Source organism: Enterobacter sp. BIGb0383 (genome assembly GCF_003751845.1).
GTDB lineage: Bacteria > Pseudomonadota > Gammaproteobacteria > Enterobacterales > Enterobacteriaceae > BIGb0383.
In genome coordinates this window covers 740,180-855,522 of sequence record NZ_RJKQ01000001.1, presented here as the reverse complement: position 1 = coordinate 855,522, position 115,343 = coordinate 740,180, and the positions used below count along the sequence as shown (strand labels likewise).

The following is a 115,343-nucleotide window of genomic DNA, read 5'->3' as shown; positions in this document are numbered from 1 at the left end:
CGGTAGCTGCATCCACGGCAAATTCGGGTATTCGTTCTCAGATGGATTTGCGCAACGTGGCACAGGAAGTGGCAACCCTTGCCGATGCTATTCAGGATGCGCTGGAAGGCGAAGCCTGAGTCTACTGCAAAGGAGCGCATTCCGGCGCTCTTTTACTTCCTTGAATCCGCGCGTTACTCGTTCACCATCCACATATCCGCTTCTTCAAACATCTCTTCCAGCATGCGGTTTAAGCGCTCTTTTTCATGTTTGCTGACGTCAGAGTTCAGGGCGTTGGCCTGCATGGGTTTTACTCGCACCTCGGCATCGGGAAAAAGACGATGCACGCGGCGGGTGAGTTCATTCAGGATAATATTTTCCGCGTCAGGTAATCCCTGCACATTGCGTTTGTCATAGACAAGTTCGACGAACATAACAGCCTCTCTTTAACTGGTTGCATGTACAGTATTTATTATCTGTCGTACAGTCAATATAAATGAGGCAAAAAAAAAAGCCCGCACTCAGAAGAGGCGGGCAAAAATACTGGAAGCAATGTGAGCAATGTCGTACCGAATACCTGAGTGTTTGACTCAACTATTCGGTGTTGAGAAAGATAATCTTTATCATTTGTTTTATCAACCCCACATTTAGTGCGACAGTGCAAAAAAATCATTGTAACGGCGAACTCAGGCTAAAAAATAAAGAAAATCAATGCGAAAGGATTTGGCTGCGGGAGTGAAAAAAAGGTCGTCCGACGTTAACGCGGACGACCATTTTATTAGCTGCGGCGGGTTGCGGCCTTCATGGCGCGAACAAACGCGCCCAGCTCTGCCAGCATTGTGTCAGGCTTATCGAGGTTGTTCTCGATAATTTTGACGATGGCCGAGCCGGAAATCGCGCCCGCCGCACCGGCTTCCAGGGCTGCACTGACCTGATCCGGGGCGGAGATACCAAAGCCCTGCAGCGGCGGGGCCGCGTTGTATTCGGTCAGCTTCTCAATCAGATGATGCAGCGGCAGGGCGGCGCGGTTCTCTGCACCGGTCACGCCCGCACGGGACAGCAGATAGGTGTAGCCGCGGCCGTGGGAGGCCAGCTGGCGCAGCAGGTCGTCATCGGCGTTCGGCGGGCAGATAAAGATCGGCGCAACGTTATGGCGCATTGCCGCCTGACGGAACGGCGCGGACTCTTCAATCGGCACATCCGCGACCAGCACGGAATCGACGCCCGCTTTTGCGCACTGGGCGTAGAACTCATCGATCCCACGGCTGAAGACCAGGTTGGCGTACATCAGCAGGCCAATTGGGGTCTGCGGATATTTCTGGCGAATGGTCGCCAGCAGCTCGAAGCACTGCGTCGGCGTCACGCCGGAAGCAAAGGCGCGCAGGGTCGCGTTCTGGATGGTCGGGCCGTCCGCCAGCGGATCGGAGAAGGGAATACCCAGCTCCAGCGCATCGGCACCGGCTTCCACCAGCGTATCAACGATCTTCAGCGACAGTTCCGGGTTAGGGTCGCCGAGGGTCACGAAGGGCACAAACGCGCCTTCCTTGCGGGATTTGAGCTGTGCAAACAGGTTATCGTAGCGTTCCATCAGATTTCCCCTCGTGCTTTCAGAATATCGTGAACCGTAAAGATGTCTTTATCGCCGCGACCGGAGAGGTTAACCACCAGCAGCTGCTCTTTTTCGGGGTTTTCTTTCATCATTTTCAGGGCATGGGCCAGGGCATGGGAAGATTCCAGGGCCGGGATAATGCCTTCGTGCAGACAGAGCGTTTTAAAGGCTTCCAGGGCTTCGTCATCGGTAATCGAGACGTAGTCTGCCCGGCCAATGCTGTTCAGATGCGCGTGCTGCGGTCCGACGGACGGGAAGTCGAGACCGGCAGAGATTGAGTAGGACTCCTCAATCTGTCCCTCGTCGGTTTGCATCATCGGGGATTTCATGCCGAAGTAGATGCCGACGCGACCGTGCTTAAGCGGCGCCCCGTGCTCGCCGGTTTCAATGCCGTGACCCGCCGGCTCAACGCCAATCAGTCCTACGCTGGTTTCATCAATAAAGTCGGCAAACATACCGATGGCGTTGGAGCCGCCGCCGACGCAGGCGATCACCGCATCCGGCAGGCGACCCTCTTTTTCGAGGATCTGCACCTTGGTCTCTTCGCCAATCATGCGCTGGAATTCACGCACGATGGTCGGGAACGGGTGCGGACCCGCCGCGGTGCCGAGCATATAGTGGGCGGTATCGTAGCTGCCGGACCAGTCGCGCAGGGCCTCGTTACAGGCATCTTTCAGCGTCGCGGAGCCGCTGTGCACCGGGATCACTTCTGCACCCATCAGGCGCATACGGAAGACGTTCGGCGACTGGCGCTCAACGTCCTTTGCGCCCATATAGATACGGCACTTCAGGCCCAGCAGGGCGCTGGCCAGCGCCGAAGCCACGCCGTGCTGGCCGGCACCGGTCTCGGCGATAATTTCTGTTTTGCCCATGCGCTTAGCCAGCAGCGCCTGACCGAGCACCTGGTTGGTTTTATGCGCGCCGCCGTGGAGCAGGTCTTCACGCTTCAGGTACAGGGTGGTGCGGGTACCGGCGGTGATATTCTGACATTTCGTCAGGGCCGTCGGGCGTCCGGCGTAGTTTTTCAGCAGGTCGGTAAACTGGGCCTGAAACTCAGGATCTTTCTGCGCGCTGACAAAAGCTTCTTCCAGCTGGCGCAGGGCGGGCATCAGGATTTGCGGCACGTACATGCCGCCAAATTCACCAAAGTAGGGATTAAGTAGTGTTGTCATGCTGTCTTCCTTAATAAGCGCGTAAAGTGCGGAATACCGAGGCCAGTTTACCGGCGTCTTTAATGCCCGGTTCCTGTTCTACGCCTGAATTAAAATCGAGTCCGGCACAGCCGGTTTTGGCCGCTTCAACGCAGTTATCCGCGCTGAGCCCGCCTGCAAGAATCACATTGTCGAGGTTCTGACCGCCCAGCAGGGACCAGTCAAAACGCTGGCCGCTGCCGCCCTGGCCGTTATCAAACACATATTTATCCACGTGGAGCAGATCGCGGGCAGGCAGTTCACTGGCAACGCTAAGCGCTTTCCAGATCTGCACATCCGCCGGAAGCGCATCACGCAGGCTCGCAATCCAGCTCTGGCTCTCATTTCCGTGCAGCTGCACGGCAGCAAGGGAGAGGCGACTCACCTTTGCCACCACCTCGTCGATAGCAGCATCGCGGAAGACGCCGACATAGCGCAGCGGCGCGGCGGCGATAACCTCTGCGGCCTGAGCGTCATCCACTACGCGTGGCGAGGTGGGAACAAAAATCAGCCCGCCGTAAATCGCCCCGGCTTCGAAAGCGGCCTGCGCGTCCTGGGGACGGGTTAAGCCGCAGACTTTGTTCTCCCCCAGCAGCACCCGGCGCACCGCGCTTTGCAGATCGCCGTGGGACATCATCGCCGAGCCAATCAGGAACCCGTTGCAGTAGTGGCTGAGTTCGCGCACCTGAGCATAGGTATTAATGCCGGATTCGCTGATCACCGTCACGCCAGCGCCGAGACGCGGTGCAAGCTGGCGGGTACGGTTAAGGTCGATGGAGAGGTCACGGAGGTCGCGGTTATTAATGCCGACCACTTTGGCTTCCAGCGCGATAGCGCGCTCCAGCTCCTCTTCGTTACTGACTTCGGTCAGCACGCCCATATTCAGACTGTGCGCCACGGCGGCCAACTGGCGATACTGTTCATCGTCCAGAACGGAGAGCATCAGCAGGCAGGCGTCGGCCTGATAGTGACGCGCCAGATAGATCTGATAAGGGTCGATAATAAAGTCCTTACACAGGATCGGCTGCGGCGCGATGGCGCTGACGGTGGTCAGAAACTCAAAATTACCCTGGAAATACTTCTCGTCGGTCAGGACTGAAATCGCCGACGCGTAATCTTTGTAGATACCGGCAATCACCGCCGGATCGAAATCTTCGCGAATCACGCCTTTGGATGGTGATGCCTTTTTACACTCCAGGATAAAGGCCGTCCGGGTGCCCGCGAGGGCATCGTAAAAGCGGCGCTGGCTTGGCTGGACATCATTCTGAAAGCTGGCCAGCGGCTGCTGCTGTTTACGGGCTTCGACCCAGATGGCTTTATCGGCGACGATTTTCGCTAGTACGGTCTGCATTATTTATCCTCTTGCCGCCAGGGCGGTTACGCAGTCATAGGCGGTGCCGCTGTGCAGCACGTCGAGTACCTTCTGCACGTTGGTCCGCAGGTCCTCAAAGCCATGCAGTCGCATCAGCATGGCCACGTTGGCGGCCACGGCGGCCTCGTGGGCGGTCTCACCTTTACCTTGTAGCAGGCGGGTTAAAATGTCACGGTTTTCTTCCGGCGTGCCGCCCGCCAGCGCCTGCTGGTGGTAAGGCTGCAGGCCGAAGTCATCGGCGGTCAGCTGATAGCTTTTTATCTCGCCGTTATGCAATTCAGCTACCACGGTTGGTGCATGGAGGGACACTTCGTCCATCCCGCCGCTGTGAACCACCGCCGCACGCTGGTAGCCCAGCACCTTCAGGGTTTCAGCGATAGGCAGCACCAGTTCCGGGCTATACACGCCAATCAGCGCCAGCGGCGGATGGGCAGGGTTAATCAGCGGCCCCAGCACGTTAAACAGGGTCCGGGTCTTTAGCTGCTGGCGTACCGGCATGGCGTGACGGAAACCGGTGTGGTATTTCGGTGCGAACAGGAAACAGACGCCCAGTTCATCCAGAGCCTGACGGGATTTATCGGCATTCATATCGAGATTGATCCCGAATGCGGCCAGTAAATCCGAGGAGCCGGAACGGCTGGAGACGCTGCGGTTACCGTGTTTCGCGACTTTCAGCCCGCAGGCTGCCGCCACAAAGGCGCTGGCGGTGGAGATATTAATACTGTTGCTGCCGTCGCCGCCGGTACCGACGATATCGGCAAAGAGGTAATCCGGGCGCGGGAAGGGCGCGGCATTTTCCAGCAGGGCGGTTGCCGCACCGGCAATCTCCTGCGGATGCTCACCGCGCACTTTCATACTGACCAGCGCGGCGGCCAGCTGCTCGGGCTTCAGCTCGCCGCGTACCACGGCGGAGAAGAGCTGGTGGCTCTCCTGCTGGCTCAGGGTTTCCGCCTGGTAGAGTTTTTCCAGAATAGGCTGGATCGTGTTGGTCTGCTCCAGCTTCTGCAGCGCCCAGTTCAGGGTCTGTTCCAGCAGGCGTGCGCCCTGAGTGGTCAGAATCGATTCCGGGTGGAACTGGAAACCGCAAACCCTGTCCGCATCGTGACGAACCGCCATCACCATGCCGTTAAAGTTGGCGTTAATGGTCAGTCCCGCCGGGATATTGCTGCCCACCAGCGAGTGGTAGCGGGCAACCGGGAGCGGATTGCTCAGACCGGCAAACATGGCCTGGCCATCGTGCTCAATGCTGGAGGCTTTCCCGTGCAGGATCTCGCCCGCCTGGCCGACGTAGCCGCCGTAGGCTTCAACAATTGCCTGATGTCCAAGGCAGATACCGATAATCGGCAGCTTACCGCGCATACGGGTTAACAGCTCCGGCATACAGCCCGCTTCGCTCGGTACGCCGGGACCCGGTGAGAGCATCAGCACCGGATTTTTCATGGTGCCCAGGCGCTCAATCAGCGTCTGCGCCGGGACCTGGTTGCGGTAAATGACCACATTGTGGCCGCTGGCACGCAGCTGATCTGCAAGGTTATAGGTAAAGGAGTCGATATTATCGAGCAGCAGAATATCAGCCATCAGAAAATCTCCTGTGCGTGGTGTGCGGTGGCGATAGCGCGCAGTACCGCGCGGGCTTTATTTCGGGTTTCGTCGGCTTCGGACTGCGGCACGGAGTCGAGGACGACACCGGCACCGGCCTGAACGGTGGCCACGCCGTTTTCCACAAAGGCGGAGCGGATAACGATGCAGGTATCGAGATCGCCGTGGGCGGTAAAGTAGCCCACCGCGCCGCCGTAGCTGCCGCGGCGGCGGCCTTCGGCTTCGGCAATCAGCTGCATCGCACGCACTTTCGGCGCGCCGCTCAGGGTGCCCATATTCATACAGGCGCGGTACGCGTGCAGGGCATCAAGATCCCGACGCAGCTCGCCGACCACGCGGGAAACCAGATGCATCACGAAGGAGTAGCGGTCCACTTTGGTCAGGTCGGCCACATAGCGGGTGCCCGGGGTGCAGATACGGGCCAGGTCGTTACGGGCCAGGTCGACCAGCATCAGATGTTCGGAGAGCTCTTTATGATCGGTACGCATCTCCAGCTCAATGCGGCTGTCGAGATCCCGGTCGAGGGAGCCATCGGCGCGGCGACCGCGTGGGCGGGTACCGGCAATCGGGTAGATCTCAATCTGACGTGAAGTGGCGTCATACTTCAGGGAGCTTTCCGGCGAGGCGCCGAACAGGGTGAAGTCGTTATCCTGCATAAAGAACATATAGGGGCTGGGATTGCTCTTTTTCAGCACGTCGTAAGCGGCCAGCGGCGACGGGCAGGGCAGTGAGAATCGGCGTGACGGCACGACCTGGAAAATCTCCCCGGCGCGGATCGCTTTCTGCATATCGCGGACAACGGCACCAAACTCTTCATCACTCTGGCTGCAGTCGCAGCGCATATCCGCTACTTTCTGCACCGGCAGTTCAGCGGGCGGCAGCGCCAGCTGTTCACGTAGTTCGGCCACGCGGGCATTGAGGCGGGCTTCTTCGCCGTCATCGGCGGTAAAGAGGCTGGCCTGAATGCGGGTGTTTTTGGTCTGATGGTCAATCACCAGCAGGGTTTCTGCCAGGTAGAAGCAGTAATCCGGGCAGCCGGTGTTGTTATCCAGCGGCGGCAGATCTTCGAACCCGGCCACCAGGTCATAGGCGAACAGGCCGCCGAAGAACATGGCTTCGCGCTCGTCGGCGGGAACGGTCACCAGCTCCTGCAGCAGGCGGAAGGCGTCAAATACGGACAGAGAGCAGAGACGGGCATCTTCATCCAGCAGGGCGCTGACCGGCGGGAAGCGCAGCACCCGGCTGTCCGCCTGACGCTGGTTCTCGACGCCGGAGGGCAGCGCCGCATCCAGCAGGTTCAGCAGCGCTGCGCCGTTGGCGGTTAATGCCTGCAGCGTGACGGTATCATTCATGGCGGTAATGCGCAGGGCGCTGTCCACCAGCAGCAGGCTTTTGAGATCGTCCTTGCTGTCGATATCGGCGGACTCCAGCAGCAGCGTCGCCGGGCGATTGCCGCAGAGCTGATGGAACAGGGCGGTAGGGTTCTCGCGATAGACCGCATCACCGCTGAGTATTTTGAGTGCTGGTTTTTGCGTTTGCATAGGAGTTCTCATTTATTTTGTTCAAAAAAAAGCCCGCTGTCTGTGCGGGCCGGGTATCTGAATGCAAATTGCAGACGTCGCTCACTGCCCTGAGTCAGGAGTACGCCACCAGCGAAGAACGGTCAATAAAGATGCTTTCATTTTCAGATACCTTGTGCGTGAACTTGCGTACTAGTTAACTAGTTCGATAAGGCAAAGTCAACCCCTGATTTTAGATATTGCACACAACCCGGTATGATGGCGCCTGCATTTTTCCTTTTTTCCTCGCGGGAGCCGCTTTGAGCGACACGAATTTCGCAGTGATTTACGATCTGCACAGCCACACCACCGCCTCCGATGGCCTGCTTTCTCCTGAAGAACTGGTCCATCGCGCCCATGAGATGCGCGTGGGGACGCTGGCGATCACCGACCATGACACGACGGAGGCGATCCCGGCCGCGCAGGCCGAAATTGCCCGTGCGGGCCTGCCGCTCACGCTGATTACCGGCGTGGAGATCTCCACTCTCTGGGAAAATCACGAAATTCATATCGTCGGCCTGAATGTGGATATTCAGCATCCGGCGCTGTGCCAGTTTCTCGATGAACAGAAACAGCGCCGTCAGCTGCGGGCGCAGATGATTGCCGAGCGTCTGGATAAGGCGCAGATCCCCGGCGCGTGGGAAGGCGCACTGGCGCTGGCGGAAGGTGGGGCGGTGACGCGTGCCCACTTTGCCCGCTTTTTGATTGCCCAGGGTAAAGCCGACACCATCGGCGGCGTATTTAAAAAGTATCTGGCGCGCGGGAAAACCGGCTATGTTCCGCCCCAGTGGTGTACAATAGATCAAGCTATTGATGTCATTCATCATTCTGGCGGCAAGGCGGTTGTGGCCCATCCCGGCCGCTATAACCTGTCCGCCAAATGGCTGAAGCGACTGCTGGCATACTTCGCACAATGCGGAGGCGACGCGATGGAAGTGGCGCAGTGTCAGCAGGCTCCCGATGAGCGAACCCAGCTCGCGGCTTACGCGCAGCAGTATGGTTTGCTGGCCTCACAGGGTTCGGATTTTCATGGCCCCTGCCCGTGGATTGAACTGGGCCGCAAACTGTGGCTGCCGGCGGGCGTTGAGGGTGTCTGGAAGGCCTGGGAGCCGTCACCGAACAGTAAAGAGAGGGCAGTATGAGTCAGTTTTTCTATATTCATCCGGACAACCCGCAGGCGCGGTTAATCAACCAGGCCGTGGAGATCGTGCGTAAAGGTGGGGTAATCGTCTATCCGACCGACTCCGGCTACGCGCTGGGCTGTAAAATCGAAGACAAAGGCGCGATGGAGCGTATCTGCCGTATTCGCCAGCTGCCGGACGGGCACAACTTTACCCTGATGTGCCGCGACCTGTCGGAGCTGTCGACCTACTCCTTCGTCGATAACGTCGCCTTCCGCCTGATTAAAAACAACACCCCGGGCAACTACACCTTTATCCTGAAAGGGACTAAAGAGGTGCCGCGCCGTCTGCTGCAGGAGAAGCGTAAAACCATCGGGATGCGCGTGCCATCGAACCCGATTGCCCAGGCCCTGCTTGAGGTACTGGGTGAGCCGATGCTCTCGACTTCTCTGATGCTGCCGGGCAGTGAATTCACCGAATCCGACCCGGAAGAGATCAAAGATCGCCTGGAAAAACAGGTCGAGCTGGTGATCCACGGCGGCTATCTGGGCCAGCAGCCCACCACGGTTATCGACTTAACCGACGATGCGCCGGTCGTCGTGCGTGAAGGTGTCGGCGACGTTAAACCATTCCTGTAAACCCGCCTTATTAGCCCCTGACAAGTGCAGGGGCTGCCTCTTAAACAACATCATGAATCATTTAAGCTAAAATTCGTGTAATATGTGCGGCCACGAATCAGTCTGCGTGATGATTTTCAACCAGACTGGGTGCACAGATTAAAACTATGTCGTTGAGTTACGATGATTTTCCGGACTCAGCGATCCATAAGCCTGTCAGACGCCTGTGAAGGCGACACCTAAGGAAGCTCTATGAGCGAGAAACTACAGAAAGTGCTGGCGCGTGCCGGCCACGGCTCCCGCCGTGAAATCGAGACCATTATTGAAGCCGGTCGCGTCAGCGTTGATGGCAAAATTGCCAAGCTGGGCGACCGCGTTGAAGTCGTTCAGGGTCTGAAAATTCGTATTGATGGTCATCTGATCTCCGTGAAAGAGTCGGTTGAGCAGGTTTGCCGCGTGCTGGCGTACTACAAGCCGGAAGGCGAGCTCTGCACCCGTAACGATCCGGAAGGTCGTCCGACCGTGTTTGACCGTCTGCCGAAACTGCGCGGTGCGCGCTGGATCGCGGTAGGGCGTCTTGACGTTAACACCTGCGGTCTGCTGCTGTTTACCACCGACGGTGAACTGGCTAACCGCCTGATGCACCCGAGCCAGGAAGTCGAGCGCGAATACGCGGTTCGCGTCTTTGGCGAAGTGGACGATACCAAAGTCCGTCAGCTGGCACGCGGTGTGCAGCTGGAAGACGGCCCGGCGGCGTTTAAAACCATCAAGTTCAGCGGTGGGGAAGGGATCAACCAGTGGTATAACGTCACCCTGACCGAAGGCCGTAACCGCGAAGTGCGTCGTCTGTGGGAAGCGGTGAGCGTACAGGTTAGCCGCCTGATCCGCGTTCGCTACGGCGATATTCTGCTGCCGAAAGGCCTGCCGCGCGGCGGCTATACGGAGCTGGATCTGGCCCAGACCAACTATCTGCGTGAGCTGGTCGGTCTGCCGGCGGAAACCACCTCTAAAGTCGCGGTGGAAAAAGATCGCCGCCGCATGAAGGCGAACCAGATCCGCCGTGCGGTGAAGCGTCATACCCAGGTCAGCGGCAACAGCCGTCGTCCGGGCGGTGGGCGCAGCAACAATCCCGGCGGTGGACGTGGTAACAATAACGGTTAATCACATCGTTAATAGAAAAAGGGGCGAAAGCCCCTTTTTTCATATCAGTAGTCGATACCGATTTGCGCTTTAATTCCTGCCTCGAAGGCATGCTTCACCGGCCGCAGTTCGCTCACCGTATCCGCAAATTCCAGGATATCGCGGTGGCAGCCGCGGCCGGTGATAATCACCGTCTGGTGCGCGGGACGCTGTTCCAGGGCGCTGAGCACCTCTTCCAGCGGCAAATAATCATAGGCCACCATATAGGTCAGCTCATCGAGCAGCACCATATCCAGCGTCTCGTCGGCCAGCATTCTTTTCGCGTGCTGCCACACCTGCAGGCAGGCATCGGTATCGCTCTCCCGGTTCTGCGTCTCCCAGGTAAAACCGGTCGCCATCACCTGAAACTCGACCCCGTGTGGCTCAAGCAAATTGCGCTCGCCGTTCGGCCAGGTACCTTTAATAAACTGTACCGCCGCGACTTTTTTACCGTGACCCACGGCGCGGGTGGCGGTACCAAAGGCGGCGGTGGTTTTGCCTTTGCCATTGCCGGTAAAGACGATAACAATGCCGCGTTCTTCCTGTGCCGCGGCGACGCGGGCGTCAACCCGATCTTTTACGCGCTGCTGGCGCTGCTGATAACGATCGTCGCTCATTGCGCAATCCCCGGTTTACGTCCCGGCTGAGCATCGAAACTCAGCCCGGTTTTACGGCGGCTGTCGTCGCCCATCAGCCACAGGTAAAGCGGCATAATATCTTCCGGTGTCTTTAACTTCTGCGGATCTTCCGTCGGAAACGCGCTGGCGCGCATTTTGGTCCGGGTGCCGCCCGGATTGATGCAGTTTACCCGCAGCTGGCGGCTCTGATACTCCTCCGCCAGCACCTGCATCATCCCTTCGGTGGCAAACTTCGACACCGCGTAGGCACCCCAGTTAGCGCGACCCTGGCGGCCGACGCTGGATGAGGTAAAGACCAGCGAGCCGGAGTCTGATTTCAACAGCAGCGGTAACAGCGCCTGGGTCAGTATAAAGGTGGCGTTAACGTTAACCTGCATGACCTGCTGCCAGACGACGGGATCCTGCTCATCCATAGGGACGATATCCCCCAGCAAACCGGCATTATGCAAAACTCCGTCAAGGATCGGCGTATGGCTGGCAACATCGGCGGCAAGCCGCTGGCAGTCGTCCGGCGTGCAGGTGAGTAAGTCGAGCGTATGCCAGCGCGTCGGATGGCCGGTCTCCTGCTGAATTTCATCGGCGACGGCCTGCAACTTCTCTGCATTGCGGCCCAGCAGCACCACGTGAGCGCCATAGCGGGCGTAGGTCAGGGCCGCTTCACGGCCAATACCGTCGCTGGCGCCGGTGACAAGAATGCGTCGATTTTGCAGTAAATCCTGTTGCGGTTGATAGTGCACGGTAGCTCCTTCGGTGGTCAGCCCCGGACCACGCGCTGATGTGTCTGCGATATGACTTTCCGGCTTTATGCCCTAAATAGCGCAGCATTACAATCGGCCAGGCGGCTAACATCTTTAAAATTAACACTTTGCAAAGATTTCCTGGCTTGCAAGAATGGGGGATGCCGTCTCAGGACGTTAAACCGGGTCAGAGACGTGCCGCTGCGGGTGCGATACACTGGCCCGAACATTGAGTGCTTTAATCAAGGTGGAACGCGTGGACTTACTATCTCAGTATGGGTTGTTTTTAGCGAAAATTATCACCGTAGTACTGGCGATCGGCGCCGTCGCGCTGCTTATCGTCGGTCTGACGCACAAAAAGCGTCAGCGGGGCGAACTGCGCATTACCAACCTGAGTGAACAGTATAAAGAAATGCAGGAAGAGGTGTCGGTTGCGCTGCTCGACGATCGTCAGCAGAAACTCTGGCACAAAGCGCAGAAGAAAAAGCACAAGCTGGAAGCCAAAGCGGCGAAGGCGCGGGAAAAGCAGGGCGACGATACGCCCCTGACCAAACCCCGCGTCTGGGTGCTGGATTTTAAAGGCAGCATGGACGCGGGCGAAGTCAACGGCCTGCGGGAAGAGGTCACCGCTGTACTGGCCGCGGTGAAAAGTGACGACCAGGTCGTGCTGCGTCTGGAAAGCCCCGGCGGCGTGGTACATGGCTATGGCCTGGCGGCTTCTCAGCTCCAGCGTCTGCGTGATAAAAAGATCCCGCTGACCGTGGCGGTCGATAAAGTGGCGGCCAGCGGCGGCTATATGATGGCCTGCGTGGCCGACAATATTGTTGCCGCGCCGTTCTCCATTGTCGGCTCTATTGGCGTGGTCGCGCAGATCCCCAACTTTAACCGCTTCCTGAAAAGCAAAGATATCGATATCGAACTGCACACCGCCGGTCAGTACAAACGTACCCTGACGCTGCTGGGTGAAAACACCGAAGAAGGGCGGGAGAAATTCCGCGAGAGCCTGAACGAAACCCACTACCTGTTTAAAGATTTCGTGAAGCAGATGCGCCCATCGCTTGATATTGAGCAGGTGGCGACCGGTGAACACTGGTACGGCGTGCAGGCGCTGGAAAAAGGTCTGGTCGATAGCGTCGGCACCAGCGACGATCTGATTCTGAGCCTGATGGAAGGACGTGAGGTTATCAGCCTGCGCTATACCCAGCGTAAGAAACTGCTGGACCGCCTGACCGGCAGCGCAGCGGAAAGCGCCGATCGTCTGCTGCTACGCTGGTGGCAGCGTGGGCAAAAGCCGCTGCTCTGAGCGGTGTGAAAAAAACGCGAGGCTCAGGCCTCGCATTTTTTTTTAATCAATCAGGTGATACTTGTCGGACAGTTCGTGGGCCAGATATTTAAACATATTAAATACGGCGGTGCTTTTGCCCGTCGGCAGGCCCTGTTCGTCGAGGTAGTACTCTCCGCTGAACACCAGCACGCCGTTGCGCTGGGTCACGCCCGTGGCTTCAATGCCGGACAGCGTATCTTCGTGGTCGCGAATCAGCTGGTTTGCTTTTGCCAGTAGCGCCTGGCGATCGATTGGCTGCGTTTCTTGTTGCATACAGAACTCCTTTTTAACGGGCATTAGTCTACGCCCGGCGGCCTCTGCGGGCAAATTTTCCCTGTTTCATTCGTGGGTAAGCTGAACATGCGCTTGCTGGCAGGATTGACTTTTGCATGCTAATAAAGTTGCGTAACAAATTTTATCAGGTACAGTGTGACGCTTTCGTCAGGCTGGCAATAGATTTGCTTGACATTCGACTAAAGTTTGGTCGTCCTGTAGAGCAGTTATACGGAAAAACCTGCCAGTTCAACCACCTGGGAAGCGCAGTTTACCGCTGTGGTTTTACTTAAGGGTTGAGTTCCACTGCTGTCGTCGCCATATTGCGATCTGTCAGCGGCGGCAGGTAAAGCCCTCTGCGATCAATTCTGGAAGAATCAAATTAGGTAAAGGTGAATATGGGTAAAGCTCTCGTTATCGTTGAGTCCCCGGCAAAAGCCAAAACGATCAATAAGTATCTGGGCAATGACTACGTGGTGAAATCCAGCGTCGGTCATGTCCGCGATTTGCCGACCAGTGGCTCAGCGCAGAAAAAGAGCGCCGACTCTACCTCCACCAAAACGGCTGTGAAGCCAAAAAAGGATGAGCGTAGCGCTCTCGTAAACCGCATGGGCGTCGACCCATGGCGGGAATGGGCGGCACAGTATGAAGTGCTGCCGGGCAAAGAGAAGGTCGTTGCTGAACTCAAGCAGCTGGCCGAAAAAGCCGACCACATCTATCTCGCAACCGACCTTGACCGCGAAGGGGAGGCCATTGCATGGCACCTGCGGGAAATCATCGGTGGCGACGAAAAACGCTATAGTCGCGTTGTGTTTAACGAAATCACCAAGAATGCCATTCAGCAGGCGTTTGAAAAGCCGGGTGAACTGAACATCGACCGCGTCAACGCCCAGCAGGCGCGTCGCTTTATGGACCGCGTCGTAGGCTATATGGTCTCGCCGCTACTGTGGAAAAAGATCGCCCGCGGTCTTTCTGCCGGTCGCGTCCAGTCCGTTGCCGTACGTCTGGTGGTTGAGCGCGAGCGTGAGATCAAAGCCTTTGTCCCGGAAGAGTTCTGGGAAATTGACGCTAACGTCACCACGCCGGGCGGGGATACGCTGCCGCTGCAGGTCAGCCATCAGAACGATAAGCCGTTCCGTCCGGTTAACCGCGAGCAGACCGAAGCCGCTGTTAGCCTGCTGGAAAAAGCGAAGTATCAGGTGCTGGATCGCGAAGATAAGCCGACCAGCAGCAAGCCGGGCGCGCCTTATATCACCTCCACCCTGCAGCAGGCGGCCAGTACCCGTCTCAGCTTTGGCGTGAAAAAAACCATGATGATGGCCCAGCGTCTGTATGAAGCGGGTTATATCACCTATATGCGTACCGACTCGACCAACCTGAGTCAGGACGCGGTGAGCATGGTGCGTGACTACATCGGTGATAATTTCGGCAAGAAATACCTGCCGGAAAACGCCAATCAGTACGCCAGCAAAGAGAACTCCCAGGAAGCGCACGAAGCGATTCGTCCTTCCGATGTGTCGGTCCTTGCGGAATCCCTGAAGGACATGGAAGCCGACGCGCAGAAGCTGTATCAGCTGATCTGGCGTCAGTTTGTGGCCTGCCAGATGACGCCGGCCCAGTATGACTCGACGACGCTGACCGTCGGCGCGGGCGATTTCCGCCTGAAAGCGCGTGGCCGTATCCTGCGCTTTGACGGCTGGACCAAAGTCATGCCGGCGCTGCGTAAGGGTGATGAAGATCGTACGCTGCCAGCGGTTAACGCGGGCGATACGCTCTCTCTGATCGAACTGCTGCCCGCTCAGCACTTTACCAAGCCCCCGGCGCGCTTTAGCGAAGCCTCGCTGGTTAAAGAGCTGGAAAAACGCGGTATCGGCCGTCCGTCAACCTACGCGTCGATCATCTCCACCATCCAGGATCGCGGCTATGTGCGTGTTGATAACCGCCGCTTCTACGCCGAGAAAATGGGTGAGATCGTGACCGACAGGCTCGAGGCTAACTTCCGCGAGCTGATGAACTACGACTTTACCGCACAGATGGAAAGCAGCCTCGACCAGGTGGCTAACCACCAGGCCGAGTGGAAGAAAGTGCTGGATAACTTCTTCAGCAACTTCACCGACCAGCTGGCGACCGCAGAAAAAGACCCCCTGGAAGGCGGCATGCAGCCGAACCAGATGGTGCTGACCAGCATCGACTGCCCGACCTGTAGCCGTCAGATGGGTATCCGCACCGCCAGCACCGGGGTCTTCCTCGGCTGTTCCGGCTATGCGCTGCCGCCGAAAGAGCGCTGCAAAACCACCATTAACCTGGTGCCGGAAAGCGAAGTGCTTAACGTGCTGGAAGGTGACGAAGCCGAAACCAACGCGCTGCGTGCCAAACGTCGCTGCCAGAAGTGCGGTACGGCGATGGACAGCTATCTGATTGACCCGCAGCGCAAGCTGCACGTCTGTGGTAATAACCCGGGCTGTGATGGGTATGAGATCGAGCAGGGCGAGTTCCGCATTAAGGGATACGACGGTCCGATCGTTGAGTGTGAGAAATGTGGTTCTGAAATGCACCTGAAAATGGGGCGCTTCGGTAAGTACATGGCCTGTACCAACGACGACTGTAAGAACACGCGTAAAATCCTGCGTAACGGTGATGTCGCGCCGCCGAAGGAAGATCCGGTTCCGCTGCCGGAACTGCAGTGTGAGAAGTCGGATGCGTACTTCGTGCTGCGTGACGGTGCGGCGGGCGTTTTCCTCGCGGCAAACACCTTCCCGAAATCGCGTGAAACCCGTGCGCCGCTGGTGTCTGAACTGTATCGTTTCCGCGATCGTCTGGCCGAGAAACTGCGTTATCTGGCCGATGCGCCGCAGCAGGATCCGGAGGGCAACCCGACGGTAGTGCGCTTCAGCCGCAAAACCAAGCAGCAGTATGTTGCCGCAGAGAAAGACGGTAAGGCGACCGGCTGGTCCGCTTTCTATGTCGACGGCAAGTGGGTCGAAGGCAAGAAGTAAAACCCTCTCAGCACTCCATAAGGGCCGGTTTCCGGCCCTTTCTTATTACGCTTTATTATTTTTCGGCGCTGTCTATACAAAAACGCTATAAATGATATAGTGGTTATAACTTAGTCCTTTTTTATTATTAAATCGTCTTAGGGCGTCGTTCACGTGCGCCCGGTCGCTGAACGGATGGTTCCCATGAAATTACAGCAGCTGCGCTACATTGTTGAGGTTGTTAACCACAACCTCAACGTCTCATCGACGGCGGAAGGGCTTTACACTTCGCAGCCGGGTATCAGTAAGCAGGTGCGTATGCTGGAGGATGAGCTGGGGATCCAGATCTTCGCCCGCAGCGGCAAGCATCTGACTCAGGTCACGCCGGCGGGGCAGGAGATTATCCGTATCGCACGCGAAGTGCTGTCGAAGGTGGATGCGATTAAATCCGTCGCCGGAGAGCATACCTGGCCGGATAAAGGTTCCCTGTATGTCGCCACTACCCACACCCAGGCCCGATATGCGCTACCCGGCGTAATTAAAGGCTTTATTGAGCGCTATCCTCGCGTTTCCCTGCATATGCATCAGGGGTCACCGACCCAGATTGCCGAAGCGGTATCGAAAGGAAATGCCGACTTTGCTATCGCCACCGAAGCGCTGCACCTGTATGACGACCTGGTTATGCTCCCTTGCTATCACTGGAACCGTTCCATCGTAGTAACCCCGGAGCACCCGCTGGCATCCCGTGAGTCCGTGACCATTGAAGAGCTGGCTCAGTATCCGCTGGTGACCTATACCTTCGGCTTTACCGGACGTTCCGAGCTGGATACGGCGTTTAACCGTGCGGGTCTGACGCCGCGCATCGTCTTTACCGCCACCGACGCCGACGTGATTAAAACCTACGTCCGTTTAGGCCTTGGGGTTGGGGTGATCGCCAGCATGGCCGTGGATCCGGTTTCGGATCCGGATCTGGTCAAGCTGGAGGCGCAGGATATTTTCAGCCACAGCACCACGAAGATCGGCTTCCGCCGCAGCACCTTCCTGCGCAGCTACATGTACGACTTTATTCAGCGATTCGCCCCGCATCTGACGCGTGACGTGGTGGATACCGCCGTCGCGCTACGCTCTAACGAAGATATTGAGGCCATGTTTAAGGATATTAAACTGCCGCAAAAGTAATTCGCCTGATAAGGGTTAAGGAAATCATCGGGGAGACAAAACGCGGTTTTGTCTCCCCGATTGCGTTCTATAACACCCATTTATGGTAGTGATGAATTGTGAATCATGTCACTAAAGCTAAATTAGAATTAAACGCATTTAGAGGGGCGTCTTAGTATTTTTGGTAATAACCGCGCCCTCTTAATGGAAATCAGGTCGCTAAAGGCTGACAAAAATAGAAAATATCTGACCTTAACGCAAACTTCTTACTTCAATTATTTATTTCGGCTCAAAAGATTGAATATTCGAATGGTGAGGATTCGTAAATTGACTGGATTTTTTGCCCAGTTTTAATTAGGATTTATCTCAAGCGATGATAACTCGTGCCGATTGTTTGGTGTCAAAATGATAAGCGATGTCGATTGTATGAGGTTAGCAATGCCGTCTGGAAGTGAAGAACCGCAAAAGGATCATGAGCTGAAGCGTAAAGCGTGGCTGGCGGTCTTTGTAGGTTCAGCGCTGTTCTGGATAGTGATTGCACTGCTGGTGTGGAAATTTTGGGGGTGAAAATGGTCGTAACGGGTCACGTATCACCTGCGAAGCAAGTATGTCAGCCCTGTGACAAGCCGAAAAAAGCGAAAAAAACGCCGATAACGGCTATTCCACAAGAGTGGACGCTGACCTCGCAGCAGCAAGGTTTTATAGAGATGTTCATGGAAGACGACGTAAAAAAACAATAATTCTTTCATTACACTACGCTGTTATATCTGATGTCTTTCATCAAACTGGCCTTAAGCGTAAGTAAGTTGTACTCGTTAATAAATACACACAGCAATTTATACACTGCTTAACAACGCAGTTTTGATGAATACAAAACGTAAATGGTCCGGCAATGTTGAATAATTATAGTAATGCGAAATACTGGTCCTGGATGGCGGCATTTTCCTTGTCGCTGCTGTTCTGGGGACAACTGGTCTGGATGTATCTCAACTGACCGCCCAAAAAACCCGACGTGAAGTCGGGTTTTTTGTTTGTTTATCCGAAAGGTTCCTCCTCTTTTATCAATTCGGGTTGTTATCAAAACGTTACAAGCTGTTTGTGTTATCTTTAATAACAGACCCTGATGATTGTCCGGGTTACGCAATCCCTGTTATTAAGGAGGAGCTATGTCGGTTACCCTACGTGAGGCCAGTAAGGATACGCTGCAGGCAGCAGAAAAAACGTGGCACTACTACAGCCTGCCGCTGGCCGCAAAGGAACTTGGGGACATTGCGCGTTTACCCAAGTCGCTAAAAGTTTTGCTGGAAAATCTCCTGCGCTGGCAGGATGACGATTCCGTTACCGCCGAAGATATTCACGCCCTTGCAGGCTGGCTGAAAAACGCCCATGCCGATCGCGAAATTGCCTACCGCCCCGCACGCGTCCTGATGCAGGATTTCACCGGCGTTCCCGCCGTTGTGGATCTCGCAGCCATGCGCGAAGCCGTTAAACGACTCGGCGGCGATACGGCCAAAGTTAACCCGCTCTCACCGGTCGATCTGGTGATTGACCACTCGGTGACCGTGGACCACTTTGGCGATGATGACGCGTTTGGCGAAAACGTCCGTCTTGAGATGGAGCGTAACCATGAGCGTTACGTCTTTTTACGCTGGGGACAGCAGGCCTTCAGCCGCTTCAGCGTCGTGCCGCCCGGCACAGGGATCTGTCACCAGGTTAACCTGGAGTATCTCGGTAAAGCCGTCTGGAGCGAGTTCCAGGACGGGGAGTGGGTGGCCTGGCCCGATACGCTGGTCGGCACCGACTCCCATACGACCATGATTAATGGTCTGGGCGTACTGGGCTGGGGCGTCGGGGGGATCGAAGCAGAGGCGGCGATGCTCGGTCAGCCCGTCTCAATGCTGATCCCCGACGTTGTCGGCTTTAAGCTCACCGGCAAGCTACGCGAGGGGATCACCGCCACCGACCTGGTGCTGACGGTCACCCAGATGCTGCGTAAGCACGGCGTGGTGGGCAAGTTTGTTGAATTCTACGGTGACGGGCTGGACTCACTGCCGCTGGCGGATCGCGCCACTATCGCCAATATGGCGCCGGAATATGGCGCCACCTGCGGCTTCTTCCCCATTGACGGGGTTACCCTCGACTATATGCGTCTTAGCGGACGCAGTGCGGAACAGGTCGAGCTGGTGGAAACCTACGCTAAAGCGCAGGGGATGTGGCGTAACACCGGGGATGAGCCGGTCTTTACCAGCACTCTGGCGCTGGACATGGGCGAGGTGGTTGCCAGCCTGGCCGGGCCGAAGCGCCCGCAGGACCGGGTTGCCCTCGGCGATGTGCCAAAAGCCTTTGCCGCCAGCGCCGAGCTGGAGCTGAACCAGGCGCAGAAAGACAGGCAGCCGGTTAGCTATACCCTGAACGGTCATCAGTATCAGCTCCCCGATGGGGCGGTGGTCATTGCGGCCATTACCTCCTGTACCAATACTTCTAACCCCAGCGTACTGATGGCGGCGGGGCTGCTGGCGCAAAAAGCGGTGGCGCTGGGCCTGAAGCCGAAACCCTGGGTCAAAGCGTCCCTGGCGCCCGGCTCGAAGGTGGTGTCCGACTACCTGGCCCATGCCGGGCTGACGCCGCATCTCGACGCCCTGGGCTTTAATCTGGTGGGCTACGGCTGTACGACCTGTATCGGTAACTCAGGTCCGCTGCCGGAGCCTATCGAGCAGGCCATCAAAAAAGGCGATTTAACGGTGGGCGCGGTGCTCTCCGGCAACCGTAACTTTGAAGGCCGCATCCATCCCCTGGTCAAAACCAACTGGCTGGCCTCGCCGCCGCTGGTGGTGGCCTATGCGCTGGCGGGCAATATGAATACCAACCTGGCGAAAGATCCGCTGGGTGAAGATAGCCAGGGTAACCCGGTCTGGCTGAAAGATATCTGGCCGTCAGGGCAGGAGATCGCGCAGGCGGTAGGCGAAGTGTCGACAGAGATGTTCCGCAAAGAGTATGCGGAGGTCTTCGAAGGGACGCCGGAGTGGAAAAGCATTCAGGTTGAGCGCTCCGATACCTATGGCTGGCAGGATGATTCCACCTATATCCGGCTGTCGCCGTTCTTCGATGAGATGGGGGCGGTACCCGATCCGGTAGAAGATATTCAGGGCGCACGTATCCTGGCGATGCTGGGGGATTCGGTAACCACTGACCATATCTCTCCGGCGGGCAGCATCAAGGCCGACAGCCCGGCGGGGCGCTACCTGCAAAGTCACGGCGTCGAGCGGGGGGATTTTAACTCCTACGGCTCGCGACGCGGCAACCATGAAGTGATGATGCGCGGCACCTTTGCCAATATCCGTATCCGCAATGAAATGGTGCCCGGCGTAGAGGGCGGTATGACGCGCCATCTGCCCGGCAGCGAGGTGGTGGCCATCTACGATGCGGCGATGAAATACCAGCAGACCGGCACGCCGCTGGCGGTGATCGCCGGGAAAGAGTACGGCTCCGGCTCCAGCCGCGACTGGGCGGCAAAAGGCCCACGACTGCTGGGCGTCCGGGTGGTAATTGCGGAATCCTTCGAGCGTATTCACCGCTCCAATCTGATTGGGATGGGCATCCTGCCGCTGGAGTTCCCGCAGGACGTCACCCGTAAAACGCTGGGGCTGACCGGGGAAGAGCAGATTGATATTGGTGACCTGCAAAGCCTTAAACCGGGCGCAATTATTCCGGTGTACCTGACCCGAACGGACGGCAGTAAAGAGATCGTACAGTGCCGCTGCCGTATCGATACCGGCACCGAGCTGACCTACTACCAGAACGACGGGATCCTGCACTACGTCATCCGTAATATGCTGCACTAATAAAAAAGGCCTGCAGGTGACTGCAGGCCTTTTTTGCCAACCGGCGGGATTAATTACCCAGCAGATGGCCCATCTTGGCGGCTTTAGTATCCAGATAGTGGGCATTTTTCGGATTTCGCCCGACAATCAGCGGCACGCGCTCAACGATATTGATCCCCGCTTCGGTCAGGATCTCGACCTTTTTCGGGTTATTGGTCAGCAGACGGACCTCATCAACGCCCAGCAGCTTGAACATATCCGCGCACAGGGTGAAGTCACGCTCGTCAGCGGCAAAGCCGAGCTGGTGGTTGGCTTCTACCGTATCGTAGCCCTGATCCTGCAGCGCATAGGCGCGGATCTTATTCAGCAGACCGATATTGCGGCCTTCCTGACGGTGATAGAGCAGGATACCGCGACCCTCTTCGGCAATATGCGTCAGGGCAGCTTCAAGCTGGAAACCGCAGTCGCAGCGCAGGCTGAACAGGGCATCGCCGGTCAGACACTCGGAATGGACGCGTGCCAGCACGGGCGTGGAGCCTGAAATATCCCCGAATACCAGCGCGGCATGGTCATGCCCGGTGGCCAGTTCTTCAAAACCCACCATCACAAAATCACCCCAGGGGGTGGGCAGTTTGGCTTCTGCCACTCGTTTTAGCTGCATGTGAATCTCCAGATTATGCGGGCACATAACGCGTGCCCTCTGTTATTCGCCTATTTTGCCACAGGGCGGCGGATAACGCCTAATGGCCGCAGAGTCGTGGCGCGCTAAAACGCACAAAATACGCCACTTTTCCCGAATCCGTGCTTTTCGTCTATGATGGGGCGCTAAACGCGAAAGGAGAGAAAATGCTGTCGATTGCGAAACGTACCGCCGTGGGTGCCGGACTGTTATTGATTATGCCCGTTGCCGTCTGGCTTTCCGGCTGGATGTGGCAGCCCGGAAACAGCGGCCTGTGGCTAAAAAGCCTGTACTGGGTCACCGAAACGGTCACTCAGCCCTGGGGCATTATTACCCACGTCATCCTCTGCGGCTGGTTCCTCTGGTGCCTGCGTTTTCGTCTGAAGGCGGCGCTGATGCTGTTTGCGATCCTCGGGGTGGCGATCCTGGCGGGACAGGGCGTCAAATCCTGGGTCAAAGAGCGGGTCCAGGAGCCGCGTCCTTTCGTTATCTGGCTGGAAAAAAACCACCAGATACCCGTCGATGAGTTCTACACTTTAAAGCGTAAAGATCGCGGTCATCTGGTTAAAGAACAGCTTGCGGAACAACAGGATATCCCGGCATTCTTGCGTAAACACTGGCAGAAAGAAACCGGCTTCGCGTTTCCATCCGGGCATACCATGTTTGCCGCCAGTTGGGGGCTGCTGGCCGTCGGATTACTGTGGCCGCGACGCCGCACCTTTACCATTGCGATTCTGCTGGTGTGGGCGACGGCCGTGATGGGTAGCCGGTTGCTGCTGGGCATGCACTGGCCGCGCGATCTGGTTGTCGCCACGCTGATCTCCTGGCTGCTGGTCACGCTGGCCTGCTGGCTGGCGCAGCGCCTCTGCGGACCGCTGGCACCGCCGCATGAAGAGAGACAGGAAATCGAGCAGCGCGAGCAGGAAAGCTAGAACGGGTTGATTTTCGGTGCTTCCGCCCTTAGATCCACAACTGGCTCGATGTTTTTCCATTTCGTCGAGGTCACGATAATGGTAATTTATAGGGCTGGAAGCGGGCAATTGGGTAGTATTTACTCGCTCACACCACATAACGGGACGTAATGTGAAATATTTACTTATTTTCTTACTGGTATTAGCGATATTCGTTGTCTCGGTAACGCTCGGGGCGCAAAACGACCAGCTGGTCACCTTCAACTATCTGCTGGCGCAGGGCGAATTCCGTATCTCCACGCTGCTTGCCGTACTATTTGCCGCGGGCTTTGCCATTGGCTGGCTGATTTGCGGCCTGTTCTGGCTGCGTCTGCGCGTGAAACTGGCGCGGGCCGATCGTAAGATCAAACGTCTGGAGCACCAGATTGCCCCGGCATCTGAGACACCGGCGGGTCCGGGTGTGCCGTTGGTAAAGGAATAATATTCTATGCTGGAGTTGCTGTTTCTGCTTTTGCCCGTAGCGGCCGCGTATGGCTGGTATATGGGACGCAGGAGTGCACAACAGTCTAAACAGGAAGAGGCGAACCGCCTGTCGCGTGACTACGTGGCCGGGGTTAACTTCCTGTTAAGCAACCAACAGGACAAAGCGGTGGATCTGTTCCTCGACATGCTGAAAGAGGACACCAGCACCGTTGAGGCCCATCTTACCCTCGGGAATCTGTTCCGTTCACGCGGCGAAGTCGATCGCGCTATTCGCCTTCATCAATCCCTGATGGAGAGCGCTTCTCTGACCTACGATCAGCGGCTGCTGGCTATCCAGCAGCTTGGCCGCGACTATATGGCCGCGGGCATGTACGATCGTGCCGAAGATATGTTCAGCCAGCTGGTGGATGAAACGGATTTCCGCGTGGGCGCGCTGCAGCAGCTTCTGCAGATCTATCAGGCAACCAGCGACTGGCAGAAGGCTATCGATGTTGCCGAACGCCTGGTGAAGCTGGGCAAAGAGAAACAGCGTGGCGAAATTGCCCATTTCTACTGTGAGCTGGCCCTGCAGCAGATGGGCAACGGCGAAATGGAAAAGGCCATCTCGCTGCTGAAAAAAGGCGCCGCCGCCGACCGCGACAGCGCACGTATCTCTATCATGATGGGCCGCGTCCTGATTGAGAAAGGCGAGTACGCCAAAGCGGTAGAGAGTCTGATGCGGGTGATCGATCAGGATAAAGAGCTGGTCAGTGAAACCCTGGATATGCTGCAAACCTGCTACCAGAAGCTGGATAAACTCGACGAGTGGGAAGCGTTCTTACGCCGCTGCGTTGAACAGAACACCGGCGCGGTGGCCGATTTACTGCTGGCCGATTTGATGGAGCAGCACGAAGGGCAGGACAGCGCGCAGCTGTACGTCACCCGACAGCTCCAGCGTCATCCCACCATGCGGGTATTCCACAAGCTGATGGACTACCATCTGCACGAAGCGGAAGAAGGGCGAGCAAAAGAGAGCCTGATGGTGCTGCGCGATATGGTCGGCGAACAGGTGCGCAATAAGCCGCGCTATCGCTGCCTGAAATGCGGGTTTACCGCCCATAGCCTCTACTGGCACTGTCCGTCCTGCCGCGCCTGGTCGACGGTGAAGCCGATTCGCGGTCTTGATGGCCAGTAATTTTTAAAAAGGCTGCGCTTTAGTTACAACATACTAAAGGACCGGCCGAAAGAAGGCTTCCGGCATCGTGCCCGGGGTGTCCGGCAGGGGCGAAATGGCCGCTGTTAATTTGTGGGTCCCGCAGGTAGAATGCTGCCCGTTTACCTTTTTTACGCCGCCACCGGCATTCACCGCTAAGAAGGTCTGGTCATGACGTCTGTTGCAATATCCCCATCCCGCGCTACAACGCACTCTCCGATTGTTGTGGCCCTTGATTACGCCGACCGCGACAAGGCGCTGGCCTTTGTTGACGGTATCGACCCGCGTACATGCCGACTGAAAGTCGGCAAAGAGATGTTTACCCTGTTTGGCCCGCAGCTGGTCCGTGACCTGCATCAACGCGGTTTTGACGTATTCCTCGACCTGAAATTTCACGATATTCCCAATACGGCTGCACACGCCGTCGCTGCGGCCGCAGAGCTGGGCGTATGGATGGTTAACGTCCACGCCTCGGGCGGGGCACGGATGATGACCGCTGCACGCGAAGCGCTGTTGCCGTATGGCAAAGATGCGCCGCTGCTGATTGCGGTCACGGTACTGACCAGTATGGAAGCCAGCGACCTGCTGGACCTTGGTGTGACACTGTCACCTGCTCAGTATGCGGAAAAACTGGCGCGTCTGACGCAGCAGTGCGGGCTGGACGGCGTGGTCTGCTCCGCGCAGGAAGCGGTACACTTTAAGCAGACGCTGGGACAGGCATTTAAGCTGGTCACGCCGGGTATTCGTCCAGCGGGCAGTGATGCAGGCGATCAGCGCAGGATTATGACCCCGGAGCAGGCGCAGGCGGCAGGCGTCGACTATATGGTGATCGGGCGTCCTATTACCCAGTCCGCGCATCCTGCACAGACTCTGCAGGCGATTAACGCCACGCTGGGCATGGAGGCATAATGGCCGATAACAACAGCCGTCTGGTCTACTCCACCGAAAGCGGTCGCATTGACGAGCCCAAAGCGGCTGTCGAGCGGCCGAAGGGCGACGGGATTGTACGTATCCAGCGTCAGACCAGCGGCCGAAAGGGCAAGGGCGTGTGCCTGATTACCGGTATTGATGCCGATGATGCGACTCTGGCGACGCTTGCCGCCGAACTGAAGAAGAAGTGCGGCTGTGGCGGTGCGGTGAAAGACGGCGTTATTGAGATTCAGGGCGATAAGCGGGATTTGATTAAGTCGTTGCTGGAAGCGAAAGGGATGAAGGTCAAATTAGCCGGGGGGTGAATGCCTCAGCAAAACACAAAGGCCACGTTTTCAAACGTGGCCTTTCTATTATTTTCAGACCTGGAAAAAGAAGAATTTATCGTTATTCTGAGCCGTAATGCTGTAGCGTTATTACTTACCTACCTGATGACCGATAATACCGCCGACTGCGGCACCGCCGAGCGTACCCAGACCGCTACCGTTAGTCAGTACCGCGCCGCCAAGTGCACCGGCACCTGCGCCGATAGCGGTGTTGCGATCGCGCTTAGACCAGTTAGAGCAGGCGCTCAGAGACATTGCTAATGTGACTGCCAGCAGGGCGGTCGCCATTTTTTTACTTGTTAAATTCATCATACTTTCTCCTGAATAATAGATTCACGGAAGACGTACTCTATAAGTATAGCGTTTCCATGAAAGGGTGTTGCGCAGGTGTTACTGAAATCACGCAAGTGATAGTGACGTCCTGTTGTTATCGCTAACCGTTATTCTAGGTTTTTGCCGTTGAACAGACAGGTAAAAAGTCTTAATTGGCGGTCGGAAATATCTCAGAGAAGAGAGGCTCAGGCCAGGTGTGCCCTGGCCTGAAGGCGATCGGCTACGGTCGCTTAACGATATCAACCTGCAGCCCGGCCTGCTCCAGCTGCAGCTGACTGGCGGCGCTGAGGCCCTCGTCGGTAATCACCCGCTGGAACTGCGACAGCGGGCCGAGCGTGTAGGGATGAACGGCCCCAAACTTTGAGCTGTCGGTCAGCACGATAGCGTCGCTGCTTTTCGCCAGCACCGCGTTGACCACGTCGGCGCGCATCATATCGCGACCGGTAAACCCGGTTTCAGGCAGCCAGCCGTCGATACCGATAAAGGCTTTGCTAAAGTGAACCTGCTCAATAAACAGGCGCGTCAGGGGGCCGACCATACTTTCGCTTTTCTTCTGGTAGATGCCCCCGAGCAGAATCACTTCACAGCGGGTGTCTTTCAGCAGATGTGCAATGTAGCTGCTGACGGTAATAATGGTCACGTCCTTCTGATCGGCCAGTGTGCGTGCCAGCAGGGCGTTACTGCTGCCATTCTCGATAAAGACCGTTTCACCGTTCTGCACCAGCGAGGCGGCGAACTGCGCCAGTTCGCGCTTCAGGGGATAGTTGTTCAGCATCCGCGTTTCCACATCGTCACTGTCCAGCGGCACGGCAAAACCGTGGGCGCGGCGCAGGTAACTCTGTTTTTCCAGCAGATTAAGGTCCTGTCGAATGGTGACTTCTGAGACGCCGGTCAGTCGGGCAAGGTCGGCAACGCTGGTGCGGCCTTTGTCGATAACGACCTGTAAGATGTGTTGTTGTCGGGGATTCATATCAGCAAAAAATTAACGGCATCGCTGCCGTATCCTGTAGTCAATGGCCTGTTTGCAGCGCGAACAGGCGGCGAGTCAAATTTCCCAGGGCGACTTTGGCGAGCTTGCCGTCTGCGGTTTATCCGCACTGGCGCGCTCCAGCAGTTCCGCTTTAAGAATTTCCAGGTTATGGATGGCAGAGTGATAGTCACCGGCGACCAGAATATCCAGCACCGTATCAATACGCTGCGCCAGATGGCTCGCATTCAGTTCGGACATAGTGTCATCCTTATTTTAGGTTTGCGGATAGATGATGCAAAAAATGGCGGCAAAAGAGAAGTGAAAAAGTAACACCCGTTGCCGAGAAAACCAATGCGCAGATATTGCTAAGCTTATGCGCCGCGTTCAGGTCATTTCCGCGCCAGCCTGCGTCGATACCAGCGTTCAAATGCGCTGGCCGTCATCGGTTTAGCAAACAGGAATCCCTGACGTTCGTTAACGCCATTTTTAATCAGAAACGCATCCTCTTTCGCACTCTCCACGCCTTCGGCAATCACCTGCAGATTCAGCGCCTGTGCCACGGCGACAATCGCCCGCACCAGCGACTGTGAAACGGACTGCTTATGGATATCGCGGACAAAGGATTGATCGAGCTTAATGGCATCGATGGGGAAGCGAGCCAGCTGTGACAGGGAAGAGTAGCCGGTGCCAAAGTCATCCAGATGCACCTGAGCGCCAAGATCGCTGAACTGCTGGATCACCGACTGGGCCAGCTCTTCGTTCTCAATCAGACAGCTTTCGGTCAGCTCCACGTCGATAGGGCAATACTCAAAGTCGAGGTCTTTCAGCGCCTGCCTGAGATCGCTAAAAATGGTCTGGTCGGCCAGCTGCCGCGCCGAGACGTTGACCGCCACCCGCAGATTAATCCCTTTTTTGCGCCATTTCGCCACCTGGCGCACCACATCCAGCATCACCCAGCGGCCCAGCGGGACGATTAGCCCGGACTCTTCGGCATAGGTAATAAAATCCAGCGGCGGGATCAGGCCGCGCTCCGGCGACTGCCAGCGCACCAGCGCTTCCAGGCTGGCGACTTCGCCGCGCCAGTTCATTTTGGGCTGATAATGAATCACCAGCTGATCGTTAGCCAGAGCCTTACGCAGGTTGGTATCGAGCCACAGATACTCAAACACGCGCTGATTCATCTCCGGCGAGAAGACGCAGAACTTACCGCGTCCGCTCTCTTTGGCGGAGTACATGGCGGTATCCGCGCTGCGGATCACGCTGTCGTAATCTTCACCGTGCTGAGGGGCGAGGGCGATGCCGAGAGAGCAGCCGGTGTATATCTCGATGGGACCGATACGAAAAGGTTCGCGCAGACGGGTAAGAATGCGCGATGCCGTTGCCTCCAGCGATCCCTGTGAGGTGTCGGTTGCCATCACCACAAACTCATCTCCGCCAAGACGCGCCAGGACCTGGTTCTCTTCCAGGCAGCTAAGAATGGTCAGAGAGACGGCCTGCAGAAGCTGGTCGCCCAGCATATGCCCGTAGGCATCGTTAATTTTCTTAAAATTATCGAGATCGAGATAGATCACGCCAACCTGGCCGTCGCCACGACAGGCAATCGCCGCGTTGATCTGCTCATTGATGGCGTTGCGGTTGGGTAAGCCGGTAATCGGGTCGGTATTGGCCAGCGCCCGCAGGCGCTCCTGGGCGTAGCGCTCTTCGGTGATATCCGTCCCGGAACAGACCAGATAAATTTCATTTTTACCGCTGCCACTGTGCATGAAACGGTTACGAAACAGAAACAGGCGCTGGCCTTTCAGGGTCTGGATCCAGCGTTCAACTTCATAGGCACTGCCATTGTGGAAGAGTTCGATAAGATTGCTCTGGGCTGCTTCGGCTTCGCTGGGCGTCAGAAATAAATTAAAGACGTTCTGGCCGATAACCTCATGCTCCTGCCGCCCGGTATACTCTTCACTCAGACGGTTAAAGCGCTGAATATTGCCTTTGCGGTCGAGAATCACAATGACGGAATTGGCTTCCGACACTACCTGCTCGGCAAATGACAGGCCCTGTTCCAGTTCGCGGGCGACGGCGGGGGTATCATTCCAGGAGGAGACGGTTCCCGCCCACTCTTCACGGCCGGTTTTACGGCCAATCAAATGCACTGCGGTACTTTGTCCGTCGATGGTGATATTCATCATAATGCTTGAGGTAATCACGGTCATATCGCGGATCCGCGCAGCCTGAGTCTGGCTCAGCACGGTCGACTGGCGAATATCAGCATCTTCACTGGAGGAGAGATAAAGAATATTGCTGTCGGCCGTTAAGCGCCACGCAGGGCTGGCCGCGCCAGGATAGCGATACAGCAGGCTATGCTGCTGCTGCGATACGTTCATGTTTTCTCCCAAACCTACCGGCGCATATCCCCTGGCGGATATGCATAATGCACATTAACCCCTCCATCAACAGGGTTAACGGCTCTGATGATATTGTTTTTTCTTGTAATATTATAGTAAACCGAATGTATGAGAAAGCCTGGGCGCAGGAATAACGCATACAAAAGCTACCCTTAATTGTGATCGCATTTGCTATTTTTAACAGGGAAATGACGTAAAAAAATCAGCGGGATGGCGGGAAGAGAAAACGGCTTCCCCGGAAAGGGAAGCCGTAACAGGCAAAGCGGGATCAGGCGTGAGGACGCGCAATCACGCTGCGGGTTTCCATACGGACTTCAGCGATGGTGACATCAATCACGTCGGTGACCTTGTATACCGTTTCGCCTTTAATCTGCACGGTGCCGCTTTCCTGGCTGCACACCAGCTCATCGCGAACGGCGTGCAGGAACGGAGCAGGGATAAACGCCACCGCGCCGTTGTCCACCAGACGCACGCGCATGCCACCGCGGCTGACATCGATAATTTCCGCTGCGAAGCGAGTATCGGTACCGGCTTTGTCTTTCAGGAAACGGGCATAGAGCCAGTCACCAACGTCGCGTTCCGCCATGCGGTTCAGACGACGACGTTCCGCCATCTGAACGGTCACGTCATCCTGCGGGCGGGCAATGCTTTCGCCTTTAATCACCGCTTTCAGCAGGCGATGGTTAACCATATCGCCGTACTTACGAATCGGAGAGGTCCAGGTCGCGTAAGCTTCCAGGCCCAGGCCGAAGTGCGGACCCGGCTCGACGCTGATCTCAGCGAAGGACTGGAAGCGGCGAATGCGGCTGTCGAGGAAGCTGGACGGCTGAGCATCCAGTTCGCGGCGCAGCTTGCAGAAGCCCGGCAGGGTCAGGATCGCCTGCGCATCAACGTCCATACCGTGGCCCTGAAGCAGGGTCGCCAGCTGTTCGCTACTGGCAGGGTCGAAGCCCAGGTGGACGTTGTAGATACCGAAGCCCAGTTTATCGCGCAGGACGATAGCCGCGCAGATATTAGCGGCAATCATCGCCTCTTCAACGATGCGGTTACCGATACGGCGCGGTTCCGCGACGATATCCAGCACTTCGCCTTTCTCGCCAAGCACAAAGCGGTAATCCGGACGGTCTTTAAACACCAGCGCATGCTGCTGGCGCCACTGGCCGCGACGCAGGCAGAACTGCTGCAGCAGACGGATCTGACCGGCAATCGCGTCATTCTGCGGCTGCCAGCTTCCGGCGTTGTCCAGCCAGTCGGAGACATCGTCATATGCCAGTTTGGCTTTGGATACGATGGTGGCAGCGAAGAAGGTAATCTGCTCTTCAATACCGCCTTCGGCGTCCAGCGTCATCTGGCAGGCCAGCACCGGACGGACTTCATCAGCGCGCAGGGAGCAGAGATCGTCGGACAGCTCGCGCGGCAGCATCGGGATATTAAAGCCCGGCAGGTAGTTGGTGAAGGCGCGGATTTTCGCGCTATCGTCCAGCTTGCTGCCTTCGGCAATCCACGCGGTAGGATCGGCAATTGCTACCGTAAGCTGCAGCTTGCCGCCGGCCAGTTCTTCGATATAGAGCGCATCGTCCATATCTTCGGTGCTGGCGCTGTCGATGGTGACAAAGTTCAGCCCGGTCAGATCGCGACGCTCAAGACCTTCGTCCAGCATCTCTGTGGCGATGCCTTCCGGCGCTTCTTTTTCCAGGTTATGACGCGCCAGCGTCACCCACCAGGGCACAAAGTGGTCGTCACCAAAGGTGATAAACTGCGTCAGCTCGGCATAGAAGCTGCGATCGCCTTTCAGCGGATGACGGCGCATCTCAGCAACTGCCCAGTCGCCGTCATTAAATTCGTGTGTCACGTCGCGAGCGGGGCGACAGATAATGGCGTCTTTCAGCAGGGGATGGTCGGGAACGATAGTAAAGCGGTCATCTTTTTTCGTGACCTTCCCGACAAAGCGGGTCAGGAACGGCTCAACCAGGGTTTCCGGCTCTGCGCTTTCGCGATCTTTTTCTGAGTGGATAACGGCAATAATACGATCGCCGTGCATCACCTTTTTCATCTGCGGCGGCGGAATAAAATAGCTTTTCTGCCCGTCGACTTCCAGGAAGCCAAAGCCTTTTTCCGTACCTTTTACCACGCCTTCTGCGCGCGGCGTCTGGGAATGCAGTTGCTGTTTAAGCTGCGCTAGCAGCGGGTTGTCCTGAAGCATAATGGTGTCGTTTCGTGGCTAAAAGAGCGGCTGACAGTTTTACGCGATTCTCCCGATTGCGGCAAGCGCTGTTTCACCCTTTTTAGCGGCTAAGGAGCCAGCGGCAGCGCATTGCCAAAGGCAATTTTCAGGCGATTCAGCCAGCCATCAAATGCGCAGCGTGTCAGCAGGTTGATCACCTGTCGCGTAGACAGATGCTGCTCGCCCGACTGGGTAAGCTGCGCTGCGCTGAACCGGTCGGGGGTGCGGGTCAGTACCTGAACGGCCTGAATGATTGCTCTGAGCACTGGAGCATTGTGGCTCCAGACCTGCAGCGCCCGCTCACCGTTGCGTGCGGCGTCAGGCAGTCCGACAGGCGAGCGCCATTCAGACGCCAGGGTATTAAAACAGGCGACGCTGCCGTTAATACGGGCGCTCAGTAAGGCCGCCAGCGCGGTGTGTTCGCCATCGGCGGGGAGCTGGATCAGCAGATCGCCGAACGCCTCAAGCAGCCGGGCATCCTGCGCCAGCACTGTCGCGATATCCCGCAGCACCGGCTCCGACTGCCAGGTTGCCAGCGCCTGACGCTGTGCCTCGCTGGCAAGTAGCGGATCGACCGTCGGCAGGTCGGCCTGCCAGAGGCTGCGAGGATCGCTAAACAGCGCGGGGTCGGCATCGTCGAGGGCGGGCATTCCCGGTAGCCAGCGCACTGGTAATCCGAGAACCGCCTGGAAAACGGCGATAACCCTCGCCTGGAAGCCCACAAAGCCAACGATCTGATTGAACAGCACGATGTCGTGTGTAGTCAGCCCGACCTCATCCAACTGCTGGCGGGAAAGTGATGATATCACCGATGGGGAGCTGGCAAGCTGACGGGCGTACTGGGTGATTTGCGCCAGTCGACGATTACTTTCTCGCGAGGAGTCCGGGCCAGGCAGCGGTGCCAGGCGGGCGGCATAGTGGTTACACAGACGCTGAACGCCGGAGGCCTGGGCGACCGTCAGGGCGGTGCTGAGACGGTCATAGGCGCTGAAAGTCTGCAAACGGGTGACGTCAACGTCGTTGGGGAAAAGGCGGTCATAAAACTGACGTGCGCAGGCCAGCCAGGGCTCACAGGCGGCCACCAGCTCGGCTGGCAGGGTAAGTTCCAGTAAGAAGCGGTCTTCGACGTCCGCGGCTTCGGGAACCAGCGGCAATATTTCCGGCGGACAACTGCTCGCCTGGGTTTCATGATACCAGTGGCTTTTGCCGTAAACGCGTCGTTGCTCCATGATCGTTCCTTGGTGTGTGAGTGGCGACCCGGATACGTCGTCAGTGCCGCACGCCGGATCGTTTCGCATAAATATCCTGGCGTATGCGTGAAAAGGGATAAAAGATTGTTAAGTGATAATAAATACCAGAAAGGCATATAGAAGGCAGGCGAGGGGAGCGAACAATAAAAAAGCCGGCAGGGGAAACCCCGGCCGGCCTGGTATTCAGCGTATTTTAACGCGGATTATTTCAGTTCCAGCTCGTTCATGGCTGCGATGCTGAAACCGCCGTCCACGTGAACCACTTCACCGGAGATACCGGCGGACAGGTCAGAGCACAGGAACGCGGCGCTGTTGCCGACGTCTTCGATGGTCACGGTACGGCGAATCGGGGTAACCGCTTCGCAGTGTGCCAGCATCTTACGGAAATCTTTAATACCGGACGCCGCCAGAGTACGGATCGGACCTGCGGAGATACCGTTGACGCGCACGCCTTCCGGGCCCATCGCATTGGCCATATAACGGACGTTAGCTTCCAGAGACGCTTTCGCCAGACCCATCACGTTGTAGTTAGGGATTGCGCGCTCTGCGCCCAGGTAGGACAGGGTCAGCAGGGCAGAGCCCGGGTTCAGCATGGTGCGGCAGGCTTTCGCCATCGCCACAAAGCTGTAGGAGCTGATGTCATGCGCGATTTTGAAGCCTTCGCGGGTAACAGCGTTCACGTAGTCGCCGTCCAGCTGGTCACCCGGCGCGAAGCCGATGGAGTGCACGAAGCCGTCAAACTTCGGCCAGACTTTTGCCAGCTCGGTGAACAGGTTTTCGATGCTGGAGTCTTCCGCAACGTCGCACGGCAGCACAATGCTGGAACCCAGTTCAGCGGCGAAATCATCCACGCGGCCTTTCAGTTTGTCGTTCTGGTAGGTGAACGCCAGTTCAGCCCCTTCACGGCGCATTGCAGAGGCAATACCAAAGGCGATGGAGCGGTTGCTGGCTACGCCAGTGACCAGAATGCGCTTACCGGAAAGAAAACCCATAGCTTTAATCCTTATCGTTGTTACTTATTTTTGGTAATGCATTCAGTATGTTATGTATGCATTACCAGAATGATGCGATAGCAGGCCGAAATTATAGCCCAGCCGCCGCGAATTATGTCAGGGAATTTTTCCGCACGTCGCGACGGGGTTATCAGCCCGCATAAAAAAGAGAGTATACCACCGCAGACGACGGCTCACTCATCCAACCTCCTGCGACTGCGGTCCTCAGCGGTCTTTGCGCCAGGCATCGGCGGTCAGGGCTTCGCCAAAATGACCGGCAATCAGACGACGGGTCAGATCGTGAAGCGGTGAGGCCAGCACCTCTGCGGTACTGCCGCGCTCCACCACTTCGCCCTGGTGCATCACCAGAACCTGATCGCTGATATGCTTCATCATGCCCAGATGCTGCGTCACATAAATATAGGCAATGCCTTGTTTTTCCTGAAGTTCAAGCATCAGGTTAATCAGCTGAGAGCGCATCGACATATCCAGCGATGCCAGTGCCTCATCGGCAATAATCACCTTCGGACGCAGGATCAACGCACGGGCCAGCCCCAGACGCTGTTTCTGTCCGGGTGCCAGCATATGCGGGTAATAGCTGGCATGATCCGGCAGCAGGCCCACCATACGCAGAGTTTCCAGAATGCGCTTTTTGCGCTCACCTGCATCGAGCGGGGTATTCAGCAGCAGCGGAAAATTGAGGATCTGCGAAATACGCTGGCGCGGATTCAGAGAGGTCGAAGGGTCCTGAAAAATCATGCGAATACGCTGGCTGCGGAAAGAGTAATCGCCGAACTGCAGCGTATGGTCATCGATAGCCAGCTCGCCGGTAGTCGGCTCGATCATTCCCGCCAGCATTTTTGCCAGCGTCGATTTCCCCGAGCCGTTTTCACCGATAATCGCGAGAGTCTGTTTTTCGCGCAGGGTAAAGCTCAGGGGCTTCACCGCCTCGACGGTCTGACGCTGGAACCAGCCGGTCCGGTAACGGAACGTTTTACTCAGGTTGCGCACTTCGAGCAGGGTATCCGCCATCTTAATCTCTCTCCATATTCAGCGGGAAATGACAGGCATAGAGATGGCTTTTTGCCCCGGTCAAACGCGGTGTCTCAATACATTCGCGCTGGGCGTAGGGGCAGCGTGGCCCCAGTCGACAGCCGATAGGTAAATGCTCCAGCAGCGGGATCGCGCCTGGCATCGTATTCAGGCGGCTTTTATGCGGCATACTGCTGCCAAAGTCAGGGATCGCGCGGATCAGTGCCTGCGTATAGGGATGATGCGGCGTCACCACCAGCTCGTCGCCGGGGGCGCTCTCCACCGTTTGTCCGCAGTACATCACGTTAATACGGTCCGCCCATTTGGTCAGCATCTGCAGATCGTGGCTGATCAGCATAATGGTGGTGTTGTTGTTCTGGTTCAGCCGACTCAGCAGACGGAAAATCTGCGCCTGGGTGGTCGGCTCCATGGCGTTGGTCGGCTCATCGGCAATCAGCAGGCGCGGCTGATTCGCCAGGGCGATGGCGATCATCACCTTCTGGCACTCGCCGTCGGTCAGCTCATAGGGGAAACTGCGCATGGCGTCTTTATGATCTTTGATCCCCACGCGATGCAGCAGCTCTATTGCCCGGCGACGACGCCAGCCTAAACGCTGCCACCAGCGGCCTTTCCAGGTCCAGGCGGGAATATTTTGCATCAGCTGGCGGCCCACGCGTTCGGACGGGTCGAGACAGGACTGCGGCTCCTGGAAAATCATCGACACGTTATGGCCCATCAGCTTGCGGCGCTCTCGGGGCGAGAGGCGCAGCAGATCGATATCATCGAAGCGCATACGGTCGGCGGTGATGCGCCAGGAGTCTTTATTGACGCCGCAGATGGCTTTGGCGATCAGGCTCTTCCCGGAACCGGACTCGCCCACCAGGCCGCGAATCTCCCCCTCGGCCAGGGTCATGCTGACGCGATCCACGGCTTTCACCCAGCCTTCGCCGGTGCGGATCTCAATGGTCAGATTACGAATATCCAGCAGCGGCATTATTCCACCCCCGCGTTGATGGCGCGGCGTAACCCGTCGCCAAGCAGGTTAATCAGCAGGACGCTAATCATAATGGCCGCGCCGGGCAGCATAACCGTCCAGGGCGCAACGTAGATAAGCTCCAGCGCGTCGCCGAGCATGGCACCCCATTCGGGAGAGGGAAGCTGGGCGCCGAGATCCAGAAAGCCGAGGGCGGCGATATCAAGTATCGCCATCGACAGGGCGCGGGTCACTTCGGTCACCAGCCCGGCGGTGATATTCGGGAGGACCGCGAACCACAAAATATTCAGGGTGGTGGCACCGTCGAGACGGGCGGCGACCACATACTCTTTCTCCAGCTCGTCATGCACCAGGCTGTAGATGGAACGCACCATACGCGGAAGCAGCGCCAGCCAGACGGCAAACATGGCGTGGGTCAGATGCGGCCCGGCAAAGGCCACCACCATAATCGCCAGCAGCAGAGACGGAATAGAGAGCAGCGTATCCAGAATATGATTTAACACCGCCGAGCGCAGGCCGTGGGTGGCACCGGCAATGACACCTAATACCAGACCGCAGATCGTGGCGGCGAGCGTGACCACAAAGGCACCGCCGACGGTCGGGGCCGCGCCGCTCAGAAGACGGCTTAGCACATCACGGCCCAGATCGTCGGTCCCGAGGAAGAAAGAGACTTCGCCATAGCGCGACCAGGAGGGCGGCAGCAGCTGATAGCCGAGGAACTGCTGGTCCAGACCGTAGGGGGCAAACAGCCCGCCAAACACGCAGAGCAGCACCAGCCCGCCGCAGCCGTACAGCGCCACCATGGCGGTGGTATCGCCGTAGAATTTCCGCCATACGGTGCGCAGCGCGCCCGGCGGCCGCTTTTCGCTGTAGACGCTATCGTAAGGCATACCATTCCTTATGTTTCAACGGGTTGGCTAATGCACCCAGCAGGTCGGAAATCACGTTGACGATCAGTACCAGCGCGCCGATAACCATCACCCCGGCCGAGATAGCCGCATAATCCTGCTGGCGGATGGCGTTAATCAGCCAGCGGCCCAGCCCCGGCCAGCTAAAGACCATTTCGGTGATCATCGCCAGGGTCAGCATAGTGGAGAACTGCAGGCCCAGGCGCGGGATCACCGGCGGCAGGGCGTTATGCAGGACGTGGCGACGCAGAATTGTCAGACGTGACACCCCACGCGTGGCGGCGGCCTTCACGTAATTCTGGCTGTAAACATCAATGGTGCTGATGCGCATCAGGCGGATCACTTCCGTGGTCGGGGCTACTGCCAGGGTCAGCACCGGCAGCACCATATGGCGCAGGGCGCTGAGGATCATCTCGTGCCGCCAGGGGGAATCGGAAAGCCAGGCGTCAATCAGCGCAAAGCCGGTCACGGTTTTCACCTGATACAGCAGGTCGAAGCGCCCGGAAACCGGGAGCCAGCCAAGATTAAGCGAGAAAAAGAGGGTCAATAGCAGGGCCAGCCAGAACACCGGAATGGAGAAGCCGAGCAGGGCCAGGGCGCTGATAAAGGTATCCTGCCATTTATTGCGCATAATACCGGCCAGCATCCCTACGGGAATACCCACCATCAGCGCGAAGCCAAAGGCCAGAATGCACAGCTCCATCGTGGCCGGGAACACCTCTTTCAGCTGCTCGGCAATCGACTGGCCGTTAATACTGGAGACGCCAAAATCCCAGTGCAGCACCCCGTCAAACCAGAACACCCAGGCATTCCACAGAGAGGCACCCTGCAGCGGGGCGTGCGGAGTGAAGTAGCTCAGGCTGAAGCCGACAAAGGTCAGCAGGAAAAGGGTGATCATCAGCAGGAGCAGGCGACGCAGGGTAAAAATAATCATGGTTTTTTCACCTCTTCCTGCTCGCGGGAAACGCCGGCAAACGAGGCGTTACCAAAGGGACTCAGCACCAGCCCTTTCATATCATAGCGATACGCCTGCAGACGCAGAGAGGACGCCAGCGGCAGAACCGGCAGTTCCCGGGCCAGAATGGTTTGCGCCTGGTCGTAGGCGTCGATGCGCGAGGCCAGTTGCTGAGACGAAAGCGCTTTTTGCAGCACGTCGTCAAACTCGCGGTTGCACCAGTGGGCAAAATTGGTCTGGGAGCGAATGGCCGCGCAGCTGAGCAGCGGGCGGAAGAAGCTATCCGGATCGTTACTGTCTGTCGCCCAGCCGGAAAGGGTCAGATCGTGATTCATATCCATCAGGCGCGCTTCCTGGAAACGGCCTTCTACCGGGACGATATTTACTTTGACCCCGGCCTGCGCCATATCAGCCTGAATCAGCTCCGCCGTTTTCAGCGGGCTGGGGTTCCAGGCCTGTGAACTGGTCGGCACCCACAGCTGTAGCGTCAGATTCTCCGCGCCCAGCGCCTTAAGCTGCTCCCGGGCTTTCTGCGGATCGTATTCGGTAATTTTCGACTCGTTATCGTAGGCCCAGGAGGCGCGGGGCAGGATCGAGGCCGCGGTTTCGGCGGTGCCGTAGTAAATCGACTGCATCAGGCGCTGGTTATTGATCGCCAGAGCCAGAGCATGGCGCACCGCCGGATTATTGAGCGGGGGCTTATCCGTATTAAAGGCCAGATAGGCGATATTCATCCCCGGACGCAGGTTCAGGCGCAGGCGCGGATCGTCGCGCAGGATCGACAGCTGGCTGGCGGCGGGCCAGGCCAGCACGTCGCATTCGCCGGTCAGCAGCTTCGATAAACGCCCGGTGCCGCCGGAGCCCAGATCCACCACGACCTGCGGCATCAGCGGCTTGCCGCGCCAGAAGCCCGGATGGCGCTGGAGGCGCACATACTGCCCGGTACGGTATTCCGCCAGCTGGAAAGGACCGGTGCCGACCGGCTGACGATCCAGCTGCTCCTGCTTATCTTCCGCCGCCAGCTTATCGGCGTACTCTGCCGACATCACCGACGCGTAATGGGTGGCCAGATGCCAGAGGAAAGAGGCATCCGGGCGCGTCAGACGAAACTCGACGCTGTAGTTATCCAGTTTGCGGATGCTGGCGACCGTGTCGGCGAACTGCAGGCTGTCGAAGTAGGGGAAACTGCCGCCGTTAATATAGTGCCAGGGATGATTACGATTAAAAATGCGCTCAAAGGTAAAGACCACGTCATCGGCATTCAGCGGGCGGCCGGGCGTAAACCAGGGCGTCTGCTGAAACGGCACGTTGCGGCGCAGGTGGAAGCGATAGGTTGCGCCGTTATCCAGCACTTCCCAGCTTTCCGCCAGCTCCGGTACCAGCCGGTAAGTGTAGGGATCGACGTCCAGCAGGCGATCGAAGATCTGGGCCGCGAGGGTGTCGACGATCAGGCCACTGCCGGCTTTCTGCGGGTTAAAGGTGTTGACCTGGCCGTTGACGCAATAGACAAAACCGCTGTTGCGAATATCGCCGGTTGCCGCAGGCAATGGTTTGTCGACGGCCTGAGCAAGGCCGCAGAAGACACCCAATGAAGCAACCAGGGATGACAAGAGTAGGCGCATAATTTTCTGGTGTTAAAGACTGATCTGCAAAGTGTATCGCACTTACGGCTGTCCGGTACAAATGTCTGCGCGTAACTGGCGTAAAAGTGCTCACCTCTGGCGGATAAAACCTCAAAGCTGATGTTTTTTCAGCAGCGCCCGCAGCTGATGGTAGGTCAGCCCCAGTGATTCAGCGGCTCTCTTCTGATTAAAACGCGCCTGCTGTAGCGCCGACTGCAGCAGCGCTTTTTCCTGCTGCTGCTGAAACTGACGCAAATCGAGCGGGAGAGCGATTGGTCCTGTCGTTTCGTCCGATGGCGTCGGCTCCGGGAGCGGGGTTGGGCGACGAAACGGATCGATAATAATATCGTCCAGCGGGATCTCGCTGGTGCCGTGGCGATAAACCGAGCGTTCCACCACGTTTTTCAGCTCGCGGACATTGCCCGGCCAGCGGTAGCCGAGCAGCGTTTCCTGCGCCTGTTCGCTAAAACCGGGGAAAAGCGGCCATTGCAGTTCGCGGCACATCTGAATGGCGAAGTGATCCGCCAGCAGCATAATATCGCTGCGCCGCTCGCGCAGCGGCGGGAGCTGGACCACATCAAAGGCCAGACGGTCCAGCAGGTCGGCACGAAACAATCCTTCGCTGACCCTATCCGGTAGTGAAGCGTTAGTGGCGCAGACCAGCCGCACGTTGACCTGCAGAGGCTGGCTGCCGCCCACGCGCTCCAGCTCGCCGTACTCAATCACCCGCAGCAGCTTCTCCTGCACCAGCATCGGGGCCGTCGCCAGCTCATCCAGAAACAGGGTGCCACCGTCGGCGCGCTCAAAACGGCCCGGATGGCGCTTCTGCGCGCCGGTAAAGGCGCCGGCTTCGTGGCCGAACAGTTCTGAATCGAGCAGATTTTCATTCAGCGCCGCGCAGTTAAGGGAGATAAACGGCCCCTGCCAGCGGGAAGAAAGATAGTGGAGACGGCTGGCAATCAGCTCCTTGCCGGTTCCGCGTTCGCCAATAACCAGCGCGGGTTTATTGAGCGGTGCCAGCCGGGAAACCTGCTCCAGCACCTCAAGAAAGCTGTTGGCCTCGCCGAGAAGATTTTCCTTGTACTCTGCCATGATGAAATTCGCCATAAGTTGGTGTGATTCACCATCTCACTCTATGTTTAAAACGAGTGAAAATCAAACAGCTTATTAAAAATCAATAAGATAAAAAACTGGCACGGAGATTGTATTAAGAGATCCAGCGGGGCAACCCGAAATACAAAACTATGAGGACTGAATTATGGGTATTTTTTCTCGTTTTGCCGATATCGTGAATGCCAACATCAACACGCTGCTGGAAAAAGCGGAAGATCCGCAAAAGCTGGTGCGTCTGATGATTCAGGAAATGGAAGACACACTGGTTGAAGTCCGTTCCAACTCGGCGCGTGCGCTGGCGGAAAAGAAACAGCTGACGCGTCGCATTGACCAGGCCACCGCGCAGCAGACGGAGTGGCAGGAAAAAGCCGAACTGGCGCTGCGTAAAGAAAAAGACGATCTGGCCCGTGCGGCGCTGATCGAAAAACAGAAGCTAACCGATCTGATTGGCGCGCTGGAGCAGGAAAGCACGCTGGTCGACGAAACCCTGGTGCGGATGAAAAAAGAGATCGGCGAGCTGGAAAACAAACTCAGCGAAACCCGCGCTCGTCAGCAGGCTCTGCTGCTGCGCCACCAGGCAGCCAGCTCTTCCCGCGACGTGCGTCGTCAGCTCGACAGCGGCAAGGTTGATGAGGCGATGGCGCGATTTGAATCCTTTGAACGCCGTATTGACCAGATGGAAGCCGAAGCCGAAAGCCACCGCTTTGGCAAGCCGACCACGCTGGACCAGCAGTTTGCCGACCTGAAGGCCGATGACGCCATCAGCGAGCAGCTGGCGGCGCTGAAAGCCAAAGTGCAGCGTAGCGACAATCAGTAACAATCAATAAGAATAAAGTGGTGTCGGGAGACACCACCAATCCTGAATCTGTAAGGAGTACACATGAGCGCGCTTTTTCTGGCCATTCCCCTGACACTCTTCGTGTTGTTCGTGCTGCCGGTCTGGCTGTGGCTGCACTATAACAACCGCACCCGTCGGGGCGAGTTATCGCAAAACGAACAGCAGCGACTGATACAGTTGAATGACGAGGCGCGACAGATGCGCGAGCGTATTCAGGCTCTGGAAGCCATTCTCGATGCTGAGCATCCGAACTGGAGGGACCGCTAATGGCAGGATTAACACTGAATAAAAAACTGTGGCGCATACCGCAGCAGGGCATGGTCAAAGGCGTCTGCGCCGGTATTGCCCACTATCTTGATGTGCCGGTCAAACTGGTACGTCTGATTACCGTCCTGGCGATGATTTTCGGGCTATTCTTCTTTGTGATGATCGCCTACATCGCGCTGACGTTTGCGCTCGACCCGATGCCTGACGGCGGCGTGGACGAGGCCAACCAGCCGACCAGCGGGGAACTGCTTAATGCGGTCGATGCTGAACTGGCGGCAGGGGAGAAACGCCTGCGTGAAATGGAACGCTATATTACGTCCGATACCTTTACGCTGCGCAGCCGGTTTCGCCAGCTCTGATCTGTGAGGTGAATATGACGAATCGATGGCGACAGGCCGGTGCGCGGGCCAAACCCGTGCTGAAGATGGGCGGTAAATTTGTGCTGCTGACCGCGCTGAATTACGGCCCTGCCGGCGTGGCCGGTTGGGCGGTAAAATCTGTCGCCCGTCGTCCGTTGAAACTGCTGCTGGCTCTGGCGCTTGAACCCTTGCTCAAGCGCTTGGCTCAGCGACTTTCCCGTGCGCTAAAAGAGAAACCGTCCCGGGACTGAACCTTGACATCCTCTGCCGCAAACCCCATGTAATAGCAATACTTATTCTGATTCCTTCCGGGCATAAGGGATGGCGATGAAGCGACTCAAAAATGAACTTAACGCGCTGGTGAATCGTGGCGTGGACCGTCACCTGCGGCTGGCGGTCACCGGCCTGAGCCGCAGCGGCAAAACGGCCTTTATCACCTCGATGGTAAATCAGCTGCTTAACAGCCATACCGGCGCACGCCTGCCGCTGCTGAGCGCCGTGCGCGAAGAGCGGTTGCTCGGCGTCCGCCGCGTGCCGCAGCGGGATTTTGGTATTCCCCGTTTTACCTATGATGAAGGTCTGGCGCAGCTGTACGGCACGCCGCCCGTCTGGCCAACGCCGACGCGTGGGGTCAGCGAGATCCGTCTTGCCCTGCGCTTCCGCTCTAATGATTCCCTGCTGCGCCATTTTAAAGATACCTCCACCCTCTACCTGGAGATCGTCGATTATCCCGGCGAATGGCTGCTCGATTTACCGATGCTGGCCCAGGATTACCTCAGCTGGTCCCGGCAGATGACCGGTCTGTTGCAGGGTCAGCGCCAGAGCTGGTCGTCGCGCTGGCGTGAACTGTGCGCCGGGCTGGATCCGCTGGCGCCCGCCGATGAAAACCGGCTGGCGGAGATCGCCGCCGCCTGGACCGATTATCTGCATACCTGTAAACGCGAAGGGCTGCACTTTATTCAGCCAGGTCGGTTTGTGCTGCCGGGCGAAATGGCCGGTGCGCCGGTCCTGCAGTTCTTCCCGTGGCCTGATGTCGACGGTGTCGGCGAGGCGAGGCTGGCGCAGGCGGGTAAACACACCAATGCGGGTATGCTGCGCGAACGCTACAACTATTACTGCGAGAAAGTGGTGAAGGGATTCTACCGGGACCATTTTCTGCGCTTCGACCGGCAGATTGTGCTGGTGGACTGCCTCCAGCCGCTGAACAGCGGGCCGCAGGCCTTCAACGATATGCGCCTGGCCCTGACGCAACTGATGCACAGTTTTCACTATGGCCAGCGGACGCTATTCCGCCGCCTGTTTTCGCCGGTGATCGACAAGCTGCTGTTTGCCGCCACTAAAGCAGATCACGTCACCGTCGATCAGCACGCCAGCATGGTGTCGCTGCTTCAGCAACTGGTACAGGATGCCTGGCAGAACGCCGCTTTTGAAGGGATCGGCATCGACTGTATGGGCCTGGCCTCGGTACAGGCGACCCAGAGCGGGCTGATTGACCATAATGGCGAGAAAATCCCGGCCCTGCGCGGCCATCGCCTGAGCGATGGTGAACCGCTAACGCTCTATCCCGGCGAAGTGCCGCCAAGATTACCGGGCCAGGCTTTCTGGCAGCAGCAGGGCTTTCAGTTTGAGGATTTTCGCCCGCAGGTAATGGATGTGGACCGGCCCTTGCCGCATATCCGCCTCGACGCGGCGCTGGAGTTTCTGATTGGAGATAAACTGCGATGAGCGAACCGTTAAAACCGCGTCAGGATTTCAGCGACACGCTGGATACGGCGACGCAGGAGCAGTTCCGCGCCGCACAGCAGTTTGCCCGCGATGACGCCGCCTCTTTTGCTCCGGTGGTGGTTGAAGATCTGCCGGAAGAAGAGGGCCAGGCGGAAGCCGTCCTGGCTTCGGCCTTGCGGCCTAAGCGCAGTCTGTGGCGTCAAATGGTTGGCGCAGGCCTGCTGCTGGCGGGCGCCAGCGTCGTCGGGCAGGGCGTGCAGTGGGCGATTAACGCCTGGCAGACCCAGGACTGGGTTGCACTCGGTGGCTGTGCCGCCGGGGCGCTGATTGTCGGTGCCGGCGTGGGTTCCCTGGTCGGGGAGTGGCGTCGTCTGCACCGTCTGCGGCAGCGGGCGGATGAGCGGGACGAAGCCCGCGAACTTCTGCACAGCCACGGGAGCGGTAAAGGCCGCGCCTTTGGCGAGGCGCTGGCGCGTCAGGCCGGTCTGGATCAGTCCCATCCGGCACTGCAGCGCTGGTACGCCGCGATCCATGAAACCCAGAGCGACCGCGAAGTGGTGACGCTGTATGCCCATCTGGTCCAGCCGGTGCTGGATGCGCAGGCCCGGCGGGAAATCAGCCGCAGCGCGGCGGAATCCACCCTGATGATCGCCGTCAGCCCGCTGGCGCTGGTGGATATGGCGTTTATCGCCTGGCGCAACCTGCGCCTGATCAACCGTATTGCCACCATTTATGGTATTGAGCTGGGCTACTTCAGCCGCATCCGCCTGTTCCGACTGGTGCTGCTGAATATTGCCTTTGCCGGGGCCAGCGAACTGGTGCGCGAAGTCGGGATGGACTGGATGTCGCAGGATCTGGCGGCTCGCCTCTCAACCCGCGCCGCGCAGGGAATTGGCGCAGGTCTGCTGACCGCCAGACTGGGGATTAAAGCGATGGAACTCTGTCGTCCGCTGCCCTGGCTTGAGGACGATAAGCCTAAGCTCGGTGATTTCCGTCGTCAGCTGGTGGGGCAGGTCAAAGAGGCTCTGCAAAAAAACAGCGCGCCGCGTGAGCGATAGTCCTGTTTCCGGCGGCGGGGCGATAACTTTACGTCCAGCCGCCTGTTTTTCCGTCCGAGTGTCAATATTTGTTGACAGCCATCTTCCAGCGCGACCATAACTGACATATCATTAAAGCGTAAAAATGATGGTTAGGGTAAAGCGCCTATGCGTCTTGAAGTCTTTTGTGAAGACCGTCTGGGTCTGACACGTGAATTGCTCGATCTTCTGGTTCTGCGCGGTATCGATCTGCGCGGGATTGAGATCGATCCTGTTGGTCGTATTTATCTCAATTTTGAAGAGATTGAGTTCACCACCTTCAGTAATCTGATGGCGGAGATCCGCCGTATCGCCAGCGTCACCGACGTGCGCACCGTTCCCTGGATGCCGTCGGAGCGGGAGCATCTGGCCCTGAGCGCGCTGCTGGAAGCGATGCCGGAGCCGATGCTCTCCCTCGATACCAAAAGCAAAGTGGAGCTGGCGAACCCGGCCAGCTGTCAGCTGTTTGCCCAGAGTCAGGATAAGCTGCGTAATCATAATGCCGGTCAGCTGATTACCGGCTTTAACTTCCTGCGCTGGCTGGAAAGCAGCCCGACCGAATCCCAGAATGCCCACGTGGCGATTGGCGGGCAAAACTTCCTGCTGGAGATCACCCCGGTGTATCTCGACGGTGAAAACGCCACCCGCATCCTGACCGGGGCGGTGGTGATGCTGCGTTCCACGGTGCGGATGGGTCGCCAGCTGCAAAATATCAGCAGCCAGGATCTCAGCGCCTTTAGCCAGATTGTGGCGGTCAGTCCGAAAATGCGCCACGTGATGGAGCAGGCCCGCAAGCTGGCGCTGCTGAGCGCGCCGCTGCTGATAATCGGCGACACCGGCACCGGTAAAGATATGCTGGCTCACGCCTGTCATCAGGCCAGTCCCCGCGCCGGGAAGCCCTATCTGGCGCTGAACTGTGCGTCCATTCCGGAAGATGCGGTCGAAAGCGAACTCTTTGGCAACGCGCTGGAAGGCAAGAAAGGCTTCTTCGAGCAGGCCAACGGCGGCTCGGTGCTGCTGGACGAGATCGGTGAAATGTCTCCGCGCATGCAGACCAAGCTGCTGCGTTTCCTCAATGACGGCACCTTCCGCCGGGTCGGGGAAGATCACGAGGTGCATGTTGATGTCAGGATGATCTGTGCGACGCAGAAAAACCTGGTCGAGCTGGTGCAGAAAGGGCTGTTCCGCGAAGATCTCTACTATCGGCTTAACGTGCTGACGCTGAATCTGCCGCCGCTGCGCGACTGTCCGCAGGATATTATGCCGCTGACCGAGCTGTTTGTGGCGCGCTTTGCCGATGAGCAGGGCGTTTCCCGGCCTAAACTCTCCGCCGAGCTGAGCAGCGTATTGACGCGCTATAGCTGGCCGGGCAATGTGCGGCAGCTGAAGAACGCGATTTATCGGGCGCTGACCCAGCTGGAAGGTTACGAACTGCGTTCGCAGGACATTCTGCTACCGGATTTCGACGCCGCGACGGTGGCAGTGGGCGAAGATGCCATGGAAGGATCGCTGGACGATATCACCCGCCGCTTCGAACGGTCGGTGCTCACCCAGCTCTACCGCAGCTTCCCCAGCACCCGTAAGCTGGCAAAACGGCTTGGCGTATCTCATACCGCTATCGCCAACAAGCTCCGGGAATACGGACTTAGCCAGAAAAAGGGCGATGAGTAGCCAATAAAAAAGCCCGCCAGTGCAAACCGGCGGGCTTTGTTTTTTAAACGTCTGAAATCAGGCTTTCAGGGTTTCCAGCGCGGCGTTGTAGTCCGGCTCGTTGGTGATTTCATCAACCAGCTGGCTGAAGACAACGTTATCGTTCTGATCCAGAACGATCACCGCACGGGCGGTCAGGCCTTTCAGTGCGCCTTCGGCAATGCCCACGCCGTAAGACTGCAGGAATTCCGGGTTACGCAGGGTAGACAGCGTTACCACGTTACCGAGGCCTTCCGCGCCGCAGAAGCGGGACTGGGCGAACGGCAGGTCAGCGGAAACGCACAGCACCACGGTGTTGTCCATTTCGGTGGCCAGCTGGTTAAATTTACGCACGGATGCCGCGCAAACGCCGGTATCAATGCTCGGGAAAATGTTCAGCACTTTGCGTTTACCGGCAAACTGGCTCAGTGCGACATCAGAGAGATCTTTTGCGACCAGCGTAAACGGCTGCGCTTTATCACCAGCCTGTGGAATGGTGCCTGCAACAGCAACGGGGTTACCCTGGAAATGCACGAGTTGTGACATGATTATCTTCCTGTTTACATATGGTTAACGTCGCGGCTAGTGTATGCCATCCATGCGCGGCACGGCAAATTCTATTTAGAGAGGAGTGGCAGATGAGAAGCGTAAAAGTCTATGAAGAAACCTGGCCGCTGCACACGCCCTTTGTGATTGCCAGAGGCAGCCGGAGCGAGGCGAGGGTGGTGGTGGTCGAGATTGACGAAGAGGGCGTAAAAGGGGTCGGGGAGTGTACGCCGTATCCGCGCTATGGCGAAAGCATCGCGTCGGTGATGGCCCAAATAATGACCGTTGCCGGGCAGGTTGAAGCCGGGCTGAGTCGTGAACAGCTATTGCAGGCCTTGCCCGCCGGGGCGGCGCGTAATGCCCTGGACTGCGCCCTGTGGGATCTGCAGGCGCGACAGCATAACCAAACCCTGAATGACGAACTTAAACTGACGGCCGCGTCCCCGCAGCTGACCGCCCAGACGGTGGTCATTGGCACGCCGGAACAGATGGCCGCCAGCGCTGCCGCTCTGTGGCAACACGGCGCGCGATTGCTGAAGGTGAAACTGGACAACAGCTATATCAGCGAAAGAATGGTGGCGATCCGCGCAGCGGTGCCGGAGGCAACCCTGATTGTCGATGCCAATGAATCCTGGCACGCCGAAGGCCTTGCCGCCCGCTGCCAGCTGCTGGCGGATCTCGGCGTGGCGATGCTGGAGCAGCCGCTTCCGGCCGGTGACGATGAGGCGCTGGCCAACTTTATTCATCCGCTGCCGATTTGCGCCGATGAAAGCTGCCATTCCCGGGCCTCACTTCCGGCGCTGCACGGACGCTATGAGATGATCAATATTAAGCTGGATAAATCCGGCGGGCTGACGGAAGCCCTGGCGCTGGCCGAAGAGGCGCGCCGACAGGGCTTTGCGCTGATGCTCGGCTGTATGCTCTGCACCTCCCGGGCCATTGCCGCCGCGCTACCGCTGGTGCAGAACGCGACCTTTGCCGATCTCGATGGCCCGACCTGGCTGGCGGTGGATGTCGAGCCAGGTCTACGTTTTGAACAGGGTCGGCTCTACTTCTGAGCGCGCCAGAGCAGCAGATCGCTCATTGCCGTCAGCCAGATCTCGCTGGCTTCATCATTGGATATCGGGGGAAACTCGGCGGTAATGCAGGGTAGTCCGATATCCGCACACCAGCTGCCAAAAGAACCCGGCGTCGCATACCCGACGCTGGTGACCAGCGGCAGCGAAAACGCCTGCGCCAGCCACGCTCCCAGCTCACTCGACTGCGGGTCTTCAATGCAGGCCAGCGGATCGTGAAACGACACCGCCCACGCCGGTTGGATCCGGTGAATCAGCTCACACAGGGCCTGGGTTTCCGGCTCTGAACCGGGTTTGTCGCCCGTCGTCAGAACCACATCCCGCGCCTCGGCGGCGCTATTCCAGCGATACACCGTTTCGCCTGTTTTCCAGTTGGCGGCGGGAAAGTTGCGGTTCAGATCAACCCCCCTGGCATTGGCGCGCAGGCCCAGCTGGCAGCCGTCCGGGTTAACCGCCAGCACCACGTGATGACGCCGCAGAGAGGGCGTCAGGGTTCGCAGGGCGCAGGAGAGGGTAACGATAGAGGCGCTTTCATCCCCGTGTGTCCCGGCCAGAATCAGCCCGCTGTCGCTGTCGGGTGTTTCTGCGGGAAACCAGATCAGCGGCGCGCCCAGGACCGAGCTGCCGTAGCGTTGAAGATCGAGGGGAAAAGCACCCCGTTCAGATCGCGGACGAGTGACTGACATAATAAAGCCCCGGCTTTCGTGATATTACCGGCAGTTTTGAGTAATTTTCTCTGTTAATCAAATGGTTTCGGGTTTAGGTTATTTCTTTTGTGTAAGGGGTGCTTATGAAACACACGCTTTCTCTGGTCTGCTGCGCACTGTCATTCGGTGGCTTATCTTCTCTTGCCGCTGCGGCCGATGTCCCTGCGGGCACCGTGCTGGCTGAACGCCAGGAGCTGGTCCGCCATATTAAAGATGAACCCGCCACCCTGGATCCGGCCAAAGCCGTCGGCCTGCCGGAAATACAGGTGATTCGTGACCTGTTTGAGGGGCTGGTTAACCAGAATGAAAAAGGCGAGATCGTTCCCGGGGTTGCCACCCGCTGGCAAACCAACGATAACAAAATCTGGACCTTTACCCTGCGAAACGACGCGAAATGGTCCGACGGCACGCCGGTCACCGCCGAAGATTTTGTCTACAGCTGGCGGCGGCTGGTCGACCCAAAAAACACCTCTGAATTTGCCTGGTTTGCCGCGCTGGCGGGAATGACGAACGCCCAGGCTATTATTGACGGCAAGGCCGCACCGGATACGCTGGGCGTCAGCGCCGTTAATGCACATACCCTGAAAGTCCAGCTGGATAAACCGCTGCCCTGGTTCCCGAGCCTGACCGCCAGCTTTGCGCTCTACCCGGTACAGAAAAATAACGTCGAAGGCGATAAGAACTGGACCCAGCCCGGGCATCTGGTTGGCAACGGCGCCTTCGTGCTGAAAGAGCGGGTAGTGAATGAGAAACTGGTGATGGAGCCGAACGCCAGCTACTGGGATAACGGCAAGACGGTGCTGAAAAAAGTTACCTTTGTCCCGATTAACCAGGAATCCACGGCCACCAAACGCTATCTGGCGAACGATGTTGATATCACTGAATCCTTCCCGAAAAATCAGTATCAGAAACTGCTTAAAGAGCTTCCCGGCCAGGTCTATACCCCGGCGCAGCTCGGTACCTATTACTACGCCTTTAATACCCAAAAAGGACCCACCGCCGATGCGCGGGTGCGTCTGGCGCTGAGCATGACCATCGACCGGCGGATCATGGCCGAAAAAGTGCTGGGTACCGGGGAGAAACCGGCCTGGCGCTTTACCCCTGACGTAACGGCGGGCTTTACGCCTGAACCGGGTGCTTTTGAACACGCCAGCCAGCAGGAACTGAATGCCCAGGCCAAAACCCTGCTGCAGGCGGCCGGTTATGGTCCGTCGCGCCCATTGAAGCTGACGCTGCTTTATAACACCTCGGAAAACCACCAGAAAATTGCCATCGCGGTGGCCTCGATGTGGAAGAAAAACCTGGGGGTGGACGTGAAGCTGCAGAATCAGGAGTGGAAAACCTATATCGACAGCCGTAACACCGGTAATTTTGATGTGATCCGCGCCTCCTGGGTAGGGGATTATAATGAACCCTCGACCTTCCTCTCCCTGCTGACCTCCACCCACAGCGGCAATATCTCCCGCTTTAACGATCCGGCCTATGACAAGGTGGTCAGCCAGGCAACCCTGGAGAACACGCAGGCTGCGCGCAATGCCGACTACAATCAGGCGGAAAAAATCATTGCCGAAAAAGCCCCTATCGCGCCGATCTACCAATACACCAACGGGCGTTTAATTAAACCCTGGCTCAAAGGCTATCCGATTACTAACCCGGAAGATGTCGCCTATAGTCGTACGATGTACCTGTTGAAACGCTAGGCTAACGGCATGACAAAAAAGCACCGGAGCACTGCTGTGTTCCGGTGCTTTTTTTGCGGAAAATGTGTCAATGGCGTCGTGCCAGAATACTTATTGTTTTACTATTGTTTTTGTTATGTTGCTGAAATGTTTAATTTGTATGCCGCTGATTTTTATAATCATTTACCACGCCATTTTTTCTGCCAAACAATATACCCGGTACCTTATCAAAACAAGATAACGCTCTAAGTATTCGCGTACTCTGTGCGATACATCGTGTTTCCAAAAGAGATTATCAGATCTTTATTCTGTTTTTAGATTTAAAACGGTGTTTTACATTATTTTTGTCGATTTGTTTAAGTTCATGAGTTTATTGTTTTTACACAGTCTGTAACTTTCGGAGTGAAAGTACAGGTGAAAAAATCCGTCTATCATTTTTTCTGTGAATGGTTGACGTGGGTTTTATCTTTTATAAAACATTGTTTCTCTAAAAGAGACGGCGAATGTTGAACGGGAGTTAAACCATGAAAATAGGTGACAAAGGACTCGAACTGATAAAACAATCCGAAGGATTGCAGCTGGAGGCATATCTCTGTCCGGCTCGGGTCTGGACTATCGGGTATGGGCATACGAAAGGGGTGCAATCCGGCGATGTGATTAATGAAGATCAGGCCGAATCCTATCTGCGCCAGGATCTTGGCGAATCGGAACGTGCCGTGGAGCATGGCGTCACTGTGTCGCTAACCCAGAATCAATTTGATGCACTCGTCTCATTTACTTTTAATCTTGGCGCCGGAAATTTGTTTAGCTCAACCCTGCTAAAAAAACTGAATGCCGAAGATTATGCGGGAGCTGCCGACGAGTTTCTGCGCTGGGATCATTCTGGCGGAAAACAACTGCCGGGATTAACACGACGGCGACAGGCTGAACGTCAGCTTTTTTTAACAGAGAGTTAATCCTGTTTCCTGAATATTGTATTTTTACATTGAGATGTTTTCCAGATAACATTTCGAAAACATCTCAGTTCATATTTTTAGTGAATATATTTAAATAGAATCTGCTCGCCAGATTCTGTACTTTAACCGCCTGCTTTCAATCTACTGAGGAGTTATATTATGGCTACCACCGCAGATGACATCGCCGTACAGTATCCGATTCCAACCTACCGCTTTATTGTCGCGTTAGGCGATGAGCAGGTACCTTTTACCAGTGCCTCCGGCCTGGATATTACTTACGATACCATTGAATACCGCGACGGAACCGGCAACTGGTTTAAAATGCCCGGCCAGCGTCAGGCAATTAATATCACCCTGAGCAAAGGCGTTTTCCCGGGTGATACTGCACTGTATAGCTGGATTAATTCCATCCAGCTTAATCAGGTGGAGAAGAAAGATATTATGATCAGCCTGACCAACGATGCCGGAACGGAAGTGCTGATGAGCTGGAATATTGCCAATGCGTTTCCGACCTCGCTGACCTCGCCGTCATTTGATGCCACCAGCAATGAAATTGCGGTACAGCAGGTGACGCTGATGGCGGATCGCGTGACGATTCAGGCTGCCTGAGAATTGGGGGAACTATGACAACAATCACAACCCATCCGGGTATATATGTAAGTGAAGATACATCCCTGAACTTTTCGGTGATCGGTACCGCGACGGTGATACCCGCTTTTTTATCTAATGGCGGTCAGAAAGGTATACCGGCCGGTGCATATCATCGCTTTAAATCCTGGGCTGAAGTGAAAGCAGTTATTCCGGATGATCATAGCGATCAATATTATTATATCGCTTTGCGTTTTTGGTTCAGTCAGGGGGGAGGGACTTGTTATATCCTCGATTATGACCAGCTACGGAAGAATGACTTTCCTGATGATATTACCCTGATAGTGGCTAACGGGCAGACGGACCATGTTACTCAATATTTTGATAACTTTATTACGGGTAAACAGCTTTTTGTTCTTCTCGACGGACCGGGTACCAAAATTGCCGCCGATGTAGATCCTTCCGCGACAATGAGTAAGTACCCCGCGTCACCCTATGCCGCTGCGTTTTACCCCTGGGCGATGTCCGACTGGGCAACAATCCCTGTTGCTCCCAGCGTTGTTGCCGTCGTCGCCATCGCCCTGACCGATCGCACCCGCGGCGTCTGGAAAGCCCCGGCGAATGTGGTAATTAATGGGATCACCCCGCAATATCCTGTTACCGACGATCTGCAGGGCCAGTTTAATCAGGGCAAAGCGCTAAATATGATCCGCACCTTCCCGAATGTGGGGACGGTGGTGTGGGGGGCCCGCACCCTTGATGACAGCGATAACTGGCGCTATATCCCGGTGCGTCGTCTGTTTAATATGGTCGAACGGGATATCCAGAAGGCGCTGAACAAGCTGATCTTCGAACCCAATAGCCAGCCGACCTGGCAGCGGGTAAAAGCGGCGGTAAATAACTATCTCCATGCGCTATGGAAGCAGGGGGCGCTGGTCGGGAATAAGGAAGAAGAGGCCTGGTTTGTCGAGATCGGTAAAGGTATTACCATGACCGAGGATGATATTAACCAGGGCAAAATGATTATTAAAATTGGTCTTGCGGCTGTACGCCCGGCTGAATTTATTATTCTGCAATTAAGTCAGGATATCGCGCAGTAACTGAAGTCAGTTTTCGCTTTCTGTTATTTTTATGCAAGAGACTGGTGAATTCCAGGGGCGGTAGCTTGCCTGTTTGCCGTTGTCAGGCGCTGGCGAATAACGTAAACACAAACAGGAGTATATTATGACGGTGACAACCAGCTATCCCGGCGTGTACCTGAGTGAAGAGGCGTCGCTGAATTTTTCAGTTACCCGCGCAGATACGATGGTTCCCGCATTTGCTTATTATCAATATTATAGTCTCCCACCAGGCGGGCCTAATTTTTGTTTTTATAGCTGGCAGGACGTTGTTGCCGCTGCCGGAGACGGTCATTTCGCTTTCATTTGGTATACGTCCCTCTATACCTGGTTTTCACTGGGTGGAGGGAAGTGTTATCTCATAAATTATGATCAGCTGGAAATCGCAGTAAAACAGTTCGATGATATCACGACGATCGTTTCTGCCGGGATAGATAGTGACAACTTGGATGCAAACCATCAAAGCTATGTAATCAGTGCTGTCAATAATATAATCGCTCAAGGGATAAAAATATTTGCTTTATTTGATGGTCCTTTAGACCGTATTGCTGCGGATGACACGACAGAAGCAGTGATGGAACGCTTTTCGTCCACACCCTATGCAGCGGTTTATTATCCGTGGTGTAGTAGTTCCGGGAAAAATAAAAAAATTGCTCCCAGTGTTATTGCCGCCGTTGCCATCGCCCTGACCGACCGTACCCGCGGTGTCTGGAAAGCTCCGGCGAATGTGGTGATTAACGGGATCACCCCTTTATATCCCGTTACCGACGATCTGCAGGGCCAGTTTACTCAGGGCAAAGCCCTGAATATGATCCGCACCTTCCCGAATGTGGGGACGGTGGTGTGGGGCGCCCGCACCCTTGATGACAGCGATAACTGGCGTTATATCCCGGTGCGCCGTCTGTTTAATATGGTCGAACGGGATATCCAGAAGGCGCTGAACAAGCTGGTCTTTGAACCCAATAGTCAGCCGACCTGGCAGCGGGTAAAAGCGGCGGTAAATAACTATCTCCATGGGCTATGGAAGCAGGGCGCATTGATCGGGAATAAGGAAGAGGAGGCCTGGTTTGTCGAGATCGGCAAGGATATCACCATGACCGAGGATGATATTAATCAGGGCAAGATGATTATTAAAATTGGTCTTGCTGCTGTGCGCCCGGCTGAGTTTATTATTCTGCTGTTAAGTCAGGATATAGCGCAGTAACTGAAGTTAGTTTTCGCTTTCTGTTATTTTTATGCAAGAGACTGGTGAATTCCAGGGGCGGTAGCTTGCCTGCTTATCCGCTCACTTATTTTCTGAATATCAACGCATGAAGGATAATATTATGGCCACTACCGCAGATGACATCGCAGTACAGTATCCGATCCCGACCTACCGCTTTATTGTTGCACTCGGCGATGAGCAGGTACCCTTTACCAGCGCCTCCGGCCTGGATATTACTTACGATACCATTGAATACCGCGACGGAACCGGGAACTGGTTTAAAATGCCCGGCCAGCGTCAGGCGATTAATATCACCCTGAGTAAAGGTGTTTTCCCGGGCGATACCGCGCTGTATAGCTGGATTAATTCCATCCAGCTTAATCAGGTGGAGAAGAAAGATATTATGATCAGCCTGACCAACGATGCCGGAACGGAAGTGCTGATGAGCTGGAATATTGCCAATGCGTTTCCGACCTCGCTGACCTCGCCGTCATTTGATGCCACCAGCAATGAAATTGCGGTACAGCAGGTGACGCTGATGGCGGACCGCGTGACGATTCAGGCTGCCTGATTAAGAGGAGCGGTATTATGACCGTGACAACCAGCTACCCCGGCGTGTACCTGAGTGAAGAGGCGTCGCTGAATTTTTCAATATCCAGGAGTGCAACAGCTGTGCCGGCTTTTGTTTTCTTAAGATATGGAGGGAATTTAGCACCTGAAGAGAAAATTGTAAGCTATAACTCTTTGGCCGAATTTTTAGTTGGCAGACCAGAAGATCCAGCACAAGCATATAGCGCCTCATATTACAAGGCTGTAAAGCTTTGGTTTATGAACGGAGGAGGGCGGTGCTATTTGGTCGATATAGATGGTTTAGATGAGATAAAAAAATATAGCGACATTACTCTTTTAGTGTCTTCAGGTGCCAATAATTCTGGGTATAGCATCCTTGAACCATTCAATCAACTGCTTCAGGACGGAGTAAATATTTTTGGTTTGTTTGATGGCCCTGAGGAAAGAATTAAAGCTGACGGCACCCAGGATGACGTTATGTCGAATGTTCCTGACTCATCCTATGCCGCATCCTTTTACCCTTATGTTCTGGCTTCCTGGACTACGGATGTAATTCCACCCAGCGCCGTCGCCGCCGTTGCCATCGCCCTGACAGATCGCACGCGCGGTGTCTGGAAAGCCCCGGCCAATGTGGTGATTAACGGTATCACCCCGCAATATCCCGTCAGTGACGCGCTGCAATCCCGTTTTAGCCAGGGCAAAGCGCTAAATATGATCCGCTCGTTCCCGAATACAGGAACGGTGGTGTGGGGTGCCCGTACCCTGGAGGACAGCGATAACTGGCGTTATATCCCGGTACGCCGCCTGTTTAATATGGTCGAGAAGGATATTCAGAAAGCGCTGAATAAGCTTGTCTTTGAACCCAACAGTCAGCCGACCTGGCAGCGGGTTAAAGCGGCGGTAAATAATTATCTCCATGCGCTATGGCAACAGGGGGCGCTGGCCGGGAATAAAGAAGAGGACGCCTGGTTTGTGCAGATAGGTAAAGATATCACCATGACTGAGGATGATATTAATCAGGGAAAAATGATCGTGAAAATAGGTCTGGCTGCTGTACGCCCTGCTGAATTTATTCTTTTGCAATTCAGCCAGAATATCGCCCAATAATTTAATGAAGGAAACTGCTATGTCTACTGTAACGACCGTACCCGGTGTTTATATTGAAGAAGATGCGTCTCCGGCGATTTCCGTGAGCCAGGGCGCCACTGCCGTTCCGTTATTTATCGCCCGTTTTACCCCGCTTGACGACAGCTATTCTGGTACTGTAACCCGCATCAGCAGCTGGCTGGATTTCAGTCAAAAATTCTCCGTGACGGCGGGGCTAAGCGCGAGCGTTACCATTACCTCAACGCCTGATGATGCTGATAAACCCGCCAACTACACCTACAGTGCCGGAGTACCCACGGTGGCCGCGACCGCGACGCTGGCCCTGCAGCTCTATTTCCAGAACGGCGGCGGCGCCTGCTATATCTGTGCGCTCAGTGACGCCAAAGGTGATTCACTTGCGGCACTACCGGGCCTGGCGGATGAGGTGGGTGAAATCACCCTGTTTGCTGTCCCTGAAACTGATAAGGCCTATCGTGAGGCGGTTTACGGCGCGCTGGTCGGCTCGCTGGACCAGAATAAAGGCTATTTCCTGCTGGCCGACAGCGACGATGGTAAGGCTCCGGCGGGTATCGGTAGCTCCGCCCATATTGCCGTCTATTATCCGGCGGTTCTGGTCTCTTCCACTGCGGCGCCAGGCGATGCCGCTGTTGCCATAACCGGCTACACCAATATTGATGCCAAAAAAACGGCTTCGACGCTTGCTGACCTGCAGGCGCTTGAGCCGGATCTGGCTAAAACGATCGCCTCATCTTTCACCTCCTCACTGCTTGCTTCACTTAGCGTGCCCGTCTCCGCGCTGATGGCCGGCGTTTATGCAAAAACCGACGCCCAGCGCGGCGTCTGGAAAGCCCCGGCCAATGTGGTACTGAACGGCGTCACCGATGTCAGCGTTAGGGTCACGGATGATGCCCAGGGCGAAATGAACCTGGCGGGGATCAACGTTATCCGTTACTTCAGCGATCGGGGGGCGGTGGTCTGGGGGGCGCGGACGCTGCAGGATGATGATAACTGGCGTTATATTCCGGTGCGACGCCTGTTTGATGCCGCCGAGCGCGACATTAAAAAAGCGCTGCGCCCGATGGTATTTGAACCCAATAACCAGCTGACCTGGAAACGGGTGCAGGCGGCCATTGACCACTATCTCTATAGCCTGTGGCAACAGGGTGGGCTGGCCGGTAATAAGGCGAATGAGGCTTACTTTGTGCGCATCGGGAAAGACATCACCATGACCACCGACGATATTAATCAGGGAAAGATGATTGTCCAGGTCGGGATGGCCGCCGTCCGCCCCGCGGAATTTATTATCCTGCAGTTTACCCAGGATATGACGCAGTAATCGGCTAAGGCTGCCCGCAGTCCCCTGCGGGCATGTAAGGAGTTTCCGATGGCAATGGTTAATCCTGGGGTTTCAATCAGTGAGACCTCGCTAACTTCAGTACTGGCCGACGATGCGGTCACGATGCCGCTGTTTATGAGTTATACCGTGACGCAGGCCAGCAGCGTCACGACGCTGGTGCCCGTTAACGTCACGTCGCTGACGCAGGCCGTCTCACTGTTTGGCGGTCGCGGAACCCTGGCGTATTCCCTGCGCCATTTTTTTGAGAATCGCGGGCAGTCCTGTTATGTCCTCCCTCTGGGAACGGGAGAAGAAGAGAACACCACCCGACTGACCCGTTTGATTACGGCGCTACAGAGCGCCGAACTGCAGGAGAGCGTGGCTGCCGATCGCCATACCGGCCTGCTGCTGGTACCGGAAATGAGCGAACTTAACGATCTTGTTGCAGACGACAGTATTGATCCGGCCACGCTCTGGTATCAGGGATGGCAGGCGCTGCTGCAGCTTTGTCTCCAGGGCCAGCAGCGCTTTGCGCTGCTGGAACAGCCAGAAGATCCCGTCCAGGCGATCGCGCTCAGCAAGCAGTCGTTTTCAGCCGATCTTTGCCAGAACGGAGCGGCATGGTGGCCCCGGTTACAGACCAGCTACGTGCAGGACGGCAGCGACGTGAAAACATACCTTTTCTTGTCGCCCTTGCCAGCGGTGGCTGCCGTTATTCAGAGCAGTGCGACGGATAACGGCGTCTGGAAGCCTCCGGCCAATATCGCCCTGGCGAAAACCCTGCGGCCATCCCGCAATATTCTCCAGTCCCGGGATCTGCTTAATCAGGACGGGGTTTATTGCAACCCGATCCGCAGCTTTGCGGGAAAAGGGGTGCGCCTGTGGGGCTGTCGTACGCTGCTGAATGACGAAAGCTCGCCCTGGCGCTATATCCAGACCCGGCTGCTGGCGAACAGCGTGGAAGCCTATCTGAGTGACCTGGCGCGCGTGTTCTTATTCGAACCGAACAATGCTCAGACCTGGATGAAACTGCAGGGGCAAATCTGGACCTGGCTGCGGCAGCAGTGGCTGGACGGTGCGTTTTTTGGCACCACCGAAGAGGAGGCCTTTACGGTAAACATTGGCCTCAATGACACCATGAGCGCAGAGGATATCAGTGCCGGGAAGATGATCATCCAGCTCCGGCTGGCGCTGCTGGCACCGGCAGAATTTATTGATATCAATCTGACGCTGGACCTGCGTGATGGTTCAGCCACCACCAACAACGGGAGCTGATTATGGCGGACATACCGGTAGTGGCCCATCGATTTACGGTGAACTTTGTGTTTAACACCATCCCGGCTCCGCTTGATGTTGCTTTCCAGCGGATCTCCGGCCTGTCACGCGAGCTGGAGGTGAGCCAGCTCCGGGAAGGCGGCGAAAATATTCGCAACCTCTGGCTGGCGGAAAAGGTCAACCACGGCAGCCTGCTGCTGGAGCGCGGCGTGACCAATGCGTCAATACTGACCACGCAGTTTGATCGGGTCTTACGCCGGGAAAGTACCCAGTGGGCCAACGTGGTCATCATGCTGCTGAATGAATCCGGTATACCGCTAACCACCTGGGCACTAAGCCATGCCCTGCCGGTACGCTGGCAGATCGGGGACCTGGACGCCAGCAGTAATACCGTTTTGATCAACTCCCTCGAACTCCGCTATCAGGATATGAGCATCCTGGGAGACAAGTTATGACCGTTGAAATTCGCGAACTGGTGATTCAGGTTGAAGTGACAGAAACGTCAGCGCAGGCAGCGGCATCCTCACCGGCAGGTTATACGGAATGGGATGAACAGCGGCTGCTGGAAAAACTCAAGCGTGAAGTGCTGGAATATCTGCAGGAAAGGGGGCAACTGTGAGCTTACTTGAACGAGGTTTATCAAAACTGACGATCGGTGCGTGGAAAGATCGGGAAGGGAAAATCCCGGCCGGCAAGATGAGCGCGATGTATAACCCGGAGAGCATCCAGCTCGATTATCAGACGCGCTTTCGCACGGAAGAGACCATTAATAAGGCCTCCCAGAGTAACCGCTATGTGATCGCCGAACCGGTGGGTCTGAGCCTGAATCTGCTGTTTGACAGCCAGATGCCGGGGAACACCACGCCGGTGGAAAGCCAGATTGCGATGCTGAAATCCTTGTGTGCGGTCAATGCGGCTACCGAGTCTCCCTGCTTTTTGCGTATCAGCTGGGGGAAAATGCGCTGGGAAAATAAGGGCTGGTTTGCCGGGCGGGCCAACGATCTCTCCGTCGCCTATACGCTATTTGACCGCGATGCCACGCCGCTACGTGCCACGGTGCGTCTGAGTCTGGTTGCCGATGAAAGCTTTGTCATTCAGCAGACGGAGCTGAATCAGCAATCGCCCGCTCAGGCCTTACTTGGCGTGCCGGACCTGGCGTCATTGCCGCAGATGGCTCTGACCGCAAGCGCCACCCTGGCCGATAGCGTGGATTATCTGTCGATGGCCTGGGATAACGATCTGGACAACCTTGACGACTTTCAGCCGGGAGATTATCTGCAGGCGCTGAAAGGGGGCGGGATATGAATGAGATCGTCCTGAAAATTGGCGGGAAGGTCTGTTCCCTGGGAATCAGCCGGTTGCGTGTTGCGCAGCAGATCAATGCCATCCCCTCTGCCCGGCTGGAGCTACAGATCCCGACCGACAGCAAAGATACGCTGGCGCAAAGTGCGGTGGCTGACATCTCACCCGGTGCTGCGGTGCTGATTGAACTGGATGGCACCCCGCTATTTAGCGGAACCCTGACGCAAAAACGCCTCTTACTGCGGGGAAAACTGTGGTCCGTCCGGCTGGAGGCGCGTCATGTTCTGCAAAAGCTGGCGTTTTATCCTCACAGTCGGGTATTTCGCCAGCAGGACGATGGCACAATCCTGAATGCGCTCTTTCAGCAGGCCGGGGTAAAAATGACCCGGACGGCGACGCCATCGGCGACCCGACACGATCAGATGGTGCAGTTCAGGGTAAGCGACTGGCAGTTTATTCTCAGCAGGCTGTTTGCCACCAACAGCTGGCTGCTGCCCGATGCGGCCAGCAGTTCAGTGACGGTGTCACAAATTGCCGCGCCTGCATCGGCCGCCCATACCCTTGAGCGTTACGCAGAGTACAGCGATTACACCCTGCATGAGATTGATCTGACCTTTGATAATCGTTTTACGCCTGACAGCCTGTCGCTGCGCGGCTGGGATGTTGCAGAGCAAAAGCTCGGTTCGGCACAAAAAAGCGGTTCCGATACCTTCCATCCCTGGAAAGCCGCCGGGCAGGGGGTAACGCTATCGCGACAGCCGGATTATCAGCTGGCGTTCAGCACAATGCCGGAAACCCAGCTCAATACCCTTTCCCGCTCCTGGATAAACCATCAGCAGCTGACCGGTGTACAGGGGCGGATTGTGCTGGATGGGACGCGCGACTTCCGTCTGGGAGAGAGCGTAAAGCTGGATAAATTTGGCGCCGGACTGGACGGTACTGCCATGCTGACCGGCATTAATCAGTTGTTTAATACGGAGGATGGCTGGCGCAGCGAGCTGCTGGCGGGCCTGCCCGCTGATTTTACAGACCCCGTCCCGTCCGTTCAGTCCCTGCATATTGCCACGGTAGCGGATTTTACCGTCGATCCTGAACAGCTGGACAGGATCCCTATTTCACTGCCTGCGCTTAATCTGCCCGGTGAACATATCTTCGCCCGTCTGGGGAAACCCTGGGCCAGCAAAGCCAGTGGCTTCTGTTTTTACCCTGAGCCGGGAGATGAAGTGGTGGTGGGGTTTATTGAAAGCGATCCGCGCTATCCGGTGATTTTAGATTCGCTACACAACCCAAAAAACAGCGCGCCTTTCCCGCCCGATGCGCAAAACCTGCGCAAAGAGCTGGTGGTAAGCAAAGACGACTACACCGCACAGCTGCAGATTAATACCGAAGAAAAAACCGTCACGCTGGCGTCGGGCAACAACAGCCTGACGCTGACGGCGGACCAGAACTTTCAGCTTACAACGCCAGACGAAATGACGTTCACCGCAAAATCCATCAGCTTCCAGGCCAGCGAGAAGCTGTCGGCGAGTGGGGAAAGCCAGGTGGAAATCACCAGCGCCAGTATCAATCTGAAAAAATAACCTGACAACTGCGAGGCGAAAATGAGTGACGACACGCTAGTCAATACGCTGGGACGCTGCTGGGCATTTCCGCCGCAGTTCTCCCCTGAAAGCGGTGTAAAGATGGCTGAAGGGACGGATGCCGTTCTACAAAGCCTGCAGGTCCTGTTCCTGACCGAAATCGGCGAACGCATTATGCGTGAAAGCTGGGGCGCCGGGATGAATGATTTTCTCTTTGAGAATATTTCCGATGAGCTGCTGGCAAATATACAGAGCCGGATAGAGGAAACGATCCTGCGCTACGAGCCGAGAGTGACGCTAAAGGACGTGGTGATCAAGCCTGCCGACAATGAGCCCAGCCGTCTGTGGGTACAAATTACCGTGACCCTCACCGGAAGTCAGCTTACCGAAGTGGTGGAGGGAACCCTGAATCTAAATGAAGGCCTGGCGCTGAGGTTGATATGAGTGACTATGTGATTGTTGATGGCGACCAGCTGAAATTCGATCCGCAGTTTGGGGCCAATACCGTGACGGTAACGGGCCTCGCGCAGATAAGCGGCACCGGGGAGGCGACGATTGACAATAAAAACGTCTGTATCCTGGGGGATGAAAAAAAGGTATCGGTGTCTGCCACCTATATCAGTTCAGCCTATCCACAGTCCGGAAGCGGCACCCTGACCATAGCCAGCCTGGCGGCAGACCAGCAGGCTCCCTTTGTCATGGCGCAGACCCCGGTGATTGTGGTGGGGAGCCAGTTTATCGCCCTGTTTACCGTTCAGACGCCTGCAACCAATCCAAACACCGGGCCCGATCCTACCCCGATGGCGTCGGGGTCCGGAAGTTTTACTAACAGCCAGTTATTTGTTACGGCGGGATAACTCCGTTCCGTTCGGTAAATAGCGCGTTTTCTGCCGCAGCAGAATGCGCATGTCCATTATCAGCCCGTGAGTGGATACTATGATCTCAGACCTGGATGAACTGAAAAAGAAACTGGCCAGCAATATCGCTGACAAGAGTTTTGTGCTCGATATCCGCACGGCCGAGCAGCGGCTGAACAATATTGCGCAATATAGCGCGCTGATCCCCTTTGCCAGCAATCAGGACGCGACATGGGACAGCTTCTGGCTGGCCGGTTCGACGGCACAGCAGCTGAGTGATATTTACCAGAATGCCGCGCTGGCGGAACAGCGTTTGCCGGTCCAGCAGACGTTTTTACTGGCCTTATTACAGCTGCTGGAAACCCCCACGCAGTTGCTGAATACGCTGCCGGCCAGGCATCGGGCGCTTTACTATTATGATTTGCTGGGATTTGCCCTGCGTAACAGTCAGCCAGACAGCGTGGTGGTCAATTTTGAATTACAGCGAAATACCACCGGATACCTGCTGCCCGCCGGTACCGCGCTGGATGCCGGGCAGGACAGCGCGGGTAATACGCTCTCTTATCTGACCGATGAGAACCTGCTGATTACGCCTCAGCAGCTGAGCCTGCTGTGCTGGACCCGGCAGGATACGGACGGGAGCTGGTGGGTCAGCACCGCACTCGATCAGGCCAGTAATATCAGCCTGCCTGATGAGGGCATCCGCCTGTTCAGCCAGACGGACAATGAAAGCGCGCAGCAGCAGCAGGTCTCGCAGAGCCTGCTGCTGGCGACCCTGACGGGCGATCTTCGGGTGGAAAATACCCTGGACACGGCGGCCACCCTGGCGCTGGTGGGTAAGAGCGGGGATCTGGATTTTCAGCGCGACGGCACTTCCGCTGTGTTCCGCCTCTCCGCGCAGACCCTGCAGAAAGCCCGTAACGCTCAGCCTCAGGCATGGACCGCGCCACAGCTGGTATTACGTTCTCCGACGACTCAGGGCGGCGCCGCACCGGATGCCCTGACGGTGGCGATTGATAACTGCCAGGAGACGGACTACGTCAGCCAGGACGGTGCCGGCCATCTTGATACCTTTAGCTATCCGTTCGGTGCACAGCCGCAGCTTGGGAGCGCTTTTGAACTCACTCTCCCGGTGGCGTTCTCACGCACCGGCGGGACGCTGACGATTCAGCCGCAGTGGCGCGATCTCCCCCAGCAGAGTTTCGCCCAGTGGTATGCGGATTATCCTGAGCCACCGGCCGATAACGCAGCGTTCAAAGCGCAGATTGTTCTGGTTGCGCCCGACGGTACGGAACAGCAGGGGGACGAGCAGCCGCTTTTTTCCGGCGAGGGGACCCCACAAGGGGAGCCGCTTCACGTCATCATTCCGGCAGATACTTCTGCCACTGCGGGATATATTGCCCGGGTCGTGCTGAGCGGAGCCGATTTCAATCACGCCGCGTGGCAACAATCACCCGAGGGTAAGAATGCCCCCTGGACGCCGCAGGTCAGCCGGATCGATACCACCTTTGCGGCATCGCTTTCCCTGTCCAACAGCGCCTCATCGGCTGTCCGCCTGGCGGTACAGGACTCAGGAGACACGGCCCCGGCGCTTTATCTTGGATTCAGCGAGGTAACGCCGGGCGAAACCCTGTCAGTGTACTGGTCGCTCAACGCCCCGGCATCGCTCAATCTTAGCTGGTTCTATTACAGCAACCAGGGCGAGTGGGTTTCGCTATCATCGGGGGTGCTGGACAGTACCGGCGGGCTTTCCACCAGCGCGCTCTGGCGCGCTGTGCTGCCGGAGGATAGCGCGGCGGGGTCGGATTTTGCGAATTTTTCCGCAGACTATTACTGGATAAAAGCTGAGCCGGCAGACGGTGACGCTTTTGCCGCTGACACCGTTCCCCGGCTGAATGCCATCTTTGCCGGCGCAATGACCGCCACCCTGGATACCACGGGCACGGTGGATAATAGCCACTATGCGCAGGCATTACCGGCCGGCACCATCAGCCAGCTGGCGAGCCCGGTAACGGAAATCAGCAGCGTTACCCAACTGCTGCCATCCACGGGCGGCCAGATTCAGGAAACGCAGGACGCGCTGCTTCAGCGGGCGGCTACCCGTATTGCGCACCGTCAGCGAGCCATCAGCTGGGGGAATATGCGCAGTATGCTGATGGACCGCTACCCGCAACTGTACGATGTCCAGTTTCCCGATGAGCAAAAACTCAACCATATTCCGGCCCTGACGGAGCAGCAGCTGCTGGCGATCCCGGACAGTCGTTATCGCGATAACGACGATGCCCTGCGCCCGGCGCTGAGCAGTGCGCGGCTGGCGGAAATGGCCAGCTGGCTGCAGCAGTACACCAGCCTGTGGGCGACGCCTGAACTGTTGAACCCCACCTATATCGATGTAACCGCGCTCTATCGGGTGATTTTTATCGCCGGAATATCGCCTGACTACGGCTACCGCCAGCTGGAAAGCTGGCTACAGCAGCGCTATATGCCCTGGGGTGACGATCAGAAACAGGCGGTCACGCCCGGCAACCGGGTGGATTACTACCAGTTACTGGCGACACTGCAGCAGTCGCCGCTGGTACAGCGGGTGGTGTCCCTGACGCTGACGCGTGACGGCGGCGAAGCGCAGCAGCAGACCATCAGCGCCAGCGACAATGAAGTGCTGATTCTGAACCCTGTACCGGACCTCGGTTAACCTGAACGGAGTATTTATGTCTAAAGAAAACGCGCTCTTTACGCAGGTCAAAGACGATATTGCGTTTGATACGCTCTGGCCGCAGGTCACCACGGCGATTACCGCCCTTAGCAGTGAGATCTGGACCGATACCGGCGATCACGATCCCGGTATTACCCTGCTGCAGGCCGTGACATGGAACTGTTCCGATCTCAGCTATCGCGCGTCGCTCTCGCTGAACGATCTGCTGACCCTCAAAGGGCAGAATACGCTCTTTCCGCTGCTGTTCGGGCCGGATCACGTCCTGACCTGTACCACGGTGACGCCAGAGGATTACCGCCGGGCGCTGCGGGATTTGCACAGCAACGACGTTCCCGATCTGGAGCTTGATGCGGATTGCGCGCCTGACTTTTTGTTCCGCGACGCTTGTCTGATTCGGGAGCCGGAAGCCAACCGTCTCCACTGGTGGTATGACGCGCAAACGCGGGAATACAGCTTTACCGAACCCGATGATGTGAGCAGTGATGACAAAAAACAGATGCTCCTGCGCGGGAATTACTGGCTCTATCTTCTGCCAACCCGCCTGATTGGGGTTCTGAATCCCAGTGGCAAGACCAAAGTTGACCAGTACCTGGCGGATTTTCTGACCAATCACCGTAATCTTGGCGAGTCTGTGTCACGCATTATCTGGCTTCAGCCGGTGACCTTTAGCCCGCAGTTTACCATTGAGCTGGCGGAAGATATTAACGACGTTAACCCGGTAGTGGCGCAGATTTATCAGACTATCGAGGAACTGCTGCTGCCAACGGCTACCCGGCAGACCACCTCTCAGCTGCAGAAGGCGGGGTACAGCAGCGAGGCGATATTTGAAGGCCCGCTTTTGCAGTATGGCTGGCAGCAGGCATCGCCGTCGTTAATTTCGGCAGACGGAATAACGCTTAATCTGAGCCAGCTGTTTAACCGGCTGCAGAGTATTGCGGGTGTAACCAGTATCAGCAGTTTCTCGCCCGGCGAGTTGCCCGGGGAGATGACCGCCGTCAGCGGAGACAGCTGGTCGTGGCAGGTTGCCAGCGGTTATTTCCCCCAGCTCTGGGGTGATGACCCTCTGACGCTGTTGGCTTCCGCCAGCAGCCCGCTTACCCTGATCGTCAAAGGCGGGATTTACCAGCGTGCGGACAGCGATGCGGTTCTGAACGCGTTTTCTACAACGCCGCTGATCCAGACCACGCCAGTCACTTTACCAGCCGGCAAGGAGCGCGATTTGGCGGCCTATACCCCGGTGGGCGACCGGCTGCCAGAGTGCTACCAACTCCAGCAGCCGGATGGGGTGATTGATAACACGGTTCGCGAGCTGCATCAGTTCCTGCTGCCCGCCGATCAGCAACTGGCGGACGGCTGTGCGGAACTGGCCGCGCTGCCCCGGCTTCTGGGGTTTACCGACAGGGATAAACTGAACGCCATCCGCGGCACCCGCTGGCCTTATGCCGCCGATTCGGTCGGCCAGCAGGTGCATCAGTCGTATGCCAGCGCCCTGACCACGTTACAGCAGCAGGATGCCGCCGTGATCCCCGCCACGCCGGACGCTAATTTTGCCCGCGAATTAGATTTTATTCAGTACCTGCTCGGTTACTTCGGTACCAGTCGGGCGGCCCGGCCGCTGACCCTGGATATGGCGGATTTTCTCGCCACCCAGCGTGCGTTTTTGGCGCAGCAGCCCGAGCTGGGCTATGACCGCACCAATATCCGCATCGATAAAGTTTCTGCGTTACAAAAACGTATCGCCGCGCGTATCGGTCTGAACAGCGAGTGTTTTGCCGATAATCCGGATCTCGGCAAACTGCCGTTCTACGTTATTGAACACCGCCAGCTGCTGCCCCAGACGCCGGACGCGGGCTATGACGCGGAGCAGACGCCGGATGATTTTATTTCTGATACAAAGCCGATAGTGAAGCTAAACAAGGCGGGCAGCGCCGGAAAAATTGCCAAAGGGCAGCTGATTGACCTTATTGCGATCGAGGGGGACAGCCGGCTGGTGGTCGGCCAGCAGCTGGTCATCGACACCGATGGCGATACCGTTATGTTCAGCACGGAAAATAGCCAGCAGCTGGTGAATGACCTGGATCGCCTGCAAAGTGCCTGGAATGCGAAGAATTTGCGCTGGCAGAACAGCAGTATCTGGCTACAGGATATGGATTATCGCCTGAACTACGCCGATGCCGCTCTCCAGCCCGACAATGCGAACCAGCGTTTACTGGTCAGCAGCGCCCAGAGTCCTTTCCCTTCCATGGTGGCCGTGGGCGATACAATAACCATTCGCCCGGCTGGCCTGGCGTCCCTGCCCGATACACCGGCCGTCAGCAAAGTCGCTTCCGTGGACGCTGACGGTGACTGGCTGATTGAGGCCACCATCAAAGCCGTGGACAACATTGCCTGCACCCTGCTGATTGAACAAGAGGCGGGCGGAGACGATTTCCCTTCGGCGGAAGAGGCCTGGCGTTTTCAGTGGAATTTCGATACGGCGGCCTACGCCTTCGAGGATCGTTTTTCCTTTGTGGTCAGCATCGTCCATAACCGCAGTATGGTGGAGGCCAGCAATATCGACCCCGCTATGCTCCTGACCTGGCTCCAGCAAACCATTATGGCGGAGTTCCCCGCCCACGTGTCGCTGCTCAATGTCTGGCTTAGCGAGCCGGAGTTTAAAAATTTTGCTGCCACCTATAAGCGCTGGCAAAACAACGGTATTCCCTTAGGCGATGACGCCTTCGCCATTATGCAGATGTTGACGCTCGGCCATCTGCCGGTGGCGCAGCTGGGTATTGGCCTGATGCGTATCGCCACCGAGGCCCAGCGCACCTCGGTGCTGGGGGACGATGGCACTGAATGGCATACCGATATTATCCTCGATCAAGAACTGCTTTATGTGCCGCAGGATGTTACTGCCTGACTGAACACTGAATAACTGATTCGGAGAAAAAAGATGGCCGACAGCAAAAGTAATAAAACCACTTCTAAGCCAAAGGGAAGCATCAGCAACGCGGAAAAAAGCGCTGCGGAGGCAGTAAAAAAAACCGCCATTGCAGTGAAGAAAACGGCGATAGTAAAAGCGGAGACGGCGGTGCTGGCAGGAAGCGATCTGCCCACGGCGGATGCGCTAAAAGGGCGTTTTAAGGCGGGGAGCATTCCACTGCAGAGTGATTTTGCCGATCTGATTGATATGGCGAATATTGGCCGTCAGGCGGTGGGTGACAACGGGACCGGGTGGGGGCTGGTAAAGGACAGTCAGGGGCGTTTGCAGCAGGATTTAACACATGAATACAGCATTGTTTATGATGTTTCACCAGGTTCAACAGCAGATACTATTATAGCGCCGGAGCATTTTTTTGGCGTTGAATTGCATGATAAAATAGCGCTCCTTGCCGTTGACACCGATACAGGGCCGACTCAGGCTGTTGCTAAATTGAACGGAGACTCAACGCACTTTTTATGTCCGGCAGTCAAAATTGATTCATCTGGACAGAAAAAAAGAACAACGGTCACTATCGTTGGTCGTAAAAAGGTGGGGGTAAATTTGTCCTGGCAGCCTTTTGAATACGTTTCAATGGGGTATGATACCTATAGCTTTTATTATGAATTTAGACTCGATACCACCGAGGACGACTTTAGCAATTGTACGTTATTTATCGATCCTCTCGTTCTGACGGTTAATCTAATTTCAGATGTTGACAACGATCCTGTTGGTGAAATTCTATCTCGAATGACGGTGAGGTTTACCTGCGTCGGGAGTAATATGATCATTCCCCAGGGGTTAATCAGCATGTTCTCAGGAAGTAACGTTCCGGCTGGCTGGGCATTATGTAATGGGGAAGGTGGTACGCCAAACTTAGTAGACCGTTTTATTCTCGGAGGTGACTTTACACAATCTGGAAAAAGCGGAGGAGTTTCATTGGATGGCAGCGATGATTCGAAAAGTTACAAAGTATCAACCGACCAACAGTCTCCAGGTGAGATTAGTATAGATATTGCTGGTACTGCACTCACGGCCAGCCAACTTCCTCCACACTCACATAATGTAAGATACACATGGAATACTGGTAACCCCGATGGAGGTACGACATCAATTACCGTAGGGAATGAAAACAGTCCGCCAAGAAGAGAATTGATTGATGCTGTTGGAGGTGCTTCGGAAAAGCATACGCACAATGCCACGGCTTCAGTAGGAACTCATGCTCATACTTTTACTGCACTTCCAGCTTATTATATTTTGGCTTTTATCATGAAGTTGTAAATACTTGGCCATTAAAGCTATGAATTATTAATTTATGGTTAATGACATATAGAGTTCTGTTAGAGTGAAATTCTATAGTGTTGAATTTTTCCTGTATTCTATTTGCGTTTTTTAAATTGCGTTAGTCTGTTTTTAAGGAAAGAATAACGATTAACCAGTTTAAGAAAAAATCCATCCGGAGGAATAAAATGGCTGACAGCAACGATAAAAAAACAACCGTAAGCAAAGCGAAAAAAAGCACGGTAACGAAAGCGAAAACAACGGCGGTTAAAAAAACGGTATTGACACAGGCAAGCGTACTGACGCAGAGCGATCTCCCCACGGCGGATGCGCTAAAGTTGCGCTTTAAGGCCGGGAGTATTCCACTGCAGAGTGATTTTGCCGATCTGATTGATATGGCGAATGCCGGTGCCAGCGCTGCGGGGTTGGCTTCAGGGCAGACTCGTGCAGGTCAGGGGATGAGGATCAGCGACTCCGGACTGCTGGAGCCTGATATTACATCATATAATTTTAAAAATGACCCTGTTGGTTGTAGCCCTGTTATGGTGAATACAGATACCAATCAGATTGTTGTCGATCTTGACAATGGTCTGGTGCAGGACTCTTCTGGATTAGGTGTAAAAGCTGACACGGGGATTACCGTAAGCGACAAGGGTGTTGCCGTTAAGATCAAGGCGGGTTCAGGGGTTACCGCAGATGAGGATGGAATTAGCATTAAAACAGGGACCGGTATTGAATTCGATGCTGATAATGTTTTACAGCTTAAATTAGATTCGGATTATAGCGATCCTGATTTCGCTCCGCTTATTTTTAAAAATAACCGCCTGGAGACCGATCTGGGTTCCGGGCTGGTCTATAAATCTAATGGTATCTGCGTAGGTGCAGGCGACGGGATTGCCGTGGATAATGATTCCATCCGTGTCAAGGCAGGCTCTGGTATTACCGTGGACTCATCAGGCGTAAGTGTGGATATATCCGCCGTTATCCCAAAAGGGATGATTACTATGTTTTCCGGAAGTGCCGTTCCGGATGGCTGGGCATTATGTAATGGGGAAAATGGTACGCCGGATTTGCGAGATAAATTCATCAGGGGGGCGAGTAATCTTGAGTCCTCATCGGGTGGATATAATACGGCGAGCTTTACCCCGCAAGGTTCTGTTAATATCGGTGGGCATGCTTTGACTGTTAATGAAATGCCATCGCATAATCATGCTATAGTAAGGAGTTATAGTTCTAGTTCTCTTGGTGATAACTATTATCCTGAACTACAAAAATCAGGTGATATACCAGGTGGAAACTCAGCGGCGAATACAATAGGTTATGCAGGTAACGGCGATAAGCATAGCCACACGGGAACGTTTTCAGGAGAGATGACTTCCGTCGATATTGTTCCAGTTTATTTCGCTCTTGCATTTATTATGAAGCTGTAACTTACCCAGATGCAGATGAGTAACGTCATGCATATAAATAGCATTAAGATTAAAGTGTCAATTAATTCTTGTGCGCGAGGAGAAGTATTACTTCGCTCGCATTATCTTTGCGCTGAAAATATTAAAAACATTCTTCAACAATATTACTGGAAAACCCCTGTCGTCATAAATAAGCTGGTATTAAATCTTGGAGCTATTCCATTCCTGCAGTTTGATACTCAGTTTAATGCCCGACTGGCGCAGGCCTTTGCGGATGCGTTATCGAAGGAGGCGGGGAGCGGTAGCCCGGAATTGCATTCTTCTGCGGGCAACCGTTCTCCCGGTGAGTCCCGCGATCCAGAAATTCTGCTGGCCGGGTTTGATGAAGAAGCGGCAGTCTATCCGCTGGCACTGTGCTGTTTGCAGCCTGTCAGGCTGCGAACACTGCTGCTGCTCCGGCAGATGGACCGGCTTCAGCTGTTGCTAAAGCGGATGCTGCTTATGGCATTACCGGAACCATCCCCTCCGCCACCCGCCTTTTATCGCCGGGCAACGGAGAGTCGGCTGGCTTTCGCGGCGCTGGCTTATCTGCTTAGTGATACCCGGGGGCAACGCTGGTTAAGTGAGCATTACCCGGATAGTCGCCAGTTAAATGCCTTGACGGAGGCGATTCGTGACGAGGAAGTGCCCGCCGAACTGGTGGTACAGGTTCTGGAAAGCGCCACCCGGCCCGGCTCACGGATACCGCCAGCCACGGTAATTTTTCGCTGGTTGCTGCCTCTCTGGCAGCAGGGAACCGTGCGCGATGCGGTGGTTAAGCGCGCGGGACGGACCGTTGCAGAGCACATTTCTACGTATTTCAGACAGGTTTTACAGCAGCAGTCGCCGTTGTCACGACAGGCTCCGTCATCACAACAGACGCATCAATCGCCGTTGTCACGACAGGCACCGTCATCACAACAGCCGCAGCAGTCGCCGCTGTCACGACAGGCTCTGCCATCACAACAGCCGCAGCAGTCGCCGCTGTCACGACAGGCACAACAATCGCATCAGCCGCGACAATCACCGTCGCAGCAGCCGTCACCACAATCACAGTCCGTCAGCAATGCCGGTCTCGCCATACTCTGGCCGCTGTTGCCGCAGCTGTTCTCCCTGCTGGAACTGACCCGGGAGGATCGTTTTATCCACGACTCTGCCCGCTGGCAGGCGGCAGTCTGTCTTGACGGACTGGTCTGGGCGCAGGAGCAGCCGGTGCCGTCACGTCTGGCGGTAAATCGTCTGCTGTGCGGGATTGCGCCCGATGTGCCACAGCCGGAACTCAGTCCCCTGAGCCCGCAGCAGCAACAGCGGCTGGATGACTGGCTGACGGCGGTTTCTCGCCAGTTGCCGGGCTGGCAAAAGCTGGGGCCAAATGACATTCGCAGCCTGTTTTTACAGCGCCCTGGCGAGGTGGTGTATGACACCGTTCCACCACAAATAAAGGTGTGGCCGGAGGCCTTTGATTATCTGCTGGGCGACTGGCCCTGGCCGCTGACCATGGCCGCACTTCCCTGGCTTAAACAGCCGCTAACCCTTTTCTGGCCGCTTCCACATCTGACAGGATAAAATATGCCTTATTCTCCCGAACATATTGTTTATTCGCGGCCGGTCGTCGAGAGCGACGAGGCAGATTTTTGCCTCTGCCTTGAGCGCATCGATCTGCTGTTCCAGCTGGATTATGTACAGCGTATGGGGGAATTCCCCGCCGGTCTGGAACATTTTTCTTTGCCGGAAGATGAGATTGTCCGGCGTCTGCAGTCCCCGCAGGGAAACCCCTGCTGGATACAGACGGCGGACGTTTATCTCCCCGACGCCGACAGGGTGTTGACGCAGCGGCTGCAGTTCCTGGTGGATACTTTCGATCTCACCCCCGGCGAACGCGATATTTTGCTGGTCGCGCTATTGCCACGCCTGAGCGACCACTATGCCCGACTCCCTGAGGGTGAGCTGGGGGAAAGCGTCAGCCGAAGTCTGCTGACCCGACTCTTTGCGACATCGCAAATTGCGTTTCAGCTGCTGCAGTCGGCGCTGCATCCGGCATCACCCCTGTTTCGCTTTCAGTTGCTGACAGAGCTCAAGCCCGTGGGAAACAGAAAGTCCCCATCAACTTACGCGTTGAATATCGCCGTATGGCATTTTTTCTGCGGCAACGATCGGCTGACGACCTCACTCCATGCCTGGACGCACCGGGCTGAGACCGATGCGTCGGCATGGTACCCGGCCGCTCTCGTGGAGCCGATTGCCCGTCTCTGCCTGACGCCTGCCGACGATGTTCCCCCCATTGTGGTCCTGGAGGGGTATGAGCAGGACGGGCGGGAGCGGGCGCTGGCCACTCTGCTGGCAGAGCACGGGCGTAGCCTGTTATGCGTCAATGCTGAAGGGCTTGCCAGCCTGCCGGAGGCGCAGCAGCAGCAGGCGATTATCGGAATTGTCCGCGATGCCCTGCTGGATAATGCCGTTTTGCTGCTGGAAAACGTCGTGCAGCCATCCGCCGTGGAGCATAGTTATCTGCAAACCCTGACGTCGCTGCTGAAGCAGATCCGGCTGCCGGTGGTTGTGCTGGCCGACGCCGCCGCGACGGTCCCCGTCTTTTCCGGACTGGCCTGCGTGCATATTGCTATGCCGCAGCCCACGCTTGATGAAAAAGCCGCGCTGTTACAGAAGGCGTGGTCGCCCAGACCTGCCGCCGGAGAGAAACAGGCGCTGTTTAACCTGGCGCAGCGCTATGCGTTTAATCCGGCTGATGTTTCGCAGCTAATGCAGGAGGCGGAGTATTACCGCCAGCTCAGGGACAGTACTGCATCTCTTAAACCGGATGATTTACGTCAGGCGCTGGCCCACCGCACGCGGAAGAATTTCGGCAAGCTGGCGCAGCGCATTACGCCAACACGCACTTTCGACGATCTCGTTATTTCGACCGCGATGCACAAGCAACTGGCGGAGATCCTCGCGACCATCCGGCTGCGGGAAAGCGTCACGGAAAAACACTTCAGCCACAAAACCGGCGGCAAAGCCGGCGTCAGCGCACTGTTTTACGGTGATTCAGGGACCGGGAAAACCCTGGCGGCGGAAGTGCTGGCGCAGCATCTGGCCGTGGATTTGATCAAGGTCGATCTTTCCAACGTGGTGAATAAATACGTGGGTGAAACGGAAAAAAACCTCGCACGTATTTTCGACCTGGCCCAGGCCGACAGCGGCGTGCTGTTTTTTGATGAGGCCGATGCCCTGTTCGGTAAGCGCAGCGAAACCAAAGATGCCCACGATCGTCACGCCAATATCGAAGTGTCGTATCTGTTGCAGCGTCTGGAAAATTACCCCGGTTTGGTCATTCTGGCGACCAACAACCGTAACCATCTCGACAGCGCCTTTAATCGGCGATTTACCTTTATTACCCGCTTTACCTGGCCGGATGCCGCGCTGCGGGCGCAGATGTGGCAGGCCATCTGGCCGAAGACGTTGAAGCTGGCGGATGACGTCGATTTTAGCCAACTGGGTACCCGTAGCGAACTGACCGGCGCCAATATTCGCAACGTTGCGCTACTGGCCGCCGTGCTGGCGGCGGAAGAGAAAAGTAAAAAGATCCACCTGCATCATATCGAACATGCCATCAGCCGGGAGCTGGGCAAGCTGGGCCGTCTGGCCCTCTAACCCTGGGCTACTTTTTAATATTACAGCGAGGTTACTATGTCCGCGATTACACCCTCTAATACCATTGTTGGCGTGAATAAAGCGTTGCTGGCCGCTCTAAAGGGTTATCTCGACCCGGATAACAAGGGCGGTATTGATATTCGTTTTGACTTGCCCGATGTCGACAGTGTTCAGTCAACGCCCACCGTCAGCGTCTTTTTGTACGACGTGCACGAGGATTTACAGCTGCGGCAGAGCGAGCGTTCTCGTCTGAACGTGAGCGGCGGCGTATTGCAGGCCGGGTGGGTGAACCTGAGCTGCAATTATCTGATTACTTACTGGGAGGCGCAGAGTGCGGGCAGCGACGGGGACGGCCCGGACAGCAGCCCGGATAATCAGGCCGTACAGATCATGACCCTGACGTTACAGGCGCTACTGAATAACCGCAGCCTGGACGGTATTGCCGGAGCATACACCCGTATTGTTCCGCCACAGGAAAACTTAAGTAGCCTGGGTAGCTTCTGGCAGGCGCTGGGCAACCGACCGCGCCTGTCGCTGATGTATTCCGTGACTGTGCCGATCCTGCTTGATAACAGCCTGCCGCAGACGCTGGTGAAAGCAGTGACTAGCGAGATAGTGCAGACGGCCAATGTGGATATGAAAGCGCTGAATAACCAGCTGTGGCAGACCCTGTGCCAGCAACTGGGCAGCGGCGGAGAGCAGAAACTGGCCAGAGTCAGTATTGAAAGCCAGCAGCAGGCGACTGAGGAGGATGATGGTTCGGTTATTAACGTCAGCCTGGTGATTACTGGGATCATCGATAAAGCGTATCAGGATGACCTGGAGGCGATCTTTAAAACCTGGAGTGATAATAAGGCTGCCGCCACGGAGATTAACGGTACCGAGGTACATATTGTCGATCTGCAGAAAAGCGAGCTTTTCGCCGTTTAAGGTCGTGCAAAATACTCAGTGGTAACAGAAAAATGAGGTCTAAGATGAAAAGTAAAGTTAAAGAGCTCGTCGAGATTGCCGAAAATTTTATTTTGAAAGAACATATGGCGGCTATTTCAGTGGCGGCCAGGAAAGGCAATTTCTGCGTCAGCTTCCGCGAAGCGGGTCCCTTCACTATCAATGCCCTTAGCCACGGGGCGAAAGCAAAAGGTCACGATATTCTTGAGAAGACCATCAAACCCAGCTCGTTGAAATCGAAATATAAAGATCCAGAAGAGTATGAGGCCGTGTTTCAACTGGTTAAAGATATTGATCTTATTGGTTATGTTGGTCACTGGGATAACACCGGCCTGGAGGGAGTTTATACCGGAGATGTCAAAAAAACAGCCCTTGCCGACTCGGTCTCCAGTGGGATTCTGGACCTGACCAACCCCAGAAATATTGACCAGCTACAATCTCAGGATAACTGGAAGTCAATCCCTTATACCGGAGACTATGATGCTCACGATATGATTACTTTTCGCGGAGCGGGTCGACCAAGAACCGTTATGGTCAATTCGAAAGAAGAAAAAGATATTATTAATGGCATTAACAGCCAGGTGGCAAAAGTCGATCCAGCACGGCCTTTTGATGATATTGAACATAACGTCGTGCGTCATGGTGCCCAGGTCAACTTTTCCTCTTTTATGGTTGCACATGAAAAGGATGTTGTGGACCGAGATGGCGGGTTTCTAGGTGCGGTAGCCAGACCGGGTGAATTTCCTCTTGCGGTTTGCGATCGTGGCAACTGGTTTATTGTCAGAGATATTTATCAACTGGAAGCCTTTTATGAATCTATTGGTGCGAAGATAAAAGAGACCTGGTCAACGAAAGGGGCAAGAAACTACAGCGATACGAAGAATGGGCGAGTGCGCTATGGACGACCGATGCCGCAACCGACGTATATGGCCCGATAAAACGGTTCCGATGCTGTTTTTTGTAAAAATATTCATGACGGGCTGGTATAACCGGCCCGCGAGAATGGTTTCAATAGAGCTTAACCCACCTCATACCCCATAAAGAAGCAGCGAATCGTCTCGTCGGCTTTATACTCGCTGAAAAACTCCACCATGCTGGCGGTATCAAGCTGATAGCGCTTTGTCAGCCGACCGGCTTCCCAGGCGGCGGACTTCCTGTCGCCGGTTTTTTTGACGATCTGATAGCAGTAGCCCAGCACGTAGCCTTTATTGTATTCGGAACAGAAACGCCCGGTCATAAATGCCATGCAGGTGTCGGTACTTTTCAGGCCCGCTTTCAGGCCATTACCAAAATGATTACGCATAGGTCACCCCCTAAAATACTCGTTATATAATTAAATATATAATGGTGGGTTGAAGACGGCTATACCCCTTTAGTAGACTATGTCCTGAGCCATTCAATTCTGTACATCTGCAGCGCGCCGTGCCACGATCCGCCCCGTTTTTTGGCAAATGTAAGAAAGAAGCTGGTTTACTGATGATGATGAAAGTTTTGGCGGCCGCCGGGTTTCTGGCTATTGCCGTTGGCTGTGCGGTTGTACCGTCACAGCGCATTGCTGCCTGTACGCAGCAGGGAGGAAGCGAGGCAGCCTGTGCCGCCTCGGAATGGGATTATAAAAAGGTGAACCCGCTGCCGCAGTATGACACCGGCAATGTGGCAAACTTCCCGAGGATGATGGCGACCCTGTCCGATACCGGACACGCCTGATCGCAACGCTAAACCCGCAGACGCGGGTTTTTTTACGCCCGGCGTCAGGCCTGCTTCTTATGTTTAATCAACGGATGATGGTGAACAACGGTGCGCGGCCTTTTATTGCTGCGCACGATGCTGACCGGTACGCTCTTTGCGGGCAGAAGCAGGGGGATCTGCTCTGCGGGCACCGCATGGGAGAACAGGAACCCCTGCAGAACGCCGCAGCCCAGGCTGGTCAGCAGTCGCTGCTGTTCCTCGGTTTCAATACCTTCCGCTACCACCTTCATATTCATCGCATGGGCGATATCGATAATGGTGGCGACAATCCGCACATTTTTATTGTTGTCGTGCAGGTCGCGGATAAAACTCTTGTCGATTTTCAGCTCGCGGGCCGGTAGATTTTTCAGCATCAGCATATTGGAGTAGCCGGTGCCGAAGTCGTCAATCGACACCGTAATACCGAGACGGCTTAAAGTTTCCAGCACCACCACGCTGTGCTCCATATTCTTGAGCGCCGTGCTTTCGGTGATCTCCAGGGTCAGGCGAGAAGGGGGGAACGGGTAGCGTTCGAGCAGGCTGCTCACGTTATCGGCCAGATCCTGCTGGTCAAACTGCAGCGCGGAAATATTCACCGACAGGGTCCAGTCCGTATGGCCCTGCTGCTGCCAGATCTGGAGCTGGCGGCAGGCGGTTTCCAGCACCCATTCACCGACGGTGAGGATCAGACCGGTTTTTTCCAGCAGCGGTAAAAAGAGCGCCGGAAGCAGCACGCCTTTGGTGGGGTGACGCCAGCGCAGCAGCGCCTCAAAGCCGGAGACTTCGGTATTGATGGCGTGATATTTAGGCTGATACCAGAGCTCGAACTGATCGCGATCCAGGGCCTGGGTCAGATCCTGCAAAAATGCCGGTGCGGCGAGCGTCTTCTGGGTCATCCCCTCATGCCAGATAGCCCAGCCGTTGCGACCTCGCTGCTTAATATTGTACATAGCGGTATCGGCGCGCAGTTTCAGGATATGCAGGCTGTCGCCGTGTTCAGGATAGAGGCTGACCCCGGCGCTCAGGGAGACCTGAATAATTTGCCCGGCTTCGTAGAAGGGGCGTTTTACCGCATTCACCATCTGTGCCGCCAGCTCTGACACTTCCGCCTCGTCCGTCTCCGGGACCATCAGCACAAACTCATCCCCGCCGAGGCGCGCCAGCACCATTTTCGACGTCAGGCAGGCGCTAATACGATTGGCCACGGAAACCAGCAGGTGATCGCCGACATGGTGACCCCAGGCGTCGTTGACCAGCTTAAAGCGATCGAGATCCATAAAGACCAGCGCGAAGCGGGTCCCGTTTTTCACCGCGTCCTCCAGGCAACCTTCAAGGCGCATATCAATATTACTGCGGTTGGCCAGGCCGGTCAGGCCATCGTAATGGGCCTGATGCGCCAGCTGCTGGTTAAGCTGTTGCAGATTTTCGGTCAGCCGGGTGGTGCGGATTTGTGAATCAACCATGGAAACAATCAGCATCACCCCGAGAATCACCAGGGTGGTCGCGGAGACCCAGACGGACAGCCCCATCTCGTTGACGCCGCCGTTCATATACTGACCGTGGTTATGGAACTCCGCCGCGCTCATTCCGGTATAGTGCATGGCGGCGACGGCAAATCCCATCACCATGGCGGCCAGAATACGGTTGATCAGTACACCTTTGCTGTTCACCCTCAGGCTAAAGGCCAGCCAGATGGCGGTGCCGGAGGCGACGATGGCGATAAGTACCGACAAGCCCACCAGCCCCATATTCCAGACGATAATGTCGTGCATCATCAGCGCCGCCATGCCGAGGTAGTGCATCACCACCACGCCCGAGCTCATAATCGCGGTAGCGAGCAGATGCCGTTTGACGGACAGCGTTTGACCTGAGACGGCGATATTGATTGCCAGGGTCGAGGCGACCAGCGCGGCCAGCAGAGAGATAAAGGTCAGATGCAGGTCGTAACTCATTAGCATCGGCATTTCCATCGCCAGCATGCCGATAAAGTGCATGGACCAGATCCCGATACCCAGCGTCGCGCCCCCGGCGATTCGCCAGAACAGGGCCGCTTTTGCGCCGGAGGTCGATATTTTACCGGCGCTGTCCAGCGCAATAAATGAAGCGATAAACGCGACCAGATATGAAATGCCGACCAGCACAGGGTCCCACGAGACATAAAGCATCATGTCATCCACTTCTATTAGAGTTGTATAAATAATCTAGCAGTAATTTTTAACGCTGCGCTATAAAATTGCTGCCGATCAAAAAAATAAATGCCAGCACCGACTACAGTTGATAGTTTTTTATCGACTGGAAGGAATAAAAAATGAGGGTTGATAGAGAATAAAGTTATTAATTTAAGCCTTGCTTAAGGCTTAGCATACTGGAGTTAACCGGCCATTAACCATTACCCTGCTAAGCGCTGGTTTGTATCATATATCTGTTTTATTTATCTGTGGCATTGCGATTTAGTAGAGACTTATAGCTGGTTTTTATCTTTGATGTGGTTTGTTGTGCTATCCAAAGGTAAACGTATCGCCATAAACGGCGAACATTGATTTGCATTAAAATAAGCATGTAATAGCCAAAGGGCGGTGCTATAACACTCCTGCACACCATCGTGAATAATGTAGCGGCAGGGCTGATTATGCTTAAAAATACTAGCGTCAGAACAGTTATATTGGTGTTTTTACTTTTGGTGTTTTTACTGGCGGATATATTGGCAGTCACTTTATCGGCAAGTAGCACTTTATTGTTAACACTCAATATTCTCTGGGCTGGATCGATTTTTTTATTGTGGCTTTATATGACCCGCTATCTGGTATCGCCGATCAATACGGTAAAAGCCAGTATCGATGCGGTAATATCCGGCGACCTCTCCATTACTATTCCTGACTTCGGCAATAACTGTGCCGGACGTCTGATCCCCGGAATTAATAAGCTTTCCAGCAATATAGCCACGCTGGTCGGTGAAATCAGGGCATCATCCCATACGGCAATGAGCCTTTCCGAGCAGCTGGCCGCACGGAGCGCCGAGCTGTCGGTGAAGACGGAGCAGCAGTCGGCGTCGCTGATCCAAACCGCGGCCAGTATGGAACAGATGGCTGCCAGTACCAAAAACAATGCGGATAATACCCGTCAGGCCAACGATCGCGCCAGTGAGGCGGTAGGCAGCGCGCGTAAGGGTGGGGATCTGATGGGCGAGGTGGCGACCAATATGCAGTCGATTACCGACTGCGCCCGTCAGATGACGGAGATTATCGCCATGATCGACGGTATCGCCTTCCAGACCAATATTCTGGCGCTAAATGCCGCCGTTGAGGCAGCGCGTGCGGGGGATCACGGTAAAGGCTTCTCCGTAGTGGCTGAAGAAGTGCGTAACCTTGCGCACCGCAGCGCCGAGGCGGCGAAAAACATCAAGCAGCTGATTAGCGTGACCAGTGATAACGTTAATCAGGGCGCGACTATCGTGGCCGAAGCGGAGAAGAACATGCAGGAAATTGTTTCCGGCGCGGGCCTGGTCAGTCATCTGATGGATCAGATCTCGGCCTCCACTCACGAGCAGGAAAAAGGCATAGACCAGATTACTATTGCCCTTTCCGAACTGGAAAAAGTGACCCAGAGCAATGTGACGGTAGTGGAAGAGCTGGCGGGTTCGTCAGACGTGCTGAAGCAGCGGGTGACTGAACTGGAAAATCGCACCAAAGGGTTCCGCCTGAGCCAGAATGAGGTGCAGAACGTTGCAACCGCTCCGGTTCGCAAACCGGCTGCGCCGCTGGCGAGCGCCCAGGGCGACTACTGGCACTCGTTCTGATCTTATGCTGGCAGTGATGATGCCCGTGCCCCTGCACGGGCTTTATTTTGCGTAGAGCACGGCGTGCTGGGTTGGCAATGTGGCATTAACCCAGCCATTCCGTCCCCGCGCCTTGGCCTGATACAGGGCATTGTCGGCGCTGGTGAGTAACATCTGTGCATCCATGCCCGGCAGCCAGCGCGCGATGCCCTGGCTGACCGTGATACGCGGTAAAACGGGCGAATACAGATGGGGAATATTCTCCGCCGAGAGTCCGTCGGTAATGGCCTGGATCGCTTCCATGACCTGGGACTCATCACCCGTTGGAAGCAGCATCACAAACTCCTCTCCACCAAAACGCCCGGCGGTGCCCTTCACGTGTTCTGCCACCCGCTTCAGCACCTGCGCAATCGCCACCAGACAGCGATCCCCGGCCGGATGTCCGTAATGGTCGTTGTAGCGTTTGAAGTGATCAACATCGAGCATAATCAGGACAAAACTCTCACGCAGCAGCTGGCTGCGCAGGATCTCGTCCCCCAGCCGTTTTTCAAACCCCCGGCGATTGGCCAGGCCGGTCAGCGGATCCCGATGGGCCAGCCTGCCCAGCTCATGGATCAGCACGCTATTCTCCTGCTCCCGCTGCAGCGCCAGCAGAAACCAGCCGTTAAGCGCCCGGCGGCCCGACTCCAGTAGCCCGGCCAGCAGCAGCCACATCATGCTGTTCAGCACCGTCAGATTGGCTGCATAGACCAGCGAGGCGACAAAAATCATCAGCCACAGGGGGACGATAAAGCTGAGCAGCACGTTGGGATCGAAATAGAGCGAGAGCAGGGCGGTAAACAGCAGCAGGGCGGCGAAAGGGAAGATGATCCACAGATCGCCGCTGGCGATCAGAACGCAGAACACCACGCCCCAGCTAAGGCCAATAATGGGTACGCAGATGCGCGCCATCGTGCTGAGCCATGGCGCATCCTGCAGCGGGGCATTTCTAAGAATAAACAGGACGCTGGAGGACAGTGTCAGCACCAGCACCATCATGGTTTCCAGCAGCCCGTGAGGCTGCATCGGCACCACCGGTGCCATCGGCGGCGCGAACCATGCCCGGCCGAGAATAAAGGTCGAAAAGAGAATATTGACCCACAAAAACCAGACGATGCTCTTCTTGATGGCCAGATTGCGCGTGGCCGCCAGCCGTGAATCAAACGTCTTTACCGGCTTAATACTGGCCACTGGCGTACTCCTGAAGACCTGAAATTTAACTAACTGTTCACCCGATATTAACGGCACGCGGTTGCGATTCTTTACCCTTAAATTTGTGCGGGGAATTGGCGGCTGATTTATGAGTTAATTCAGCATGATGGATGCACATGAAGGATGCAATTGTGATGGCTGACGTCTAGACTAACCGAAAGTGAAGAAAGCCTTGTGGAGGCGCTGTGGAAGCGATTAAAGGAACGGATGTTAAGGTACCGGATGCCGTTTACGCCTGGGCACTGGATGGCAAAGGGGGCGTGGAGCCGCTCACGGATGAAACCGTGATTGATGCGCAGCATCCCTGCTGGCTTCATCTTAATTACACCCAGCCGGAAAGCGCCCAGTGGTTGAATGACACCCCGCTGTTGCCGAATAACGTGCGCGATGCGCTGGCGGGGGAAAGCTCCCGGCCGCGCGTCACCCGCATGGGAGACGGCACGCTACTGACGCTGCGCTGTATTAATGGCAGCACCGATGAGCGCCCGGACCAGTTGGTGGCGATGCGCGTCTATATGGACGAGCGGATGATTATCTCCACGCGGCAGCGTAAGGTGCTGGCGCTGGATGACCTGGTTAACGATTTGCAGCAGGGCACCGGGCCGACGGATGCCGGAGGCTGGCTGGTGGATGTCTGCGACGGCCTGACCGATCACGCCAGCGAATTTATCGAACAGCTTCACGACCGGATTATCGATCTCGAAGATAATCTGCTCGATCAGCAATTTCCCCCGCGTGGCTTTCTGGCCCTGCTGCGTAAGCAGCTGATAGTGATGCGCCGCTATATGGCTCCCCAGCGCGATGTATATGCGCGTCTTGCCAGCGAACGTTTCCCGTGGATGAGTGACGATCAGCGCCGCAGAATGCAGGATATCGCCGACCGACTGGGGCGCGGGCTGGATGAGATCGACTCCTGCATTGCGCGTACCGGCGTGATGACCGATGAAATTGCCCAGATGATGCAGGAGTCTCTGAGCCGTCGGACCTACAACATGTCGCTGATGGCAATGGTCTTTTTACCCAGCACTTTCCTGACCGGCCTCTTTGGGGTCAACCTTGGAGGTATCCCTGGCGGGGGCTGGCATCTGGGCTTTACCATTTTCTGCGTCATGTTGGTGGTATTGATTGGAGGTGTTACCTGGTGGTTACATCGCAGTAAATGGCTGTAAAAAATAACGTTTTTAACAGAAAATGAACATAAAAACGCCAGAATCATTGAGCGAGGTCAAGAAACGATTTGCCCAATCGCGGCAAACTCTCTCTCGCAGGTGAATGCAACGTCAAGCGATGGGCGTTGCGCTCCATATTGTCTTACTTCCTTTTTTGAATTACTGCATAGCACAATTGATTCGTACGACGCCGACTTAGCATAGTCGGCTTTTTTTTGCCTTCAGCAGCCAGGCTTCTACCCTTAATAGGGTGGAACCCAATCTGAGGAGGCCCATATGAACGCTGTTATCCACTGTCAAACCATTCCAGGCGATCCCTTCCCGGGCGATCCCCCGCCGATACCCGACCCACGTCCGCCCCAGCCTCAGCCGCAGCCCGACCCGCCTCCGGAAGAGGTGCCGTATAAACTATCGCGGGTGTAGAGCAGGGGAACCGCTCAGGCAGAACGCCTGAGCGGGCAGAGCGGTTACTTCACTTCGACGATGTCGAGACGCAGCGTATCCAGAGACGCATCGTCCTCTTCCGGCTGCCAGCCGGCAGGCTGCATCGGGATCTCTTCCCGATCAAAGGCCAGATCGCCGCCGTCGACCACTTCCGAACCGTGGCGAATGCTTTTGAAATCGAACATCTCACCGTCGCACAGATGGGATGGCACCACGTTCTGCATGGCGCTGAACATGGTTTCGATACGGCCAGGATAGCGTTTATCCCAGTCACGGAGCATATCGCCGATCACCTGACGCTGTAGGTTCGGCTGGGAGCCGCACAGGTTACACGGAATAATCGGGTAGCCTCTGGCTTCGGCGAAGCGCTCGATATCTTTCTCGCGGCAGTAGGCCAGCGGGCGGATAACCACATGCTGACCGTCATCGCTCATCAGCTTCGGCGGCATGCCTTTCATTTTGCCGCCGTAGAACATATTCAGGAACAGGGTCTGCAGAATATCGTCCCGGTGGTGGCCGAGGGCGATTTTGGTCGCGCCCAGCTCGGTTGCCGTACGGTACAGAATGCCGCGACGCAGGCGTGAACAGAGCGAGCAGGTGGTTTTGCCTTCCGGAATTTTATCCTTCACGATGCCGTAGGTATTCTCTTCGACAATCTTATACTCCACGCCCTGCTCTTCGAGGTAGGCGGGAAGGATATGCTCCGGGAAACCAGGCTGTTTCTGGTCGAGGTTAACCGCAACCAGCGAAAAATTCACCGGGGCGCTCTGCTGCAAATTGCGCAGGATCTCCAGCATGGTATAGCTGTCTTTGCCGCCGGACAGGCAGACCATAATGCGGTCGCCTTCTTCAATCATATTGAAGTCAGCAATCGCTTCGCCGACGTTGCGGCGCAGTCGCTTCTGCAATTTGTTGAGGTTGTACTTTTCTTTCTGATTAACTGTTTGATTATCTTGCATTTAACTATTATCCGGCTGACAAATGGAGTACTGCTGACGCGCTATGCCTGGTCGCAATCTCTAACGCGTTTAAAGTATGGGCGTATGGTACGGATTACGGCGACGAATACCAGCACGTTTTATGCGTCTCCCTGTTTATCCAGCCACGCCAGCGCCTCTCTTCCCGCGTCATCCATCGGGAGATAAACCAACAGGCGAGAACCGTTGCGCGGCGCGGAATACCAGTACATCTGCTGCAGCGTGAAATGCCCCAGCTGCGGGTGGTTGAAATGTTTCACCTGATTCTCCACGCCGCGCACGTCGTACTGCTGGTGCCACAGGTTTTCAAACTCAGGTGAGGCGGCGAAAAAGCGCGCCAGTTTATTTTCCCACGCCGGATCGCCGCGGTGCTCCGCCATCGCCGCACGAAAATAAGAGACGAACGTTGGTAAAACGGTGGGGGTTGCAATACGGGAACGCCAGGCTTCGCAGGTCAGATAGAGATAGATGCAGTTACGATCTTCTTCAGGAATCGCCGTAAAATCCACGCCCATCAGACGGCAAAAACTGTCATTCCAGGCCACGATATCAAAGTTTGGCCTCTGAATGCTGGCCGGCTGCGGCATCAGGCTGTCGAGCATTTGTCGGGTGCCGGGGCTGATACCTTCGCAGACCATCCCCTGATACGTTTCCGGCGGCGTAAGGCCCGCCAGCACAAAAAGGTGGCGCGTCTCCAGCGGGCTGCACTGCAGCGCATTTGCCACGTTGAGCAGCACGCTCTCCGACGGATTCACTTCGCGACCCTGTTCAAGCCAGGTGTACCAGGTGACGCCCACTTCCGCCAGCATCGCAACCTCTTCACGGCGCAGGCCCGGCGTGCGGCGTCGGCCCACGCGCGGCAGCCCCAGGCGTTGGGGATCGAGACTTTCGCGCCGGGAACGCAGAAACGCACCAAGCTGTTTACGACTGTTATCGGGCGCGATGACCAGAGCTTCAGGTTGCTGCATTACCGTCATATGACCTCCAGCAGGGTAGTGCCAGTACCAGTATAAGCAAGAACTGGTACCGGTTTAATTTATCGCAGATGCTACGGCCAACTCACTTATGATGCAATGGAGAGATCCAATGAACTCGTCGATTAATTCACCTGGCCGTGCCGGTTTGCTACTGCTGTTGACTGGCCAGATGCTGCCGCTGATTGACACCTCAATAACCAACGTGGCGCTGGATTCAATCACCCAGTCGCTGGGAGCGGGCACTACGCAACTGGAGCTGATCGTGGCGCTCTACGGCGTTGCCTTCGCTGTCTGTCTGGCAATGGGCAGTAAACTTGGCGATAACTATGGCCGCCGTCGCCTGTTTATGTGGGGCGTGGCCATCTTTGGTCTGGCCTCCTTACTCTGCGGCATGGCGGATTCGATTAATGGCCTGCTGGCGGCGCGAACGCTACAGGGGGCAGGCGCAGCGCTGATCGTCCCGCAAATTCTCGCCACGCTGCATGTCACCCTGAAAGGAACTGCACATGCCCGGGCTATCAGCCTTTACGGCGGGATCGGCGGGATTGCGTTTATCGTCGGCCAGATGGGCGGCGGCTGGCTGGTATCCGCGGATATCGCCGGACTCGGCTGGCGCAACGCCTTTTTTATCAATGTGCCAGTCTGTCTGCTGGTGCTGGCCCTGAGTCGGCGCTATGTCCCTGAAACCCGGCATGAGACGCACTCACGCATTGACTGGCAGGGCACCGTCAGCCTTGCGCTGGTGCTTTGCTGCCTATTGTTCCCGATGGCCCTGGGACCGGAGCTACACTGGCCGTGGACGCTGCAGTTGTTACTGATCGCCGTGCTGCCGCTGCTGGCCTGGATGCGGATCAACGCGCTGCGCAAGGAGCAGCGGGGCGCTCATCCCTTACTCCCGCCGCGCCTGCTGAATCTCACCAGCATTCGCTTTGGTCTCGCGATTGCGCTGCTGTTCTTTAGCGGCTGGTCCGCGTTTATGTTCTGTATGGCGCTGACCATGCAGGCAGGGCTCGGGATGGCCCCGTGGCAGTCCGGGAATAGTTTTGTGGCGCTGGGCGTGGCCTACTTTATTTCTGCGCTCTTTGCCCCGAGGCTGATTGCGCGTTTGAGTATGGGGCGCATTTTGCTGACGGGTCTGACGGTGCAGATTGTGGGTCTGCTGGCGCTTAGCGCAACCTTCTATGCGCTAGGCACAAAGACCACTACGCTGGCGCTGGTTCCTTCCACGGCGCTGATTGGCTACGGCCAGGCGTTGATTGTGAATAGTTTTTATCGCATCGGGATGCGCGATATCAGCGCTCACGATGCCGGGGCGGCGAGTGCGATTCTGAGCACTCTGCAGCAGGCCACGCTGGGTCTGGGACCGGCTATTCTCGGATCGCTGTTTTTAACCCTGGTGCATCGCAGCGGTGGGGACTATTCCCGGGCGCTGATCGCTTTTCTGCTGGTTGAGGTGGTGATGATGCTGGTGCTGGGAAGTATTGCGCTGAAGCTGCGTCACCGTCTTGCCGTGCGAAGCTGCGTCGTGTGATTTAGCGGGGAGTCGTCGGGGAAAATAGTTGGCAGCTTCGACACCAAAGCTGCCAGCAAGATATAACTAAATGTAATGATGTATGTCCGTCACAGGTGCACTTTATAATGATCTGAATCACATTGTTCAAACTTTATACTCGTTCCTGGTGATTGGTTTTTTTAATGATCGGCGTAGTAATTAACCGTTCTTAGTATACAAATTAGACACTATCACGGCTGGTTTTCCGGTGGGCTAAGGGGGCAAAGCAGCTCCCGCAGCACGGCAAGTCGCTGGGCAGGCGTCAGATACCAGAACTGCCAGCGGCGCGATCCCTGCGGTTCGTCTTTCCACAACTGTTTCATTTCATTGAGATAATCTTCACTCTTTTTCATGGCGGTCTCTCCTTTCAGCATGAAGAGACTGTAGCCATAAAAAAGCGGAAGAAAAACGGATGGGTTATGAAATTAACTTCAGGGTTTAGCGCATACGCCGCTGGGGAAACTTACCTTTGATCACGCCGTCATAGAACCGACCTTTCGATACCACGATTAAAAAATCACGAAAAATTCTGGCGGGGACACCGAGAAACTGTAGCGTGCTCTTGTCGCGGAAGCAGATTTCGAGCGTGCTGGTGGGGTCGTCGTAGGCGATAGAGGCGATGCGGGATGATTTTACCGGGTGATGCTGCACGTATTGATGCCTCCTTTCAGTCCTTTTGTCTTTTATAATCGGTCACAGAGGGGGTTTTATGCAATATGAATATGATATGACTTATTCATCAGAAGGATATGAAAAGAGCGTAAAGGCGTCATCTGCCTGCCATACAAATTCGACATTATACACAGATGGCCTGACGGGATACGCTGTCCGGGTTATACGCCTTTACTGAGTCCTTTGAAAATCGCCTCTTGTTTCACAGGCCCGGGCAACCGCCCGGGCTTTTTTTTAACACTATCTTGCTATCAGTTCTTCTTCCTTGCCTCATAGATCCCTGATGGGAGAAGACTTCCGAGGCCACTGCGCGGGCGGCAAACGGCAATATCAAATTGAGTGTAAGAGCGCCCCGTTGTTTGTGTAATTTTATGCATGACTTCAGAAAGCTGAACGGAGTGTCCTGATTTAATCTGAAGGACATTGGCTTTGTTTCTCTGGGCTATTTCTCTGAAGGACACAGAATCCTCAAAAAAAGTGAGCGTGTAATCCGGGCTTTTCTGCCCACTCGTCAGACTCTGAGCGTACTCATATTTGTTTTTAACGAAGTCCTCCAGTGCATCTTCAGATGCCAGAAGCAGTTTTCCGTGTGGCGCGTAAAAGTTAACCTGACTTCCAGCAGGAATGTTAAATTCAGATGTCAGATAAGTATCTGTCTCCCCTCCATGTCCATCGATAACCAGCCGGGAATTTGTAGAACCCCCCTCGTAAATGAAGAAGTCATCATACTCTTTTCTCCAGACGTTACCCTCCAGTCGGGTTACGCCAGTAACATACGATTTTTTGAGTGCATTGCGCATTTCATCGTACTCAAGAAAAATATCTTCTGAATCGGTTTTTAAAGTGTAAAGCCGGGTGTCTTTGTCATAACTGAGTGTTTTTGAGATGTTCCCCTGGCTCCCCTTGGTGATCACTTCGCTACCATCATCCCAATAGCTGTTGATGATGTCGAATTTTTGTTTGTTACGATTATAAATAACCGCTAGTCTTTTTTCACCTCGCTTGCCAATAAAAGCAACATCCTGATCGGGAGCCAGGTATTCGAAATCATAATATTCATTATTATTTTTTATATACATATCCATGTCGTCATTGAAATAGAGGAAGTTTTTATCGGATCCGGTTGTCTGATGTAATTCATCCTTAATGGTTGCTTTGCTGACACTGTTTTCACCTAATCGTTTCGTCGCCTCATCAGTAAATACGTCGTTGTTTTTTATATGATGTTTTTGGCTGGGAGTAGATAGGTTTACATGCTGTGCTGGTATCCATTTCTCTCCTTGTCTTTCAATGGGGAAAGAGTGTTGATAACTATCCAGATGGCTGGGTGATTGCACACGCCAGGTATCGAATACATCATCGTATTTGACCGGGAAATAGTTACTCTTGTTCTTAATAAAGAGTTGCTCAGGATTGTTTTTTAACGAGTAAACATTTTTAAATTTTCCGGTGTTGTCACTTTTGACAAGATCGCGAGGCTTGGGTACTTTAAATTCATTCCATGTCATTGTGTCAACAAAGCTACTCCTCAAGCCGAAGCTGAAATCGCCACCTCCTCTTAAAATAAAATCAGCTAATGGTGTGTCTTGACCTGCAGATTTAAACTGTTTACTTAAGTTCAAAGCGGCTGGCTTTTTAAACAAATGATGAATGCCCTGGTAAGGTACGGGGTTTATAATATCATCTGCGAAATGCGCAAGAGCAGAGAACGCATTTTTGCTAATAACTTTACTAGTTATTAAATCTTTTAGCACCGCTTTTTTTAACGCCTGTTTGGTTAACCCCGATTTGCTCAGGCGAACAGTCGATTCGGTGATGGCCTTGCTTATTGATGCGCTCAGAGATATACCTGCAGATACGACCGTGATGACGATATCTACGGCATCAAATACAATAGAAACAATATCATCAGCATTAAGTTGATATTCCTCATCGGTAGCTGATTTGTAAATGACGTCATAGAAAGGAACAATGTATGTAGCTATTTTATGTAATAAGCCTGAGTAATCAAGTGTCTTTTTCAGCGCCTCGGCATGACTTTGGAGGTCCTGGTCTAAGTTTTTTATGATGATGTCATAACTGCTGGTCTTCGTTGAGCGGCTAATATCTTTTCTGGGATTTGTGGTTACTGCCGCATCCTTTATTTTAGTATTATGTAATCTGGATAAGAAAGCATCTATTTTATTTTGCTCTGATTTATTTTTATTGTTTATGTTTGGATAGAAACGATCCGGAATAACATAACCATCGCTATCAGTCCTAAATCCGCTGGTATCCATTTTGCTACCTTGCATTTCTCGCGGTTTTTTAAGAATAGCAAACATTGCATCAGATGATCCCATTCCGGTATCCGTGAACGTTTTTGCAACAAAGTTCCCATTGTAGGAGGAAATAACTAACCAATTATCATCTGCAAATTGAAGAAGGGTTAATCCTCCCGGTGCTGACGTAAATCTGTAACGGATTGCCTGAATGGGGGAGGAATAAAGCGATTCAATATTCTGAATGCCTTTAAGATTATGAATTGTCGCCGAATTTATTAGGTTGCGGGCAATTGTTTCCGCTTCAAATATAGAAGATTGACTTTTATAATCTGAGAATTGCTTATTGTACTCTATTTGTGATTCGAAGTGAAGGTTGCTTTTTAGTTCGCTAAGTGATGTGAAGTTATCCGGCTCTTTTCTTAGATTGTTTATCTTGTTAAGATCGTAGCTCTCCTGAAGATAGATATCTATAATTCTTTGAATATTAAAATCTTCAGGTGAGGAAGCGAGCTGACCTCTTGTTATATGTCGATATAATGTTGCGGCGATAATTAAATAAAGTCTGCTATAATAATCATCATCATTCATCAGTAAATCGACCAGTTTCGCACTGGATTCTGATGATGAAAGTGAAAAATCTTTTTTTACTATAGGTTCAAGAAGATTTATTGCAGATTGTCGTGCAGTGTAAATATCCACATGATTGTTCTGTTTGTTTTTTCTGATTGTGGATAGCATTGATGGTTGTTGTTTGATCATGCTAAGAGCATAGTCATAATAAATTAGATCTCGATGGATAGAATAAAAATATTGTTTTGCGAAATCAATTGTATTCTCGTTAAATTCAAACGGTAAGTATGTGGTGTTATCCAGAGGACTCGGAAGGTCATGATTGACACATATTTCCAGAATCATTGAGGGAATTAATTCGGCCATATGAGCGTGAATGTTGTATGTGGGGTTGTTATTCTGTGCCTTTTCTTTTTGAAATCTCGAATGATAGATTAAATCCAGGTGAGATTTTGTTTTTTGTAATTCTTCTATTTTATCTGAAGGATAAGTGTTTTTTGTTAGTTTCGAATGTTTTTCCAAATTTCTTAATTCAGCATTGAGGTGGTTATTTTCCATTTGTAGTTCTTTTTGTGTCTTCAGTAAAAACTCAGAAGATTGACCACTTACTTTATTTATTCCAATTATTGGCTTTGATCTCATGTCACTACGTTTGACGCCATTGCGTTCGTTCAATACTGATCTGATTTTTGCTATAGTATCTGTATTTAGCTTGATTAGTTTTGGTATTTTATTTATGCGGTTGTTACTGTTTGCTGATTTTATTTTGTCGTCCAGGTTACCCTGGATATCTATTATTTCTGAGTACAAATTTTCTTCTAATGGTCTGGAAGGTAAAGGGCTCATCCAGTTAAGATATTTATAAAGAGAGGGAATATCAGCCTCCTTTTTATTATCTTCCCAAAAATTTATAAACTTAATATTGCTGTATTCGGGATTGATTTTGTTTTTTAACGCCTGAGATAAATTGAGAAGCGCGTGTAGTACAAAAAAATCTTCACTGTTCATTGATGTTGATTTTGATGTGAAATTTTTAATGAAGATTTTATTAAAAACATTATATAAGTGTACTGTTAATGTGGGAAGGCTTAGTCTATTTTTGCTAAATTCGAAATAATGTTCAAAGAAATCATCAGAGTAAGGTGCGAGAAAATTCGTGTATTGAGCATGATTTTCAGAGGATAATTTATCAAGAAAAAGAAGCTTTATCGCCTGTGTATAACCAACATATCCACTACCAGGTTTTGCTGCCACTGAATGTGGGTTGGCATCACGAGTATGCCGGGCATGCGGTTTCTGTTCGAGCTGATAAATATCCTCCATTTCCTGCTTATCGAGCAGGGGAGCAAACATCTCATTTGTATCGGGCGAGGAGGTTGTTTGCCGTGAGTCTGCAGTGACTATCGGTTTTTTTGTGGTCGCCAGTAGTGACGTTGCTATTGGTGTCGACAGAGCGTAAGGTATTGAATTATTGGCTAGCTGTGCACTGGTCAACTTTTCTGTCGCTCCTAATTCTTCAGGGTATTTGGCAATCGAGGAACCGATCAGCAAGTGTAATAACGTTTCTTTCGTTGTCATTATCTCCGGTGCAGAAGAACTGTTCATGGCGTTAAATTGCGTTATATTCTCGATAAGATCGGTTGCCTGCTGACGATCTGCTGGACTCAGTGTCGAGAGAAAATCCATACGCTGAGGGGAGCGATTAAATAAATTATAGATAAAGGTTCCTACAGCACCTGCGCCACAAATTGCGATTAACGCTTTAACCATACTTGATAAGTTTTTTTTATTGCCTGGTGATGTACCAGAGGAGAAAGCTATAAGGTCATTGGTTTCTTCAATATCTATTATGATGCTACTCAGCCTTTCAGTTTCTTGCGCCAGAAGATCATCCTCGGGAACATCAGAAATTGAAGTAAACTCATTAAGGCTAATATACTCACCGGAAGAATCTGCAATAAATTTGTCATTTTCACTTTGCACTCTGTCATTTTCATAAGGCATACAAACCTCCAGACTTGAACGTTTTGTTTATCAAGGTGATAGCGGATTTTTTGGTATTTTTGAAACAGAACAGATGACCAGCTTAGATGAGGAATAATCCCCGGCCAGAGTGATAAAAATGGCAGTCAGATGGTTATTAAGCAAGTCAACATTATTGCAGGCGTGAGCAGGAGGAATCAATTCCTCTGGGCGGCCGCGTCAGCATTGACCCGGCCAGATCTTTGACTTCAGGAAAGAGACTACCAGGCATGATATCCAGGGTGGCAGTCTCTTTCCGATTTTATTAAACAGAAATGCCCGGAGCGAGCGGACTTCAGCTTTCCGCTTTCCCCGCCATCTGGGCCAGGAAGTTATAGCGTTTTTGCAGATCCGCCGCCGCATCCTTCCATAGCTGCTCCGCTACGTCCGGCTGCTGCGCGTTCAGGCGACGGAAACGCTGTTCGTTAAGCAGTGTTTCGGCCAGCGCATCGGATGGTGGACGAGAGTCCAGCGCCAGCGGCAGCTTGCCTTCATCCGCCCGGCGCGGGTCAAAGCGGTACAGTGGCCAGAAGCCGGTCGCGGTAAGCTGGCGCATCTGATCGTGACTCAGGGCCAGATCGTAGCCGTGCTCCTCGCAGGGGCTGTAGGCGATAATCAAGGACGGTCCCGGATAAGCTTCCGCTTCCTGAATCGCTTTTACCGTCTGGTTCAGCTGTGCGCCCAGCGAGATCTGCGCCACGTAAACATGCCCGTACATCATCATACTGACGCCGAGATCTTTACGCGCCTTGCGCTTACCGTGTTCGCCAAACTTGGTCACCGCTCCGAGAGGGGTGGCTTTCGAAGCCTGGCCACCGGTATTGGAGTAGCACTGGGTATCGAGAACCAGAATATTGACGTTTTCGGTCAGGCTCAGAACGTGGTCCAGACCACCGAAGCCGATATCATAGGCCCAGCCATCGCCGCCAATCAGCCAGATAGATTTCTCCACCAGCGCGTCGGCGTCGGTCAGCAGCTCCGTTGCACCTTCGACACCGTTCAGATGTTTGCGCAGCTCTGCGACCTGTTCACGACGAACCTCTGGCGTGGCATCCGCGTGCAGAGCCTCATTCAGTTCTGTCGGGATACGGTCGGCGAAGCCGGAAAGCAGACGCATCACGCGCTGGCGATGCTGGTCAACCGTCAGACGGAAGCCCAGACCAAACTCGGCGTTATCTTCGAACAACGAGTTCGCCCATGCCGGACCGCGGCCGTTGGCGTCGGTGGTGTACGGCGTGGAGGGCAGGTTGCCGCCATAGATGGATGAACAGCCAGTGGCGTTGGCAATCAGCAGGCGGTCGCCGTAGAGCTGGGTCAGCAGCTTGATGTAAGGCGTCTCGCCGCAGCCGGAGCAGGCTCCGGAGTACTCGAACAGCGGGGTGATCAGCTGCGAAGTACGGATATCGATACGTTCCAGTTTGGTGCGGTCGATCTCCGGCATCCCAAGGAAGAAGTCGTAATTCACTTTCTCTTCTTCCACATGCTCAAGGCGCGACAGCATATTGATGGCCTTGATCTCCGGATTCTGCCGGTCTTTAGCCGGACACACTTCCACGCAGAGGTTACAGCCGGTGCAGTCTTCCGGCGCGACCTGCAGCACGTATTTCTGCCCGCGCATATCGCGGGACTTCACGTCCAGCGTCTGGAGTGAGTCTGGCGCATGTTCGATGGCGTCGGGCTGAACCACTTTGGCGCGGATCGCCGAGTGCGGACAGGCGGCGACGCAGTGGTTGCACTGGGTACAGATCTCCGGCTTCCAGATAGGGATCGCTTCGGCGATATTGCGCTTTTCCCACTGCGTGGTGCCGGTCGGCCAGGTGCCATCCGGCGGCAGCGCGGAAACCGGGAGGCTGTCGCCCAGTCCGGCCAGCATTGCGGCGGTAACGGTTTTGACAAAGTCCGGTGCGGCATCGGAGACCACCGGCGGGCGCATTGGGCTATCGGTATTGACCGGTTCCAGCGGCACGGCAAACAGGGATTCACGGGCCAGCGCCAGCGCCTGCCAGTTGCGTTCGACCAGCTCCTTACCTTTGGTGCTATAGCTTTTGGCAATGGCACCCTGGAGCTCCATCAGCGCGCTGTCGCCCGGCAGCACGGCGGTGAGCTGGAAGAAGGCCATCTGCATAACGGTATTGATGCGTGCGCCCAGGCTGCATTCGCGGGCGATGCGGGCGGCGTTAATGACATAAAAACGCGCCTGCTTCTGGTTCAGCACCGCCTGCACATCCTGCGGCAGGCGGGACCAGACTTCGTCGGCAGAGTAGGGGGTATTCAGCAGGAAGATACCGCCGGGCTTCAGGCGCTCGACCATCTGGTATTTATCAATAAACTGCAGCTGATGGCAGCCGACGAAATCGGCCTGCGACACCAGATAAGCGGAGCGGATCGGCTGCTCGCTGACGCGCAGATGCGATACCGTCAGGCCACCGGCTTTCTTCGAGTCATAGACGAAGTAGCCCTGGGCATACCACGGCGTGGCATTACCGATAATCTTGATATTGTTCTTGGTAGCCGAGACGCTGCCGTCGCTGCCAAGACCATAAAACAGGGCTTCCAGTTTGGCGGCGGACGGCAGCGTATTCTCCGGCAGCGCCAGCGAGAGATTGGTCACGTCGTCATAAATACCGACCGTAAAGCGCGGGCGGGGTTTCTCCAGCGCCAGCTCGTTAAAGACGGCCAGCACGCAGTCCGGGCCAAACTCTTTCGATGACAGGCCGTAACGGCCGCCGATGGTGCGCGGTAGAGTTTCACGTTCGCCGCGATTAAAGGCTTCCGCCAGGGCGGTCATCACGTCGAGATAGAGCGGCTCCGCATGAGCACCCGGCTCTTTGGTGCGATCCAGCACCGCCACGGCGCGTACGCTTTGCGGCAGGGCCTGGAGCAGATGTTCCGCAGAGAAAGGACGATAGAGACGGACTTTCAGCACGCCGACTTTTTCGCCCCGGGTCAGGAGTTCATCAACGACTTCTTCGCAGGTGCCGATGGCCGAGCCCATCAGGACAATCACGCGTTCCGCCTGCGGATGACCGTAGTATTCGAAAGGCTGGTACTGACGGCCGGTCGCGGCAGCAAAGTCGTTCATCGCCTGCTCAACGTGGGCGTAGACCGCGTTGTACCAGGGGTTTGTCGCCTCGCGGGACTGGAAATACGTATCCGGGTTAGCGGAAGTCCCGCGGATCACCGGATGTTCCGGGTTAAGCGCGCGCGAACGGTGGGCGTCGATGGCGTCCTGCGGCAGCAAGCCGCGTACCGTATCGTCCGACAGCGGCACAATCTTGTTAATTTCGTGCGAGGTACGGAAGCCGTCGAAGAAGTGAATAAAGGGCACGCGGCTGTTCAGCGTCGCCATATGGGAAATCAGCGCGAAATCCTGGGCTTCCTGTACGCTACCGGCGCACAGCATGGCGCAGCCGGTCTGGCGAATAGCCATCACGTCGGAGTGATCGCCAAAAATAGAGAGGGCGTGTGTTGCCACGGTACGGGCCGCGACGTGCAGTACAAACGGGGTCAGCTGACCGGCCAGCTTGTACAGCGTCGGGATCATCAGCAGCAGACCCTGGGATGACGTAAAGGAGGTCGAGAGCGCACCCGTTTGCAGCGCACCGTGCACCGCCGCGATCGCACCGGCTTCGGATTGCATCTCAACAACGCGGGGCACGTCGCCCCAGACGTTCTTCAGGCCATTTCCGGCCCAGGCATCGGATTGCTCCGCCATGGTCGAGCTGGGCGTAATCGGGTAGATAGCAATAACTTCGCTGGTCCGGAATGCGACCGAAGCGACCGCACCGTTACCGTCAGTCGTGATCATATGACACCTTCACATTGCGCAATATAAAGAAGGGCCTGAATTACCCCACAGGCCCTGTTGTTATGTTCTCATTCTAGCAAAGGGCCTGGGGTAACATTTTCGCTTTTGTGTACTACCCGGTGTGAAATCATCAATAACGGTGATTTTCAGGTGCTTCCGATAGAAGAATTGATAAAAAATGTTTCTGTAGCGCATAAAACGGCAGTACTGCACTCGACGAATGCCCCCTCTGATGCCTATGATGCAAAGGTTTGCGCTTATTCGACAGAAGGGGAAGGTGATGCGGGCAGCGTTTTTGATGGGGTGTGCGGCGTTGTTATTGACGGCGTGCAGCAGTGAGCCGGTCCAGCAGGCCACCGCGGCGCATGCGCCGCCGGGGCTTAAAGCGGCCATGACCGATTCGGGCCAGGCCAACTGCGCCATGATTGGCGGTACCCTGTCGGTGGCCCGTCAGCTTGACGGCACCGCCACCGGCATGTGCGCGCTGCCAAACGGCAAACGCTGTAGCGAACACTCTCTGGCGGGTGGAACCTGCGGCAACTACTGAGTGACGCGCTGATACACCAGGCTGCGGGTCGCCGTTGCCAGCGTCAGCTGACTGGCGGTTAAGTCCACCTGTGCGCCTGCGCTCAGCATGGTATCCAGGGTGCCGTCCAGCGCGTTAAGTTGCGGATCGGCACAGCTCATCCGCGTCGCGGCCATTTTGCTGACCTTCAGCGTACCGTTGTTCAGGCGGGCATCGCCCATAAAGCGGTTACACATCTTTCCCGTCAGCTGCATTTTCTCTCCGAACTGCAGCTCCGGCGGCGTTTCACCTGCGGGCAGTGAATGCCCGTCGACGCTTTGCAGGACAAAGCGCTGATTGCGTAACTGGGTATCGGTAACGGCGACGTCACTTTCACTCACGCAGCCTGCCAGCAGGGAACTGAGCAGGACGAGTACGGCAGTTTTCTTCATAATTCTCTTACACTTCAATAGCACAATAAACTGTGGAATAGATTTTTAACGACGCGGGGCCGTGGGTCATCGGAGATTGTCTGAATTCCGGGAAAAGGGCACGCCAGCCGGGGCTGACGTACCTGTTGCACTCAGAGCGCGTTCGGGCAGGGTTCGCCGTTTGCCAGCTGGCGCAGGTTTTCCAGCGTTGTCTGCGAAATGCTGGTCAGGGCTTCAGCGGTCAGAAATGCCTGGTGACCGGTGAACAACACGTTGTGACAGGCGGACAGACGGCGGAAAATATCGTCCTGAATCACGTCGTTGGACTTATCTTCAAAGAACAGGTCGCGTTCGTTTTCATACACGTCCATGCCCAGCGAACCAATTTTCTGCGTTTTCAGCGCGTCAATCGCCGCCTGCGAGTCAATCAGCCCGCCGCGGCTGGTGTTAATCACCATCACGCCGCTTTTCATCTGGGCGAAGGCATCCTGGTTCAGCAGGTGGTAGTTTTCCTCCGTCAGCGGGCAGTGGAGCGAAATCACGTCCGCCTGGGCAAACAGCGTCGGCAGATCCACATACTCCACGCCCAGCTCCAGGGCTGCGGCACTCGGATACGGATCAAAGGCCAGCAGGCGCATACCAAAACCTTTCAGAATACGCAGCGCGGCGATACCGATTTTGCCGGTGCCGATCACCCCGGCGGTTTTACCGAACATGGTAAAGCCGGTCAGCCCTTCCAGGGAGAAGTTAGCGTCACGGGTTCGCTGATACGCGCGATGGATACGACGGTTGAGGGTCATCATCATGCCGATAGCGTGTTCCGCGACGGCTTCCGGGGAGTAGGCCGGGACGCGTACCACCTGCAGGCCCAGCTCGCGGGCGGCATCGAGATCGACGTTATTAAACCCGGCGCAGCGCAGGGCAATAAATTTAACGCCCAGCTTTTTCAGCTCTTCCAGTACCGGACGGCTGCCGTCGTCATTCACAAACAGACAGACGCCTTCGCAGCCCTGGGCGGTACGGGCGGTTTTTTTCGTCAGAAGGAAGTCAAAAAATTCAAGTTCGAAGCCGTACGTTTCGTTTACAGCCTGTAGATACTTTTTGTCGTACTGTTTAGTGCTATAGACGGCAAGTTTCATAAGACTTTCTCCTGTGATAATGACATCACGTTAGCATATTTAAAATTATCTAACAATTTATAAAATTTATTTTAACCGGGACGGATTAACCTTAATTTTAGAGCATTCATGGCGAGAAATCGTCACCGGCTTCAACTGCCTGGCTAAACATGCCACAATAGAGGGCAGATAAGCATAATTTTTCGCTAAATCAGGATATTAACACCCATGAAGGGTAAAGTCAGAGCCATCATCGCGCTACTTTTACTTCTGGTCCTGCTGCCGCTGACGTTGTTCTTAACGCTGGCCCAGTGGGTGCCCAGCCTCGCCGGGATCTGGCTTCCGGTCGGGACGCGTATTGCCTTCGATGACTCTCCCCGCCTGACGTCACGCGGTCTGCACATCCCGGATCTGCGCTATTTTGTGGGTGACTGCCAGCTGGCGCAGCTCAGCGATGCCCGCCTGACCCATCCCAGCCGCTGGCGGTTAGCGATAGGCGCGCTGGACGTTAACAGCGCCTGTCTGAGCCAGCTGCCGAAAAGCGATGCGACCGACGGTTCCCCGCGTACCCTGGCCGAATGGCAGGCGATGCTCCCGGCCAGCTGGATTAGCGTTGAGCGGCTGACGCTTTCGCCCTGGCAGCAGTGGCAGGGACGTCTGGAACTGGCCCTGACGCCGCAGGTACAGCAGCTCAGCTATCAGGGCGAGTCGGTAAAAGTGCAGGCGCGTCTCAGGGGCCAGGCGATGATCGTCAGCCAGCTGGAACTTCATCTTATTGAGCAGCAGCCGCCGGTAAAACTGGTCGGCGAGTTTACCCTGCCGCTGGTGCCGGACGGTGTGCCGGTACAGGGTCATGCGGTAGCGACCTTTGAACTGCCGCAGCAGCCTGATCCGGTGGATGCAGAGCTGGAGTGGCGGGAAAACGCGGGCCAGCTGGTTGTGCGCACCCGCGATGACCGTGCGCCGCTGCTGGATCTCCCCTGGACGCTGACGGCGGAACAGCTGACCATCAGCGATGGCCGCTGGAGCTGGCCGTATCAGAACGTACCGGCAAGCGGACGCCTGGGTCTGAAAGTGGAAAACTGGCAGCAGGGGCTGGACGCGGCACAAATCAGCGGTCGCCTGAACGTGCTCACCGACGGGGATGCCGGTAAAGGCAACGCGGTACTGAATTTTGGCCCCGGCAGGCTTAGCATGGATAACAGCGCGATGCCGCTGCGGCTCAACGGTGAGGCCAAGGTCGGGGATCTCATTGCGTACGCTATGCTGCAGGCGCAGCTAAGCGGTAGCCTGATGGATCCGCAGCTGGCCTTTGCACCCGGATCGCTGCTGCGCTCCCGGGGACGTCTGATTGATGCCCTGAATATTGAAGACAGCCGCTGGCCGCTGGCGGGCGTGAAGGTGACCCGCAAGGGCATCGATGGTCGCCTGCAGGCGATCCTCCGCGCCAGCGAGCGGGGAACGGGCGATTTTACCCTCCATCTTGACGGCAGGGCCGATGACTTTCTGCCGGACAGCGGGATCTGGCAGTGGCGCTACTGGGGCGACGGGCACTTTACCCCGATGCAGGCGCGCTGGGATGTGGCGGGCACCGGCGAATGGCGGGACCAGCGCATCCAGCTCAATACGCTCTCTACCGGGTTTGATCAGCTCAGGTACGGCACCATGCGCGTCAGCCAGCCGCGTCTGACCCTTGACCAGCCCATTAGCTGGGAGCGGGATGACGCCGCTCCGCGCATCAGCGGTGGCCTGTCGCTGGATGCGGGAGAGACGCAGTTTACCGGCGGCAGCGTGCTGCCACCCTCAACCCTTAAGTTCAGCGTCGACGGGCGCGATCCCAGTATGTTCCAGTTTAAGGGCGACCTCCATGCCCGTGCTATCGGCCCGATACGGCTGAACGGTCGCTGGGACGGCGAACGGCTGCGCGGGCAGGCCTGGTGGCCGCAGCAGTCCCTGACCGTCTTCCAGCCGCTGATCCCACCCGACTGGAAAATGCGTCTGCGAGACGGCACGCTTTATGCTCAGGTGGCGTTCTCCGCGGCGGCCGATCAAGGGTTCGAAGCCGGTGGTCACGGGGTACTGAAAGCGGGAAGCCTCCTGATGCCGGACAATGAAATTAACGGGGTGGATTTTGTTCTGCCGTTTCGCTTCGCCGACGGCGGCTGGCAGCTGGGGACACGCGGCCCGGTCAGTCTGCGTATCGGGGAAGTGATAAACCAGGTGACGGCGCGTAATATCACCGCCGATCTCCAGGGCGCATGGCCCTGGAGCGAGTCAGATCCGCTGCTGCTGACCAACGTCAGCCTGGACGTGCTCGGCGGGAAAGTGACCATGCAACAGCTGCGAATGCCCCAGCACGATGCGGCTCTGCTACGGCTACAGCGGATTGACGCCAGTGAGATTATTGGCGCGCTGAATCCGAAGCAGTTTGCCATGTCCGGGCCGGTGAACGGCGCATTGCCTCTGTGGCTGAATAATGACAAGTGGATTATTAAAGACGGCTGGCTGTCGAATCCGGGGCCGATGACGCTGCGTCTCGACAAAGACACGGCCGATGCGGTGGTGAAAGACAATATGGCCGCCGGTACCGCCATCAACTGGCTGCGCTATATGGAAATTTCCCGCTCCTGGACCCGGGTCGATCTCGATAATCACGGCGATCTAACCCTGCTGGCGTCGATTACCGGCACCGGCCGGGTTCAGGGCAAGAGCAGCACCGTCCATCTCAATTATCGCCACGAGGAAAACGTCTTTACCTTATGGCGCAGTTTACGCTTTGGTGACAATCTTCAGACATGGCTTGAGCAGAACGCAACGCTGCCGCCAACGCCGTGCCGGGCGAATAAGACATGTGAGGAAAAACGATGAAAGCAGTGCTGGCATTACTGCCGCTGTTCCTGCTGGCGGGCTGCACGCCACGAATTGAAGTGGCCGCACCAAAAGAGCCGATCACCATCAATATGAACGTGAAAATTGAGCATGAGATTACTATCCGGGCGGATAAGAACGTAGACACTCTGCTGAAAACGCGCAGCGATCTGCACAATTAGGCGGGAAAGAAAATTACCCGCCGGGCGGCGGGTAACGGAAAACAGGGTTTCTTATGCGGCAACCAGGCTGTCGATAGCGGTTTTCGCATCGGTATGCGCTTTGGTCGCTACTTCCGGGCCGTAAGCGATACCTTCGGCGAACACGAAGTTCACGTCGGTGATGCCGATAAAGCCGAGGAACAGAGACAGGTACGGTGCGACCACATCGCTCGGGGTATCTTTATGGATACCGCCACGGCTGGACAGCACGATAGCGCGTTTGCCTTTTACCAGACCTTCAGGACCCTGCTCGGTATAGCGGAAGGTCACGCCAGCGCGAGCCACCAGGTCGAAGTAGTTTTTCAGCTGAGTCGGGATGTTAAAGTTGTACATTGGGGCGTTAATCACGATCACGTCGTGCGCCTGCAGTTCAGCGATCAGCTCATCGGACAGAGCAAGGGCTTCCTGCTGACGCGGCGTCAGCGGGGCATCGCTCGGACGCAGGGCGCCAACGAGTTCGCCATCCAGAACCGGGATCGGCTGTGCGGCCAGGTCGCGAACGGTGATTTCATCCGCGCTGTGCTTTTCACGCCATTGTTCAACGAAATAGTCGGAGAGCTGAGCTGACTGTGAGTACCCTGCCAGAATACTGGATTTAAGGACTAAAACCTTACTCATGGATGATTCCTTTTGTCTTAATGGGGACGTTGTCCCGTTATTTCCTGACACTCTATTGATAAATTCCCGTGATGAATAGCGCAATATATCGAATCCTATGTTCGAATTTCTTGAACAAGAAAAGAAGAATTGCGTTGTGGTATCCTATCGTTAATTGCGTAAATTCCTTTCTCCGGCAGTGCGCTGCCCGATAAGACTATGACAGAACAACAAAAACTGACCATCTCTACGCTGCAGCAGCAGATCGCCGATCTGATGCTGCGCGACCAGCAGCGCTTTGCGCGACGCCTGCACGGCGTGAAAAAGGTTAAAAATCCTGAATCTCAGCAGGCGGTTCTCCAGCAGATGATGGCGGAGATCGGCGAGGCGGCGGGGCGTGTAGCCCTGCGCGAAGCGGCGCGCCCCACGATTGACTACCCGGAAAACCTGCCGGTCAGCCAGAAGAAACAGGATATCCTTGAAGCCATCCGCGACCACCAGGTGGTGATTGTCGCCGGGGAAACCGGCTCGGGTAAAACCACCCAGCTACCGAAGATCTGTATGGAGCTGGGGCGCGGGGTCAAAGGGCTGATCGGCCATACCCAGCCGCGTCGTCTGGCGGCGCGTACCGTAGCCAACCGTATTGCCGAAGAGCTGAAAAGCGAGCCGGGCGGCTGTATTGGCTATAAAGTCCGCTTTAGCGACCATGTAAGTGACAGGACGCTGGTAAAGCTGATGACCGACGGGATCCTGCTGGCGGAAATCCAGCAGGACCGGCTGCTGATGCAGTACGACACCATCATTATCGATGAGGCCCACGAGCGCAGCCTGAATATCGACTTCCTGCTGGGCTACCTCAAAGAGCTATTGCCGCGTCGTCCGGATCTGAAAATTATCATCACCTCGGCGACTATCGATCCTGAACGTTTCTCGCGCCATTTCAGCAATGCGCCGATCATCGAAGTCACAGGACGTACTTATCCGGTGGAAGTGCGCTATCGGCCAATCGTCGAAGAGGCTGACGATACCGACCGCGATCAGCTCCAGGCGATTTTTGACGCCGTGGACGAACTGGGTCGCGAAAGCCCGGGTGATATTCTGATCTTTATGAGCGGTGAGCGAGAGATCCGCGACACCGCCGATGCGCTGACCAAGCTGAATCTGCGCCATACGGAAATTTTGCCGCTCTATGCGCGCCTGTCGAACAGCGAACAGAACCGGGTATTCCAGGCCCACAGCGGGCGTCGTATCGTGCTGGCGACCAACGTGGCGGAAACCTCTCTGACCGTGCCGGGCATTAAGTACGTTATCGATCCCGGCACGGCGCGTATCAGCCGCTACAGCTTCCGCACCAAGGTGCAGCGCCTGCCGATTGAGCCGGTGTCTCAGGCTTCGGCTAACCAGCGTAAAGGACGCTGTGGACGCGTTTCGGAAGGGATCTGTATTCGTCTCTATTCGGAAGATGATTTCCTCTCGCGCCCGGAATTTACCGACCCGGAAATTCTGCGCACCAACCTGGCCTCGGTTATTTTGCAGATGACCGCGCTGGGGCTGGGCGATATTGGCGCGTTCCCGTTTGTTGAAGCGCCGGACAAGCGCAATATCCAGGATGGCGTGCGCCTGCTGGAAGAGCTCAGCGCGATTACCACCGACGAGCAGCAGACGGCGTATAAGCTGACGCCGATGGGCCGCCAGCTCTCGCAGCTGCCGGTCGATCCGCGCCTGGCCCGAATGGTGCTGGAGGCACAGAAGCACGGCTGCGTGCGCGAGGTGATGATTATTACCTCCGCGCTGTCGATTCAGGATCCTCGCGAACGTCCGATGGACAAACAGCAGGCTTCCGATGAGAAGCACCGTCGCTTCCATGATAAAGAGTCCGACTTCCTCGCCTTTGTGAACCTGTGGAACTACCTGGGCGAACAGCAAAAAGCGCTGTCATCCAGCCAGTTCCGCCGTCAGTGCCGCACCGACTTCCTCAACTATCTGCGGGTGCGCGAGTGGCAGGATATCTATACCCAGCTGCGCCAGGTGGTGAAAGAGCTGGGGATCCCGGTTAACAGTGAACCGGCAGAGTACCGCGAGGTGCACGTGGCGCTGCTGAGCGGGCTGCTTTCCCATATCGGGATGAAAGATGCCGATAAGCAGGAGTTTACCGGCGCGCGCAACGCCCGTTTCTCGATTTTCCCTGGCTCTGGCCTGTTTAAAAAGCCGCCTAAGTGGACGATTGTTGCCGAACTGGTGGAAACCAGCCGCCTGTGGGGACGTATCGCCGCCCGCATCGACCCGGAATGGGTGGAGCCTGCGGCACAGCATCTGCTGAAACGTTCATACAGCGAACCGCACTGGGAGCGGGCGCAGGGCGCGGTGATGGCGACGGAAAAAGTCACCGTTTACGGGCTGCCGGTGGTGGCGGCGCGTAAGGTCAACTACAGCCAGATCGACCCGGCCCTGTGCCGGGAGCTGTTTATCCGCCATGCCCTGGTGGAAGGCGACTGGCAAACCCGTCACGCCTTCTTCCGCGAAAACCTGAAGCTGCGCAACGAAATCGAAGAGCTGGAGCATAAATCGCGCCGCCGCGACATTCTGGTGGATGACGAAACCCTGTTTGAGTTCTACGACCAGCGTATCAGCCACGAGGTCATTTCCGCCCGTCACTTTGACAGCTGGTGGAAAGCCGCCGGTCGTGAAGCGCCGGATCTGCTCAATTTTGAAAAAAGCATGCTGATTAAAGAGGGCGCTGAGAACGTCAGTAAGCTGGACTATCCCAACTTCTGGCATCAGGGCAACCTTAAGCTGCGTTTGACCTACCAGTTTGAACCGGGCGCCGACGCCGACGGCGTAACGGTCCATATTCCGCTGCCGCTGCTGAATCAGGTGGAAGAGGCCGGGTTTGAGTGGCAGATCCCGGGCCTGCGCCGCGAGCTGATGATTGCCCTGATTAAATCCCTGCCGAAGCCGGTGCGTCGTAACTTTGTGCCGGCCCCGAACTACGCCGAGGCGTTTTTAGGCCGTGCGACGGCGCTGGAGCTGCCGCTGCTGGACTCGCTGGAGCGTGAGCTGCGCAGAATGACCGGCGTCACCATCGACCGGGATGACTGGCACTGGGATCAGGTGCCCGATCATCTCAAAATCACCTTCCGGGTGCTGGATGACAAAAACAAAAAGCTGCTGGAAGGGCGTTCCCTGACGGTGCTGAAAGAGCAGTTAAAAGGCAAGGTGCAGGAAACCCTCTCCGCCGTGGCCGATGACGGTATCGAGCAGAGCGGTCTGCATATCTGGAGCTTTGGCACGCTGCCGGATCACTACGAGCAGAAGCGCGGTAACTATCGCGTAAAAGCCTGGCCGGCGCTGGTGGATGAACGTGACAGTGTCGCGATCAAGCTCTTTGATAATCCGCAGGAACAGCAGCAGGCCATGTGGCGTGGCCTGCGCCGTCTGCTGCTGCTCAATATTCCGTCGCCGATCAAATATCTGCACGAGAAGCTGCCGAACAAAGCCAAGCTGGGCCTCTACTTTAACCCCTACGGCAAAGTGCTGGATCTGATTGATGACTGCATCGCCTGCGGTATCGATAAGCTGATTGATGAGGCGGGCGGGCCGGTCTGGACCGAAAGCGGTTTTGCTCAGCTTCATGAAAAAGTGCGTGCCGAGCTGAATGAAACGGTGGTGGAGATTGCGAAGCAGGTCGAGCAGATCCTCACCGCCGTCTTCAATATCAACAAGCGGCTGAAAGGGCGCGTGGATATGACCATGGCGCTGGCGCTGTCTGACGTGAAGGCGCAGATGGGCGGGCTGGTTTATCGCGGCTTTGTGACCGGTAACGGCTTCCGCCGCCTGGGCGATACCCTGCGCTACCTGCAGGCGATTGAGAAGCGTCTGGAGAAACTGGCTATCGATCCGCACCGCGACCGCGCCCAGATGCTGAAAGTCGATCAGCTCCAGCAGGCGTGGCAGCAGTGGCTGAACAAACTCCCGCCCGCCCGACGCGATGATGCGGATATCGCCGACGTGCGCTGGATGATCGAAGAGCTGCGCGTCAGCCTCTTTGCCCAGCAGCTGGGGACGCCGTATCCGATTTCCGATAAGCGGATTCTGCAGGCGATGGAGCAGTTAAGCGGCTAAGCCCCGGAGGGCGTCGCTTATTTTTGCGACGCCTCACGGGTATCAATCGTCACCTGTACCGACATCCCCGGCCGCAGCCGGTTGCTGTCGGTCTGGTCCGCATCGACGGCAATACGCACCGGAATGCGCTGGGCGATTTTGACAAAGTTGCCGGTGGCGTTATCCGGGCTGATAGCGCTAAATTCCACGCCGGTTGCCGGAGAAATGCTCTCCACCCGGCCGGTAAACTGGCGGTCGTTAAGCGCATCCACGCGGAAAGTGACCGACTGACCCGTATGGACCTCCGCCAGCTGCGTCTCTTTCAGATTGGCGATCACCCAGTGTTCAGGCGGCACCAGGCTGGTGAGGTGCGTACCGGCGGTGACATACGCACCCTGGCGCACGCTAATTTGCCCAAGCTGGCCGTCGCGCGGGGCGATAATTCGGGTGTTTTGCAGGTCGATCTGCGCCAGTTCAAGCGCGGCATCGGCGCTGGCGACATCCGCTTCGAGCGAGCCGCGATTAACCTGCGTGCTCTGCAGATCCTGGCGGGACACTTCCAGCGTTGCCTGGGCCTGATCGATATCGGCGCTGGTCTGGGCGGCAAGCGCCAGCGCCGTGTCCCGGTCCTGGGCGGACGAATAGCCGCTGGTCGCCAGCGATCTGACACGCTTCAGGTTGGTCTGCGACTTCACATCCTGTGCTTTTGCGCTCTGCAGTGCGGCTTCGTTACGGGCGATGACCGCCTGAGCGCTTTTCTGCTGCTGGAGATTATTATCCAGCGCGGCGTGCTTCATCTCCAGCTGGGCCTGCGCCTGATGCACTTTCTGCTGATAAATCCGATCGTCAATCTGCATCAGCAGATCGCCTTTTTTCACCTGCGCGAAATCCTTTACTTTTACCTCAGTGATATAGCCATTGACCTGCGGGCTGATAAAGGTCGTCATCCCTCGCACGTAGGCGTTATCGGTAAACTGGCTGTGGCGGGTAAAGGGCGGCAGTTGCCAGGCGTAGAGGATCGCCAGCACGCCGACCAGGCCGATAGAGGCCGCGCCAAACAGCGAGACGATGCGGATATTCTTGCGGGTGTTCGCCTGTGCGCTGGCGGCATCCTGCTGACTCATAGTGACTCCATACGGTATACGTTAAACATGTTATTGGGTCCCCGTGGCTCTGCGCAGCGCCAGACGGGCGGTAATACGCAGACGCAGCAGCCGCCAGGAAATCCAGGCCAGGGTCGCGGCAGCGATAGAGGCGGTGAGCAGATAGGTATCGTTCCATGCCAGCACGTTGGCCTGCAGCGTACTGACGGTCTGTAACTGGGCCAGCGCCTGGGCATTCAGCAGGGTGCTGTCGTTAATCTGGCTGCTGAACATCTGGCTGTACTGCTGCAGACGCTGGGTCACCAGCGGACTGGCCTGGCTTAGCTGGTCCGCCAGCAGGCTGGAGTGGTATTTCTCCCGCCAGGTCTGGAAGGTGCCGAGGATCGCCGATCCCAGCAGGCCACCGATATTCTGGCTCATACCAAATAGCACCGAAAAACTGACCAGATTGCGCGGATCGGCAATGACGCCGCCGATGCCCGCCAGCATCGCCGGCGCGAGGAAAAAGGCGCTGGCAAAGCCGAGTAAAAACTGGCTGATCAGTAGCTGATCCGGCCGTGTCAGATAGTTAGACTGGCTGTCGAGCAGAGAGGCGACAATCATCAGGACCAGCGAGGTCAGAATCGGCCATGCCAGCCGCTGAGGTTTGATCGTCAGGCAGCTGGCGACAATGCCGCAAACAATCCCGGCGAAGATCGCCCAGGCCAGATGGGTCATCTGTTCATTCTGGAGCCCGACATACTGTAGCCAGCCGATCACGCCGGTATTCTGCTCCGCCAGCACAATGCGGATCAGCAGCATAATCAGCCCCAGACGCAGAATACTGCCGCTGGAGAGCCAACGGGTATTCAGCAGCGGGTTGCTGCGGTTATGCTCGAACATTATCGCCGTCAGGATCAGCACCAGCGAGGCCGCCAGCGCCCAGCCAATCCACGGTGCTTCAAACCACCACACCAGTCGCCCGAGGGACAGTACGGCGCAGAGCAGGGCCATGCCCGGAGCCAGCAGAATAAAGGTGATGAAATCTTTCTTCTCAAACACTTTTTTGCGGTCGCCCGGCGGCAGCTTAAGGGCGATCACGCAGGCCAGCGAGATCAGCGCCAGCCCCAGTTCGAAAACGTACAGCCCGCGCCATTCGTCAATTTGCAGCAGCTCGCTGGAGAACAGTCTTGCGATGGGAATGGCCAGGGACGAGCCGGTAATGCCGATGGTCAGGGCTTTAAGTCGGTGGCGTGCGGGCCAGGCCTGGATCTGATAGTAAATCCCCAGTGAACTCAGGGCCGCGGCGACCATACCGTGGGCGGCGCGGACAAACAGGGCGGAGTTCAGATCGTTGACCAGCAGGTGGAAGAAGGTCACCAGGACATAGAGCACCAGGAAGCCTTCGGTAAAGGCCCGCAGACCATACTGCTGGCGGAACTTTACAAGCAGCAGGTTAATGGAGACGTTGGTCATGACGTATACCGCCGGAAGCCAGGCGATCTCCGTTGACCAGGCGGCAAAGGTGCCCTGTAAATTTTGCAGGTTGGCGGCGACCATCGCGTTGCCAAGCGCGCCGGTAATACAGACCAGCAGGCCGACAATACCGTAAGCGATGCGCTTTGGCGTGCTGTGAACCGGCGTGGAAGGGGAACCGAGCAGCATCGGTTTTTCATGGGATGCCCAGTCACGCGGTGCGTAGGGGTCTGACATTGGCCGGCGCATTGCGTTATCTCCGTTCACATCCTTTGCCACGGCTGCGCGCCGGGGGCGAATATTGAATCACAAACGTTATAGTTAGGGGGCTAAGGATTCTACAGCCAGCATTGCTGACATTTCAAGTGTATATGATAATCCACGCGGCGCTTTAGGAGCACTCTACTGGGCGAAAAAGGCTGAACCGGTAGCATGGTCCGGGTTTGTTGTATAAGGAGGAACTATGTTCGCGACCGATTTAATCCAGTTGAATGATAACACGCGTCTGGCGGCGAATCTGCTTGGTCGCTGGCTCGCACAGCAGGAGACCACCGTTCCACCGGTGCTGACTGACAACGACGTCATTGTGCTGGCCGGTAACGCCGCGATCCCGACCATCGACGCGGCCTGTCAGCTGGCGGCATCCTCCGGGGCACTGCTGGTGATTAGCGGCGGAATTGGACACTCCACCACCTTTCTCTATGCGGCGGTTGCCCGCCATTCGCGCTACCACACGCTGCCGACGACCGGGCTGGCAGAGGCGACCATTCTGGCGGATATCGCCCATCATTTCTGGCAGATCCCCCGGGAGCGTATTCTGTGCGAGACGGCGTCCGGCAACTGCGGCGAAAATGCCCGCTTTACCCGAACCCTGCTGGAAGCGCAGGGCATCACCCGGCCGCGTGGCGTGCTGGTCCAGGATCCGACAATGCAGCGTCGTACCCTGGCGACCTTTGCCCGCGTCTGGCGCGATATCGGCGGCGCGGAGAACTGGCGCAGCTGGCCGGGCTTTGTGCCGGTGCTGGAGCAGGGAGAAAACGGGGCGGTGTTTGCGGGCGATCTGGAGGGGCTGTGGGCGGTGGAGCGCTACCTGTCCCTGATCATCGGCGAGCTGCCGCGCCTGCGCGACGATGCCAGCGGATACGGGCCGCAGGGCCGTGATTTTATTGAGCATATTACGATCCCGCCGGAGGTCGAGGCCGCCTGGCGCACGCTCTGTGAGGATCAAAGCCTTCGGGCGCTGCCGGGCCTGCGGGCACTGGCGTAAAGCGATGCCCGTTTGCGCGTTGTCCGGCGCAAACGGGCATTTTATGTTGCCTGAATGTAACGTTTCGCCAGGGATATCTGGCTACATTCTATGAGTTGATTCACAAAAAACGACCATAAGGTTCGCTATCCGTCCTTCTGACTGCAATTTTTAACAGCAATTTCACCTGCTAAAAACAATGCAATTACAGGAGCGGATCATGACGGCAACCGTGCAACACCCGATGTATATCGATGGTCAATTTGTTAGCTGGCAGGGCGATGCCTGGATCGATGTCATTAATCCGGCCACTGAAGCCCTGCTGTCGCGTATTCCGGACGGCACAGCCGCCGAGGCGAAGCGGGCGATTGATGCTGCGGAGCGCGCCCAACCGGCCTGGGAAGCGCTACCGGCCATCGAACGTGCGGGTTGGCTGCGCAAAATTGCCGCCGGTATTCGCCAGCGTGCGGCGGAAATCAGCGCGCTGATCGTCGCCGAGGGCGGCAAAATCCAGCAGCTGGCGGAAGTCGAAGTGGCCTTTACCGCCGACTATATCGACTATATGGCCGAGTGGGCGCGCCGCTACGAGGGCGAGATCCTGCAAAGCGACCGTCCGGGGGAAAATATTCTCGTCTTTAAACGGGCGCTTGGCGTCACCACCGGCATTCTGCCGTGGAACTTTCCCTTCTTCCTGATTGCCCGCAAGCTGGCTCCGGCGTTAATTACCGGCAACACCATCGTCATTAAACCCAGCGAGTTTACGCCGAACAATGCCATTGCCTTTGCGCAGATTGTTCATGACGTTGGCCTGCCCAAAGGCGTCTTTAACCTGGTCCTGGGACGCGGTGAGACCGTCGGCCAGGAGCTGGCGGGCAACCCGAAAGTCGCCATGGTCAGCATGACCGGCAGCGTCGTCGCCGGGGAAAAAATCATGGCCGCCGCGGCAAAAAATATCACCAAAGTGGGGCTGGAGCTGGGCGGTAAAGCCCCGGCGATTGTGATGGATGATGCCGATCTCGAGCTGGCGGTGAAGGCCATCGTCGACTCAAGGGTGATTAATACCGGACAGGTCTGTAACTGCGCCGAGCGCGTCTATGTGCAGAAAGGCATTTATGACCGCTTTGTTAACCGGCTGGGCGAAGCCATGAAGGCGGTACAGTTTGGCGATCCGGCGCAGCGCAACGATATCGCGATGGGGCCATTAATCAACGCCGCCGCGCTGGCGCGGGTTGAGGAAAAAGTCGCGAAGGCGGTGAAAGAGGGCGCGCGAGTGGCGCTCGGCGGCAAAGCGCCGGATGGTCAGGGCTATTTCTACCCGCCGACGCTGCTGCTGGACGTGCGCCAGGAGATGTCGATCATGCACGAAGAGACGTTCGGCCCGGTTCTGCCGGTAGTGGCCTTTGACACGCTCGATGAGGCGTTAAAAATGGCCAACGACAGCGACTACGGCCTGACCTCATCGGTCTATACCCAGGATCTGAACGTCGCCATGAAGGCGATCAAGGGACTGAAGTTCGGCGAAACCTATATCAACCGCGAAAACTTTGAGGCGATGCAGGGCTTCCATGCGGGCTGGCGCAAATCGGGGATCGGCGGTGCCGACGGGCGTCACGGCCTGAACGAGTATCTGCAAACTCAGGTAGTGTACCTCCAGTCCTGACGGTGTAACCCCCGGCCATTGCGCCGGGGTTCCTGCCTTTTCCGATGACGGTCTGACAATCTATACACAAAAATTAATGAATTTTGCCGTAAAGCCCGCTATGTTGGCACCGTCTCGTTTTATTGCAGGAAATGCTATGAATAACAAATACTCCGGATTGCAAATCACAATCCATTGGCTGGTTTTTTTACTGGTGGTTGTGACCTATTGTGCAATGGAGTTTCGCGGTCTGGCACCGCGCAGCTACCGTCCGTGGTTTAATATGGTGCACGTCTCCTGCGGGATCACCATCCTGGTGTTGATGGTCACGCGTCTGCTGGTTCGCCTGAAATACCCCGCGCCGCCGATTGTGCCGAAGCCAAAACCGATGATCATCGGGATGTCGCACCTGGGTCATCTGGCCGTCTATCTCCTGTTTATCGCGCTGCCGGTGATTGGCCTGGTGATGATGTACAACCGTGGTAACCCCTGGATGGCCTTTGGGATGGTGATGCCGTATGCCACAGAGTCGGATTTCGATATCGTCGACGTGATGAAAGAGTACCACGTGCTGCTGGCGAATCTCGGCTACTGGCTGATTGGCGTTCACGCCCTGGCGGCGCTGATGCACCACTATTTCTGGAAGGACAACACCCTGCTGCGAATGATGCCGAAAAAGCGAGGCTAACCGCAGCACACTGAAGAATGCCCCGCGTCCGCGGGGCTTTTTTTTGCCGGAAGCTTATAAACTGTGATCGTAGCGGCTGTTTATACGTGTCGATCCTGCGATGCATCACATTTTAGCATCCCCGTACTGGTCGTTATTCCATCGCCGGGTGTAGATGTATATCTATAATAGAAACACGGAGAGCGATAATGACCCAGAGCACACAGCAATCCCTTGATACAACCACGGCCAGTGGTGAAATCACGACGGCCCGCAAGCTGCGGAAGGTGCTGCTGGCGACCGGCGTCGGCCACTTTGTGGAGTGGTTTGACTTCGGGCTGTACGGCACGCTGGCGGCGATAATCGGCCTGCAGTTCTTCCAGGCGGGGGACCCCAGCGTAGCGCTGCTCTCCTCCTTTGCCGTCTTCGGTGCGGGCTTTGTGATGCGCCCGCTGGGCGGGCTGTACTTCGGGTCGCTGGGGGACAGAGTGGGGCGACAGAAGGTGCTGGCGACGGTGATCCTGCTCACCTCCGGCGCGACCTTTGTGATGGGGCTGTTGCCGACGTATCACCAGATTGGGATTACCGCCACGGTGCTGCTGGTGATCACCCGCCTGGTCCAGGGCTTTGCCGCAGGAGGAGAAACCTCCGGGGCGACCACCTATCTGGCGGAATTCGCCCCGGACAAGCGTCGGGGCTACTTCACCTGCTGGATCGACAACTTCGGTTTTATGGCCTTTGTCGCCGGGTCCGGACTGGTGTTTTTACTCACCGCCTCGCTGGGCGAAAGCGCCATGAATGACTGGGGCTGGCGCATCCCGTTCTTGATCGCCGGGCCGTTGGGCTGGATTGGGCTCTATCTGCGAACCCATCTGGAGGATTCCCCGGAGTTCCGGGCGGTGGTGGAGAGCGGAAAAGCCGAGGCTGCACCACTCCGGGCAGCCGTGACCAAAGCCTGGGCCGCGCTGCTGTTCTGCGTCGGGTTTGTCGTGCTGAAGGCCGTCGGTCACTGGACCCTGCAAACCTTTATGCCGGGCTACCTCTCTACCGAACTGCACTTTTCAAAGCTAAACTCTTACGCCATCACGACTATCGGCCTGTTCGGGATTGCCGTGCTGGTGCCCTTTATGGGCTATCTGTCGGACCGCTACGGACGTAAGCCTCTGATGCTCAGCGGCTGTGCAGGTTTCATCCTCTTTAGCTATCCGGCAATGATGGTGATGGCGCAGGGCGATATGCTGTCTGCGGTGCTGGCGATGCTGCTGCTCGGGGCCTTTATTGCCGCCTTCGACGGAGCCTGTAGTGCGGCCATGGCGGAGCTGTTTCCGTCCGGCGTGCGCTACGGCGGACTGTCTATCGCCTATAACTTCTCGGTGGCCTTCTTTGGCGGGATCACGCCCTGGTTCTCCGTCTGGCTGATTACCGCCACCGGGAATAAATTCTCTCCGGCGTTCTATATTATGGGCGCGGCGCTGATTACCTTCCTGACGGTGCTCAGAGCGAAGGAGACGGCGGGCAAGCCGCTGAAGCGTTAAAGAGGATGCGCCGACGATCGCGTCGGCGCGCTGTGATTAAAATGCGTAAGAGACATTCACCGAATAGTTACGCGGTGCGCCATACACGTTGTAGGTGCCAAGCCAGGTATCATAGGTACGATCGAACAGGTTATCGACATTGGCCTGAACGCTAATCTGTTTGTTGACCTGGTAACGGGCGAAGAGGTTTGCCAGCGGGTAGCTGCTCTCATATACGCGGGTCTTGCCGTTCGGGCCGGTGACATCCTGGAAGGTACGGTTTTGCCAGGTCGCGCCGCCGCCGACGGTCAGCTCAGGCAGCATCGGCAGCCGGTAGCTGGAGAAGAGCTTCAGCTGGGTCTGCGGCATATAGCTGTTAAAACGACCGGTCGAGTCCGTCGCCACAAAGCGCGACGCGCCGAAGGTGAGCTGCAGGTTGTCGGTCACGGCACCGTTAATCTCCAGCTCAGCCCCTTTGCTGACCGCGCCTTTCGCCGCACGATACGCCTGCTCGCTGGTGCCATTCACGCTCTTGTCCCCGTCGGCCTGACCGACGTTTTCCTGCTCAATACGGAACACGGCCACCGTGGCCGTCAGACGGCCATCCAGCCAGTCGGACTTGAGGCCAGTCTCATAGTTGTTTCCGGTAACCGGCGACAGATAGCTGCCGCTGGCATCGCGGCGGGTCTGCGGCTGAAAAATCGAGGTATAGCTGGCGTAGGCTGACCAGGTATCATTGATGTCGTACACCATCCCGGCGTAGGGGGTGATATTGTTTTTCGCCATATCACCGCTGCTGCCGTTGGTACGCCAGCGGGTATAGCGGGCACCGACGATCAGCGACAGCGGGTCAGCCAGCGAGAAGCGGGCGGCGGTATAGGCTGAACGCTGGCGGATAGTATCGTCCGAACTCAGGGTCCACTCACCCCACGTCGGTTCCGCCATCGAACCATCCCAGTTATTGGTGTCGCCTATTGTCGCGCTATCTATGAGTGCGTTTGAACCGTAGTAGCGATTCATCTGGCGGCTGTAGCTGATACCAGCCATCAGCTCATGCTGGCGACCGAGCAGGGTAAAGGGACCGCTGGCGTAGGTGTCCACCGAGTCCATTTTGCGTTTGCCCTTATCCTGACTGCCGAAACCGTCACGTCCAATCCCCGTCTGCTGGTCCGGATAGCCGGAGGGATAGAGCAGTTTTGAATCGAGGGTCGATTCCGCATGGGTGCCATTAACGCTGAGACTCCAGCCGTTATCGAAGCTGTGCTTAACGCTGGCAAACACCTTGCGCGAATCATTGTAGTAGCGGGCCCAGTCGGCCGCCGGGTTGCTGCTGCGGCTGAAGTTAGCCCG

At 55.9% G+C, this 115,343-nt stretch carries 100 protein-coding genes and 1 other annotated feature (2 of these 101 running past the window's edge); of the genes, 60 read left to right on the top strand and 40 right to left on the bottom strand.

The annotated features are described in order from the left end of the window. A protein-coding gene (locus EDF81_RS04130) for a hypothetical protein (protein WP_123346517.1) crosses the window boundary here: on the top strand, window positions 1-119 show its 3' portion. It extends 106 nt beyond the left edge of the window; only the last 119 of its 225 coding nucleotides appear in the window; its start codon lies off the left edge, out of view; the stop codon is at window positions 117-119. Between the two features lie 54 nt (window positions 120-173). Here EDF81_RS04130 and EDF81_RS04125 read toward each other — a convergent pair whose 3' ends face one another. The 6 genes from EDF81_RS04125 to EDF81_RS04100 form a co-directional block, all read right to left on the bottom strand. Continuing rightward, the gene (locus EDF81_RS04125) at window positions 174-413 is read right to left on the bottom strand and encodes a DinI family protein (protein ID WP_123346515.1); all 240 of its coding nucleotides are present in this window, start codon (window positions 411-413) and stop codon (window positions 174-176) included. 344 nt (window positions 414-757) lie between these two features. Beyond that, window positions 758-1,567 (bottom strand): tryptophan synthase subunit alpha, encoded by an 810-nt coding sequence (trpA, locus tag EDF81_RS04120; RefSeq protein ID WP_123346513.1) that lies wholly within the window; start codon window positions 1,565-1,567, stop codon window positions 758-760. Further along, a complete protein-coding gene (gene trpB / locus EDF81_RS04115) occupies window positions 1,567-2,760 on the bottom strand; it encodes a tryptophan synthase subunit beta (RefSeq protein ID WP_123346511.1) in 1,194 nt (397 codons plus the stop codon). Before trpB ends, trpA begins: the two co-directional genes overlap by 1 nt. A gap of 10 nt (window positions 2,761-2,770) precedes the next feature. After that, entirely contained in the window at window positions 2,771-4,129 is a 1,359-nt protein-coding gene (gene trpCF / locus EDF81_RS04110; RefSeq protein WP_123346509.1) for a bifunctional indole-3-glycerol-phosphate synthase TrpC/phosphoribosylanthranilate isomerase TrpF, read from the bottom strand. A 3-nt stretch (window positions 4,130-4,132) separates the two neighbouring features. Then, entirely contained in the window at window positions 4,133-5,728 is a 1,596-nt protein-coding gene (trpD, locus tag EDF81_RS04105; RefSeq protein WP_123346507.1) for a bifunctional anthranilate synthase glutamate amidotransferase component TrpG/anthranilate phosphoribosyltransferase TrpD, read from the bottom strand. Beyond that, window positions 5,728-7,290, bottom strand: coding sequence for an anthranilate synthase component 1 (locus tag EDF81_RS04100; protein ID WP_123346505.1), 1,563 nt, complete (start codon window positions 7,288-7,290; stop codon window positions 5,728-5,730). The genes trpD and EDF81_RS04100 overlap by 1 nt, the downstream gene beginning before the upstream one ends. 23 nt (window positions 7,291-7,313) lie before the next feature. After that, window positions 7,314-7,407: a sequence feature (Trp leader region), on the bottom strand. 161 nt (window positions 7,408-7,568) lie between these two features. Between EDF81_RS04100 and EDF81_RS04095 the strand changes: the two genes are divergently transcribed. The 3 genes from EDF81_RS04095 to rluB all read left to right on the top strand — a co-directional run bounded on the left by EDF81_RS04095 (window position 7,569) and on the right by rluB (window position 10,207). Further along, complete coding sequence (locus tag EDF81_RS04095) at window positions 7,569-8,450, top strand: RNase RNM (protein ID WP_123346504.1); 882 nt, start codon at window positions 7,569-7,571, stop codon at window positions 8,448-8,450. Then, entirely contained in the window at window positions 8,447-9,067 is a 621-nt protein-coding gene (locus tag EDF81_RS04090; RefSeq protein ID WP_123346502.1) for an L-threonylcarbamoyladenylate synthase, read from the top strand. The genes EDF81_RS04095 and EDF81_RS04090 overlap by 4 nt, the downstream gene beginning before the upstream one ends. Before the next feature lie 231 nt (window positions 9,068-9,298). Next, window positions 9,299-10,207: a 23S rRNA pseudouridine(2605) synthase RluB gene (gene rluB / locus EDF81_RS04085; protein WP_123346500.1), complete on the top strand. Its 909-nt coding sequence runs from the start codon at window positions 9,299-9,301 to the stop codon at window positions 10,205-10,207. A gap of 44 nt (window positions 10,208-10,251) precedes the next feature. Here the strand turns inward: rluB and cobO are convergent, their stop codons facing one another. Together cobO and EDF81_RS04075 are read right to left on the bottom strand one after the other, a co-directional pair. Continuing rightward, the gene (gene cobO / locus EDF81_RS04080) at window positions 10,252-10,842 is read right to left on the bottom strand and encodes a cob(I)yrinic acid a,c-diamide adenosyltransferase (protein ID WP_123346499.1); all 591 of its coding nucleotides are present in this window, start codon (window positions 10,840-10,842) and stop codon (window positions 10,252-10,254) included. Next, window positions 10,839-11,600 carry a YciK family oxidoreductase gene (locus EDF81_RS04075; protein WP_123346497.1) on the bottom strand — a complete coding sequence of 254 codons (762 nt, stop codon included), beginning with the start codon at window positions 11,598-11,600 and terminating at the stop codon, window positions 10,839-10,841. Before EDF81_RS04075 ends, cobO begins: the two co-directional genes overlap by 4 nt. Before the next feature lie 256 nt (window positions 11,601-11,856). Here EDF81_RS04075 and sohB point away from each other — a divergent pair, with 256 nt between their 5' ends. Then, complete coding sequence (sohB, locus tag EDF81_RS04070; RefSeq protein ID WP_123346495.1) at window positions 11,857-12,903, top strand: protease SohB; 1,047 nt, start codon at window positions 11,857-11,859, stop codon at window positions 12,901-12,903. A gap of 42 nt (window positions 12,904-12,945) precedes the next feature. Here sohB and EDF81_RS04065 read toward each other — a convergent pair whose 3' ends face one another. After that, window positions 12,946-13,197: a YciN family protein gene (locus EDF81_RS04065; RefSeq protein ID WP_123346493.1), complete on the bottom strand. Its 252-nt coding sequence runs from the start codon at window positions 13,195-13,197 to the stop codon at window positions 12,946-12,948. 398 nt (window positions 13,198-13,595) lie between these two features. On the opposite strand from EDF81_RS04065, the gene topA reads away from it, so the two are divergent. The 6 genes from topA to acnA all read left to right on the top strand — a co-directional run bounded on the left by topA (window position 13,596) and on the right by acnA (window position 21,172). Further along, complete coding sequence (gene topA, locus EDF81_RS04060) at window positions 13,596-16,193, top strand: type I DNA topoisomerase (RefSeq protein ID WP_123346492.1); 2,598 nt, start codon at window positions 13,596-13,598, stop codon at window positions 16,191-16,193. A 183-nt stretch (window positions 16,194-16,376) separates the two neighbouring features. Further along, window positions 16,377-17,351, top strand: coding sequence for an HTH-type transcriptional regulator CysB (cysB, locus tag EDF81_RS04055; protein WP_123346490.1), 975 nt, complete (start codon window positions 16,377-16,379; stop codon window positions 17,349-17,351). Between the two features lie 405 nt (window positions 17,352-17,756). Beyond that, window positions 17,757-17,897, top strand: a complete 141-nt coding sequence (locus EDF81_RS04050; protein WP_221180804.1) for a YmiA family putative membrane protein — start codon at window positions 17,757-17,759, stop codon at window positions 17,895-17,897. Beyond that, window positions 17,894-18,070, top strand: a complete 177-nt coding sequence (locus tag EDF81_RS24035; RefSeq protein ID WP_184999489.1) for a hypothetical protein — start codon at window positions 17,894-17,896, stop codon at window positions 18,068-18,070. Before EDF81_RS04050 ends, EDF81_RS24035 begins: the two co-directional genes overlap by 4 nt. A gap of 152 nt (window positions 18,071-18,222) precedes the next feature. Beyond that, window positions 18,223-18,324 carry a small membrane protein YmiC gene (gene ymiC / locus EDF81_RS24205; RefSeq protein WP_260232648.1) on the top strand — a complete coding sequence of 34 codons (102 nt, stop codon included), beginning with the start codon at window positions 18,223-18,225 and terminating at the stop codon, window positions 18,322-18,324. 172 nt (window positions 18,325-18,496) lie between these two features. Next, window positions 18,497-21,172 carry an aconitate hydratase AcnA gene (gene acnA / locus EDF81_RS04045; RefSeq protein WP_123346487.1) on the top strand — a complete coding sequence of 892 codons (2,676 nt, stop codon included), beginning with the start codon at window positions 18,497-18,499 and terminating at the stop codon, window positions 21,170-21,172. Between the two features lie 49 nt (window positions 21,173-21,221). Here acnA and ribA read toward each other — a convergent pair whose 3' ends face one another. Further along, complete coding sequence (ribA, locus tag EDF81_RS04040; protein ID WP_123346485.1) at window positions 21,222-21,812, bottom strand: GTP cyclohydrolase II; 591 nt, start codon at window positions 21,810-21,812, stop codon at window positions 21,222-21,224. 185 nt (window positions 21,813-21,997) lie between these two features. Here ribA and pgpB point away from each other — a divergent pair, with 185 nt between their 5' ends. The 5 genes from pgpB to yciH all read left to right on the top strand — a co-directional run bounded on the left by pgpB (window position 21,998) and on the right by yciH (window position 25,651). Then, window positions 21,998-22,762: a phosphatidylglycerophosphatase B gene (gene pgpB, locus EDF81_RS04035; protein ID WP_123346484.1), complete on the top strand. Its 765-nt coding sequence runs from the start codon at window positions 21,998-22,000 to the stop codon at window positions 22,760-22,762. A gap of 151 nt (window positions 22,763-22,913) precedes the next feature. Next, the gene (locus EDF81_RS04030) at window positions 22,914-23,222 is read left to right on the top strand and encodes a LapA family protein (protein ID WP_123346482.1); all 309 of its coding nucleotides are present in this window, start codon (window positions 22,914-22,916) and stop codon (window positions 23,220-23,222) included. Between the two features lie 6 nt (window positions 23,223-23,228). Continuing rightward, a complete protein-coding gene (gene lapB, locus EDF81_RS04025) occupies window positions 23,229-24,398 on the top strand; it encodes a lipopolysaccharide assembly protein LapB (RefSeq protein WP_123346480.1) in 1,170 nt (389 codons plus the stop codon). Window positions 24,399-24,587: 189 nt separating this feature from the next. After that, window positions 24,588-25,325 (top strand): orotidine-5'-phosphate decarboxylase, encoded by a 738-nt coding sequence (gene pyrF, locus EDF81_RS04020; RefSeq protein WP_123346478.1) that lies wholly within the window; start codon window positions 24,588-24,590, stop codon window positions 25,323-25,325. Continuing rightward, window positions 25,325-25,651 (top strand): stress response translation initiation inhibitor YciH, encoded by a 327-nt coding sequence (yciH, locus tag EDF81_RS04015; RefSeq protein ID WP_123346476.1) that lies wholly within the window; start codon window positions 25,325-25,327, stop codon window positions 25,649-25,651. The genes pyrF and yciH overlap by 1 nt, the downstream gene beginning before the upstream one ends. Before the next feature lie 111 nt (window positions 25,652-25,762). Here yciH and osmB read toward each other — a convergent pair whose 3' ends face one another. From osmB to pspF, 13 genes are all read right to left on the bottom strand, one after another. Beyond that, on the bottom strand, window positions 25,763-25,981 hold the full coding sequence (osmB, locus tag EDF81_RS04010; protein WP_123347669.1) for an osmotically-inducible lipoprotein OsmB: 219 nt from the start codon (window positions 25,979-25,981) through the stop codon (window positions 25,763-25,765). A 244-nt stretch (window positions 25,982-26,225) separates the two neighbouring features. Next, window positions 26,226-26,975 (bottom strand): DNA-binding transcriptional regulator YciT, encoded by a 750-nt coding sequence (locus EDF81_RS04005; protein ID WP_123346474.1) that lies wholly within the window; start codon window positions 26,973-26,975, stop codon window positions 26,226-26,228. A gap of 75 nt (window positions 26,976-27,050) precedes the next feature. Beyond that, window positions 27,051-27,233 carry a hypothetical protein gene (locus EDF81_RS04000; RefSeq protein WP_123346472.1) on the bottom strand — a complete coding sequence of 61 codons (183 nt, stop codon included), beginning with the start codon at window positions 27,231-27,233 and terminating at the stop codon, window positions 27,051-27,053. Window positions 27,234-27,364: 131 nt separating this feature from the next. Continuing rightward, entirely contained in the window at window positions 27,365-29,353 is a 1,989-nt protein-coding gene (gene pdeR, locus EDF81_RS03995; RefSeq protein ID WP_123346470.1) for a cyclic di-GMP phosphodiesterase, read from the bottom strand. 289 nt (window positions 29,354-29,642) lie between these two features. After that, on the bottom strand, window positions 29,643-31,577 hold the full coding sequence (locus tag EDF81_RS03990; protein WP_123346468.1) for an exoribonuclease II: 1,935 nt from the start codon (window positions 31,575-31,577) through the stop codon (window positions 29,643-29,645). An 89-nt stretch (window positions 31,578-31,666) separates the two neighbouring features. Further along, on the bottom strand, window positions 31,667-32,827 hold the full coding sequence (locus tag EDF81_RS03985) for a carboxymuconolactone decarboxylase family protein (protein WP_123346467.1): 1,161 nt from the start codon (window positions 32,825-32,827) through the stop codon (window positions 31,667-31,669). 224 nt (window positions 32,828-33,051) lie between these two features. Then, window positions 33,052-33,840, bottom strand: coding sequence for an enoyl-ACP reductase FabI (gene fabI / locus EDF81_RS03980; RefSeq protein WP_123346465.1), 789 nt, complete (start codon window positions 33,838-33,840; stop codon window positions 33,052-33,054). Window positions 33,841-34,065: 225 nt separating this feature from the next. Further along, complete coding sequence (sapF, locus tag EDF81_RS03975; protein ID WP_123346463.1) at window positions 34,066-34,872, bottom strand: putrescine export ABC transporter ATP-binding protein SapF; 807 nt, start codon at window positions 34,870-34,872, stop codon at window positions 34,066-34,068. Between the two features lies 1 nt (window position 34,873). Further along, entirely contained in the window at window positions 34,874-35,866 is a 993-nt protein-coding gene (gene sapD / locus EDF81_RS03970) for a putrescine export ABC transporter ATP-binding protein SapD (protein ID WP_123346461.1), read from the bottom strand. After that, window positions 35,866-36,756 carry a putrescine export ABC transporter permease SapC gene (gene sapC / locus EDF81_RS03965; protein ID WP_123346459.1) on the bottom strand — a complete coding sequence of 297 codons (891 nt, stop codon included), beginning with the start codon at window positions 36,754-36,756 and terminating at the stop codon, window positions 35,866-35,868. Before sapC ends, sapD begins: the two co-directional genes overlap by 1 nt. Next, window positions 36,743-37,708 (bottom strand): putrescine export ABC transporter permease SapB, encoded by a 966-nt coding sequence (gene sapB, locus EDF81_RS03960; RefSeq protein ID WP_123346457.1) that lies wholly within the window; start codon window positions 37,706-37,708, stop codon window positions 36,743-36,745. The genes sapC and sapB overlap by 14 nt, the downstream gene beginning before the upstream one ends. Next, the gene (gene sapA, locus EDF81_RS03955; RefSeq protein WP_123346455.1) at window positions 37,705-39,351 is read right to left on the bottom strand and encodes an ABC transporter substrate-binding protein SapA; all 1,647 of its coding nucleotides are present in this window, start codon (window positions 39,349-39,351) and stop codon (window positions 37,705-37,707) included. The genes sapB and sapA overlap by 4 nt, the downstream gene beginning before the upstream one ends. 111 nt (window positions 39,352-39,462) lie before the next feature. Continuing rightward, entirely contained in the window at window positions 39,463-40,458 is a 996-nt protein-coding gene (pspF, locus tag EDF81_RS03950) for a phage shock protein operon transcriptional activator (protein ID WP_184999463.1), read from the bottom strand. A gap of 151 nt (window positions 40,459-40,609) precedes the next feature. Here pspF and pspA point away from each other — a divergent pair, with 151 nt between their 5' ends. The 7 genes from pspA to tyrR all read left to right on the top strand — a co-directional run bounded on the left by pspA (window position 40,610) and on the right by tyrR (window position 46,400). Continuing rightward, the gene (pspA, locus tag EDF81_RS03945) at window positions 40,610-41,281 is read left to right on the top strand and encodes a phage shock protein PspA (RefSeq protein ID WP_123346453.1); all 672 of its coding nucleotides are present in this window, start codon (window positions 40,610-40,612) and stop codon (window positions 41,279-41,281) included. Window positions 41,282-41,344: 63 nt separating this feature from the next. Beyond that, window positions 41,345-41,569 (top strand): envelope stress response membrane protein PspB, encoded by a 225-nt coding sequence (pspB, locus tag EDF81_RS03940; protein ID WP_123346452.1) that lies wholly within the window; start codon window positions 41,345-41,347, stop codon window positions 41,567-41,569. Next, window positions 41,569-41,928, top strand: a complete 360-nt coding sequence (pspC, locus tag EDF81_RS03935) for an envelope stress response membrane protein PspC (protein WP_123346450.1) — start codon at window positions 41,569-41,571, stop codon at window positions 41,926-41,928. The genes pspB and pspC overlap by 1 nt, the downstream gene beginning before the upstream one ends. A gap of 14 nt (window positions 41,929-41,942) precedes the next feature. Beyond that, window positions 41,943-42,179 carry a phage shock protein PspD gene (pspD, locus tag EDF81_RS03930; protein WP_184999462.1) on the top strand — a complete coding sequence of 79 codons (237 nt, stop codon included), beginning with the start codon at window positions 41,943-41,945 and terminating at the stop codon, window positions 42,177-42,179. Between the two features lie 76 nt (window positions 42,180-42,255). Beyond that, window positions 42,256-43,653: a YcjX family protein gene (locus EDF81_RS03925; protein ID WP_123346446.1), complete on the top strand. Its 1,398-nt coding sequence runs from the start codon at window positions 42,256-42,258 to the stop codon at window positions 43,651-43,653. Then, entirely contained in the window at window positions 43,650-44,711 is a 1,062-nt protein-coding gene (locus EDF81_RS03920) for a YcjF family protein (protein ID WP_123346445.1), read from the top strand. Before EDF81_RS03925 ends, EDF81_RS03920 begins: the two co-directional genes overlap by 4 nt. 147 nt (window positions 44,712-44,858) lie before the next feature. After that, window positions 44,859-46,400 carry a transcriptional regulator TyrR gene (tyrR, locus tag EDF81_RS03915; protein ID WP_123346443.1) on the top strand — a complete coding sequence of 514 codons (1,542 nt, stop codon included), beginning with the start codon at window positions 44,859-44,861 and terminating at the stop codon, window positions 46,398-46,400. A gap of 57 nt (window positions 46,401-46,457) precedes the next feature. Here the strand turns inward: tyrR and tpx are convergent, their stop codons facing one another. Next, window positions 46,458-46,964, bottom strand: coding sequence for a thiol peroxidase (gene tpx / locus EDF81_RS03910; protein WP_123346441.1), 507 nt, complete (start codon window positions 46,962-46,964; stop codon window positions 46,458-46,460). A 92-nt stretch (window positions 46,965-47,056) separates the two neighbouring features. On the opposite strand from tpx, the gene ycjG reads away from it, so the two are divergent. Next, window positions 47,057-48,022 (top strand): L-Ala-D/L-Glu epimerase, encoded by a 966-nt coding sequence (gene ycjG / locus EDF81_RS03905; protein WP_123346439.1) that lies wholly within the window; start codon window positions 47,057-47,059, stop codon window positions 48,020-48,022. Here ycjG and mpaA read toward each other — a convergent pair. Next, entirely contained in the window at window positions 48,013-48,726 is a 714-nt protein-coding gene (gene mpaA / locus EDF81_RS03900) for a murein tripeptide amidase MpaA (protein WP_123346437.1), read from the bottom strand. The two genes, ycjG and mpaA, sit on opposite strands and share 10 nt — an antisense overlap. A 104-nt stretch (window positions 48,727-48,830) precedes the next feature. On the opposite strand from mpaA, the gene EDF81_RS03895 reads away from it, so the two are divergent. The 23 genes from EDF81_RS03895 (at window position 48,831) to EDF81_RS03790 (ending at window position 76,257) form a co-directional block, all read left to right on the top strand. Beyond that, window positions 48,831-50,447 carry an ABC transporter substrate-binding protein gene (locus EDF81_RS03895; protein WP_123346435.1) on the top strand — a complete coding sequence of 539 codons (1,617 nt, stop codon included), beginning with the start codon at window positions 48,831-48,833 and terminating at the stop codon, window positions 50,445-50,447. 503 nt (window positions 50,448-50,950) lie between these two features. Continuing rightward, a complete protein-coding gene (locus tag EDF81_RS03890) occupies window positions 50,951-51,382 on the top strand; it encodes a lysozyme (protein ID WP_123346433.1) in 432 nt (143 codons plus the stop codon). 159 nt (window positions 51,383-51,541) lie between these two features. After that, complete coding sequence (locus EDF81_RS03885; protein WP_123346431.1) at window positions 51,542-51,991, top strand: phage tail protein; 450 nt, start codon at window positions 51,542-51,544, stop codon at window positions 51,989-51,991. A gap of 323 nt (window positions 51,992-52,314) precedes the next feature. Then, a complete protein-coding gene (locus EDF81_RS03880; protein WP_311316596.1) occupies window positions 52,315-53,070 on the top strand; it encodes a phage tail sheath C-terminal domain-containing protein in 756 nt (251 codons plus the stop codon). A gap of 124 nt (window positions 53,071-53,194) precedes the next feature. Then, window positions 53,195-54,292 carry a phage tail sheath C-terminal domain-containing protein gene (locus EDF81_RS03875; protein WP_123346428.1) on the top strand — a complete coding sequence of 366 codons (1,098 nt, stop codon included), beginning with the start codon at window positions 53,195-53,197 and terminating at the stop codon, window positions 54,290-54,292. A gap of 121 nt (window positions 54,293-54,413) precedes the next feature. Next, entirely contained in the window at window positions 54,414-54,863 is a 450-nt protein-coding gene (locus EDF81_RS03870; protein ID WP_123346431.1) for a phage tail protein, read from the top strand. Between the two features lie 17 nt (window positions 54,864-54,880). After that, window positions 54,881-55,969: a phage tail sheath C-terminal domain-containing protein gene (locus tag EDF81_RS03865; protein WP_123346426.1), complete on the top strand. Its 1,089-nt coding sequence runs from the start codon at window positions 54,881-54,883 to the stop codon at window positions 55,967-55,969. Window positions 55,970-55,988: 19 nt separating this feature from the next. Then, entirely contained in the window at window positions 55,989-57,305 is a 1,317-nt protein-coding gene (locus tag EDF81_RS03860) for a phage tail sheath subtilisin-like domain-containing protein (RefSeq protein WP_123346423.1), read from the top strand. Window positions 57,306-57,353: 48 nt separating this feature from the next. Beyond that, window positions 57,354-58,580, top strand: a complete 1,227-nt coding sequence (locus tag EDF81_RS03855; protein ID WP_123346421.1) for a phage tail sheath family protein — start codon at window positions 57,354-57,356, stop codon at window positions 58,578-58,580. Between the two features lie 2 nt (window positions 58,581-58,582). Then, window positions 58,583-59,035 carry a phage tail protein gene (locus EDF81_RS03850; RefSeq protein WP_123346419.1) on the top strand — a complete coding sequence of 151 codons (453 nt, stop codon included), beginning with the start codon at window positions 58,583-58,585 and terminating at the stop codon, window positions 59,033-59,035. Then, entirely contained in the window at window positions 59,032-59,199 is a 168-nt protein-coding gene (locus EDF81_RS24030) for a DUF5908 family protein (RefSeq protein ID WP_184999461.1), read from the top strand. The genes EDF81_RS03850 and EDF81_RS24030 overlap by 4 nt, the downstream gene beginning before the upstream one ends. Further along, the gene (locus EDF81_RS03845; RefSeq protein WP_123346417.1) at window positions 59,196-59,885 is read left to right on the top strand and encodes a hypothetical protein; all 690 of its coding nucleotides are present in this window, start codon (window positions 59,196-59,198) and stop codon (window positions 59,883-59,885) included. The genes EDF81_RS24030 and EDF81_RS03845 overlap by 4 nt, the downstream gene beginning before the upstream one ends. After that, window positions 59,882-61,462 (top strand): phage baseplate assembly protein V, encoded by a 1,581-nt coding sequence (locus EDF81_RS03840; protein ID WP_123346416.1) that lies wholly within the window; start codon window positions 59,882-59,884, stop codon window positions 61,460-61,462. Before EDF81_RS03845 ends, EDF81_RS03840 begins: the two co-directional genes overlap by 4 nt. A gap of 21 nt (window positions 61,463-61,483) precedes the next feature. Beyond that, window positions 61,484-61,906 (top strand): GPW/gp25 family protein, encoded by a 423-nt coding sequence (locus tag EDF81_RS03835; protein ID WP_123346414.1) that lies wholly within the window; start codon window positions 61,484-61,486, stop codon window positions 61,904-61,906. Further along, window positions 61,903-62,319 carry a hypothetical protein gene (locus tag EDF81_RS03830; protein WP_123346412.1) on the top strand — a complete coding sequence of 139 codons (417 nt, stop codon included), beginning with the start codon at window positions 61,903-61,905 and terminating at the stop codon, window positions 62,317-62,319. Before EDF81_RS03835 ends, EDF81_RS03830 begins: the two co-directional genes overlap by 4 nt. Before the next feature lie 79 nt (window positions 62,320-62,398). Continuing rightward, the gene (locus EDF81_RS03825; RefSeq protein WP_123346410.1) at window positions 62,399-65,011 is read left to right on the top strand and encodes a hypothetical protein; all 2,613 of its coding nucleotides are present in this window, start codon (window positions 62,399-62,401) and stop codon (window positions 65,009-65,011) included. Window positions 65,012-65,027: 16 nt separating this feature from the next. Next, entirely contained in the window at window positions 65,028-67,934 is a 2,907-nt protein-coding gene (locus EDF81_RS03820; RefSeq protein WP_123346408.1) for a hypothetical protein, read from the top strand. Window positions 67,935-67,967: 33 nt separating this feature from the next. After that, on the top strand, window positions 67,968-69,275 hold the full coding sequence (locus EDF81_RS03815) for a hypothetical protein (RefSeq protein WP_123346406.1): 1,308 nt from the start codon (window positions 67,968-67,970) through the stop codon (window positions 69,273-69,275). A 188-nt stretch (window positions 69,276-69,463) separates the two neighbouring features. After that, window positions 69,464-70,705 (top strand): tail fiber protein, encoded by a 1,242-nt coding sequence (locus EDF81_RS03810; RefSeq protein WP_123346404.1) that lies wholly within the window; start codon window positions 69,464-69,466, stop codon window positions 70,703-70,705. Window positions 70,706-70,996: 291 nt separating this feature from the next. Continuing rightward, window positions 70,997-72,289, top strand: a complete 1,293-nt coding sequence (locus EDF81_RS24025) for a contractile injection system tape measure protein (RefSeq protein ID WP_184999460.1) — start codon at window positions 70,997-70,999, stop codon at window positions 72,287-72,289. Window positions 72,290-72,292: 3 nt separating this feature from the next. Beyond that, a complete protein-coding gene (locus tag EDF81_RS03800) occupies window positions 72,293-74,371 on the top strand; it encodes an ATP-binding protein (protein WP_123346400.1) in 2,079 nt (692 codons plus the stop codon). Window positions 74,372-74,407: 36 nt separating this feature from the next. Then, window positions 74,408-75,301, top strand: coding sequence for a DUF4255 domain-containing protein (locus EDF81_RS03795; RefSeq protein WP_123346399.1), 894 nt, complete (start codon window positions 74,408-74,410; stop codon window positions 75,299-75,301). A 44-nt stretch (window positions 75,302-75,345) separates the two neighbouring features. Next, window positions 75,346-76,257 (top strand): hypothetical protein, encoded by a 912-nt coding sequence (locus tag EDF81_RS03790; protein ID WP_260232644.1) that lies wholly within the window; start codon window positions 75,346-75,348, stop codon window positions 76,255-76,257. Window positions 76,258-76,337: 80 nt separating this feature from the next. Here the strand turns inward: EDF81_RS03790 and EDF81_RS03785 are convergent, their stop codons facing one another. Further along, on the bottom strand, window positions 76,338-76,622 hold the full coding sequence (locus EDF81_RS03785) for a DUF2623 family protein (protein ID WP_123346395.1): 285 nt from the start codon (window positions 76,620-76,622) through the stop codon (window positions 76,338-76,340). 173 nt (window positions 76,623-76,795) lie between these two features. Between EDF81_RS03785 and EDF81_RS03780 the strand changes: the two genes are divergently transcribed. Then, window positions 76,796-77,026, top strand: coding sequence for a hypothetical protein (locus EDF81_RS03780; RefSeq protein WP_123346393.1), 231 nt, complete (start codon window positions 76,796-76,798; stop codon window positions 77,024-77,026). Between the two features lie 44 nt (window positions 77,027-77,070). Here EDF81_RS03780 and EDF81_RS03775 read toward each other — a convergent pair whose 3' ends face one another. Then, window positions 77,071-79,212, bottom strand: a complete 2,142-nt coding sequence (locus tag EDF81_RS03775) for a bifunctional diguanylate cyclase/phosphodiesterase (RefSeq protein ID WP_123346392.1) — start codon at window positions 79,210-79,212, stop codon at window positions 77,071-77,073. 464 nt (window positions 79,213-79,676) lie between these two features. Here EDF81_RS03775 and EDF81_RS03770 point away from each other — a divergent pair, with 464 nt between their 5' ends. Next, a complete protein-coding gene (locus EDF81_RS03770) occupies window positions 79,677-80,843 on the top strand; it encodes a methyl-accepting chemotaxis protein (protein ID WP_123346390.1) in 1,167 nt (388 codons plus the stop codon). 42 nt (window positions 80,844-80,885) lie between these two features. On the opposite strand, the gene EDF81_RS03765 is transcribed toward EDF81_RS03770, so the two are convergent. After that, window positions 80,886-82,052 (bottom strand): GGDEF domain-containing protein, encoded by a 1,167-nt coding sequence (locus tag EDF81_RS03765; protein ID WP_123346388.1) that lies wholly within the window; start codon window positions 82,050-82,052, stop codon window positions 80,886-80,888. 206 nt (window positions 82,053-82,258) lie between these two features. On the opposite strand from EDF81_RS03765, the gene zntB reads away from it, so the two are divergent. Both zntB and EDF81_RS24020 read left to right on the top strand, forming a co-directional pair. Continuing rightward, the gene (gene zntB / locus EDF81_RS03760; RefSeq protein ID WP_123346386.1) at window positions 82,259-83,242 is read left to right on the top strand and encodes a zinc transporter ZntB; all 984 of its coding nucleotides are present in this window, start codon (window positions 82,259-82,261) and stop codon (window positions 83,240-83,242) included. A gap of 276 nt (window positions 83,243-83,518) precedes the next feature. Next, complete coding sequence (locus EDF81_RS24020) at window positions 83,519-83,665, top strand: hypothetical protein (protein WP_184999459.1); 147 nt, start codon at window positions 83,519-83,521, stop codon at window positions 83,663-83,665. A 44-nt stretch (window positions 83,666-83,709) separates the two neighbouring features. Here EDF81_RS24020 and ttcA read toward each other — a convergent pair whose 3' ends face one another. Together ttcA and EDF81_RS03750 are read right to left on the bottom strand one after the other, a co-directional pair. Next, window positions 83,710-84,645, bottom strand: a complete 936-nt coding sequence (ttcA, locus tag EDF81_RS03755; RefSeq protein ID WP_123346384.1) for a tRNA 2-thiocytidine(32) synthetase TtcA — start codon at window positions 84,643-84,645, stop codon at window positions 83,710-83,712. A 119-nt stretch (window positions 84,646-84,764) separates the two neighbouring features. After that, entirely contained in the window at window positions 84,765-85,640 is an 876-nt protein-coding gene (locus EDF81_RS03750) for a helix-turn-helix transcriptional regulator (protein ID WP_184999458.1), read from the bottom strand. 109 nt (window positions 85,641-85,749) lie between these two features. Between EDF81_RS03750 and EDF81_RS03745 the strand changes: the two genes are divergently transcribed. Then, the gene (locus tag EDF81_RS03745; RefSeq protein ID WP_123346382.1) at window positions 85,750-87,171 is read left to right on the top strand and encodes an MFS transporter; all 1,422 of its coding nucleotides are present in this window, start codon (window positions 85,750-85,752) and stop codon (window positions 87,169-87,171) included. A gap of 212 nt (window positions 87,172-87,383) precedes the next feature. On the opposite strand, the gene EDF81_RS03740 is transcribed toward EDF81_RS03745, so the two are convergent. The 4 genes from EDF81_RS03740 to nifJ all read right to left on the bottom strand — a co-directional run bounded on the left by EDF81_RS03740 (window position 87,384) and on the right by nifJ (window position 96,528). Then, entirely contained in the window at window positions 87,384-87,545 is a 162-nt protein-coding gene (locus tag EDF81_RS03740; protein ID WP_184999457.1) for a hypothetical protein, read from the bottom strand. 85 nt (window positions 87,546-87,630) lie between these two features. After that, window positions 87,631-87,843 carry a KTSC domain-containing protein gene (locus EDF81_RS03735; protein ID WP_123346378.1) on the bottom strand — a complete coding sequence of 71 codons (213 nt, stop codon included), beginning with the start codon at window positions 87,841-87,843 and terminating at the stop codon, window positions 87,631-87,633. A 272-nt stretch (window positions 87,844-88,115) separates the two neighbouring features. After that, complete coding sequence (locus EDF81_RS03730; RefSeq protein WP_123346376.1) at window positions 88,116-92,702, bottom strand: putative adhesin; 4,587 nt, start codon at window positions 92,700-92,702, stop codon at window positions 88,116-88,118. Between the two features lie 313 nt (window positions 92,703-93,015). Next, a complete protein-coding gene (gene nifJ, locus EDF81_RS03725) occupies window positions 93,016-96,528 on the bottom strand; it encodes a pyruvate:ferredoxin (flavodoxin) oxidoreductase (RefSeq protein ID WP_123346374.1) in 3,513 nt (1,170 codons plus the stop codon). Window positions 96,529-96,808: 280 nt separating this feature from the next. Between nifJ and EDF81_RS03720 the strand changes: the two genes are divergently transcribed. Continuing rightward, complete coding sequence (locus EDF81_RS03720; RefSeq protein ID WP_123346372.1) at window positions 96,809-97,075, top strand: DUF333 domain-containing protein; 267 nt, start codon at window positions 96,809-96,811, stop codon at window positions 97,073-97,075. Here EDF81_RS03720 and hslJ read toward each other — a convergent pair. Next, entirely contained in the window at window positions 97,069-97,485 is a 417-nt protein-coding gene (gene hslJ / locus EDF81_RS03715; protein WP_123346370.1) for a heat shock protein HslJ, read from the bottom strand. The genes EDF81_RS03720 and hslJ overlap by 7 nt on opposite strands. 131 nt (window positions 97,486-97,616) lie before the next feature. Further along, window positions 97,617-98,603 (bottom strand): 2-hydroxyacid dehydrogenase, encoded by a 987-nt coding sequence (locus EDF81_RS03710; protein WP_123346368.1) that lies wholly within the window; start codon window positions 98,601-98,603, stop codon window positions 97,617-97,619. Window positions 98,604-98,810: 207 nt separating this feature from the next. On the opposite strand from EDF81_RS03710, the gene EDF81_RS03705 reads away from it, so the two are divergent. Beyond that, the gene (locus tag EDF81_RS03705) at window positions 98,811-101,450 is read left to right on the top strand and encodes a YdbH family protein (RefSeq protein WP_123346366.1); all 2,640 of its coding nucleotides are present in this window, start codon (window positions 98,811-98,813) and stop codon (window positions 101,448-101,450) included. Beyond that, a complete protein-coding gene (locus EDF81_RS03700) occupies window positions 101,447-101,632 on the top strand; it encodes a YnbE family lipoprotein (RefSeq protein WP_123346364.1) in 186 nt (61 codons plus the stop codon). Before EDF81_RS03705 ends, EDF81_RS03700 begins: the two co-directional genes overlap by 4 nt. Before the next feature lie 51 nt (window positions 101,633-101,683). Here the strand turns inward: EDF81_RS03700 and azoR are convergent, their stop codons facing one another. After that, entirely contained in the window at window positions 101,684-102,289 is a 606-nt protein-coding gene (gene azoR, locus EDF81_RS03695; RefSeq protein WP_123346362.1) for an FMN-dependent NADH-azoreductase, read from the bottom strand. A gap of 198 nt (window positions 102,290-102,487) precedes the next feature. On the opposite strand from azoR, the gene hrpA reads away from it, so the two are divergent. Continuing rightward, entirely contained in the window at window positions 102,488-106,390 is a 3,903-nt protein-coding gene (hrpA, locus tag EDF81_RS03690) for an ATP-dependent RNA helicase HrpA (RefSeq protein ID WP_123346360.1), read from the top strand. 17 nt (window positions 106,391-106,407) lie between these two features. Here the strand turns inward: hrpA and EDF81_RS03685 are convergent, their stop codons facing one another. Together EDF81_RS03685 and EDF81_RS03680 are read right to left on the bottom strand one after the other, a co-directional pair. Next, window positions 106,408-107,493, bottom strand: coding sequence for an HlyD family secretion protein (locus EDF81_RS03685; RefSeq protein WP_123346359.1), 1,086 nt, complete (start codon window positions 107,491-107,493; stop codon window positions 106,408-106,410). A 30-nt stretch (window positions 107,494-107,523) separates the two neighbouring features. Next, entirely contained in the window at window positions 107,524-109,176 is a 1,653-nt protein-coding gene (locus EDF81_RS03680) for an MFS transporter (RefSeq protein ID WP_123346357.1), read from the bottom strand. A gap of 214 nt (window positions 109,177-109,390) precedes the next feature. Here EDF81_RS03680 and EDF81_RS03675 point away from each other — a divergent pair, with 214 nt between their 5' ends. From EDF81_RS03675 to EDF81_RS03660, 4 genes are all read left to right on the top strand, one after another. Next, window positions 109,391-110,194, top strand: coding sequence for a YdcF family protein (locus tag EDF81_RS03675; RefSeq protein ID WP_123346355.1), 804 nt, complete (start codon window positions 109,391-109,393; stop codon window positions 110,192-110,194). A 199-nt stretch (window positions 110,195-110,393) separates the two neighbouring features. Further along, window positions 110,394-111,833: an aldehyde dehydrogenase gene (aldA, locus tag EDF81_RS03670; RefSeq protein WP_123346353.1), complete on the top strand. Its 1,440-nt coding sequence runs from the start codon at window positions 110,394-110,396 to the stop codon at window positions 111,831-111,833. Window positions 111,834-111,969: 136 nt separating this feature from the next. Beyond that, complete coding sequence (cybB, locus tag EDF81_RS03665) at window positions 111,970-112,500, top strand: cytochrome b561 (protein ID WP_123346351.1); 531 nt, start codon at window positions 111,970-111,972, stop codon at window positions 112,498-112,500. Between the two features lie 188 nt (window positions 112,501-112,688). After that, window positions 112,689-114,014, top strand: coding sequence for an MFS transporter (locus tag EDF81_RS03660; protein WP_123346349.1), 1,326 nt, complete (start codon window positions 112,689-112,691; stop codon window positions 114,012-114,014). A gap of 36 nt (window positions 114,015-114,050) precedes the next feature. Here the strand turns inward: EDF81_RS03660 and fhuE are convergent, their stop codons facing one another. After that, window positions 114,051-115,343: the 3' portion of a ferric-rhodotorulic acid/ferric-coprogen receptor FhuE gene (gene fhuE, locus EDF81_RS03655; RefSeq protein WP_123346347.1), read on the bottom strand. The gene runs 870 nt beyond the window's last position; the window shows 1,293 of its 2,163 coding nt (coding positions 871-2,163); the start codon falls outside the window, past its right edge — the gene reads right to left on this strand; the stop codon is at window positions 114,051-114,053.

Coding starts and splice junctions, on each gene's coding strand:
- EDF81_RS04050 (WP_221180804.1), top strand. CDS start 17,757: ATGAGGTTAGCAATGCCGTCTGGAAGTGAAGAACCGCAAAAGGATCAT.
- EDF81_RS04005 (WP_123346474.1), bottom strand. CDS start 26,975: ATGAATCCCCGACAACAACACATCTTACAGGTCGTTATCGACAAAGGC.
- EDF81_RS04100 (WP_123346505.1), bottom strand. CDS start 7,290: ATGCAAACGCAAAAACCAGCACTCAAAATACTCAGCGGTGATGCGGTC.
- EDF81_RS03775 (WP_123346392.1), bottom strand. CDS start 79,212: ATGCTTTATGTCTCGTGGGACCCTGTGCTGGTCGGCATTTCATATCTG.
- pgpB (WP_123346484.1), top strand. CDS start 21,998: ATGCTGTCGATTGCGAAACGTACCGCCGTGGGTGCCGGACTGTTATTG.
- pspD (WP_184999462.1), top strand. CDS start 41,943: ATGACGAATCGATGGCGACAGGCCGGTGCGCGGGCCAAACCCGTGCTG.
- pspB (WP_123346452.1), top strand. CDS start 41,345: ATGAGCGCGCTTTTTCTGGCCATTCCCCTGACACTCTTCGTGTTGTTC.
- sapF (WP_123346463.1), bottom strand. CDS start 34,872: ATGGCGGATACCCTGCTCGAAGTGCGCAACCTGAGTAAAACGTTCCGT.
- EDF81_RS03840 (WP_123346416.1), top strand. CDS start 59,882: ATGAATGAGATCGTCCTGAAAATTGGCGGGAAGGTCTGTTCCCTGGGA.
- EDF81_RS03895 (WP_123346435.1), top strand. CDS start 48,831: ATGAAACACACGCTTTCTCTGGTCTGCTGCGCACTGTCATTCGGTGGC.
- EDF81_RS03855 (WP_123346421.1), top strand. CDS start 57,354: ATGGCAATGGTTAATCCTGGGGTTTCAATCAGTGAGACCTCGCTAACT.
- EDF81_RS03875 (WP_123346428.1), top strand. CDS start 53,195: ATGACGGTGACAACCAGCTATCCCGGCGTGTACCTGAGTGAAGAGGCG.
- trpA (WP_123346513.1), bottom strand. CDS start 1,567: ATGGAACGCTACGATAACCTGTTTGCACAGCTCAAATCCCGCAAGGAA.
- EDF81_RS03770 (WP_123346390.1), top strand. CDS start 79,677: ATGCTTAAAAATACTAGCGTCAGAACAGTTATATTGGTGTTTTTACTT.
- EDF81_RS03660 (WP_123346349.1), top strand. CDS start 112,689: ATGACCCAGAGCACACAGCAATCCCTTGATACAACCACGGCCAGTGGT.
- aldA (WP_123346353.1), top strand. CDS start 110,394: ATGACGGCAACCGTGCAACACCCGATGTATATCGATGGTCAATTTGTT.
- EDF81_RS03710 (WP_123346368.1), bottom strand. CDS start 98,603: ATGAAACTTGCCGTCTATAGCACTAAACAGTACGACAAAAAGTATCTA.
- EDF81_RS03815 (WP_123346406.1), top strand. CDS start 67,968: ATGGCCGACAGCAAAAGTAATAAAACCACTTCTAAGCCAAAGGGAAGC.
- EDF81_RS24020 (WP_184999459.1), top strand. CDS start 83,519: ATGAACGCTGTTATCCACTGTCAAACCATTCCAGGCGATCCCTTCCCG.
- hrpA (WP_123346360.1), top strand. CDS start 102,488: ATGACAGAACAACAAAAACTGACCATCTCTACGCTGCAGCAGCAGATC.
- cysB (WP_123346490.1), top strand. CDS start 16,377: ATGAAATTACAGCAGCTGCGCTACATTGTTGAGGTTGTTAACCACAAC.
- pspC (WP_123346450.1), top strand. CDS start 41,569: ATGGCAGGATTAACACTGAATAAAAAACTGTGGCGCATACCGCAGCAG.
- EDF81_RS03860 (WP_123346423.1), top strand. CDS start 55,989: ATGTCTACTGTAACGACCGTACCCGGTGTTTATATTGAAGAAGATGCG.
- EDF81_RS04000 (WP_123346472.1), bottom strand. CDS start 27,233: ATGTCCGAACTGAATGCGAGCCATCTGGCGCAGCGTATTGATACGGTG.
- EDF81_RS03750 (WP_184999458.1), bottom strand. CDS start 85,640: ATGACGGTAATGCAGCAACCTGAAGCTCTGGTCATCGCGCCCGATAAC.
- rluB (WP_123346500.1), top strand. CDS start 9,299: ATGAGCGAGAAACTACAGAAAGTGCTGGCGCGTGCCGGCCACGGCTCC.
- azoR (WP_123346362.1), bottom strand. CDS start 102,289: ATGAGTAAGGTTTTAGTCCTTAAATCCAGTATTCTGGCAGGGTACTCA.
- nifJ (WP_123346374.1), bottom strand. CDS start 96,528: ATGATCACGACTGACGGTAACGGTGCGGTCGCTTCGGTCGCATTCCGG.
- cobO (WP_123346499.1), bottom strand. CDS start 10,842: ATGAGCGACGATCGTTATCAGCAGCGCCAGCAGCGCGTAAAAGATCGG.
- EDF81_RS03990 (WP_123346468.1), bottom strand. CDS start 31,577: ATGCTTCAGGACAACCCGCTGCTAGCGCAGCTTAAACAGCAACTGCAT.
- sapA (WP_123346455.1), bottom strand. CDS start 39,351: ATGCGCCTACTCTTGTCATCCCTGGTTGCTTCATTGGGTGTCTTCTGC.
- ymiC (WP_260232648.1), top strand. CDS start 18,223: ATGTTGAATAATTATAGTAATGCGAAATACTGGTCCTGGATGGCGGCA.
- EDF81_RS03925 (WP_123346446.1), top strand. CDS start 42,256: ATGAAGCGACTCAAAAATGAACTTAACGCGCTGGTGAATCGTGGCGTG.
- EDF81_RS03790 (WP_260232644.1), top strand. CDS start 75,346: ATGAAAAGTAAAGTTAAAGAGCTCGTCGAGATTGCCGAAAATTTTATT.
- trpB (WP_123346511.1), bottom strand. CDS start 2,760: ATGACAACACTACTTAATCCCTACTTTGGTGAATTTGGCGGCATGTAC.
- EDF81_RS04125 (WP_123346515.1), bottom strand. CDS start 413: ATGTTCGTCGAACTTGTCTATGACAAACGCAATGTGCAGGGATTACCT.
- trpCF (WP_123346509.1), bottom strand. CDS start 4,129: ATGCAGACCGTACTAGCGAAAATCGTCGCCGATAAAGCCATCTGGGTC.
- EDF81_RS03730 (WP_123346376.1), bottom strand. CDS start 92,702: ATGCCTTATGAAAATGACAGAGTGCAAAGTGAAAATGACAAATTTATT.
- EDF81_RS03705 (WP_123346366.1), top strand. CDS start 98,811: ATGAAGGGTAAAGTCAGAGCCATCATCGCGCTACTTTTACTTCTGGTC.
- EDF81_RS03785 (WP_123346395.1), bottom strand. CDS start 76,622: ATGCGTAATCATTTTGGTAATGGCCTGAAAGCGGGCCTGAAAAGTACC.
- EDF81_RS04065 (WP_123346493.1), bottom strand. CDS start 13,197: ATGCAACAAGAAACGCAGCCAATCGATCGCCAGGCGCTACTGGCAAAA.
- tyrR (WP_123346443.1), top strand. CDS start 44,859: ATGCGTCTTGAAGTCTTTTGTGAAGACCGTCTGGGTCTGACACGTGAA.
- EDF81_RS03835 (WP_123346414.1), top strand. CDS start 61,484: ATGAGTGACGACACGCTAGTCAATACGCTGGGACGCTGCTGGGCATTT.
- EDF81_RS03820 (WP_123346408.1), top strand. CDS start 65,028: ATGTCTAAAGAAAACGCGCTCTTTACGCAGGTCAAAGACGATATTGCG.
- sapB (WP_123346457.1), bottom strand. CDS start 37,708: ATGATTATTTTTACCCTGCGTCGCCTGCTCCTGCTGATGATCACCCTT.
- osmB (WP_123347669.1), bottom strand. CDS start 25,981: ATGAATTTAACAAGTAAAAAAATGGCGACCGCCCTGCTGGCAGTCACA.
- hslJ (WP_123346370.1), bottom strand. CDS start 97,485: ATGAAGAAAACTGCCGTACTCGTCCTGCTCAGTTCCCTGCTGGCAGGC.
- topA (WP_123346492.1), top strand. CDS start 13,596: ATGGGTAAAGCTCTCGTTATCGTTGAGTCCCCGGCAAAAGCCAAAACG.
- EDF81_RS03985 (WP_123346467.1), bottom strand. CDS start 32,827: ATGGAGCAACGACGCGTTTACGGCAAAAGCCACTGGTATCATGAAACC.
- cybB (WP_123346351.1), top strand. CDS start 111,970: ATGAATAACAAATACTCCGGATTGCAAATCACAATCCATTGGCTGGTT.
- ttcA (WP_123346384.1), bottom strand. CDS start 84,645: ATGCAAGATAATCAAACAGTTAATCAGAAAGAAAAGTACAACCTCAAC.
- ycjG (WP_123346439.1), top strand. CDS start 47,057: ATGAGAAGCGTAAAAGTCTATGAAGAAACCTGGCCGCTGCACACGCCC.
- EDF81_RS03830 (WP_123346412.1), top strand. CDS start 61,903: ATGAGTGACTATGTGATTGTTGATGGCGACCAGCTGAAATTCGATCCG.
- EDF81_RS03700 (WP_123346364.1), top strand. CDS start 101,447: ATGAAAGCAGTGCTGGCATTACTGCCGCTGTTCCTGCTGGCGGGCTGC.
- tpx (WP_123346441.1), bottom strand. CDS start 46,964: ATGTCACAACTCGTGCATTTCCAGGGTAACCCCGTTGCTGTTGCAGGC.
- EDF81_RS03800 (WP_123346400.1), top strand. CDS start 72,293: ATGCCTTATTCTCCCGAACATATTGTTTATTCGCGGCCGGTCGTCGAG.
- EDF81_RS03685 (WP_123346359.1), bottom strand. CDS start 107,493: ATGAGTCAGCAGGATGCCGCCAGCGCACAGGCGAACACCCGCAAGAAT.
- EDF81_RS04090 (WP_123346502.1), top strand. CDS start 8,447: ATGAGTCAGTTTTTCTATATTCATCCGGACAACCCGCAGGCGCGGTTA.
- ribA (WP_123346485.1), bottom strand. CDS start 21,812: ATGCAGCTAAAACGAGTGGCAGAAGCCAAACTGCCCACCCCCTGGGGT.
- sapD (WP_123346461.1), bottom strand. CDS start 35,866: ATGCCGCTGCTGGATATTCGTAATCTGACCATTGAGATCCGCACCGGC.
- EDF81_RS03890 (WP_123346433.1), top strand. CDS start 50,951: ATGAAAATAGGTGACAAAGGACTCGAACTGATAAAACAATCCGAAGGA.
- EDF81_RS03680 (WP_123346357.1), bottom strand. CDS start 109,176: ATGCGCCGGCCAATGTCAGACCCCTACGCACCGCGTGACTGGGCATCC.
- EDF81_RS03885 (WP_123346431.1), top strand. CDS start 51,542: ATGGCTACCACCGCAGATGACATCGCCGTACAGTATCCGATTCCAACC.
- pspA (WP_123346453.1), top strand. CDS start 40,610: ATGGGTATTTTTTCTCGTTTTGCCGATATCGTGAATGCCAACATCAAC.
- pyrF (WP_123346478.1), top strand. CDS start 24,588: ATGACGTCTGTTGCAATATCCCCATCCCGCGCTACAACGCACTCTCCG.
- fabI (WP_123346465.1), bottom strand. CDS start 33,840: ATGGGTTTTCTTTCCGGTAAGCGCATTCTGGTCACTGGCGTAGCCAGC.
- EDF81_RS03865 (WP_123346426.1), top strand. CDS start 54,881: ATGACCGTGACAACCAGCTACCCCGGCGTGTACCTGAGTGAAGAGGCG.
- EDF81_RS03720 (WP_123346372.1), top strand. CDS start 96,809: ATGCGGGCAGCGTTTTTGATGGGGTGTGCGGCGTTGTTATTGACGGCG.
- EDF81_RS03745 (WP_123346382.1), top strand. CDS start 85,750: ATGAACTCGTCGATTAATTCACCTGGCCGTGCCGGTTTGCTACTGCTG.
- sapC (WP_123346459.1), bottom strand. CDS start 36,756: ATGCCTTACGATAGCGTCTACAGCGAAAAGCGGCCGCCGGGCGCGCTG.
- EDF81_RS24030 (WP_184999461.1), top strand. CDS start 59,032: ATGACCGTTGAAATTCGCGAACTGGTGATTCAGGTTGAAGTGACAGAA.
- EDF81_RS03870 (WP_123346431.1), top strand. CDS start 54,414: ATGGCCACTACCGCAGATGACATCGCAGTACAGTATCCGATCCCGACC.
- EDF81_RS03795 (WP_123346399.1), top strand. CDS start 74,408: ATGTCCGCGATTACACCCTCTAATACCATTGTTGGCGTGAATAAAGCG.
- pspF (WP_184999463.1), bottom strand. CDS start 40,458: ATGGCGAATTTCATCATGGCAGAGTACAAGGAAAATCTTCTCGGCGAG.
- EDF81_RS03810 (WP_123346404.1), top strand. CDS start 69,464: ATGGCTGACAGCAACGATAAAAAAACAACCGTAAGCAAAGCGAAAAAA.
- lapB (WP_123346480.1), top strand. CDS start 23,229: ATGCTGGAGTTGCTGTTTCTGCTTTTGCCCGTAGCGGCCGCGTATGGC.
- EDF81_RS03825 (WP_123346410.1), top strand. CDS start 62,399: ATGATCTCAGACCTGGATGAACTGAAAAAGAAACTGGCCAGCAATATC.
- EDF81_RS03675 (WP_123346355.1), top strand. CDS start 109,391: ATGTTCGCGACCGATTTAATCCAGTTGAATGATAACACGCGTCTGGCG.
- EDF81_RS03920 (WP_123346445.1), top strand. CDS start 43,650: ATGAGCGAACCGTTAAAACCGCGTCAGGATTTCAGCGACACGCTGGAT.
- mpaA (WP_123346437.1), bottom strand. CDS start 48,726: ATGTCAGTCACTCGTCCGCGATCTGAACGGGGTGCTTTTCCCCTCGAT.
- EDF81_RS03740 (WP_184999457.1), bottom strand. CDS start 87,545: ATGAAAAAGAGTGAAGATTATCTCAATGAAATGAAACAGTTGTGGAAA.
- trpD (WP_123346507.1), bottom strand. CDS start 5,728: ATGGCTGATATTCTGCTGCTCGATAATATCGACTCCTTTACCTATAAC.
- EDF81_RS03780 (WP_123346393.1), top strand. CDS start 76,796: ATGATGATGAAAGTTTTGGCGGCCGCCGGGTTTCTGGCTATTGCCGTT.
- EDF81_RS03850 (WP_123346419.1), top strand. CDS start 58,583: ATGGCGGACATACCGGTAGTGGCCCATCGATTTACGGTGAACTTTGTG.
- pdeR (WP_123346470.1), bottom strand. CDS start 29,353: ATGAACGTATCGCAGCAGCAGCATAGCCTGCTGTATCGCTATCCTGGC.
- yciH (WP_123346476.1), top strand. CDS start 25,325: ATGGCCGATAACAACAGCCGTCTGGTCTACTCCACCGAAAGCGGTCGC.
- acnA (WP_123346487.1), top strand. CDS start 18,497: ATGTCGGTTACCCTACGTGAGGCCAGTAAGGATACGCTGCAGGCAGCA.